Source organism: Blastococcus sp. SYSU DS0616 (assembly GCF_054051015.1).
In genome coordinates, this window is record NZ_JBJHAJ010000006.1 from 57,471 (window position 1) to 170,514 (window position 113,044).

Here is a 113,044-nt window from a genome sequence, read left to right on the forward strand (position 1 = left end):
CCGGCGCCGACGTAGCCGATCGCCCGCGCGGCGGCCACCGCGGCCTCCTGCAGCCGGGCCCGGAGCTCGGGGCCGACGGCGGGGGAGGGGGCCTCCTCGACGACCTTCTGGTGCCGGCGCTGGATGGAGCACTCCCGCTCGAACAGCGCCACCGTGGTGCCGTGCCGGTCGCCGAACACCTGCACCTCGACGTGCCGCGGCCGCTCGACCAGGCGTTCGAGGAAGACGGTGCCGTCGCCGAAGGCCGAGGCCGCCTCCCGGCCGGCGCCGGCCACCGCGTCGGCCAGCTCGTCCGACCCGCGCACGGCCCGCATGCCGCGGCCACCCCCGCCGAAGGAGGCCTTGACCAGCAGTGGGTAGCCCACCTCACCGGCGGCCTTCTCCAGGGTGTCGCCGGACAGCCCCGTGGCGTCCACGCTCGGCAGGGTCGGCACCCCGGCCCGGCTCATCAGCTCCTTCGCGGCGAGCTTGCTGCCCATGGCCTCGACGGCCTCGGGGTCGGGGCCGACGAACACCAGCCCCGCCGCCGCGACCGCACGGGCGAAGTCGGCGTTCTCGGAGAGGAAGCCGTAGCCGGGGTGGACGCAGTCGGCGCCGGCCCGCAGCGCGGCGGCCACCACGAGGTCGGCGCGCAGGTAGGTCTCGGCGGGCGTGCTGCCGGGCAGCCGGACGGCGACGTCGGCCTCGCGGACGAACGGCGCGTCGGCGTCGGCGTCGGAGTGCACCGCCACCGTGCGCAGGCCCATGGCACGTGCGGTGGTGAAGACCCGCCGCGCGATCTCGCCCCGGTTCGCGACCAGGACGCAGCTCAGGGTGCGGCTCACAGCCGGAACACCCCCCATCCGTCGTGCAGCCCTCGGACCGGTGCGTTGGAGATCGCCGAGAGCGCCAGCCCGAGGACGGTGCGGGTGTCGCGGGGGTCGATGATGCCGTCGTCGTAGAGCCGGCCGGAGAGGAACAGCGCCAGCGACTCCGCCTCGATCTGCTGCTCCACCGCGGCGCGCATGGCGGCCGCGGCCTCCTCGTCGTAGTCGCGGCCGCGGGCCCGGGCGCTGGCCCGGCCGACGATGTCGAGCACGCCGGCGAGCTGGGCGGCGCCCATGACCGCGCTCTTGGCGTTGGGCCAGGTGAAGAGGAAGCGGGGGTCGTAGGCGCGGCCGCACATGCCGTAGTTGCCGGCGCCGTAGGAGGCGCCGATGTTGAGGGTGATGTGCGGGACCGCGCTGTTGGACACCGCGTTGATCATCTGCGACCCAGCCTTGATGATGCCGTCCTGCTCGTACTCGGTGCCGACCATGTAGCCGGTGGTGTTCTGCAGGAACAGCAGCGGGGTGTCGGTCTGGTTGGCCAGCTGGATGAACTGCGCGGCCTTCTCGGCGTCCTGCCGGAACAGCACGCCGCGGGCGTTGGCCAGCACGCCGATCGGGTAGCCGTGGATGCTCGCCCATCCGGTGACCAGGGAGGTGCCGTACAGCGGCTTGTGCTCGTCGAAGCGGCTGCCGTCGACGATGCGGGCGAGCACGTCGCGCGGGTCCAGTGGCTGCCGCAGGTCGGCGGGCGCCAGGTCGAGCAGCTCCTCGGGGTCGTGCAGCGGGGGGTCGGCCGGGCGTGAGGGGCCCGGGCCCTGCTTGCGCCAGTTGAGGTTGCGCACGATCTGCCGGCCCAGCCGGATGGCGTCGACCTCGTCGACGGCGAGGTGGTCGGCGCTGCCGGAGACGCGGGCGTGCATCGACGCCCCGCCGAGGGACTCCTCGTCGGCCTCCTCGCCGGTAGCCATCTTCACCAGCGGCGGTCCGGCCAGGAACACCTTGCTGCGGCCGTCGATCATCACCACGTGGTCGCTCATGCCGGGCACGTAGGCGCCCCCCGCGGTGCTGTTGCCGAAGACCAGCGCGACGGTGGGGATGCCCTGGGCGGAGAGCCGGGTGAGGTTGCGGAAGCCGCGGCCGCCGGGGATGAAGATCTCCGACTGGGTGGGTAGGTCCGCACCGCCGGACTCGACCAGGCTGACGAACGGCAGCCGGTTGGTCTCGGCGATGTCGTGCGCGCGCTGCGACTTGCGCAGCGTGTACGGGTTGGAGGTGCCGCCGCGGACCGTCGGGTCGTTGGCGGAGATCATCACCTCCACGCCCTCGACGACGCCGATGCCGGTGACGGTGCTCGCCCCGACCGGGAAGTCGGTGCCCCAGGCGGCGTAGGGGGAGAGCTCCAGGAAGGGGCTGTCCCGGTCGAGCAGCAGCTCGATCCGTTCCCGCACGGTGAGCTTGCCCCGGTCGCGGTGCCGGGCCACGGCGCTCTCGCCGCCGCCGGCGTTGGCCCGGCCGCGTTCCTCCTCGAGCTCGGCCAGCCGGTCGAGCATCGCCGCGCGGTTGGCCGCGGCGCGTTCGTCGAGCAGGGTCACGAATCCACCTCCGGTGGCAGCAGCCGGGCCGGGACGTCGACCACGCGGGAGCGCAGCCACTCGCCCACGGCCTTGGCCTGGGGGTCGAACCGGGTGCCCGCGGCGACGCCGTCGCCGAGGAGACCGGGTAGCTGGAACAGCAGCGCCCGCAGGCCGGGCAGCAGCTCGCGGGTGACCGGGAGGGCGGCGGCCTCGGGGAGCAGCGCCCGCAGCCGGTCGGGGGTGAGGAACGCGGCGAGCCAGGCGTAGCCGTCGTCGGAGCGCGCGTAGACGCCCAGGGTCGCCGCCCCGCCCTTGTCGCCGCTGCGGGCACCGGCGACCCGGCCGAGCGGGACGGCCGCGGTGGTGGCGTCGCCCGCCCACGTCGGCGCGGCGACAGGGTCGGGCGGCGGCGCGCCGGGAGCCGCCGCGGGGGCCGGGGACAGCGTCTCCGTCGTCCCGTCGGGCAGGCCGACGACCTGCGGCACCTCCCCGGCCGGCACCCAGGCCGCCGAGTACACCCCGTACGGCGAGGGGCTGGGCGGCGCGGCGGTGGCGTGGAAGCCCGGGATGCTGGCCAGGCCGAGCTCGATCACCGGGACGGTGAAGCCCTTGCCCACCTTCCGGCGGTCGCGGTCCTTGACCGTGACGTGCAGCAGGGCCGCGGCCTCCTCCTGGACGTCGGCATCCGGCGAGTCGGTGCGGGCCAGCGCCACCGTGACGTCCTCGATCGCCTCGAGCGCGGGGGCGAGCTGGCGGCGCAGCAGCGCCGCCTTGCGCTCGACGTCCAGACCGGTCAGCGGCAGGGTCATGGAGTTGCGGAAGCCGCCGAGGCGGTTGACCGCCACCTTGAGCCACTCCCCGGCGGGCAGCCCGCGGGCCCCGGTGATCTCGACCCGGTCGGGGCCGGCCTGCCGCAGCCGCAGGCCGTCGAAGCGGGTGACGACGTCGGGCCCGCCGTAGGCGCTGCCGGTGAGCTCGTAGAGCAGCTGCTCGGTGACCGTCTCCACGGTGACCGCCCCGCCCGTGCCCGGGTGCTTGGTGATCACCGAGGTGCCGTCGGCGGCGATCTCGGCCAGCGGGAAGCCGATGGAGTCCAGCGCCGCGGGGTCGGCGTCGAGCAGCTCGGCGAAGAAGCTGAAGTTCCCGCCCGTCGCCTGGGCGCCGCACTCCAGGACGTGCCCGGCGACGGTGGCCCCGGCGAGCGCGTCCAGGTCGTCGGGCCCCCAGCCGTGGTGCCAGGCCGCCGGGCCGACGACGAGGCTGGCGTCGGTGACCCGGCCGGTGACGACGACGTCCGCGCCGCCCTGCAGGGCCCGGACGATCCCCCGGCACCCGAGGTAGGCGTTGGCGGTGAGGGCGTCGGGAACCTCGCCGTCCCCGGGTGGGGTGTCACCGGCGCGGAGCAGGCCGCGGTCGCGCAGGTCCGCGAGGCGGGGCAGCAGGTCGTCGCCACCGACCGTGGCCACCCGCACCGGCGTCCCGAGGCGCCGGCCGAGCTCGGTGACCGCCGCCGCGAGCCCCTGCGGGTTGAGCCCGCCCGCGTTGCTGACGATCCGGACGCCGCGCTCCAGCGCCGTGCCCAGGCACTCCTCCAGCTGGGAGAGGAAGGTGCGGGCGTACCCGGCGGCCGGGTCCTCGGCCTTCTGCCGGCCGAGGATGAGCATGGTCAGCTCGGCGAGGTAGTCGCCGGTGAGGACGTCGACCTCGCCGCCGTCCAGCATCTCGCGCATGGCGCTGTGCCGGTCGCCGTAGAAACCGGAGACGTTGGCGATGCGGAGGGGTGCGGTCACCGGGCACCGCCCAGCGGCTGCCGACCCGCGCCGGGGGGACCGGCGAAGGCCTGCGCGATCGACATCCACTCCTGCGCGGCCGGCCCGGTGACCTCCAGGGCGAGGTCGTCGCGGTGCCGGCGCTGGGTCACCAGCAGGCAGAAGTCCAGCGCCGGGCCGCGGACGGTGTCGGCGGCGTCCGCGGGCCCCCACGTCCACCGCTCGCCACCGGGCCCGGTCAGCTCCACGCGGACCGCGCGGTCGGGCACCGGCAGCCCGCGGACGGCGTAGGAGAAGGGCCGCGCACGCACGCCGATCTCGGCGACCGAGCGCAGCCGCGGTGTGCCCGGGCGGTCCTGCCCGAGGGCGTCGACGACGTCCTGACCGTGCGCCCACGTCTCCATCAGCCGGGCGGTCACGAACGACGCCGGGCTCATCGGCGGGCCGAACCACGGCACCCGCACGCCGGGGTCGGTCGCGCGGAGGGCGGCGGCCAGCGCCTCCCGGCCGGCCCGCCAGTCGGCGAGGACCTCCGCGGGGGGCGTGTCCCGGCCCTCGGCGGTGCGCCGCTCGACGTAGTCGCCGGCTGCGTCGCCGAGCCCCTCGACCAGGGCGGCGAACCCGGCGGGGTCGGTCACGGCCAGGAGGGCGTCCCGGTCGAAGAACCGCAGGTGGTTGATCGTGTCGCGGACGTCCCAGCCGGCCGCGGGGGTGGGCGTGCGCCACCCGGCGTCGTCGAGCGGCGCCACCCGGGCGTCGAGGTCGGCGGACTCGGCCGTGAGGTCGTCGACCAGGGCGGCCAGCAGGGCGCTGCGGTCGCTCACGCGGAGAACCCCTGCATCCGGGCGAGCACCTGCAGCATCACCTCGTCGGCGCCGCCGCCGATCGAGGCGAGCCGGCTGTCCCGGAAGAACCGGGCGGTCCAGGTCTCCTCCATGTAGCCCATGCCGCCGTGGAACTGCAGGCACGTGTCGGCTACTTCGCGCAGCAGCCGGCCGGCGGTCAGCTTGGCCACCGTGGCCTGGCGGGTGGTGTCCTCGCCGTTCAGGTAGGCCTCCGCGCACGCGTAGTTGTGCGACTGCAGCAGGTCGACCTGCGCGGCGAGCTCCGCCAGCCGGAAGGCGATGTACTGGCTGGCCAGCAGCGGCCCGCCGAAGGCCTGGCGCTGCTGGAGGTGGTCCCGGGTGCGCTCCAGCGCCATCCGGCAGCTGCCCACCGCGCCGTAGGCGGCGAACATGCGCTCCACCACGAACTGCGACATCTGCTGCTGGAAGCCGCGGCCGACCGTGCCGATGGTGTTCGACACCGGCACCCGCACGTCCTCGAAGTACAGCTCGGCGGTGTCGGACGAGCGGTTGCCCAGCTTGTCGAGCTTCCGGGAGACGGCGAAGCCGGGGGCGTCGGTGGGCACGATGATCTGGCTCATCCCGCGGTGCCCGCCCTCGTCGGAGGTGCGGGCCAGCAGGCACAGCCAGTCGGCCTGGGTGCCGTTGGTGATGTACAGCTTGCTGCCGTTGATCACCCACTCGTCGCCGTCCTGCACCGCGCGGGTGCGCAGCCCGGCGACGTCGGAGCCGGCGCCGGGCTCGGTCACCGCGATGGAGCAGACGGCGGTGCCCCGGATCGCGGGCTCCAGGTAGCGGCGCTTGAGCTCGTCGCTGCCGAACTCGTGCAGGGACGGCGTCGCCATCATGGTCTGGACGCCGATCGCCATCGGCACGCCGGCGCACCCGGAACGGTGCAGCTCCTCGCACAGGATCACGCTGAACAGGTGGTCGGCGCCCTGCCCGCCGTACTCGGGGTCGTACTCGAGCCCCAGCAGGCCGAGCTCGCCGAGCTTCGGGAACAGCTCGTGGGCCGGGAAGGTGCCCGCCGCCTCCCACTCGTCGACGTGGGGGGCGATCTCCCGGTCGACGACGTCGCGCACCAGCTTCCGGAAGGCGTGGTGCTCGTCGGTGAAGCGCATCGGAACTCCCGGTGGGAATGGCCGACGGCAGCGCCACCGGCCGAACTTGACGACGCCGTCAGGTCTATCAGCCGGGTGTGACCCGCACAACAACCCGCTGCGCTAACGTCGCGCCTCGTCGCCGGCCGCCCACGCCGGTCGACCGCCGTCGCACGGCACGCCGGACAGGAGGGGGTTCGATGAGGCTGGGGCTGTCGCTGGGGTACTGGGGGGCCGGGCCGCCGCCGGGTCAGGCCGAGCTGGTCGCCGAGGCCGAGCGCCTGGGCTTCGAGTCGGTGTGGACCGCGGAGGCGTACGGGTCCGACGCCCTCACCCCGTTGGCCTGGCTGGGCAGCGCGACCACCCGGTTGCGGCTCGGCACCTCGGTGGTGCAGATGTCCGCCCGGACGCCGACGGCCACCGCCATGGCGGCGCTGACGATGGACCACCTCTCCGGCGGGCGGTTCGTCCTGGGCCTCGGGGTCTCCGGGCCGCAGGTGGTGGAGGGCTGGTACGGCCAGCCCTATCCCAGGCCGCTCGCCCGCACCCGGGAGTACGTCGAGGTGCTGCGGCAGGTGTTCGCGCGGCAGCCCGTGCGCCACGACGGCGAGCACTACCGCATCCCGTTCCCGGGCGGCACCGGGCTGGGGAAGTCGCTGCGGCCGACCGTGCACCCGCTCCGCACCGACATCCCGGTCCTGCTGGCGGCCGAGGGGCCGAAGAACGTGGCGCTGGCCGCGGAGATCGCCGACGGCTGGATCCCGCTGTTCTACTCACCGCACGACGACGGGCACTACCGGGAGTCGCTCGCCGAGGGCTTCGCCCGCCCGGGGGCCCGCCGGGGCGCCGACGGCTTCGAGGTCGCCTGCATGGTCCAGGTGGAGGTGGCCGACGACGTCGACGCCGCGGCCGACCGCGTGCGGCCGATGCTCGCCCTCTACGTCGGCGGGATGGGTGCCCGGGGTGTGAACTTCCACTACGAGGTCTTCGCGCGCATGGGCTTCGAGGCCGAGTGCGCTCGCATCCAGGAGCTGTACCTGGCCGGCCGGAGGGACGAGGCGGCGGCGGCCGTCCCGCTGGCGATGGTGGAGAAGGTGGCGCTCGTGGGGTCACGGGCCAAGATCGCCGACGACCTCGCGGCCTGGGAGGAGTCGCTCGTCACCACGATGCTGGTCGGTGGCTCTCCGGAGACCCTGCGCATGATGGCCGAGCTCACCGGCTGACGACGGCGCCGGGAGTTCACCTGGACACCCTCGCCCCCGACCGCTGGAGCCGTCGGCGTGCAGCGGACAACGCGACGGCGCGCCGGCGCGGACGGTGGTGGTGACCGCCCGCGAGGACCTCGAGATCCGCTGCCAGGTGGTGGCGCTGCTCGCTCCCGGCTGACCGGCCGGGCGGCGGCGCCGAGGCGACCCGGTTCCGAGTCGCGGGAGGCCCGCTCTTCCGCCAACTTGGACGGTGCGCGACGAGGCGCAGGGGGAGGGCGGTGCCATGCCGGAATTCGACCTCGCGACCGTTGACCTCGTGGTCATCGGCGCCTACGTGGTCATGATCATCGGGATCGGTTACTGGGTGTCCCGGCGGACCTCGGACTCCGACGACTACTTCCTCGCCGGCCGCGGCATGGCGTGGCCGCTCGTGGGCTTCTCGCTCATCGTCACCAACTTCTCGGGCACGCAGTTCCTGGGGCTGGCCGGAGCCGGCTACGACACCGGGATCGCGGTGTGGAACTTCGAGTGGATGGCCACGCTCGTCCTGCTGGTCTTCGCGGTGCTCATCCTGCCGATCTACCTGCAGTCGAAGATCAGCACCGTCCCGGAGTTCCTCGAACGGCGGTACGACCGGCGCTCCCGGTACGCGTTCTCCGGGTTCACGGTGCTCACGGGCATGCTCATCGACTCCGCCGGGGGCATGATCGCCGGCGCGCTGGTGCTGAACCTGCTGTTCCCCGACGTCCCGATGATCGTGCACATCGTGGCGATCGCCGTGCTGGCGGGCGTGTACGTCATCCTCGGCGGGCTGCGGGCGGTGATGATCACCGACACGATCCAGGGCGTGCTGCTGTTCCTGGCGGCCGGCATCATCTTCGTCATCGTGTTCCGGGAGTTCGACTTCCAGTGGTCGGTGTTCCCCGAGCTCGCGCCGGAGGACGGCTTCACCATCGCGCCTCCACCCGACGACGACTTCCTGCCGTGGCCGGGCATCTTCACCGGGGCGATCTGGCTCGGCTTCTACGTCTGGGTCGCCAACCACGTCGTCGTCCAGCGGGTGCTGGCGGCGAAGAACCTGGACCACGGCAGGTGGGGGGCGCTGTTCGCCGGCCTGATGCAGCTGCCGCTGCTCGTGCTGCTGATCTTCCCCGGGATCCTCGCCCGCGACGTCTTCCCCGACCTGGAGAACCCGGACCTCGCCTGGCCCTCGTTGATCTTCGAGTTCATCCCCGTCGGGCTGCGCGGGCTGATCGTCGCCGCGCTGCTCGCCGCCCTGATGTCCACCCTGGACTCGGTGCTGAACGGGGCCGCGAGCCTGGTGATCAACGACTTCGTCAAGACCCGTGACAAGGAGTACAGCGAGAAGCGGCTGCTGCTGATGAGCCGGGTGCTCGTCGGCATCTTCATGCTCATCGCGGTGGCCTGGGCGCCGGTCATCCTGCAGTTCGACACGATCGTCCAGTACTTCCAGTCGTTCCTCGGCTACGTGACGATGCCGATCGTCGTCGTCCTGCTCGGCGGCATCTTCTGGAAGCGCGCCACCGCGCCGGCCGCCTTCTGGACGCTGGTCGTCGTGGTCCCCATCGGGGTGATCGGCTTCGTCACCGGGGAGATCTTCGAGCTGTACGGCGTCCAGTTCCTGTACGCGACCGGGATCATGCTCCTCCTGAGCGTGGTCACCCTGGTGGCCATCACGCTGTCCACCGAGGCGCCGGACCGCGAGAAGATCGCCGAGGTGGTGTTCGACCGGCAGACGTGGCGCGAGGAGTCCGGGGAGCTCCGCGGCAAGCCCTGGTACAAGAACTACCGCCACCTCTCGCTCGGCCTGGCGGTGCTCACCGTCGCGGTCGTGGTGCCGTTCATCTGAGCCGTTCCGCCGACGCGCGGTTACCGGCGGGGTGCCGCGGGGTGACGAGGGCGCTGAATATGTGTAGTGGGCAGCCGAAATGGGCAGACCTCGGGGCGATGATGTACCGCGCTGCCGCTGCTGTGCCGTTCTCCGACCGGGACCGGGTGACCGCCGGGCTCCGCGGGCAACTGCGGGTGATGGCGGCCGCTGCGGGAGCGGACCCGGACTGGTCGACGCTCCGGGTGCAGGGGCCGGCCCGACCCGTTCAGGGCCAGAACACGGAGCTGACCGAGTGGACGGCGACCGTGGTGGTCACCGGGGGAGCGGCGGCCCTCGACGACCGGTTGATCGACGCGCTCCGGCCGGGGGTTCCGCGGCGGGCGGCGGCGAGCGCCGAGGCGACGTCTCCGCTGGTCGATCACTGAACCGCACGACCATCTGGTTGAGCGTTCTCTCACATTTGCCCGCCCCGCTGGCAGCCGGCCGAGCGGCGCGGCATGCTCGACGGGTGCCGAGGAGTGTTGCGTTGACGCGTCGTCGCGCCGTCGACCTCCTGCGCACGGCGAGCCTGCTCTAGCGCGCCGCGCCGCCCACCCTTCGCGGAGACACCGCGCGCCGCCCGTCGTCGGCGCGCGCCACCGCGCCGGTCCGGGCCCCGTCCGCGCCCTGCCCCGCCGAGCCATCCAGAGGCCCCCGTGATCGAGCTGTCCGACGTCCGCAAGGTCTTCCCCGCGCGCCGGGGGGCACCCGAGGTCGTCGCCGTCGACGGCGTGAGCCTGTCGGTCGCCGACGGCGAGTTCGCCGGCGTCGTGGGCCCCAGCGGCTCCGGCAAGAGCACCCTCGCCCGGCTGGTCAACCTGCTGGAGCGGCCGACGTCGGGGCGGGTGGTCGTCGACGGTCAGCCGCTCACCGACCTCGACGCCGACGGCGTGCGGCGTGCCCGACGCACCGTCGGCATGGTGTTCCAGCACTTCAACCTGCTCGACTCCCGCACCGCCGCCGGGAACGTCGAGCACCCCCTGGAGCTCGCCGGCGTCGGCCGGGCCGACCGCCGCCGCCGGGTGGCGGAGCTGCTGGACCTGGTGGGACTGGGCGACCGGCACGCCGCCCGGCCGGCGCAGCTCTCGGGTGGCCAGAAGCAGCGCGTCGCGATCGCCCGCGCGCTGGCCGCCCGGCCGAAGGTGCTGCTCTGCGACGAGGCGACCAGCGCCCTCGATCCCGCGAGCACCACCGGTGTGCTCGACCTGCTGCGGCAGGTGCGCACCGACCTGGGCCTGACCGTTCTGCTCATCACCCACGAGATGGCGGTGGTCCGGGCGGTGTGCGACAGCGCGGTGCTCATGGACCGCGGCCGGGTCGTCGACGGCGGCCCGCTGACCGAGGTGCTGACCCGCCCCCGGTCACCGCTGGCCGCCCAGCTGCTCCCGGCCCCACCCGTCGCCGGCCGGGCCGGCGACCTGGTCCGGGTCACCGTCACCGACGCCGCACCGGAGGGCCGGGTGCTGCGCACCCTCGCCGGCGAGCTGGGGCTCGACGTCGAGGTGGTGGGCGGGTCGGTGGAGACCGTCGCCGGCCGCCGCTTCGGTCGGCTGCTGCTCTCGGTCACCGGCGACGACGGGCGGCTGGACCCCGCGCTCCAGCGCCTCCGGGACGGCGGGTCCCTGGTCGAGCGCGCCCACCCCGGCGACGAGCCGGCGGCGTGGCGGGAGCAGGAGCAGCCGGCAGCCGGGCCGCCGGACGGACCCGACGAGCCCCGATTCCTCGACGCCCCGGAGGTGCAGCGGTGAGCAACTGGGACCGGATCGCCCCGCAGCTGGCCGATGCCACGTGGGAGACGCTGTACATGGTGGGCGTGAGCACGCTGCTCACCGTGCTGCTCGGCGTCCCGCTCGGCGTGCTGCTCACCGTCACCGCACCGGGCGCGCTCTCCCCGAGCCCGGCGCTGCACCGCGTCCTCGGCCTGGTGGTCAACCTGGGCCGGTCGCTGCCGTTCATCATCCTGCTGGTGCTCGTCGCCCCGGTCACCCGGGGCATCGTGGGGACCACGATCGGGTCGACGGCGACGATCGTGCCCCTGACCATCGGCGCCGTCCCGTTCCTCGCCCGGCTGGTGGAGACCAGCCTGCGGGAGGTCGGGCACGGCAAGGTCGAGGCGACCCTGGCGATGGGCGCCCGCCGGCGCGACGTCGTCCGCACGGTGCTGCTGCCCGAGGCGCTGCCGTCGCTGGTCTCGGGCGTCACGGTCACCGTCGTCGCCCTCATCAGCTACTCGGCGATGGCCGGCGCCATCGGCGGCGGCGGCCTCGGCGACTTCGCCATCCGCTACGGCTACCAGCAGTTCCGCACCGACATCACCGTGGTCACCGTCGTCCTGCTGCTCGTGCTGGTCCAGCTGCTCCAGTGGGCCGGCGACCGCTGGGCCCGACGGCTCGCGCACGCCTGATCCTCCGCACCACCCGACCTCTCGCTAGGAGAACCCCGCACATGCTCCGCCCCACCCGGACCACCCTCGCCGCCGTCGCCACCGCCACGCTGCTCGGCCTCACCGCCTGCGGAGGTGGGGAGGCCGAGCTGTCGGCGGCGGACGAGCCCCTGCGCGTCGGCGCCTCCCCGGTGCCGCACGCGGAGATCCTGCGGTTCGTCGACGAGGAGCTCGCCGACGACGCCGGCCTGGACCTGGAGATCATCGAGTTCACCGACTACGTGCAGCCCAACGTCGCCCTCGACGACGGCTCGCTGGACGCCAACTACTTCCAGACGGTGCCCTACCTGGAGGAGCAGGAGGCCAGCGCCGGTTACGACTTCACCGCGCTGGAGCCGGTGCACATCGAGCCGCTGGGCATCTACTCCGCCTCGCTGACCACCCTGGCCGACCTCCCCGACGGCGGTACGGTCGCGATCCCGAACGACCCGACCAACGCCGCCCGCGCCCTGCGGCTGCTCGAGGCCAACGACCTCCTCACCCTGGCCGACACCGGCGACTCGGCGCCGACGGCCCTGGACATCGAGGGCAACCCGAAGGGCCTGGAGATCCAGCAGGTCGAGGCCGCACAGCTGCCGCGCTCGCTGGCCGACGTCGACGCCGCGGTGATCAACGGCAACTACGCGATCGACGCCGACCTCTCCCCGGCCGAGGACGCCCTCGCGCTGGAGGAGGCCGAGGGCAACCCGAACGCGAACCTGCTCGTGGTCCGCAGCGGCGACGAGGACGCCGAGCGGATCGTCGCGCTGGAGGAGCTGCTGCACTCCGCCGAGGTGCGGCAGTTCATCGAGGAGAACTACTCGGGCGCCGTCCTGCCGGCGTTCTGAGCCGGCCCGGGGCGCCCCGACCGGGCGCTGCCACCTCCTGAGCCGGTGCCGGCGGGGACGCCGGCACCGGCCGTCCGGCCGAACAGGGCCGCGAGGGAGGCGTCGGAGGCGGCCAGGGCCGCCCGGTCGAAGGTGCTGCCCGCGGCCACCAGCTCGGCCGCCCCGGTGCGGTCGAGCAGTTCCGCCAGCCGGCTCTCCACCTGGGCGGGCGTGCCGGCGACCGCCGCCGCAGCCGTCTCCTCGAGGTACTGCTGCTGGCGCGGGGTGCGGTGCGCGGCGCGGACGGCGGCCACCGGCTCCAGCGCCGGGAAGGTGCCGGTGGTGCGGGCCCGGGCCATCGCCCACGCCTCGGGCAGCAGCAGGTCCGCGGCCTCCGCCGGGGTGTCGGCGACCAGCACGTCGAGGCTGATCGCGACGCGCGGCTCCGGCTGCTGCCCGGAGGGCCGGAAGGTGCGCCGGTACTCGGCCAGCGCGGCCAGCCCGGGCTCGGGGTCGCCGGCCAGGCCCAGCAGCGGGCCGCCGACGATGACGGGGAGCCCCAGCTCCGCCGCGACCTGCAGCCCGCGCCCGGTCGCCAGCACGTGCAGCGGCACCGGGCCGACGGGCTGCGGGTGCAGGGTGATCTCCGCCGCGCCGGTGAGGTAGGCGCGCAGCTCGGCGAGGTCGGCCGGGAAGTCCCGGTCGGCCTCCCGCAGGGCGCGGCGCACCGGCGCGGTGAACCCGGGGGAGCGGCCCAGCCCCAGGTCGACCCGGCCCGGCGCGAAGGCCGACAGGGTGGCGAACTGCTCGGCGACGACGAGCGGCTGGTGGTGCGGCAGCATCACGCCGGCCGAGCCGAGCCGGATCGTCGTCGTCCGGCCGGCGACGGCGGCCAGCACCACTGCCGGGGCGGCGCCGGCGATCCCCGGCACCCCGTGGTGCTCGGCGACCCAGAACCGCTCGAACCCGAGCTGCTCGGCGTGGACGGCGCGCGCGACGCTGCCCTGGAGCGCCGCGGCGTCGGGCTCGCCGATCCGGGTGCGGGAACGGTCGAGCAGGGACAGCCCCGGGGACGTGTCGGTCACGTCGGCGCCAGCGCTCCTCGGCCGTGAGGTGTTCCAGTGGCCGCCAGGGGCGCGCGGTCGGCAGGGACCGGCGGCGCGCCCCTCGGCACCTCGGCCGCCGTCACGCCGCTCCGGTGCTCACCCCGCGAGCGCCGGGGCCACCTGCCGGTTCACGTGCTCGTACGCCCAGGCGGCAAGCGTGCCGGGCGTCGTGGTCACCAGGCTCCGGCCGTCCTCCGGGACGAACCCGTCGCGGAGACCGGTGCTCATGCCGAGGATCGCCTCGACCTGGGGATCGGTGAGGCCCGCGGCCCGCAGCCCGGCACGGATGGCGTCGTCGGGCACGCGCTCGACGCGAACGGAGCGTCCGGTCGCCGCGGCCACGACGTCCGCGACCTGGGCCCAGCTGAGGTCCTCGGGCCCGTGGACGGCCTGGACGTGCCGCCCGGACCAGGTGGTGGACAGCAGCCGCACGGCGGCGACGTCCCCGACGTCCCGCGGGTCGACCCACGGCAGGGGCATGTCCACCGGCAGGGCGACGCGGAAGACGCCCTCGTCGAGGCCCGGGTCGAGCAGCAGGTTGGTGAAGAACATGCCGCAGCGCAGATGGGTGACCGAGGCGCCGGTGCCGTCGAGCGCCACCTCGGTAGCGGCCAGGCCGTCGATGTCCCCGACACCCGTGCGCTTCTCCGCACCCACGCTGCTCTGGAAAACCGTGCGCGTGATGCCGTTGTCGGCCACGGCGCGGGCGGCGATCCGGCCCAGCCGGCGCTGGGCCTCGATCGGGTCGTCGTCGTCCGTGGGCGGGTTGACCCAGTACAGGGCGTCGGCGCCCTCCGTCGCGCGCAGCACCACGTCGAGGTCGCGCTGGTCGCCCTCGACCGTGTCGACCAGGGCGCGGGTGGCCGGGTCGAGCCGGCCGGCGTCCCGGAGCAGCAGCGTCGGCCGCTGCCCGGCCTGCAGCAGCAGGCGCACGACGCGCGAGCCGACGGAACCGGTGGGCGTGGTGACGACGATCTTCACTGGTCCTCCTCTGCGTGCGGGAACCGCCATGGACTGCACCCGCGGGCTCGCTCCCCACCGGTGCCGCCACGACATGCTGGTGCGGGGTACCGACAAGAACGGCGCACGGCGTGGTCGCCCGTGCCGGCTCCGGGAGCCCGGCGGCGAGGACGACGCGCCGGCGGAGGTCACCACGGCACGATGCCGTCGGCGTCCAGGAAGGTGCCCGACGGCGCCTCGGCCGGCAGCGTCGCCGCGTGCACCACGACCCCAGCCGCCTGGGCGGGTGTGAGCGGCGCCTGCTCGCGGTTGCCGGGGGCCAGATCGGTCTGCACCCAGCCGGGGCAGACCGAGGTGACCGTGGCGGAGCTCGGCCAGGTGCTTCGCCAGGCCGATGGTGATGCTGTTCAGCGCGGCCTTCGACGCCTGGTACCCGGGCACCACCATGCTGTAGTACGGCGAGTCCGGGTCGGACTGGTCGGTCAGCGAGCCCACGGTCGAGGAGACGTTCACGACCCGGGCAGCCTCGCTGCGGCGCAGCAGGGGCAGGAAGTGCTCGATGACGGTCACCGCGCCGGCGACGTTCGTCTCCAGGGTGCGGCCGAAAGCCTCGAGATCGGTGAACTCGTGCGTTGCCGGCCCGGTCGCCTCCGCAAGGATCCCGGCGTTGTTGACCAGCACGTCGAGACGGCCGTACCGGGAGTCGAGCTCCTTGGCGCTGCAGAGACGCTCTCCGACGACGTGACGTCGAGGGCGACGTGCGCGGCGTCGTGCCCCTCGTCGCGCAGCCGGTCGGCGACCTCCCGGGCAGCGACGGCGTTCCGGCTCGCCACGACGACCGTGTGGCCGCGACGGGCGAGCTCTGCGGCGGTGGCGCGGCCGAGGCCGCGGGTGGATCCGGTGACGAGTGCGATCCGGGACATGGGGGTGGGTCCTCTCTGCTCGGGCGCCGATGGGGCGTCGCCGTGGTCCCCGGCGCTGGTGCCGGTACCGAGCAGACGTTCGGGCGGGGTCGGATGTGAGGTCGTCCGGCACCGCCGCGCTGCCGGACCGTCAGGCGGCGCCTTCGAGGGAGAGCAGGCGCTGCTTGGCCTCGGCGCCACCGATGTAGGCGCCGATCGTGCCGTCGGTGCGGACGACGCGGTGGCACGGGACGACGACCGGCAGCGGATTGGTCGCGCAGGCGGTCCCGACGGCCCGAACGGCCCGTGGACTCCCGACTGCGGCGGCCACACCGGCGTAGCTGCGGGTGGTGCCGTAGTCGACGGTGCGCAGGGTCTCGAGCACGCTGCGCCGGAACCCTGAGGCCAGCCGGAGATCCAGCGGGATGTCGAACTGCGTGCGGCTACCGGCGAAGTACTCCTCGACCTGCCGGGCCGCGACCTCCAGCCGAGCGGGGGCGCGCAGGATCCGCGGGCCGATCCTGGTGGCCAGCGTGGCCAGGACGGCAGCGTGGTCCTCACGGGCGTAGGCGACGCGCACCAGCCCGTGTTCGGTGGCCGCGAGGAGCAGCGGCCCCACCGGTGTGTCCATGACGCGGTAGGCGACGTCGAGCAGTCCCTCGTGCTCGGCCTCGGCCACCAGCCGGGCGTGCAGGCGCTCCAACGCCGGGGCGAGGTCGTCGTCGAGCCGGGCGAACAGCCCGGGATCACGGTCGTCCATCGACGGTCTCCTCCAGTCCGACATCGTGGTAGCGGACGCGCAGCGCCCTGATCCCGTCGGCCGAGGCTCGACGGGCGGCCGCTTCGGTGCCGCCCAGCACGGCGGCGACCTCGCGGTGCGGCAGACCGGCGAGGTGGTGGTCCGCGACCGCCTGCCGTTGCTTGTCCGGCAGCCGGCGCAGCGCGTCGTACAGGTCGCCGTGCCGGGCGACCTCCTCGTCCGCCCCGTCGGCGCCCCCGGCGGGTTCGGGGACCGGCTCGACGGGCACGGCCCGGCGTCGTGCGGCGCGGTGCAGGTCGACGGCCTTGCGGTGGGCGACGGTCACCAGCCAGGCCTCCCAGTTCGTGTCCTCCGGGAGCCCGGGGTAGGCGCGGAGGGCGGCGAGGAAGGTCTCCGACCACGCGTCCTCGGCGTCGACCGGGCCGACCACGGCCCGGCACACGCGCAGGACCGTAGCGCCGTGGCGGGCGACGATCTCTTCGAAGGGCAGCACGGCAGGTAGACGCCTCGGCGGGTCGATCGGTGAGGTCTGCGGTGTCGCAGTCTCGCTCATCGAAGTCGGCGGACGGTCTCGCCGCCGGACGTGGCCACCTCGCCACGCGCGGCGACGTCCGGGCCGAGGGTGGCCCGACGCCGGCGCTCGCGCAGCCACCAGCTGAACATGAGCGCGGCCACGGTGGAGTTGAAGGCGTGCAGCGCCCATACCGGGCCGACCGGCAGGTGCACCACGTACAGCCAGTGGATGACGTTCCCGGCATTGGCCAGGGCGAGGTTGCCTCCGCTGTAGGACGCGAGGTCCCTGGTGCGTGCCGCCTTGACCACCATGGGCAGGGACGCGAGGGCGAACACGCCCGTGGACACGGCTCCGGCGATCACCGACCAGCCGCTCATCGATCGACCTCCTGCAGGTTCCGGTGCTGCCCGCCGCTCGGGCTCGGAGGGCAGACGCCGGCCGGTGCTCCGGTGTGAGGTCCGGAGCCGCGCGCCGGGCTCCCGAGCGCGCTCGCGGCGGCGAGCCCGGCCACCCGCGGCCGAGGACCCGATCGGGGCGTCCCGGGGGGGTAGGCGTTGGTCCCCGCCCTCGGCGCCGGGCAGACTGCCGGTGTGACGGGCGGCGGTGAGGCGAGGACCGATCCCGGGCTCAGGCTCTCCGCCCCGCCGGGTGGGGACGTCGGTGCGCCCGAGCAGGGCGCACGGCTGCTGGTCCCCGGCGAGACCTGCTGGCGGATCGAGCAGGCCACCCGGTTCGCGGTCTTCGTCGACGCGGCCGGGTACTTCGCCACCCTCAAGCGCGCCGTGCTGGGTGCCCGGCGCCGGGTGCTGTTCATCGGCTGGGACTTCGATCCCCGCATCCGGCTCGACCCGCTGGACGGCGGCCGGCCTCAGGACGACCGGCTGGGCGACGTGCTCGAGCGGGCGGTGGAGCAGAACCCGGACCTGCACGTCGGCGTCCTGCAGTGGGACCTGGGGATGCTGCGCGCGCTCGGCCGGGGGCTGAAGCCGATCGTGCTCCTGGACCGGCGCGCCCCCGAACGGCTCACCCTCGCCGTCGACACCCACCACCCGGTCGGCGGCGCGCACCACCAGAAGATCGTGGTGATCGACGACTCCCTGGCGTTCGCCGGCGGCATCGACGTCACCGCGGACCGCTGGGACACCTCCGACCACGCCGATGACAACCCGCACCGCTGCCGGCCGGCGACCGGGCCCGCACCGGGTCGGCTCACCGGACCGTGGCACGACGCGACCAGCATCATGACCGGCCCTGCCGCACGGGCTCTCGCCGAGCTGGCCCGCGAACGGTGGGAGAGCGGCACCGGTGAGCGCCTCGAGCCCCTGCCCGAGGAACGGGACCACTGGCCCGAGGGTGTCGACCCCCTGCTCACCGACGTGGACGTGGCGATCTCCCGCACCCGGCCCGAGCACGGTGGCACACCGCTGGTGCACGAGGTCGAGCTGCTGTGGCTGGCCCTGATCGCCGGTGCCCGCCGGGCGCTCTACGTGGAGAGCCAGTACTTCGCCAGCCGGCGGATCGCCGAGGCGATCGCCGAACGGCTGCGCGAGCCCGACGGCCCCGACGTGGTCGTGGTCAACCCCTGGACGGCCGACGGCTGGCTCTCCGAGAAGGCGATGGGCACCGCGCGTGCCCGGGCGCTGGAGATCGTCCGCGAGGCCGACGTGCACGACCGGTTCCGGATCTACACCCCGGTGACCGAGCGGCGAGCGCACATCTACGTGCACGCCAAGATCACCGTCGTCGACGACCGGCTGCTCCGCATCGGCTCCAGCAACGTGAACAACCGCTCGATGGGCCTGGACACCGAGTGCGATCTGGCGATCGAAGCGGTCGAGGGACGGCCTGGGGCCGACGGGCTGGCCGACACGATCGTCGCCTTCCGGGACCGGCTGATCGCCGAGCACCTGGGCTGCGCGCCGGAGGAGGTCACCGCCGCGATCGCCGACACCGGCTCCCTGGTGCGGGGCATCGAGCGACTGCGCCGCCCGACCGGCCGCTCGCTGGTGCCGTTCGAGCCGCCGCAGCTCGGCCCGGCCGACCGGGCGCTGGCGGAGTCGGAGGTCATGGATCCCGAGAAGACACCGAACCGGTGGCGCCGGGTCGAGCGCTTCTTCGCCCGCCGCCGTCGGCCGGGGAACCGGGTGCGCGCCTGACTTCCCGCGCCGATCGCCCCGGACCGGTGCTCGGGCGGGCACTCCGCCGGCGCCCGGCTCGTTCATCGGAGACAGGCCGGTACGGACGTCAGGAGGCGTAGGCGCCAATCGCCTCGGTATCCGAGGGAGGGACCCTTCCGATGACCCGCAGGAGTGACCCGCAGCGATCGACCACGACATCGCCGTCGCCGGCGGACCGGCGGGCCGTGCGGAACCGGGTGCTCATGGTGCACCGCGTGGGAGCGGGCGTCGTGGGTGTCGTCCTGCTGGTGTTCGCGGTACTGGGCTTCGCCCGAGGGCTGCCGTTCTTCTCGACCACCGGCGAATCGGTGGTGGGCATGTCGACGAACGGTCTGCTGTCCACCGTCTCCGTGATCGTCGGGCTCGTGCTGATCGGCGGCGCGCTGGCGGGAGCGCGGGTCGCCTCGACGGTCATGATCGCCGTCGGGGTGCTGTTCCTCGTGTCGGCACTGGGCAACCTGGCGGTGCTGCGCACCGACTTCAACGTCTTCGCCTTCGACTTCAGCAACGTGGTCTTCTCGGCCGTCGTCGGCCTGGTCCTGCTGCTGCTCGGCGCGTACGGCCGGATCAGCGGCAACCTCCCGGCCGAGAGCCCCTACCGGTCACCGGAGCAGCCGGGGGACGAGTCCAGTCCGGTGGAGGAGACCCCGCAGACGCCGGCGGAGTCCGCGGCCGAGGAGGCGATGCACGAGGCCGAGCGGGCCGTCGCCCAGGGGAACGCGACCGACGAGCAGCGTCGCCGGGTGGAGGCCATGTCGCAGGCGCGCTCCCGGAAGGACCGGCGGAGAGCGTGGATGGAGTTCGACTCCGGAGCCCGCTGACCGGCCTCGTCGGCCGCTACCGCTCGACGTCCATGCGCCGCACCAGGTGACCGTCGAAGGTGTAGACGTGGCGGACGTCGGAGCGCTCCAGGACGAGACCGCCGGGGTCGCGGAACACCTGCCGGACGCCGACCTCGACCGAGCCGTCCCCGCGTTCGGAGACGGCGGTCGGCCGCAGGTTCGGCCGGATCTCGGCCCACTGGTGCTCCCAGTACTGGCGGACGGCGTCACGCCCGACGAGCCGGCCGCCCTGCCAGCCGTTGGGCCAGTCCACATCCGGCGTCATCGCCGCCACCACCGTCTCGATGTCGCGCGCGTCGAACGCGTCGTACAGCGAGCGCAGCAGGGCCTCGCGGTCGGCGGTCACCTCCGGTCCACCTCCGGGACGACGTCGTAGGAAGGGCTGCAGCAGCGGGCCAGGACGCGGACGGTAGCGCGGCCGGGGACCTCGTGGGCGCTGCTGCGGCGCCCGTCGGCGCACGGTCCCGGGAGCGCGGTGGGCGGGTGACCGGGATGCCGGAGGGGCCGGCGCGTACCGGTTCAGTCCTCGCCCGGGTACGGCGGCGCGCTGTCGGCCACGACGGCACCTCGTCGGCCGAGCGGCTGCTCCGGCCCGACCGTCGAGTCGCGCACGGTCTGCCGCTCGGTCTCGGCGTTCACCGCGGCACCGAGGAAGATGAGGGCGACCGTCGTCCACAGCCAGAACATGCTGATCGCCACGCCCGCGAGGGAGCCGTAGGTCGACTGGTAGCTGCCCAGGCTCTGCACGTAGGAGAAGAAGGCCAGGGTGGTGCCGAGCCAGACCAGCGTCGTCAGCACCGATCCGGCCGTGAGCCACCGCCACCGCGCGTCCCGGCGGTCCGGGGCCAACCGGTAGAGGACCGTGAGGGCCGCCACCATGAGCACGGCCAGCGCAATCCAGGACAGCACCGACGCGGCGGCGCGGACCGGACCGGGGGCGCCAGCGAGCCGGGCGCCGACGACCCCCGCCGCGGCGATCAGGCCGGCGAGCCCCACGGCGCCGGCGAGCACGAAGAGCAGGGCCAGGCCACTGCGGCGCAGCAGACCGCGCGTCTCCGTCTGGTGGTAGGCGATGCAGACGCCGTCGATGAGGTACGTCATCGCGGTCGTCGCCGTCCAGAGGGCCACGAGGAGGCCGGTGAGCCCCCGGAAGGTGAGCACCTGGGCCGACGCGGCGGTGATCGTCGTGAGCTGGTCGGCGACGATCGACTCGAGGTCGTCGGGCAGCACGTCCGCCACCTCGGACAGCTGCTCGAGCGCCGTTCCGGGGGTGTTCACGACGCCGTAGATCGACACGGCGGTCACCAGCACCGGGGCGACCGACAGGACGGCGAAGAACGCCACCCCGGCGCTCTGGACCATCAGCCGATCGGTGAGCAGCTGCCGGACGGCTCGCGCCAGCAGAGCCCGCCAACCCGCGGCGGAGATGCGGTGCGGCGAGTCCGCGTCGTACCGCTCGGTCCCGTCCTCCCGGTCCTCGGTGCCGGTCGGGGGACGCCCGTGCCGGGCCACAGCCATGACTCATCCCACCCCCGGAGGCGGGTGGTCGCAACGGCGACGGGGCCGACCGCGCGCCTCGCCGTCGCCGGTGCGCGTCAGCCCTCCTCGGGGCGGAGCACCGTCAGCGTGACCCCGGCGGCCAGGCGGTAGGGGTTGGTGGTCACCAGGCCGCCGACCACCTTCCGCAGCCGGGACATCTCCGCCCGGACGGTGACGCAGTGCGCCGCGTCGCCGAAGAGCGCGGTGCTCAACCGGTCGGCGCCCAGCCCCGCCCGGCCGGCCTGGTGCAGCAGGAGCAGGAGGTCGGCGTGCCGGCGGGTCAGCGGGGTGACCCACGGGTCACGGCGGGACCGGAGGCGGAGCACGGGTGGGCCGGTGAGGTCCAGTTCGGCGGCGACGGCGTCCCCGGGGTCGTGCGGCCGGACCAGCCAGCCCTCACCGACGCGTTCGGGCGTGCACAGCCCGAGGCCCGGGACGGCGAGCACCGTGCCATCGCGCGGCACCGCGACCCGGTCGCGCGCGGCGATACCCGACCGGTGCGCGACCCAGCCGTGCTCGTCGACCAGCAGCAGCGGGCCGGAGACGGTGGCCAGCACGCCGCGGGCCGAGCGGCGCAACCGCTCCAGGCGCTGCTCGTGGTGCCGCCACAGCTGGGCTTCTGCCAGCCGGACGGCGGTCTCGACGAGCGCCGCGATGACCGGGTGCAGGGTCAGCGCGGGCCCGCTGACGTCGACGACGCCGAGCAGCTCACCGCTGACGGGGTGGTGGATCGGCGCGGCCGTGCAGTACCAGGGGTGCTGGGCCTGCTCGAAGTGCTCGGCGGAGAACAGCTGCACCGGCGCCGCCTCGGCCAACGCCGTCCCGATGGCGTTGGTGCCGACGGTCTGCTCGGTCCACCGGGCGCCGTCGGTGAAGCCCAGGGCGTCGGCGCGCAGCCGCACCCGGGCCGATCCCTCCCGCCAGAGGAGGACGCCGTCGGCGTCGGTGACGACCATGAGGAAGGCCGACGCGTCCGCCACGCTGCCGAGGACCTGCCGCAGCTCACCGATCACCGGCAGCAGGGGCGAGCACCGGCGTCGGCGCTCGACCTCGGCGGGGCACAGCGGTTCGCGGGCGTTGGTGCGCGACGGGTCGAGCCCGAGGCCCAGGACCCGTGACCACGAGCGCGCGACGACCCCGCGGGGGCGGACGGGCGGCCGGCTGCCCCCGATCACCGCGTCGTGCACGCGCACCAGCACGCGGGCGTGCTGCGACAGGTCGGTACCGGGAGCGATCGCCGAGTAGCCGGTCACGCCGCACCTCCACCTCGCCCCGGCCGCGTGCAACACGCTGCAACGCTTCCGCCGCCGACCCCCGGGCGCTGTGCTGCACATCACACCACGTCGACCCGTGCCCGCGGGAGGTAGCCATGACGCAGACCCTCGACACGACCACGCAGGCCCCGGCGCAGCGGGCCGAGCGCTGGCTCGCCGACTTCGCCGACGCGCTGCGCGCCTGCGACGTCGCGCGTGCGGCCGGCATGTTCGCCGCCACCAGCTTCTGGCGCGACCTGATCGCCTTCAGCTGGAACATCACCACCGTCGAGAACCCGGCCGGCGTGAGCGACCTGCTGACCCAGACGCTGGAGCGCACCGACCCGTCGTCGTTCACCGTGGCGGAGCCGCCCGAGGAGGCCGACGGCGTCACCACCGCGTGGTTCACCTTCGAGACAGCCGTGGGCCGCGGCACCGGGCTGGTGCGCCTGGTCGAGGAGGACGGTGCGCCGAAGGCGTGGACGTTCCTCACCACGATGCACGAGCTCAAGGGCCACGAGGAGCCACGTGGCGCCGCTCGGCCGATGGGCGCCGAGCACGGGGCGAACAAGCACCGCCTCACCTGGCTGGAGCGGCGGGAGAAGGAGGAGGCCGAGCTGGGGGTCAGTGTCCAGCCCTACGTGCTCGTCGTCGGCGGCGGCCAGGGCGGCATCGCTCTGGGCGCCCGGCTGCGGCAGCTCGGCGTGCCGGCTCTCGTCGTCGACAAGCACGACCGGCCGGGGGACCAGTGGCGCGGCCGGTACAAGTCGCTGTGCCTGCACGACCCGGTCTGGTACGACCACCTGCCGTACCTGAAGTTCCCGGACAACTGGCCGGTGTTCTCACCCAAGGACAAGATCGGCGACTGGCTCGAGTCCTACGTCACGGTCATGGAGGTCCCGTACTGGGGCAGCACGGTGGCCACGACGGCCGCCTACTCGCCCGAGAAGGGGGAGTGGACCGTCCAGGTCGAGCGGCACGGCAAGCCGCTCACCCTGCGCCCGGCGCACGTCGTGCTGGCCACCGGGATGTCCGGCAAGCCGAACGTCCCGGTCATCCCCGGCCAGGACGTCTTCCGCGGCGACCAGCACCACTCGTCGGCGCACCCGGGCCCCGACGCCTACGCCGGGAAGAAGGCGGTCGTCATCGGCAGCAACAACTCCGCCTTCGACATCTGCGGGGCCCTCTGGGAGAACGACGCCGACGTCACCATGGTCCAGCGTTCCTCGACGCACATCGTCAAGAGCGACACCCTCATGGAGATCGGGCTCGGCGCGCTCTACTCCGAGCAGGCGCTGGCCGCCGGCGTCACGACGGAGAAGGCGGACCTGATCTTCGCCTCGCTGCCGTACCGGATCATGCACGAGTTCCAGATCCCGCTGTACGACCAGATGAAGGAGCGCGACGCCGACTTCTACGACCGGCTCGAGAAGGCCGGGTTCTGGCTCGACTTCGGCGAGGACGGCTCCGGCCTGTTCATGAAGTACCTGCGCCGCGGCTCCGGCTACTACATCGACGTGGGGGCTGCCGAGCTGGTCGCGAACGGCGAGGTGAAGCTGGCCCACGGGATCGTCGACCACCTCACCGAGGACGCCGTCGTCCTGGAGGACGGCACCGAGCTGCCGGCCGACCTCGTCGTCTACGCCACCGGGTACGGGTCGATGAACGGCTGGGCGGCCGACCTGATCAGCCAGGAGGTGGCCGACAGGGTCGGCAAGGTGTGGGGCCTCGGCTCGGACACCACCAAGGACCCCGGGCCCTGGGAGGGCGAGCAGCGCAACATGTGGAAGCCCACCCAGCAGGAGGCGCTGTGGTTCCACGGCGGGAACCTGCACCAGTCGCGGCACTACTCGCTGTACCTCGCGCTGCAGCTGAAGGCGCGCTACGAGGGGATCCCGACCCCGGTCCACCGCCTCCAGGAGGTGCACCACCTCAGCTGACCGCCGCCCGGCACCCGCTCCCGGCGGAGCGGGTGCCGGAGGCCCCGCCGGGAACCGCCACCCGGGCGGCGGGGCGTCAGACGGAGATGCCGACGAGCTTGGTGTCGAGGTACTCGTCGATGCCCTCGTACCCGCCCTCGCGGCCGAGGCCGCTCGCCTTCACCCCGCCGAAGGGCGCCGCGGCGGACGTGGGATTGATGTCGTTGATCCCGACCATCCCGAAACGCAGCTGCTCGGTCACCCGGATCGCCGTCGACAGGTCGTTGGTGTAGACGTACGCGGCGAGGCCGTACTCGGTGTCGTTCGCCCGGGCGATGACCTCGTCCTCGTCGTCGAACGGGGTGACCGCGGCGATCGGGCCGAAGGTCTCCTCGCGGGAGACGAGCATGTCCGGCGTCACGTCGGCCAGCAGCGTGGGGGCGAAAAAGGTCGTCCCGTCGAGCCCGTCGACCTGGACCCGCTCGCCACCGACGACGACCCGGGCGCCCCGGGTGCGCGCGTCGAGCACCTGGGCCTCCATCTTCGCCACGGCGCGCTCGTCCACGAGCGGGCCGATGGTGACCCCGTCCTGGTCGCCCTGGCCGATGCGGAGCGCCGCGATCCGCTGCTCGAGCGTCGTGAGGAAGGTGTCGTAGAGGGAGCGGTGCACGTAGATGCGGTTCGGGCTGATGCACGCCTGCCCGGTGTTGAGGAACTTCACCAGCGCCGCGCCCTTGGCCGCGCGGACGGGGTCGGCGTCGGGGAACACGAGGAACGGTGCGTGCCCGCCCAGCTCCACCGACACCCGCTTCAGCGTGGTCGCGGCCTTCGCGGCGAGCATCTTCCCCACCGCAGTGGAGCCGGTGAAGGTGAGCTTCCGGACCACCGGTGACGCCAGCAGCGTGTCGCCGACCTCCGCCGCCCGGGTGGTCGTGACCATGTTGACCACGCCGGCGGGAACGCCGGCGTCGGCGAGCAGCTGCACCGTCGCGACCGCGCAGAGCGGCGTCTGGTCCGCCGGCTTGAGCACCGAGGTGCACCCGGCCGCGATGGCCGGCGCGAGCTTGCGGGTGAGCATCGAGATCGGGTAGTTCCACGGGGTGATGGCCGCGACCACACCGACCGCCTGGCGCATGGTCAGGAACCGCTGGTCGGCCCGCGCCGAGGGGATCGTCACGCCGCCGATGCGCTTGGCCTCCTCGGCGAACCAGGCCAGGAAGTCCGCGGCGTACGCCACCTCGTTCATGGCGGCCTTGAGCGGCTTGCCCTGCTCCCGGGTCATCAGCGCGGCCAGCTCCCTGCGGCGCTCGCGCATCAGGCCGTCGGCCTTCGCCAGCACGGCCGCGCGCTGGTAGGCCGTCGCCCCGGACCACGCCGGCAGCGCGCGCTCCGCGGCGGCGATCGCCGCTTCGGTCTCCGCCCGGCCACCGTCCGCGGCCTGCCCGATGACCTGCCCCGTGGCCGGGTCCGTGACGTCGAAGGAGGCACCTCCGTCGGCCGGGCACCACTGCCCGTCGACGTAGATCGTGCGGCCCTGGTCCTGCGTCATCACACGCCCTCCACTGGGTGTCCTGCGCGTCCGGAGCCCGGGCCCGCCTGCTCGGAGCGTCGGGGCCGGTACTGCGAGCGGTCCTGCTGCCTGGGCGATGGTGACACGCGCCACGGTGCGCTCGGCGGAGTGGCCCGTTCCGGCACGCGTGCGTGGGACGGCCGCGCGGAGCGGGCAGGGACCTTCCGCCCTGCCCCCGCGGCGCCGGGAGGAGCACCGTGGTCCTCACCAGCGGCCTCGAGGAGGCGGGATGACCACCAGGGAGAACGCACAGGGGGGACCGGGGGCCGGGCGCGGGCGCCGGGCGCCGGATCCGCTGCAGATGACGGAGTTCGAGAAGCGGGTCTGCGAGTGGGAGGCGCGGCACGACGTCGCCGCCCGCGGTCACCGAGCGGCCCCGGACGTCGTGCAGCACTACCTCGCCCACGAGCGGCTCACCGAGGCCGCCCGGCCCCGGCCGGCCGGCGCGCACGCCGTGGGCGCGCGGCAGCGCCCCCGGCCGCCCGCGGAGCAACCGCCCTCGCGGGTCGGGGAGCTGTTCCGCCGCCCGGTCGACCGCGGCTGAGGCGCGGGGAGCGGGCCCGAGGCGCCTGAGACGCCCGGGCGCTCGCGCGTCGACGTCCCACCCTGGCCACCCCCGCCCGGAGCGCCGTCGGACCCTCCGTGCCCGGGCGCGGGGCCCGGCCTCTTGTCCCGAGGGGGCGGGGGCGGACACACTGCGGCCGTCCCGACAGAACCGGCGTCGGCCGGACGCCGTGCGGATCCCAGGAGCGCCCCGATGCTGTTCTACGTCAGCCTCCGCGTCGACCACACCCGGCTGGACCGGGACGCCTTCTGGGACGAGTGGGAGCGGGAGACGGAGGCGGCGCTCGGCGCGATGGAGGCGGGGCTCGTCAAGAACCTGTACAAGGTCGCCGGGCAACGCCGGGTCATCGGGGTCGTCGACGTCGAGTCGCACGACCAGCTCGACCAGGTCGTGATGGGCGCCCTACCGATGAGTCACCACCTGACCCTGGAGGAGGTGCTCCCGATCCGGGAGTACGCGGCCTTCGCCGAGGACGTCCGCGGACGCTGGCAGCCCTGACCCCGGACGCCCGGCCTCCCGGGCGCACCCGCGGCGATCTCGTATCGTCCTCCGCCATGCGCCCCTCGGCAGCCGTCGACACGGGCCGTGGCTGGGTCATGGTCGCCGCGGCGTTCGCGGGCATGTTCGTCTCGTTCGGGATCGCCTACTCCTTCGGCGCGTTCCTCGAGCCCATGGCGGCGGAGTTCGGCTCCGGCCGGGGTGCCACGTCGGCCTTCTTCGCGCTGACCTCGCTCACCTACTTCGGCCTCGGCGCGCTCAGCGGCGTCGCGGTGGACCGCTACGGCCCCCGGCGGGTGCTGCTGGTCGGCGGCGTCGCGCTCGGGGCCGGGCTGACCGCGACCTCGCAGGCCGGCGAGCTGTGGATCGGGCTGCTCACCTACGGCCTGGGGGTGGGCATCGGGGTGGCCTGCGCGTACGTCCCGATGGTCGCCGTCGTCAGCGGGTGGTTCGAGGGACGGCGGACCATCGCCGTCGGGGTGGCGGTGACGGGGATCGGCCTGGGCACGCTCACCGTCGCGCCCCTGGCGGCTGCCCTGATCGGCGAGCTGGGCTGGCGGAACACGCACCTCGTGCTCGGACTGGCCGGCGCGGTCGTCCTGCTGGTGTGCGCCGCGGTCGTGCAGCGCCCGCCGGTGCAGACCGGCCCGGCGGCGCTGACGCTGCGTGAGGCCGTCCGGAACCGGGACTACCGGCGGCTGTACCTGGCGTCGGGCCTCATGGCCGTCGCGCTGTTCGTGCCCTTCGTGCACCTGCCCGGGTACGCCGAGCAGGCCGGGATCGACCGGGTCGCGGCGGCCGCGCTGGTCGGGGTGATCGGCGCGGCGAGCACCGCCGGCCGGCTGCTGCTCGGACTGGTTGCCGCGCGGACCGGGACGTTGCGCGCCTTCCAGGGGTGCTTCCTGACGATGGCCGTGAGCTTCGCGCTGTGGGGGGTCGGTGGCGGGTACGGCGTCCTGGCCGCCTTCGCCGTGGTGCTCGGGGTGGGCTACGGAGGGTTCGTCGCGATCGGTCCCGCGGTCGTCGCCGAGCGCTTCGGCACCACCCGCCTGGGCGGCCTGCTGGGGGTGCTGTACACCAGCGCCGGCCTCGGCTCGGCCGTGGGAGCGCCGCTCGCCGGTGCGACCGTCGATGCCTCCGGGTCCTACGCCCCGGTGATCGCCGGCTGCCTCGCCCTGGGGCTGGCCGCCTACCTGACCGTGCTCAGCGTCGGTCGCACCTGACCGCGGTGCGGGGTCGGGGGCGCCGCTCCTGCACCCGACGAGCGAGGTGACGTCTCGGGGTCGACGCCCTCACACCGCGTCGTAGGTAGCCGCGGATCGGGTAGCCGCCGCGCGGACCGGTGCCGTGCCCGATTGCGGACGGGAGGGACCGGCATGTGAGCTGGATCACGCGTTGGTCGCACCGCTGCGGAGGTCCCGATGCCGGTCAGCCTGGTGGGGCGCCCTCGCCGCCGACCCTCAGCACGGCTCGCCCCGCCACGCCAGACCGCGCCCCGCGACCGGAGCGGTGGGTGACGCGGCGCCGCCCGACCGGACGGCAGAGACGTCCGCGCCGATCGGCGCGGGGGACCACGGAGGGGACGCGCACGACGCGGGCCGTCCAGGACCAGAGGAGGAGCGCGGTGGCAGGGAACAAGGCCGTCCGGTACATGGGACCGGGCAAGGTGGAGGTCGCGGACCTGGACTACCCCAAGCTGGAGCTGTCGAGCGGCCCGGGGGTGCACCCGTCCAACGTCGGCCGCAAGACGCCGCACGGGGTCATCCTCAAGACGGTCACCAGCAACATCTGCGGCAGCGACCAGCACATGGTGCGCGGGCGCACGACCGCTCCCGAGGGGTTGGTCCTCGGGCACGAGATCACCGGGGAGGTCGTGGAGAAGGGGCCCGACGTCGAGTTCCTGGACGTCGGCGACATCGTCAGCGTGCCGTTCAACATCGCCTGCGGCCGCTGCCGCAACTGCAAGGAGGGCCGAACCGGCCTCTGCCTCACGGTGAACCCGGACCGTCCGGGCTCGGCGTACGGGTACGTCGACATGGGCGGGTGGACCGGTGGTCAGGCCGAGTACGTCATGGTTCCGTACGCGGACTTCAACTGCCTGCGCTTCCCCGACCGCGACCAAGCGCTGGAGAAGATCCAGGACCTCACGATGCTGTCCGACATCTTCCCGACCGGCTACCACGGCTGCTACACGGCCGGGGTGACCACCGGGTCGACGGTGTACATCGCCGGCGCCGGTCCCGTGGGACTGGCAGCGGCCGTGTCGGCGCACCTGCTCGGGGCCGCGGTCGTGATCGTGGGCGACCTGATCGAGGACCGGCTGGCCCAGGCCCGCAGCTTCGGCTGCGAGACGATCGACGTCTCCAAGGGCGACCCGAAGGACCAGATCGCCCAGATCCTGGGCGAGCCCGAGGTCGACTGCGGCGTGGACGCCGTGGGCTTCGAGGCCCGGGGGCACGGCGAGGGGGCCCAGCAGGAGGCGCCCGCGACCGTGCTGAACTCGCTGATGGAGATCACCCGGGCCGGCGGTGCCCTCGGCATCCCCGGGCTCTACGTCACCGGGGACCCGGGCGCGGCCGACGAGGCGGCGAAGACCGGGTCGCTCTCCATCCGGCTGGGGTTGGGCTGGGCGAAGTCGCACGTCTTCACCACCGGCCAGTGCCCGGTCATGCGGTACAACCGCCAGCTGATGATGGCGATCCTGCACGACAAGGTGCAGATCGCGAAGGCGGTCAACGCCACGGTCATCCCGCTGGAGGACGCACCGCGCGGCTACACCGAGTTCGACCAGGGCGCGCCCCGCAAGTACGTGCTCGATCCGCACGGCATGGTGGGCACGGCCGCCTGATCGGGGCCGGTTCCCCGGCGTCCCCGCACCGCCCTGGCCGGCGGTGCGGGGACGCCCGGCCGCGCCCGGACCTAGGACCGGCCAGCCGTGCGCGGGGAGCGGCGCAGGAAGTCGTCGGCGATCTGGTCGAACGTCGCCCAGCGGACGCCGTCGTGCCCGTTGATGTGCTCGATCAGGCGTTCCAGCATGAGCAGCACCTGCGGGCGCCCGGCGACGTCCGGGTGGATGGTCATGGTGAACGCCGCGTAGTCCATCTCCCGGTGCACCCAGTCGAACTGGTCGCGCCACATCTGCTCGATGTCCCGCGGGTTGACGAAGCCGTGGCTGTTGGGGCTGGACTTGATGAACATCATCGGCGGCAGGTCGTCGAGGTACCAGTTGGCGGGGATCTCGACCAGATCGGTCTCCTCCCCGCGGACGAGCGGCTCCATCCAGCTCTCCGCGGGCGCCGAGTAGTCGATCTTCGTCCACGAGTCGCCGACCCGGACGTAGTAGGGCTCGAAGTCGCGGTGCATCAACGAGTGGTCGTACGTGATCCCGCGCTCGAGCAGCAGCTCGTTCGTGACGCCGCTGAACTCCCACCACGGCGCGACGTACCCCGTCGGGCGGCGCCCGGCCCTCTGCTCGATCAGCCCGATGCAGCGGTCGAGCACCGCCTGCTCCTGTTCCCGGCTCATCGCGATCGGGTTCTCGTGGCTGTAGCCGTGGACGCCGATCTCGTGCCCGGCCGCGACACAGGCGTCGAACTGCTCCGGGAACGTCTCGATCGAGTGCCCCGGCCAGAAGAACGTCTGGGTGAGCTCGTTGCGCCGGAAGAGCTCGAGGATGCGCGGGACGCCGACCTCGCCGGCGAACACACCCCGCGAGATGTCGTCCGGGGAGTCCTCCCCGCCGTACGAGCCCAGCCAGCCACCCACGGCGTCGATGTCGACACCGAAGGCCACGAAGATCTCCTTGCTCATCGTCGTCGCGCTCCTTCGCGTAGGCCGCCCCGGGCCGGGCCGGGGCGGGGGTTCAGCCGGTGAGGTGCTGGTCCAGGACCCGCTGCGGATCGTCGGGGGCGAGGGCGAGCGCCGCCGCCAGCAGCAGCCGCCCCTGCCACGGGCTCAGATCGCCGGCGAACACGGCCCCGCCGCGCGCCAGGCGGGCTCCGCCTGCGGCGTAGAGCGGTGCCACGGGGCCCGATGCCACCCGGGAGCACACCAGGACGGGGATCCCGCGGGCCACGAGCTCCTCGGCGGCCTCGGCGATCGCCGGGGGGACGTTGCCGGCGCCGAAGGCCTGCACGACGACGCCCGCGGCGCCGGCGGCCACCGCCGCGTGCAGCAGCGACGCGTCCGCGCCCAGGTAGCAGGCCACGACGTCGACGCGGGGCAGCTCCGACCGCAGGTCGAGCGGGAGGGGTGGGCGGCGCGCGGGCGTGGCCAGCGGCAGCACCGACTCGCCGGCCAGCCGGATCACCGGTCCACGCCCGGGAGCGCCGAACGCACCGCTGCGCAGGGTGTCGACCTTGCGCACCCCGCGGGCGGCGAAGGCCAGGCCGTCGAAGCAGAGCAGGGCGCCGAGGTCCCGCGCGGCGGGGGAGGCGGCGACCCGCAGCGCATCGGCGAGGTTGGCGGGACCGTCGGGAGCCGGGCTGTCGAACGGGCGTTGCGCCCCGGTGAAGACGATGGGGCGCGGGTCGTCGTGGACGAGGTCGGCGAGGTACGCGGACTCCTCCATGGTGTCGGTGCCCTGGGTGAGGACGACGCCGTCCACCCCGCCGGCCAGGCAGCGTCGCGCCTCGGCCACCAGCTCCCGCAGGTCGGACGTCGTGAGCGCGAAGCTGCCGACGGTGCCGAGGTCGCTCGTCGTCACGGTCAGGCCGGCCAGGGGACCGGCCGCCTCGAGCAGTTCGGCTGCGGGGGTGACGGCCGCGAGCCCCTCGGGCCCCTGCCGGCTGGCGATGGTGCCGCCTGTGGCGAGCAGGTGGACACGTGCCACGCGACCTCCGTCCGGGCTGGAACGCCATGCGGCGACGACCTGCCCTACGTTCCTCCCTCCGTCGCAGGTCGGCGACCGGAGACGCACCGCGCCGCGCACGAGGGGGCGTGCGTCGATCCCGCCCGCTCGCGGTCGGCCGACCGGACCGATGAGAACGGGTGGCGGCGGGGGTCTACCGCTCGTCAGCGACGCGGAACGGCAGGAGCCCTCATGACCAGCACCCCCACCACCTCGGCCACCTTTCGCACCACCCTCTGGGCGAGCGGCGGGAACAACGTCGGCATCGTCGTTCCCGACGACGTGCTGCGGAGCTTCGGCCGCGGTGCGCGGGTGCCCGTGGTCGTCACCGTCGACGGCGGCCACACCTACCGCACGACCACCGCCTCGATGGGCGGCCGGTTCCTCGTGACCTTCAACGCCGCGACCCGCGCGGCCACCGGCCGTGGGGCGGGGGACGAGGTCGAGGTGCGGCTCGAGGTCGACGACGCGCCGCGCACGGTGGACCTCCCGCCCGCGCTCGCCGAGGCCTTCGCCGCCCACCCCGCCGCGGCCGACGCCTGGGCGGCCCTCTCGTACAGCAAGCAGCGGGCACACGCGGAGTCGGTGGCCGGTGCCCGCACTCCGGAGACGAGCGCCCGCCGCGTCACGAAGGTGCTCGCCGCGCTCACGTGACCCGATCCGCTGGACGGCGGGGTTCCCCGCCGCGTCGTCGGTACCGGAGCGGTGCCGGGTCCCGCACGTCCGGCCGGCCGGGCAGGGAGTTGGCAGGATGCGGCCATGGCTTCGACGCAGGTGCCGGCCGGTGGAGGAGGCACGGCCTTCGTCCTCGGCGGCGGGGGAGTGCTCGGAGCGGCCGAGGTCGGGATGCTCGAGGCCCTCTTCGAGCACGGAATCCGCCCGGACCTGATCGTGGGCACGTCGGTGGGCGCCATCAACGGCGCGCTCGTCGCGGCCGACCCCACGCCGGCCGCGGTGGGCCGGATGCGCGCCGTCTGGGAGGAGCTGGCATCCGAGGGGGTCCTGGCCGGCTCCGTGCTCGCGCGGGTCGGGACGCTGGTGCGCACGCGCACCCACCTGCACCCGCGGGAGCCGCTGCGCGACCTGCTCGCCCGGCACCTGCCGGTGGAGACCTTCGGCGAGCTGCGGGTCCCGTTCCAGTGCGTCGCCGCCAGCATCGAGCGGGCCGCCGAGCACTGGTTCTCCGACGGGCCGCTCGTCCCCGCGGTGCTCGCGTCCTGCGCGGTGCCGGGTCTGCTCCCGCCGGTCGAGCTCGACGGCGAGCACTACCTGGACGGCGGGCTGGTGCACAGCATCCCGGTGGGCCGGGCGGTGGCGCTGGGCGCCGACACCATCTACGTGCTCCACGTCGGGCGGATCGACCGGCCGCTGCGCCCACCGACCCGGCCCTGGGAGGTCGCGACGGTGGCGTTCGAGATCGCCCGGCGGCACCGGTTCGCCGCCGACCTCGCGGCGCTGCCCCCGGGGGTGACGCTGCACGTCCTGCCCTCGGGGGAGCAGGCCGAGCCCTCGGCCGGTGACCTGCGGAACCTGCGCTACCGCGACTTCTCCGGTGTGCGGAGCCGGATCGACCGGGCCCGGGACGCCGCCCTGGAGCACCTGGCGCGGACCCACCCGTCCGACGGCCGGACGGTCTGACGTGCTCCCACCGCGCCCCGTGCGCCGCCTCGCCGGCCCCCTCCTGCTGGGTGCCCTCGTGGCCGGGATCGTGCTGCTGCCGGTGCTGGTACTCGTGGCGGCGATCGTCTCGGTGTGGCTCCCCGGCCGCTGGCGGGCGCTGCGCCTGCTGCTCTTCGTGCTGGTGTACGTGGCGCTGCAGGTCGCCGGCCAGGCGGCCGGCGCGGTGCTGTGGACGCTGCGGCGGGCCGGCCTGCTGACCCGGTCGGCCTACCGTGGGGCGCACTACACCGTCCTGCGCGTGCTCCTCGACGTGCTCATGCGGGTGGCGCAGCGGATCTTCGCCCTGCGGCTGGTGACCGACGGCGCGTCCTGGTCACCGCTCGACGACGGCCAGCCCGGCTCGACGAACGCCATGATCGTGCTCTCCCGCCATGCGGGGCCGGGGGACTCGCTCCTGCTCGTGCACACCCTGATGAACCGCGACCACCTCCGCCGGCCGCGGATCGTGCTCAAGGACTTCCTCCAGCTCGACCCCTTGATCGACCTCTACCTCAACCGGCTGCCCAACCACTTCGTCGCGGCCGGGCCGGGGGCTTCCGAGGCCTCCGTACGGGCGATCGCCGACCTGGCCCGAGAGCTCGGCGAGGAGGACGCCCTCCTGGTCTTCCCCGAGGGGGCGAACTTCACCCCGCAGCGTCGCTTCCGGGCCATCGAGCGGCTGCGCTCCCGGGGGCTGCTCGCCGCGGTCCGCCGGGCCGAGGCGATGCAGCACGTGCTGCCACCGCGGCCGGCCGGTGTCGCCGCGGCGCTCCAGGCGGCCCCGCACGCGGACGTCGTCTTCGTCGCGCACACCGGGCTGGAGCACCTCAACACGGTGCGGGACCTGTGGCGGGGCCTGCCCATGGACAAGACGCTGCACCTGCGCTGGTGGTTCGTCCCGGCGGCCGACGTGCCCCGCGCGGCGACCGAGCAGGTCGACTGGCTCTACCACTGGTGGGAGGGCATCGACGCGTGGATCGACGAGACCCGCCGCCGGGAAGCGGCGCAGGAGCGGACGCCCCGCGGGCGGTCCGGTGCGGCGACGAGGCGCACCACCGGAGGCGCCTGACCCTCGCACCCGTGCAGCAGCGGCCGGCCACGCCGTCGCTCTGGGGCGAGGCGTTCCCGGCCGGTTCCCGCGGGCTGGCAGCATGGCGGGGTGCGCGCCATGCTCGTCGACGCTGTCCGGGCACAGCCCCTCGTGCGGGAGGTGGCGGTGCCCGCCGCGCCGGCGAACGGGGTGGTCGTGCGGGTGATGGCCACCGGGATGTGCCGCAGTGACTGGCACGCCTGGGCAGGCCACGACGACATCGCCTTCCCGCACGTACCGGGGCACGAGCTCGCCGGTGTGGTGGTGGAGCGAGGTGCCGGTGTCCGTCGCTGGCGGATCGGTGACCGCGTCACCGTGCCGTTCGTCTGCGGCTGCGGCCGGTGCGCGTGGTGCCGGGCCGGGGAGGCCCAGGTCTGCCCCGATCAGCAGCAGCCCGGCTTCACCCACTGGGGATCGTTCGCCGAGTACGTGGCCCTGCACGCCGCGGACACCAACCTCGTGGGCATCCCCGACCACGTCGGGTTCGCGGCCGCGGCGGGGCTCGGCTGCCGGTTCGCCACGGCGTACCGCGCCCTGGTGGGCCGTGCGCGGGTCCGAGAGGGGGAGTGGGTGACCGTGCTCGGCGCCGGCGGTCTGGGCCTCAGCGCGGTCATGATCGCCCGCGCGCTGGGCGGCCGGGTCGTCGCGGTGGACCGCAATCCCGAGGCGCTCGACGTCGCCGCCGCGCTGGGCGCGGAGCACACCCTGCGGGCGGACGGCATCGACGTCCCCGCCGTGGTCGGCGACCTGACCGGTGGCGGCAGCCACGTCGCAGTCGACGCCGTGGGCAGCGAGCAGACCTGTGCCGACGCCATCCTCGCCCTGCGCCGTCGGGGCCGGCACGTCCAGGTCGGGCTGCTGCCACCCGTCGGCGGGCACCCCCGGGTCCCGATGGAGCGGGTGATCGGCTGGGAACTCGATCTGCTCGGGAGCCACGGGATGGCGGCGGCCGACTACCCGGGGATGCTGGCCCTCATCGAGCAGGGTGCGCTCGACCCCGAGCGGCTGGTGGAACGCACGATCGGACTGGACGAGGCGGCTGCGCTGCTCCCCGGGTTCGACCGTGCGACGGTGGCGGGCATGACCATGGTGGACCCGTCTCGCTGAGCCAGGACCGGGCCCTGCCCTGCGGCCGCACCCGTCCGCGAACCATGTCGACGTTCTCGTCGGCCACGCGGGACGAGCGCTTGGCTCGCGAGGCGGATGCCCAGCCCGACGGCGGGGACACGGCGGGGCCCGCGGTCACGGCGATGCGCGACCACGGGCCCCTGCGGAGCAACGGCTCAGATGAGCCGGGGGTCACCCACCTCGGCGGCCGACGCCGGCAGCCCGTTGGCCTCCAAGATCTCCACCAGCGTGCCGTCCTCGCGCATCTGCGCGATGTGGTCGTCGATCGCGGTGGCCAGGGCGTCGTTGCTCGGGTCGAGGAGCAGGCTGGTCTGCGACGGCTCCTCGGTGGCGGGAACGCGCGGGTCCTGCTCGAGCACGGCGATCTGGAAGTCAGTGCCCTCGGTCGACTGCGCCGCCGCGCCGTAGCCGTCGAGCCCGATGTCGAGCCGGCCGGCGGTGAGGTCCTGCGCGAGGCTCAGCGAGTCGGGGTAGGTGCGGAAGCTGGAGCCGAGCAGCTCCCGCAGCGCGTCGACCCAGAGGTAGCCCTCCACGGTGCCCACGGTCTTACCCATGAGGTCGTCCACGGTGGAGACGCCGTCCGTCGACATGACGGTCAGCTCGTCGAGGTAGACCGGGGCGCTGAGGGTGACGACCTCGCCGCGCGCCGCCGTCCGGTAGAAGCCGCCCACCGCGACGTCCACGCGGCCGGTCTCCACGGCCGGTACCGCGGTGGCGTAGGTGTAGGGCGCGTACTCGATCGTCAGGCACTCGTCGGCGGCGACCTCCCGGAGGATGTCGCTGTCGATGCCCTGGGCCTCCCCGTCCTCCTCGAAGGAGTACGGCGGGGTGTTGGTGAGGGCGACGGTGAGCACGCCCTCCTCGACGGTCTCGAACTCGTGCGCGGGTTCGCAGTCGGCCGCCACCTCGTTGGTGGTGGACTCCGAGCCGCAGGCCACGAGGGCCACGGCGGAACCCAGGGCGATGACGGCGGCGCTCAGGCGGTGCGTCTTCACGGTGTCCTCCTCAGGACGATCGGGCCCGACGGCAGGAGAGCCGTCGCGCTGCGGTGCGGTGGAGCTCGGTGCGGGTGGAGCCGGTGGTGCGGTCAGAGGTGGCGGGACAGCCGCCGTTCGGTGCGGTTGGTCAGCCAGCCGGCGGGGATGGTCACGGCCAGGTAGAGGAGGCCGGCCAGCAGGAGGACGTCGAGATAGCGGAACGTGGCGGCGCCGATCGAGTACGCCTGGCTGAGCAGCTCGACGACCGAGATCGTGAACGTGAGGGAGGTGGCCTGGAAGATCAGGATCGCGAAGCCCATCAGGGACGGGAGGGCGATCCGCACCCCTTGCGGGACGACGACGAACCGCAGCGTGTCCCGGCGGGACATGCTCAGGGCGCCGGCCGCCTCGATCTCCCCGGCCGGCACCGCCTGCAGCCCGGCGCGGAGGATCTCGCTGGTGTAGCCGGCGGTCGTGAGGGACAGCGCCGCCACCGCCGAGACGAAGGCGGTCAGCGACAACCCGGCCGAGGGGAGCCCGTAGTAGACGAACTGCAGCATGACCAGCGCGGGCGTCCCGCGGCCGATCTCGACCAGCCCGATCGCCGTCCACCGGACCGGCCGCGACGCGGCCGAGCTGAGCAGCGCGAGGAGCAGACCGAGGGGCACGCCGATGGTCAGGCTGACCAGGGTGAGCTGGACGCTGGTGCCCAGGCCTTCGAGCAGCCGGGGCAGCCACTCGCCCCACGAGGTGAACAGGCCGGTCATCGCGCGACCCTCGCCCGGAGCCGGGCGTCGAGGCCGCGGGAGAGCCAGGCCAGCGGCGCGCTGAGCAGGATGTAGATCGCCGCGGCCACGAAGAAGGGCGTCAGCCCCGATCCCATCGAACGCGCCGTCTGCGTCGCGCGGAACAGGATCTCGGTGACCCCGATGGCCGACACGATCGTGGAGTCCTTGAGCAGGCTGATCGCGTAGGTGGTGACGGCGGGGAGCGAGACGCGGAACGCCTGCGGCGTGACGACGCGGACCATGAGGTCGGTCCGGCCCATGCCGAGCGCGGAGGCGGCTTCCCACTGGCCGCGGTGGACCGCCGAGAGCCCGCCGCGGTAGATCTCGGCCAGGTAGCCGGCGGAGATGATCCCGAGGCCGATGATGCCCGCCTCGATCGGCTCCAGCCGGATCAGATCCCGGCCGAGGCCGAAGAAGATGAGGAAGAGCCACACGACCGGGGGGATGCCGCGGACGACGTCGATGACCGCCCGGCCCAGCCACCGCACCGGGGCCACCCGCGAGCGGCGGGCGGCGGCCAGGGGCACCGCGAGCACGGCGCCGAGCGCGAAGGCCAGGACCGTGACCAGGAGGGTGACCGGCACGCCCAGCAGCACTGCCTGGAGGACGTCCATCAGCGGTCGACCACCGCGCTGAGGAAACGGCGGGCGCGCTCCGTGGCCGGCGACCGGAGCACCTGCTCCGGGGTGCCCTCCTCGATGACCGCACCATCGGCCATGACGACCACCCGGTCGGCGACGTCGGCCGCGAAGTGGATCTCGTGGGTGACGACGACCATGGTCATGCCCTCGGCGGCCAGCTCCCGCATGACCGCGAGGACCTCCAGGCCGAGCTCGGGATCGAGCGCGGACGTGGGCTCGTCGAAGAGCATCACCTCCGGGTCCAGGGCCAGGGCCCGGGCGATGGCGACCCGCTGCTGCTGGCCGCCGGAGCAGCGGGACGGGTAGGTGTCGGCCTTGGCGCCGAGCCCGACGCGCTCGAGGAGCTGCCGGGAGCGCTCGTCGGCCTCGGCGCGGCTGCGGCCGAGCACCCGCTCCTGCGGCAGCGAGACGTTGCGCAGCACGGTCATGTGCGGGAACAGGTTGAACGACTGGAAGACCATGCCCACGCTGCGTCGCAGGGCGGCGAGGTCGCGGTTGGAGACCCCGGCGCCCGGCTCGACCGCGCGCCCGACGACCTCGACCCGGCCGGAGTCGGCCCGTTCGAGCAGGTTGATGCAGCGCAGCAGCGTGCTCTTGCCGGAGCCGCTCGGGCCGATGATGGCCACCACCTCGCCCCGGGCCACCTCCAGGGACACGTCCTTCACGACGACGAGGTCGCCGAACTGCTTGTGGATGCGGTCGAGGACGACGGCGGAGCCCGACCCGCCCGCTCGCTCGGTGGTGGTCACGCCGCAACCTCCACGGCCTCGAGCACGACGTCGCGCACGGTGTCCACGTCGTCGTCGGTCATCGCGGTCGACAGGGCGAGCAGGCCGTTGGTGCCGGCCAGCACCCCGCGCTCGTAGAGCCGCCACCAGGTCGCGCCCGGGTCGGGGAGCAGCAGCCGGACCAGGGAGCCCGATCCGCTGACCGGCACACCGCGGGCGGCCAGCTGCTCGCGCAGCCGGTCGCCGCGGGCGTTGAGAGCCGCCACCTCAGCTGCGCCGAACAACCGCAGGGCCGCCGTCCCGGTGCGCATGGTCACGGGGTTGGCGCTGAAGGTGCCGCCCCAGCTGACCGTGCCGTCGGAGAGCGGGCTGAACGCGTCGAGCACCTCCTTGCGCCCGCCCACCCCGCCGACGGGGAAGCCGCCCCCTATGACCTTCCCGACGGTGACCAGGTCGGGCTCGATGCCGTAGCGGCTGTGCAGCCCCCCTACCTCGAGGCGCAGGGTGATGACCTCGTCGACGACCAGCAGGGCACCCGACCGGCCGGTCAGGGAGGCGACCAGCTCGACGAAGGCCGGATCCGCCGGGCGCAGACCGGCCCGGTTGGGCATGAGGTCGATCAGGACGGCGGCGACCTCGGTGCCCCGCGCCCGCATCAGCTCCGCCAGGGCCTCGCCGTCGCCCTGCGGCAGGGTCACCACCGACCCGGCCACGCTGCCCGGCACCCCGGGTGCGCTCGGGTCGACGACGGCGTCGTAGGTGCCGTGGTAGCTGCCGTCGAAGCGGACGACCAGGTCGCGGCCGGTGGCCGCCCGAGCACCGCGGAGGGCCATCATCACGGCCTCGGTGCCGGAGTTGCAGAACCGCCAGCTGGCCAGGCCGGTGCGGGCGCTCAGCAGCTCGGCGCAGACCACCTCGGACTCCGTCGGCAGGCCGAAGGCGGAGCCGGCGGCGACCGCCTCGGTGGCCACCGCCACCAGCTCGGGGTGGGCGTGGCCGTGGATGAGCGCCGTGTAGTTGTTGTTGCAGTCCACGACCTCGTGGCCGGTGGCGTCGGTGACGACGCAACCGCGACCGGACACCGCGTACGGCGGGTGCGGCGGCACGAAGAGCGTGCTGCGGGTGTTGCCGCCCGGCATCACGCGGAGGGCGCGGTCCCGGAGCTCGGCGACCGTCACGGTGCCTCCTCGGTTGGTGGTGGGTGGACGGGGGTCAGCCGACGACGGTGCGGCTCTGCTCGCGCATGAAGCCGGGCAGGTACCAAGGGCCCAGACCGCCCTTGCCGGAGGAGCCGCTGGCCTTCCAGCCGCAGAAGGACTGGATGCCGGGCCAGGCGCCGGTGGTGGCGCCCGCGCGCCGGTTGACGTAGACGACGCCGGCCTCGATCTCGTCGAGGAAGCGCTCCTTCTCATCCTCCCGGCCGGTGAAGACCCCGGCCGAGAGGCCGTAGTCGACGGCGTTGGCCTCGGCGATCGCGGCGTCGAACCCGTCGACGGCGGTGACCGTGACGAACGGCGCGAACAGCTCCTCGCGGGTCAGCGGGTGGCCCGGTGGCAGGTCCGTGACGACCGTCGGGCGGTAGAAGTTGCCGCCCAGCTCCTCGACCTTGCCGCCGGTGACGACCCGGCCGTCCCGGGCGGCCGCGGTCAGGGCGTCGTCGATCCGGCGGGCGACCGCGTCGTCGGCGACCGGTCCCATGCCGGTGCGCGGGTCCGCGGGGTCCCCGACGACGATCGCCTCGGCCGCGGCGGCCAGCTTCTCGACCAGTTCGTCGGCGACGCTGCGGTCGACGACGACGCGGCGGCACGCGCTGCACTTCTGGCCGGACAGGCCGAAGGCGGAGCGGGCGATGCCGGCGGCGGCGTCGTCGAGGTCGGCGGTGGCGGTCACGATCGCGGGGTTGCTGCCACCCATCTCGGCCAGCACCGGCCGGGCGTAGGCGCCCTCGCCCAGTTCGCGGACCAGCTGCCAGCCGACCGCCGCCGACCCGGTGAAGGCGATCCCGTCGACAGCGGCCCGGGCCAGCTCCCGGCCGGTGTCCGCGCCGCCGTGGACCACGTTGAGCACCCCCGCGGGGAGCGCGGCGCCGAGGATCTCCCAGGCGAGGGCGGTGGAGCGCGGCGTCTTGTCCGACGGCTTGGCCACCACGGTGTTGCCGGTGACCAGGGCGGCCGCCGCCATGTTGACCGCGAGGGCCACCGGGAAGTTGAACGGCGCGATGACGGCGAAGACACCGAAGGGGCGCAGGACGTCGGTGTTGTTCTCACCCGGCGCCGACCGCAGCGGGGTGACGAAGCCGCCGTTGCGCTCCATCTCGGCGCAGTAGTGCTCGACGAGGTCGACGGCCTCCTGCGCCTCGGCGAGGGCCTCCAGCCGCGTCTTGCCCGTCTCGGCCGAGACGATCCCGGCGATCTCCGCGGTGCGCTCGGTGAAGCCGGCCTTCGCCTGCCGCAGCGCGGCGATGCGGTCGGCCGAGGAGGTGGTCCGCCAGCCGCGGGTCGCGGCGCGTGCGGCGGCCACCGCGTTGGCGACCACGGCGGCGTCGGCGGTGCGGGCCGTGGATATGACCGTCCCCGGGGCGCAGGGGTCCTCGCGGGTGAACGTCGTCCCGCGCTCGTCGGGGGCGCCGCCGATGACGTGCGCGAGGACGGCGCCGCCCTTCCGGGCCTCGGCTAGAGCGGCGTCGAAGCGTGCGTCGAGCGCGGCGTCGCCCAGGTCGGTAGATGCGTAGTCGAGCTTGGTGGTCACCGGGACTCCAATCGGTGGACGTCGGTCAGGGGGAGGTCAGGGGCCGTCGAGAGGTGCGGCAGGGCCGCAGCCCGCGGTGGAGAGCCGGGCCGGATCCCAGCCGGGGTCGGTCTCGGCGAAGGTGGGGGAGGTCGCGCCCACGAGCGCCTCGGCGGCCACCCGGCCGATGGCCGGCGCCAGCTGGATGCCGTTGCCTCCACCACCGAGGGCGCAGACGACGTCGGCTCGTGCCGGGTGCACCCCGACGATGGGCCGGTGGTCCGGGGTCATCGGGTAGATGCCGGTCCAGCTCCGGCCGATCGCCGCGCCGTCGGTGTCGACGAGGCGCTCGGTCAGGCGCTCGATCAGCTCCTCGACGAAGGAGTCCGGCACCCGGCCCAGCGGCACGTCGGGGGACACCGACTCGGCGATCGCCTCCTCCACGTGCAGGCCGGCGATCAGCTGGTCGGGGCGCTCGGACCGGAAGTACACGCCCGCCAGGCCGGAGCCGGGCACGTAGTCCATGACGAACGGCAGCGGAGGGGTGATCGGCTCGGCCAGCTCGATGGTCACCGCGCCGTGCAGCTGCGGCACCAGCGGCACCGGGGCCCCGAGCAGCTCGCCGACCACTCCGGCCCAGGGGCCTGCGGCGTTGACCACCACGTCGGCCTCGACCGTCTCGCGAGGGGTGCGCAGCCGCCAGCCGGTGGATCGCGGGTCCGCGCCGACCACCGGGCTGTTGACCAGCACCCGCCCGCCCCGCTCCCGCACCAGCCGGGCGGCGAGCGTGCAGTACTCGTAACCGTCGATGTGCCCGTCGGAGGGGCCGAAGAGCCCGCCGGCGAGGTCGTCGACCACCAGGTGCGGCCACCGCCGGGCGATCTCGGCCGACGTCAGCACCGCGGCGTCGGGCACGCCCGCCGCGTGCTGCCGCGCCACGCTCCGCCCGTAGGCCGCCATGTCGGCGTCGCTGCGGGCGGTGCGCAGGTAACCGCCGCGGACGAAGGTGAGGCCGTGATCGCGTTCCATCCGGTCGTAGAAGCGCCGGCCGTGCGCCCGGACCGCGATGTCCGCCGTGTCCACGTACTGGGTCTCGACCATGCCGACGGACAGCCCGGAGGACCCGTCCCCGGGGTGGCTGGCGTCGAGGACGACGACGTCGTGGACCCCGTGGTCCTGCAGCTCCGTGGCCGCGGCCAGGCCGCACACCCCGGCGCCGACCACGGCGACTCGGACATCACTCACGACGGGCTCCTCAGGGCTGGGCGACGGGCTCTCCGACGGCAACCGGTCGTCTGTGGACGGCGCGGTGACGCGAGGGGGGCGGCGGGCCGGATCGTCGGCCGGCCGTGCCGAGGGGGTGCGGTGCGGTAAACCTATAGCGCTGTCGGTTTTAGTCAACGGCCGTCGGCCCGGCATTTACCGAAACGTGTCCTGACGGTCTCCGGCCGGGTGCCGGGGCCGGGAGAGGGTTGGCTGCAGGCATGAGCGTTCGCGAGGCGGAAGACCGCAGGTACGGGTCCGTGAGGGTGCTCGGCTCCCCGGAGGGCGGCCGCTACCCCTGCGGCAACTCCCTGCTGATCTCAGGATCCGAGGTGACCGTCCTGGTCGATCCGTCTCTCGAGGTGTCGCGCCGGGGGACGGCCACTGGTCCGGTCGACCTGGTCGCGATCAGCCACGGGCACGAGGACCACGTCTCCGGGCTGCACGTCTTCCCCGACGTACCCGCGCTGGCGCATCCGGCCGATGCCCCCGCGGTCCGCGACCCCGAGGTGCTCCTGGCCGGGTTCGGCATGGCGGCCCCCCAGGCGGAGGAGTTCCGGGCGACCCTGAGCGGCACGTTCGCCTTCACCGGGCACGCGGACGTCCGTCCGGTCACCGACGGCGACGTCATCGACCTGGGTGGCCGGACCCTCACCGTCGTCCACCTGCCGGGGCATACCGCGGGACACTGCGGCTTCCTCGTCGAGCCCGACGGCTTCCTCTTCACCGGGGACATCGACCTGACGTCGTTCGGCCCCTACTACGGCGACCTCGGTAGCGACCTCGACGCGTACGAGGCCTCGCTGGCGCGGCTTCGGGACGTGGAGGCCCGCTGGTACGGCACCGGGCACCAGCAGGGGGTCCTCGAGGGTCGGGCGGCGTTCCTGGCCCGGCTGGATGCCTTCGCCTCGGTCATCCGCCGCCGGGAGGAGACGCTGCTCGCGATGCTGTCCGAGCCCCTGACCGTGGCGGACGTCGTCGCCCGGCGCTTGGTGTACCGGCCGCACGTCCGCCTGCCCTTCGTGGCGGCAGTCGAGCGCCGGACGGCGGAACTGCACCTCGACCGGCTGCTCAGGTCCGGCCGGGTCCGGGAGGGCGACGGTGTCTTCCAGGCCGTCTAGTTCCCTCCTTCCGGGCCCGTTCCGGCCCGGCCGCCCCCGTGCGCTCACTAGGGTGGCCGACGCGCCGTCGACCGACGCGCCACGGGATGGGGGGGTGAGGTGCGCACCGACCTGCTCTCGACCCTGACGCGACGCGTGCTCTTCGCGCCCCTCGCCGACCAGGGCCGGGCCGACGTCGTCGCCGTCCGGCTGCGCACCGCCATCACCCTCGGGGTGCTCGGCGAGGGCGAGCAGCTGCCGGCCGAGGCGGACCTGGCCGCGCAGTTCAACATCTCCCCGGTGACCCTGCGCGAAGCGCTCACCCAGCTCCGCGAGCAGGGGCTGGTGGCCACCCGCCGCGGCCGTGGGGGCGGAACCGTGGTCACCGCCGGGCGACCGGACCAGATCCGCGCAGCCGCGGACCAGGCCCGCGAGCTGTCCCGCCTGGACCTGCGCGACCTCGCCGACTGGCGCCGCGCTATCGCGGCGGAGTCGGCGACCCTGGCCGCCCGCCGCGCCTCCGGCGAGAACGTCGCGCTGCTCGAGCGGGGCAGCCGACGTCTGCTGACCGCCGGCGAGGAGGTGGAGGCACGGCGGGCGGACAGCCGCTTCCTGATCGAGCTGGCCGCCGCGGCGCAGTCGGTCCGCCTGAGCACGAGCATGATCAGCCTGCAGGTGGAGTACGCGCCGCTGCTGACCCTGGCGTACATGGATACCGAGGTGAGGTCGACCGTGTCGCAGTTGTTCGAGGCCACCGTCCGAGCCGTCCGGGACGCCGAGCCCGAGGTCGCCCGCGAGTGCGTCGTCCGGGCGGTCGACCACGTGGCAGCCCGCGTGGCGCAGCTGCGCACCCGAGGGTGGGCGGAGCGATGACCGGCGCGGCCCCGGGAGCGCCCGAGGAGGCACTGCGGGACGCGGCCACCGGCGTCGTCGCGCTGACCGCACCGGTGTTCACCGACCTCGCCGGACTCGGCGAGGCGGCCACCCGGCGACTGGACCTCGGCCGGCACCCGGTCTTCGACGAGTCGCGGGCCTGGGAGGTGCTCGAGCCCGACGTGAGCGTGATGCTGCGCAGCCGGTCGCTGGTCACGGGCGCCGGCATGGCGCTGCGGCCACCGGCGACCGCCTCGGCGGGGGAGGTGCCCTCCATGGCGTGGTGGGTCATACGGGACGGCGAGATCCGCGCCAAGCAGCACGTGCTCAACCCGAGGTCCGACTCCTTCTACGACGTCTCGCAGGCCCGCTGGTTCCGCGTGCCGTGCGCCAGTGGGGCGCCCACGCTGCTGTCCCCCTACGTCGACAGCTGGGGTACCGACGACGTCACGATGACCGCAGCCGCACCGCTGACCGCATCGGGGGAGGTCCTCGGCGTCGTCGCCGCGGACCTCGACGTCCGCCGGTTCGTCGACGCCGCCGAGGGCCTGCTCGTGGAGGCGGAGGCCACCGCCCTGCTCGACGAGGAGGACCGGGTGATCACCGCCACCCATCCGCAGTTGGACACCGGCACGAGGTTGAGCGCCACGGACCTGGGTCCGGTCCGGGCGCGCGCCGCGATCGCGGAGTTCGGCTGGACCGTCGTCCGTCTCTGAGGCGGCCTTTCCGCTACGCCTGCTGGCGAGGCAGCGGCCCCGCCCGCCGGCTCGCTGCGCGGCCTCACCCGCGGTGTGACCGCGCCGGCGAGGCCGGTGGGACCAGCAGGACGAGAGCTGCCGGCACGTCCGCCGGTCGGCCCGGTTGCGAGCGACCGGCCGTGGCGATGCCGCGACGGGGGGAGCGGACGATGCGGCCGGGCTCACCCCCGGGCGGTGGCCAGGTAGACCGTGTTGGCGGCGGGGCGGTCCTGCAGCGGGTTGGGAAAGTTCACCACCTGCGCGTCGACGTCGACGAAGACCGCCGACAGCGCGGCCAGGTACTCCTCGTCGGGTGGCTCGTTCGACCACAGCGAGAAGACGCCGCCGGGCCGGAGGAGGGCGGCCAGCCGTGGCATGCCCGAGGGGCGGTAGAAGGGTGCGTTGCCCTCGTCCAGCAGGTGCCCGGGGGAGTGGTCGATGTCCACGACGACGGCGTCGAAGACCCGGCCGGGGGCCGCCGGGTCCAACCCGTCTCCCGCGACCATCGCGAAGAAGTCGCCGTGCACCAGTCGGCACCGCGGGTCCGCGGCGACGGCGCGCCCGAGCGGCAGCAGCCCCTGCTCGTGCCACTCGATGACCGGCTCCAGCAGATCGACCACCACGAGCTCGGCGACCCGGGGGTCGGCGAGCACCGCCTGGGCGGTGTAGCCGAGCCCCAGGCCCCCGACCGCCACGTCCAGCCTGTCGCCGTCCGATCGCGCCAGGGCCAGCCGGGCGACCTCCACCTCGGCGACCGTGAACAGGGAGGACATCAGGAATTCGTCGCCCAGCTTGACCTCGAACACGTCGGCCCCGGTCACCGGGTCCCGGCGCCGGCGGAGGCTGAGCTCGCCGATCGGCGTGGGGCTCCAGGCGAGCTCCTCGAAGCGCTTGCCCACTGACACGCGTCTCCCCTCGCTGCTGCACCGGGCCGCAGTCGTCCCGGTCGGGGCCACTGTTCCCGGCTCGCGCGGGCGGGGAACGTCGGGCGGACCCGACGCCATCTCCCCGTAGATGCCCGGGCGAGCACATGCGCCCGTCGTTGACGAACTTCTGCTACCGGCAGAGCAGAAGCCTTGCTAGCTTCGTGACGCAGCACACACCCGGGGCCTCAGGGGTCGTCGTCCGGCGTGGCCCCCCTGAGATCTCGTCACGAACGGCACGCCGAACGGGCGCTCCCTGCGCTCGGTGACGCGCGCCGTCACAGCCACTCGAGGGGAATCCGTGAAGGTGATGAAGAGACTGCGCCACACGCTGCGGGCCGCGCTGTTCGCTGCGCTGTCCGCACTGCTGTTCCTGGGACTCGTCGGCACGGCGAGTGCGGCACCGCCCGCGCCCGGGGCGTCCGGGACCTCCGACTGCGCCGAGCGGCCCGTGCCGGCGAGCAAGGTCTCCGTCCAGCTGTGGACGTTCGCCGAGTACATCGGCTTCGGCACCGACGCCGCCACGCAGGCCCGTCACGAGGAGGTCCTCCGCCGGCTCAGCGAGATGGGCTACCGCAACGTCGAGCCGTTCACCCTGAGCGGGATGACCGCGGAGCAGTACGCCGACTTGCTCCGGGAGTACCGGCTCAAGGCCTCCGGGCGGCACGTCGGCGTCGGCACGCACGCCGAGCCGGCGGACATCGCGCAGATCCTCGAGGAGAACCGGGTCCTGGGCGTCCGCTACTTCGGCTCCGGTGGCACCCCGCAGCTCACGACCGAGGCCGAGTGGATCGCCTACGCCGAGTACCTGGACGCGGTCGGTGCGCAGGCCCGCCAGGCCGGGCAGTGGCTCATGGTCCACAACCACAACTGGGAGTTCGAGACCACCTTCGGCGACCGCAGCGCCTTCGACATCCTCATGGAGCACACCGAGCGGCGGCACGTCGTGTCGCAGCTCGACCTGTACTGGGCGGTCTTCGCCGGCGCCGATCCGATCGAGATCATCGAGGAGTACGGCAACCGGGTCCGGCTGTTCCACGTCAAGGACCTGAACGAGGAGCTCGACCGGCGGATCGAAATCGTCGGACGCGGGGACATCGACTTCGCGCCGATCTTCCGGGTGGCCGGCGGCAGCACCCGGTACTTCGTCGTCGAGCACGACCCGCGCTTCGGCGACCCCACGTTCGACCCCTTCGAGGCGGCGCGGGAGGGCTTCGCCTACCTCACCTGCTCGACCCGCTGACCGAGGGCGCAGCGCGCCCTCCCGAGGAGGCGGTCCCGGACGTCCGGGGCCGCCTCCTCCCGTGCGAGGGCGGTCCCGAGGGGTGACGCCGGAGCTACGCCCTGACCAGGCCGAACTGCGCGGCGTGCTCCTCGGCCCACTGCGCGAAACTCAGGGCCGGGCGACCGGTGACCGCGAGGACGTCGTCGGTGGAGTTCTCGGGATCGCCGACCAGCGTGGCCCAGTGCGCCAGGGACGCCTCCAGGATCGGGCGCTCCTCCGGAGCGGCGGAGTCGATGATCTGCTGCGCGGTCAGCCCCTCGATCTGGAGCGGCCGTCCGGTGGCCTTGGGGGTGTCGCCTTCACCTCCGCCTCGATCGGGCGGCTCAGGCGACGACTGCGACCCGCCTGCCGTGCGCCCTCACGCGCTCGTACTCGTGGCGGCGTCGGCGCTGAGGTGGGTGACCGGGACGCCGCAGCTCTTGCGCAGCCGCGCCGGTAGATCACGGCGGAGCCAGTGGGAGAGCGTGTGCGGCAGCGTGGAGACGACGATCTCGTCCGCCGGGAAGTGGCCGAGGGTGGCCCGCACGGCCTGGAGCGCGTCGGGGTCGCCGACCTCGCCGTCGACCTGGGCGCCCAGGGCGCGGAGGTCCTCCAGCGCCCGGTCGAGGCGCTGGCGGGCGAGCGCGTACGCGCGGTCGGTCACGGAGGGCCCCAGGCCGGCGTAGGCGCTGGGGCCTTCCACCTCGTCCTCTGCCGGGGTGGCGGGCGCGACGAGGTGGAACGCGTGCGGTTCGGCGGTGATCCGGTCCTGGACGGCCCGCCGGAGCGCGTCGGCGGAGAGGGTCTGGTTGGCGACGATCAAGCAGCGGCGCATGGCCCGGTGCTCCTGTTCGGTGGACGCCTCGACGACAGGAGTGTGACGCGCGTCATGGCGATGGTCCACCCGGTGGCGTCGCGGCATCCCGGTGCCCTGATCCGTCCAGGTCGCGCTGCCGCCGGGCACGTACCCCGGGCCCATCCGTTCACCGCTGCGTGGGCTCCCGGACCGGGGGTTCCGGCGACGGGGACGGGACCCGGGGCAGCGGCGGCGCCACCGGCTGGGCGGTGAGCTCCTGGTAGGCGGTGGTGTGCGCGCGGAGCGCCGCGACCGCGTCGGCGACGTCGGTGGCCGGCCTCCCGGCCGCCGACGCGACGTCCTCCGCCTGCCGCACCGCGTCGCAGACGTCGGCGACCATCTCGAGGTACGCCCGGGCCTCCGGCTCCGGGTCGGCCTGCTCCGTCGGGTTCGGGAACAGCGCCCGTTGCCGCAGGCGCTGCTCGAGGCGGCTGCCCTCGGCCTCCAGCGACGGCAGCAGCTCGGGGACGTCGCCGAGATGCGCACCGGCGGCCTGGGCCGCGACGACCTGGCGGCGCAGCCCGTCCCGGGCGCGGGCGACGTCGAGCTGGAGCTCCGCGGCCGAGCGCCGCTGGCCCGGCGGCAGACGGCGCGCGGCGACGGCGGTGGCCCCCTGCACACCGAGCACCCGGCCGCGGGCGGCGAGCTCCCGGCCACGGGCCGCGAGCGGGCTGCGCCGGAAGCGCCTGAGCACCAGCCATCCGGCGAGAGCGGCGACCAGCAGGAGCACGAGGAGCACGCCACCGAGGACGGCGACCACCGCGGGGTCCAGCGAGAGCAGGAAGGACAGCTCCTCGTCGGCCCGCACGTCCAGGGCGCCGGCGGTGCCGGTCGGCAGCGGGGTGGTCATCGAGCTCCTCGTCTCAGGCGGTGGGGGCGCCAGGGACAACGTCCTCCACCCGGCCGGTGGTTCCCGGGCCGGCTCGGCCGCCCGGTCCGGCGCGAGGCACCCATGGCACGTCGACGCGGACCGCGAGGCGCTGCATCGACCGTCCGTGGCGGGGGTAGCCGAGTGGCGCAGTTACGACAGCGGACGACCAGTGACAAGGAGTCAGCGATGACCACCAAGGCCGAGAAGTCGATCCAGGTCGACGTACCGGTGTCCACGGCCTACAACCAGTGGACCCAGTTCGAGGACTTCCCGTACTTCATGGGCGGGGTCAAGGAGGTGCACCAGCACGGCGACAAGCGCCTGCACTGGGTGGCGGAGATCGCGGGCGTCCGGCGCGAGTGGGAAGCAGTCATCATCGAGCAGGTGCCGGACCAGAAGATCGCCTGGGCCGCGCAGGAGGGCGCGACGAACGCCGGCGCCGTGCGGTTCGAGCCGGTCGGCGCAGGGTCCACCCTCGTCCACCTGTCGCTGGAGTACGAGCCCGAAGGGCTCGTGGAGAAGGTCGGCGACAAGCTCGGCGTCGTGGAGCGGCAGGTGGAGTCCGACCTCCAGCGCTTCAAGTCCCTCGTGGAGAGCGAGGGCTACGCCACCGGCGGATGGCGCGGCACGATCAACCCCGGAGAGGACGTCGGCACCCCCGGGGTGAACGCGGCCTTCACCTCCCGCGGCGACAGCGGGAAGGCGGGGGTGTCCGGCAAGGCCGTCGCCGCGGGGGCGGCCGCGGTGGCCGGCGTGGCGGCCGCGGGTGCTGCCGCCGCCGCGTCCGGGAGCAGTCAGGGCGGCGGCCAGGAGAAGGCACAGCCCCCGCAGGAGGACGTCGCGGTCGTTCCGCAGCCGCCGAGGGAGGCGGTGCGCGACGAGGTCGTCGTGGACGAGTCCGACCCCGCCGGCTTCACCGCTGGCACCTCCACCGAGGGCGTGGAGCGGGGAACCAGGGATTCCGACGACGACCCCATGATCGGGGGCGGCAGCCGCTGACCCGCACGGCGGTCGGGTCCGGGACAGCTCCCTCGGACCCGACCGCCACGCGGCGGCCCGGGGCCGCCGCCACTCCGTCGGTGGAGCCCTTCCGGGCACCGCGACCCCGAGCCGGAGCGCCGTGGCCGGATGCGGGTGCCGGCCCATCGCGCCGGGACCTCGTCCGGACGGCCGGGTCCGCCTGGCCGGAGCGGAGGGTCGCCCACCCCGTACCGGTGCGGCCGGGGCAGGTCACAACAGGGACAGGTCGAGCCGTTCCGACAGCAGGTGCAGGGCGGCCCGTCCCGCTCGTGAGTTGCCCTTCTCGTCCAGCGGCGGCGACCACGCGCACACACCGAACCGGCCCGGCACGTCGCCCATGACCGCGCCGGCGACGCCGCTCTTGCACGGGAATCCCAGGTCGTAGGCGAACTGGCCGGCCGCGTCGTACGTGCCGCACGTCAGCATCAGCGCGTTGACCCGGCGCGCGAGGGGCTCGGAGAGCACCGTGGCTCCCGTGCGTGGCTCGACGCCGTCGTTGGCCAGGAAACGAGCGGCTCGGGCCAGCGTCCGCGTGGTGACCGTGAGGGAGCACAGGCGGGCGTAGAGCTCGATGACCTCGTCGACCTCGTGGTGCAGGTTCCCGAACGACCGCATGAGGTGGGCGATGGCGCGGTTGAGGTGGCTGCCCTCCCGCTCGGCGTCGAGTGCGGTCTCGTCGACCACCAGCTCGTCGCCGACCAGCTCGCCCAGGAGGCCGGCCACCGAGCCGACGGGATCGTCCGCCACGTCGATCAGCACGTCGCTCACCACGAGGGCCCCGGCGTTGATGAACGGGTTCCGCGGCACGCCCTTCTCGTGCTCGAGCTGGATCAGCGAGTTGAACGGGTCCCCGGACGGCTCGCGGCCCAGCCGCTCGAACAGCTCCTCACCCACCCGCTGCAGGGCAGCCGTGAGCGCGAAGACCTTCACGACGCTCTGGACCGCGAAGCCGACGTCGGCGTCCCCGGTGACGTGCTCGGTCCCGTCGAGCTCGGCGAGCGCCAGGGCGAAGCGGGCGGGCTCGGCCGAGGTCAGCTCCTCGGGCTGCTCCTTGACCTCGCCCTCCTCGGCGCGATGCTGGGATCGGTCCGCGACCTCGGCGAGCACCGCCGCCAGGTCGCTGGTCCCGTCGGCAGCGGAGGGCGACGAGGGGGAGGGGGGCATCGACCCCCGTTACCCGTCGGCCGGCTGCCGACACCCCCCGCCCCGCGCGGCAGGCGCCGAAGTCGGGTCGCTGGCAGGGTGGACGGCATGGCCGATACCTCTCCCGCCGTCGTGGTGACCGGTGCGAACGGGTTGGTGGGCACCGCGGTGTGCCGCGCGCTGCTCGAGCGCTCGGCGCAGGTGCGCGCCGTCGTCCGGCGCGCCGGCAGTGCGCCCGCGCTCGACGGGGTCGTCGAGCACGTCGGTGACTTCGCCGACGAGGGCTTCGCCGGCACGGTGACCCGGGGCGTCGACGCGGTCGTCACGACCGTCCACCCGATGGGTTCGCCCCGGGAGGTGCAGCACCGGGTGGGCGTCGAGGGCACGTCGGCCTTCGCCCGGGCCGCCCGCGATGCCGGCGTCGCCCGGCTCGTCCACGTGTCCACGGCCGGGGTCTACGACCGCTCGGCCGGCGTCGGGGACGTGGCCGAGGACGGCGCCCTCCTGCCCGAGGGGAGCGGCGACTACCCCGACACCAAGAACGCCGCCGACGCCGCGCTTGCGCAGATCAGCGGGCTCACCACCGTGCTGGTCCGCCCGCCGGCCATCCTGGGGGCCGGCGAGACGTCGGTGTGGAACACGCTGCGGCCGCGGGCGATCCGCGACGGGAGCCGCCGGGCGAACCCGGCGCAGACCTGGGCCTGGGTGCACGTCGAGGACCTGGCGGCCCTGATCGCGGACGTCGCCACGGGCGCCGTCGCGACCGCCGACGACGCGGAACGGGGCCCGGTCGCCGGCGGTACGACCCCGGTCATCGTCGCGGGCGAGTCCGCGACCTGGCGGGATTACCTCGGCACGGTGACCGATGCGCTGGGCGTCGAGCCCGAGTGGACCGACGAGCCGGTCTGGACCGGCCGGCTGCGCACCGACCGCGCGCGCGGGTGGGGCTGGCAGCCCCGCGTCAGCCTCGCGCAGGCGCTGGGCGAGCTGCGGCAGGGCCTGACCTCACGTTCGTGAGGCGCCCGGTGGACCGGTGAGGAGTTAGACGCCGTGCACGGGCCACCCCGGCGCGCCGAGTTCCCGGGAGACGGCCCGCGCCGCCTCCCGGACCGCCCCTAGGACGGAGTCGTCCACCGGCCAGGCGGCCGACGGGACGACGACGCCGATGGCGCCGGCGACATCGGCGTGCGCATCGAAGACCGGCGCGGCGAGCCCGCACTCGCCGAGGAGAGCCTCCTCCTGCTCCAGGGCGACAGCGGTGGAGCGCGCCTCCTCCAGCTCGGCCCGGAGCTCCGTCACGGAGGTGAGGGTCTCGCCCGTCATGCTCTTCAGCGGCTCCTGGAGCACACCCCGTCCGGCCGCTCCGGAGAAGGCGAGGATCGCCTTGCCCAGGGCGCAGGCGTGGGCGGGGATTACGATCCCCACCTCCGGCATCTGCCGGCTGCCGTCGGGGCGCGGCTCGTGGTGAATGATCACGACGTCGTCGAGCAGCAGGACGGCGGTCCGCACCGCGAACCCGGTCCGGCGGGCCACCTCCTCGGCCCACGGGATCGCGCGGGAGCGCAGCTCGATGGTGTCGAGGTAGACGTTGCCCAGGCGCAGGACGGCGGGGCCCAGCTGGTAGCGGCCCGACCCGCGTTCCTGCACCACCAGCCCGTGGGAGACGAGGGTGCGCACCAGCCCGTGCACGGTCGACGGGGGCAGCTCGAGCCTGGCGGCCAGCTCGGACAGGGCCATCCGGCGGGAGCCCTGCAGGGCCGTCAGCACCCGGACCGCCCGGTCGACGGACTGAATCACCGGCCCGCCCCTCCCGCTCGTCCCGGTGCGCGGCCGTGCCTTGTCGAGCACCGGCGCGCTCTAGTAATCTACGTCACACATTCGACGATGTCGAATGGTCTTCGGTGAAGCGGAGGCCCCGTGCTCGACGAGACGGCCCTGCCCCGGCGTCCGGTCGTCGGGTTCTCCGGCGAGGCCACCGTGGTCCGTGTGGACCACCGCACGGCGGCGACGGTCGACGGCGTGGTGGGCCCCGCACTCGCCTGCACCGTCATCGCGCGGACGCCCGCCGTGGCGCGCCGCCGTGCCCGGCGTCGACGTGGGCGCCCCCGACGAGGCCCGCGCACCCGCGACGGCCTCCTGATCCCTACGCCACCAGGAGAACCGAGGTCATGAAGAAGCTCGTCAACGACCCAGCGGACGTCGTCTCGGAAGCCCTGCGGGGCTTCGAGGCCGCACACCCCGACCTGCGGGTCGACCACGCGAACAAGGTGATCCACCGCGGCGACCTGCCGAAGCCGGGCAAGGTCGGCATCGTCTCCGGCGGCGGCTCCGGCCACGAGCCGCTGCACGGCGGATTCGTGGGGCTGGGCATGCTCGACGCCGCCTGCGCCGGCGAGATCTTCACGTCTCCGGTGCCCGACCAGGTGCTCGCGGCCACGAAGCTGGTCGACGGCGGCGCAGGAGTCCTGCACGTCGTCAAGAACTACACCGGCGACGTCATGAACTTCGAGATGGCCGCGGAGCTGGCCGAGGCCGAGACCGGGGCGCGGGTGGTCCCGGTGGTCACCGACGACGACGTCGCCGTCCAGGACAGCACGTGGACGGCGGGGCGGCGGGGGGTCGGCGTCACCGTCCTGCTGGAGAAGATCGCGGGTGCCGCCGCCGAGCAGGGCCGCTCGCTGGACGAGGTCGCCGACGTGGCCCGGACGGTGAACGCCAACGGCCGCAGCATGGGCCTCGCGCTCACCAGCTGCACGTTGCCGGCGGTCGGGCACCCGTCGTTCGACCTGGGGCCCGACGAGATGGAGCTCGGCGTGGGCATCCACGGCGAGCCGGGCCGCGAGCGCATCCCGCTGGCGTCGGCACGGGAGATCGCCGCCATGCTGGTCGAGCCGGTCCTCGACGACCTGCCGTTCCGCTCCGGCGACGGCGTCCTCTGCTTCGTCAACGGCCTCGGTGGGACGCCGCTGATCGAGCTCTACGTCATGGTCAACGAGGTGAACCGGATCCTCTCCGGGCGCGGCGTGCAGATCGCCCGCTCGCTGGTCGGCAACTTCATCACCTCCCTCGACATGGCCGGCACGTCGGTCACGTTGCTGCGCGTCGACGACGACCTGCTCTCGCTGTGGGACGCGCCCGTGCGGACGCCGGCGCTGCGGTGGGGGGTCTGACCGATGGCTGACGGCATGACGACGGGCGACCTGGCGGACTGGGTCCGGGCCTTCGCCCGGCTCGTCGACGAGAACAAGGACCTGCTCACGGAGCTCGACGCGGCGATCGGCGACGCCGACCACGGCGCCAACATGCACCGCGGGATGACCGCGGTGGTGACTGCGCTCGACGAGGGCGCGGCCACCACGCCGGGCGCCCTGTTCATGAAGGTCGGCATGACGCTGGTGTCGACCGTCGGCGGGGCGAGCGGCCCGCTCTACGGAACCTTCTTCCTCCGGTTCGGCGGAGCCGTCGGCGACGCCGAACCGGTGGACCCCGACGGTTTCGCCGCCGGGCTGCGCGCGGGGCTCGAGGGGGTGGTGGCCCGTGGCAAGGCGGAGGCGCAGGACAAGACCATGTTCGACGCCCTGGCCCCGGCGGTCGACGCACTGGAGGCGGCGCTGGCCGACGGCCAGCCGTGGGGCACCGCGTTGCAGCGGGCGTCGGCGGCTGCGGCCGTGGGGCGGGACGCGACGATCCCGATGCCGGCCCGCAAGGGCCGGGCCAGCTATCTCGGCGAGCGGAGCGCCGGGCACCAGGACCCCGGCGCGACCAGTGCGGCGCTGCTCGTCGCCGCGGCGGCGACGGCCCTGGGTGGCGTCCAGAATCCGGTGGCGGCCGGGCCGGCCGACGGGACGCCCTCCGGATGACGGCGTCCAGCGGTGGGGGAGCGCAGGGCGTCGGGATCGTGGTCGTCTCGCACAGCCGGGCCCTGGCCACGGCCGCCGTCGCGCTGGCGACGGAGATGGTGCACGGCGCCGAGCCCCGCATCGCGGTCGCGGCCGGGCTCGGCGACACGACCTTCGGCACGGACGCCGTCCAGATCGCCGCAGCCATCCAGCGCGTCGACGGCGACGCCGGCGTGGTGGTCCTCATGGACCTCGGCAGCGCGGTGCTCAGCGCGGAGATGGCGCTGGAGCTGCTGGACGACGACGTCGTCCGGGACCGCGTGACGCTCTGCCCGGCACCGCTGGTCGAGGGGCTCGTGGTCGCGGCGGTCGCGGCTGCCGGTGGCGCATCCCGGCAGGAGGTCGCCGCCGAGGCCCGGGCGGCGCTCCTGGCGAAGACCGGGCACCTGGGTGCCGACGACGAACCCGGAGGCCCGGCCTGCGGGGAGGACGGGACCGGTGTCACCGCCACCTTCACCGTCGAGAACCTTCACGGGCTCCACGCCCGGCCCGCGGCCCGGCTGGTCGCGGAGGTGCGCCGGCTGGACGCCGCGGTGACGCTGCGCAACCTCACGGCGGGCGGAGCGGTGGTCCCGGCGGCCAGCCTCAGCCGCGTGGCGACGCTGGGTGCGCTCCAGGGGCACGTCGTCGAGGTGGCGGCGACCGGACGGCAGGCGCGCGCCGCGGTGGACCGCCTGCTGGCGCTGGCCGCACGCCGCTTCGACGAGGTGGACGACGCAGGCGAGGCCGCCCCGTCCGGTGACGCGCCGCCCGCGCCGGGAACACCGTTGCCCGCGGGCCCGGGGATCGGGATCGGCCCCGCCCGCCGGCTGCCCACGTGGTCGCCGCCGCCCACCGACCGACCAGCCGGTCCCCCCGCCGCCGAGTGGCGACGGCTGACCGAGGCCGTGGCCGACGTCCGCCGGGAGGTCGAGCGGCTCCGCGACGGCGCGCTGCAGGGCGCCGGAGCGGCGGCGGCCGGGATCTTCGAGGCCCACCTGCTGCTGCTCGACGACGCGGAGCTGCTGGGGGAGGCGCGGTCGCGGATCGACGCCGGCACCTCCGCGCCGGCCGCCTGGGAGGCGGCGGTCGAGACGGTGGAGCGAAGCTGGCTCGCGCTGCCCGACCCCTACCTGCGTGGTCGCGCAGCGGACGTCCGGGCGGTGGGGGAGCAGGTGCTGCGCACGCTGGGCGGTGCCACCGCGGCGGTGCCGGTCGCGGTGGACGGCGTCCTGCTCGACCGGGACCTGACCCCGGCGCAGGCGGCGGCGCTCGACCCGCGCACCGTGCGCGGCGTCGTCCTCGCCGGTGGGAGCGCCACCTCGCACGCGAGCATCCTGCTGCGCTCGTTGGGCATCCCCGCGGTCGTCGCCGCCGGGCGGGCGGTCCTCGACGTGGCCGAGGGCACGGTGGTCGTCGTCGACGGTGCGGCCGGGCGGGTGGTCGTGGATCCGGCCCCCGAGGCCCTCGAGGAGTACCGGCGCGAGGCGGCCCATCTCGCCGAGCAGGCGGAGCGTTCGGCGGCCGAGGCGACCCGTCCGGCGATCACCGCGGACGGGGTCCGGGTGGAGGTGGCGGCCAACCTCGCGTCCGTCGCCGACGCCCGTGCCGCGGCGGCGACCGGAGCCGACGGCGCCGGCCTGGTCCGGACCGAGCTGGTCTTCGTCGATCGGGACCGCCCGCCGTCCGTGGCGGAGCAGGAGCGGGAGTACCGCGCGATGGCGGAGGCGTTCGACGGCCATCCCATCACGATCCGGACCCTCGACGTCGGCGGCGACAAGCCGCTGCGCTACCTCCGGCAGCCCTCCGAGGCGAACCCCTATCTCGGCCTGCGGGGCCTGCGCCTCTCGCTCGCGCGGCCGGAGCTGTTCGTCGAGCAGTTGACCGCGATCTGCGAGGTCGCGCGCCATGCGCCGGTCAACGTCCTGTTCCCCATGGTGACGGCCGTCGACGAGCTGATAGCGGCACGGCAGCTGCTCGACCGGGCGGCCGGCCCGGAGGGGCTGCCGAGCTCCCTGCGGATCGGGATCATGGTGGAGGTGCCGGCGGCGGCGCTGACCGTCGAGGCGTTCCTGCCGTACCTGGACTTCGTCAGCATCGGGACGAACGACCTCACGCAGTACGCGCTCGCCGTCGAACGCGGGAACCCGGCCGTGGCGCCGCTGGCCGATCCGCTCCACCCGGCCGTTCTGCGCCTCATCGGCGAGGTGGGCAGCCGGGCGGCCGGTCGGGCTCCCGTCGCTGTGTGCGGCGAGATGGCAGCTGATCCGCTGGCCGTCCCCCTGCTGCTCGGCCTGGGTGTGACGGAACTCAGCGTCGCGGGCGCCGCCGTGCCGCGCGTGAAGGCGGCGGTGCGGGCACTGGCCCTGCGCGCGTGCGACGAGCTGGCGAAGGAGTGCCTCGAGGCGGGGACCGTCGAGGAGGTCCGTCAGCTGCTCGCCGACCGCGCGCAGGCCCTGCGACCGGCCGGAGCGGTGGCGCCGTACGTCCGTTCCACGTGAGGGTGGATCCCGGGCCGGCAGCGCGTCGCTCGCGGGGTCGTCCCGTCGACTACGGCTCGTCCGTCAGGGCGTGTCCGGTGGCGACGGGAACAACCAGAGCACGCTCGACAGCGCCCCGTACACCACGGCCGGGCCGGTGTGCGGCAGTCGCTTCCCGGCCGCCGCCCGTGCCTCGCCGCGGCGGAAGATCCACCGCTCCGCGGTCAGCTGCGCGCCGACCCCCGCGGCGAGTGCGGCCGCCACGGACCCGGCGATGACGGCCTTGCTGCGGGCGGGCAGCGAACGGAGTGCCTGCGCCGGGGCGACCGCGCCGTCGGGCTCCTGCCCAGCGGGGGCGGTGCGCCGCGTCGCCCGCAGGTCGGGGACCGACGCCGCGAAGGCGACGGCCGTGAGCCCGGCCTTCGCCCAGCCGCGGGTCGTGCGCGAGGGGATGAAGTCCGGCGTGGCGTAGTACAGGGCGGTTGCCGCCCCGCCGACCAGGGCGGCAAGGGCTCGGGATGAGGTGGACCGCGTGTTCACCCGGCCATCCTCTCGCGCGCGAGCGGCCGCAACAACGCAGTTGGGCGCAGCTGCCGACAGCACCAGCGGCAGGGACGACTTCCCGCCGGCGCGGCGACCGCGGCTCGACGTCGGCGCTCGTCACCGAGCCGGGCGGAGCCCCGGTCACTGCTGCATCCGCGGATCGTGGGTGGGGTCGGCGTACGGCCTGGGGCAGCCGTCGTCGACGGCCCGGGGGCGCAGCTCGTAGTGCCAGGGCTCGTTGCGGTAGGTCTGGCACAGCCCGTACCGCGCCCCGTGCTCGGCCAGCCACGCCCGTGCCTCGGAGGGGCCGACGTCGACCGCGTCCCCGGACACGTGGGCGGAGGTCTCCGCCGTGGCCACCCATCGGGCAGCCTCCTCCTCCGAGCCGTACTCGGTGACGGCCTCGCGGAGCAGCTGCTCCTGGTACGCAGGGGAACGCCAGCCGCTGGTGACGGTGAACCCGACCCCGTCACCCGCGGCAGCCGCCGCTGCCCTGCGGAGGGCGCCGAGGAGATCGGCATCGAGGTTGGCCACGGCCGGGAACTCGCCGTCGAAGACCGTCACACCGTCGGGCACGACGCCGTCGTCGACCGTCACGCCGAGCGGCCGGGGACGGTCGGGCGCATCCGGGTTGTGACGCAGGTCGGGGGACGGCGAACCGCTCCGGACGTCGTCGTCGGGGACTGCTCGCTCCTCCCCGTCCGTCCGGACGACGGGTGCTGCCGACGAGGACGGGGCTGCCACCCCCTGGTACCCGAGGATCCCTCCGACGATCGCGGCGATGGGCAGTACCAGGACGACTGCGATGGTCGATCGGGCCCGGCCGGCTCTCGTTCGTGCGTGGTCGCTGTGGGACATGCCTGCAGTCAAGGCAGGGTTCCGTTGCCACCACGTACGCGTTTCTCGATATGCCGGCGATACGTGCTCGTTCTCTAGCCTCGGCAGCGTGCGCGTGCTGATCGTCGAGGACGAACCGTTGCTGGCAGGAGCCATCCGCGATGGGCTGCGTCTGGAAGCGATCGCGTCCGACGTCGCCGGGGACGGCGAGACCGCGCTCGAACTGCTGGGCGTGAACGCCTACGACATCGCGGTCCTCGACCGCGACATCCCCGGGCCGTCCGGTGACGAGATCGCCGCGCACATCGTCGCGTCGGGCAGCGGCATGCCGATCCTGATGCTCACCGCTGCCGACCGGCTCGACGACAAGGCGTCCGGGTTCGAGCTCGGCGCCGACGACTACCTCACCAAGCCGTTCCAGCTCAAGGAGCTGGTCCTGCGGCTCCGAGCGCTCGACCGCCGGCGAGCGCACAACCGGCCGCCCGTGCGGGAGATCGCGGGTCTGCGGCTGGACCCGTTCCGGCGCGAGGTCTACCGGGACGGCCGGTACGTCGCGCTGACCAGGAAGCAGTTCGCCGTGCTCGAGGTCCTCGTCGCCGCCGAAGGGGGCGTCGTCAGCGCCGAGGAGCTGCTGGAGCGCGCGTGGGACGAGAACGCGGACCCCTTCACCAACGCTGTCCGGATCACCGTCTCGGCGTTGCGCAAGCGCCTCGGCGAACCGTGGCTCATCGCCACCGTTCCGGGCGTCGGGTACCGGATCGACACAGCACCGGGCACGGCACCCGGGGGAGGGGACCATGGCTAGGGCCCCCGGTCCGAGTGCCCGCCTCAAGCTCACTCTCAGCTATGCCGGCTTCCTCGTGCTCGCGGGGGCGCTGCTCCTGGCGGTCGTGTGGGTGTTCCTGCTGCGCTACGTGCCCGACGGCGTGCTCGTCACCTCCGGCCGGCCGGGACGCCAACCGGGGCTCTTCGTCCCGAACCGGTCGGACCTCGTGCGCGCTTTCGTCCCGCGCGCGGCCGCTGCGCTGGCGTTCCTGCTCGTGCTGGGTCTCGCGGGAGGGTGGTTCCTCGCCGGCCGGATGCTCGCCCCGCTGCGCCGCATCACGGAGGCCACCCGCATGGCGGCGACCGGGTCGCTTTCCCACCGCATCCGGCTGCCGGGCCGTCAGGACGAGTTCCGGGAGCTCGCCGACGCCTTCGACGGGATGCTCGCGCGGCTCGAGGCGCACGTCGCCGAACAGCAGAGGTTCGCGGCCAACGCCTCTCACGAGCTGCGCACCCCGCTGGCCATCACGCAGACCCTGCTGGAGGTCGCCCGCAAGGACCCGGACCGCGACCCGGCCGAGCTCGTCGACCGCCTCCACGACGTCAACGCCCGGGCGATCGACCTCACGGACGCACTCCTGCTGCTCAGCCGCACCGAGGGGGGATCCTTCCCCCGGGAACGCGTCGACCTCTCGCTCGTGGCCGAGGAAGCCACCGAGACGCTCCTGCCGCTCGCGGACAAGCACGGCGTCACGATCGAGACCTCCGCGGATGCCGCCCCCACGGTCGGATCACCGTCGCTCCTGCTGCAGATGGCGACGAACCTCCTGCACAACGCCGTGGTCCACAACCTCCCCGAGCGGGGCACGGTGCGGATCACCACCGGCGCCCGCTCCGGGACGGCGGTGCTCACCGTGGAGAACACCGGCGAGGAGATCGATCCGGAGCTGGTCTCGACGCTCTCCGAGCCGTTCCGGCGCGGCACCGAGCGCATCCGCTCCGACCACGCGGGCGTGGGTCTCGGCCTGGCGATCGTCCAGGGCATCGTGCGCGCGCACGGCGGAACGCTGACCATCGTCGCGCGCCCGGCCGGCGGTCTCCGCGTCGCGGCGGAGCTGCCTGCGGCCCGCGAACAGGGAGACGTCCCACCACCCTGAGGGCATGGGTCGCGCGGTGGCCGAACCGCCTCGTGACCGACTGCCCACGTCACGGCGCCGGTCGTGGCCGCGGCGGCCCAGCGGACGGCCGCCGCCGCGGCGATCGACGTCGACCTGATCCTCGACGACGCCCGGGCACAGGCCGCAGCCGGTGCGCCGGAACCGGTTGTCGCCGGATACCGGAGCCGCCATGGTGGACGGCACCCGGCGGGGACCGGCCGGCGCGACCGGTCCCCGGGACGGCCTGACCTGACGGAGGCAGCGTGTCCCCTGACGTCATCGGACTCAGCCTGCTGGTGCTGGGCGTCCTGCTCCTGGTCGCCAAACTCGTCCGGATCCGGTCACGCATCGCCCAGAAGCTCTTCCTCCCCAGCTCGATCATCGGCGGGTTCCTCGCCCTGCTCATCGGCCCCGAGGTGGTCGGCTCGGTGGCCGAGGCGATCGGCGGGGAGGACGCGCCGCTGAGCGGCGGACTGTGGCCGGCCGAGTTCCTCGAGGTCTGGGCGTCGCTGCCGGGCCTGCTGATCTCGGTCGTCTTCGCGACCCTGTTCCTCGGCGAGCGGATCCCCAAGGTGAAGGAGGCCGCCGAGCTCGCCGGGCCGCAGCTGGCCCTCGGCGTCACCATGGCGTCGGGCCAGTACGTGATCGGGTTGCTGCTGGCCGTCCTGCTGCTCGTGCCGTTCCTCGGCCAGGACCCCATGGTCGGCGCGCTCATCGAGGTGGGGTTCGAGGGCGGCCACGGCACGGCCGCAGGCCTGGGCACCACCTTCGCCGACCTGGGCTTCCCGGAGGCGCAGGACCTGGCGCTGGGCCTGGCCACGGTGGGCGTCGTCTCCGGCGTCGTCGTCGGCATCGCGCTGATCAACTGGGGGGTGCACACCGGCCGCGCCCAGGTGCTGGAGGACGACGCGAAGACGTCGCTGGCCGAGCAGCGCGGGCTCTACGAGCGGGAGGAGCAGCCGCCCGCCGCGCTGATGACGGTGCGCACCGCCTCGGTCGAGCCGCTGGCCATCCACTTCGCGATCGTCGCCGTGGCGATCCTCATCGGCCTCGGCCTGCTCGAGGCGCTCCAGGCCCTCGAGGCGGCGCTGTGGGCCGACACCGTCGAGCTCTTCGAGTTCGTGCCGCTGTTCCCGCTGGCGATGATCGGCGGGGTGCTGGTGCAGAAGTTCGTCGACCGGTTCGACCGGACCGGCATCGTCGACCGGCGGATGATGCTGCGCATCCAGGGGATCGCCCTCGACCTGCTGATCATCAGCGCCCTCGCCACGCTGTCCATCCAGGCGATCGCGGACAACTGGGTGACGTTCCTCCTCCTCGCCGTCGCCGGCCTCTCGTGGAACGTGGGCGCCTTCGTCTTCCTGGCGCGCCGGATGATCCCGCGCTTCTGGTTCGAGCGCGGTATCGGCGACCTGGGGCAGTCCCTCGGCGTCACGGCCACCGGCCTGATCCTGATCCGGGTCGCCGACCCCAACGCCGCCACCCCGGCGATGGAGGCCTTCGGTTACAAGCAGCTGGCCTTCGAGCCCTTCTTCGGCGGCGGACTGGTCACCGCGGCGTCGCTCCCGCTGATCGCCCAGTTCGGGCCGGTGCCGCTGCTGATCGCCATGTCGGTCCTGCTGGTCCTGTCGCTGGGGACGGGCATCCTGTGGTTCGGACGGCGGACCCCGGCCCAGGAGGAGGCGCGTTCCCCGGACGGTTGACGGCCGGAGCGTCCGGCGTCAGGCGGGGAGGACCGCGTCGTCCGGAGCCGTGTGCCGATCGCCGTACCAGGCGGCCAGCCGGGCGAAGCCCTCGTCGAGGCCGACCTCCGGCCGCCAGCCGAGCGCGGTCCGGGTCCGCCGCTGGTCGAACCAGTGCGCCGTCGTCAGCTGCTCGGTGAGGAACCGGGTCAGGGGAGGGGTCGACCGGCGGCCGAGCGCTGACCAGGTCCTCTCCACCACGGCGCCGGCCAGCCAGGCGGCGTGCGCCGGCACCCGACCCCGGGGTCCGGGCACGCCGGCCGCCGAGCACAGCCGTCGCAGGATCTCGGCCACCGTGCGGGGCTCACCGTTGGAGACCACCAGCGCCTCCCCGTGGACGGGCCCGCACGCGTCGACCCCTGCCACGAGGGCGGCAGCGGCGTTGTCGACGTACGTGGTGTCGATCAAGGCCGCGCCGGAACCGATGAGCGGGAGGCGGCCGCTGCCGGCCCGGGCGACGATCCGCGCCACGAGCTGCTCGTCGCCCGGGCCCCACACGAGGTGCGGGCGGAGGACCAGCACCGCGAGGGCAGCCGAGTCCGCGCCGAGCGCAACCTGCTCGGCCAGCGCCTTGGACCTCGAGTAGGCGCCACGCGCCCGGGCCGGGTCGGCCGGCCCTGCCCCGGCCCCGAACAGGGGTGCCCCGGCGTGCGAGACCGAGGGGGAGGAGACGTGCACCAGCCGCTGGACGCCCGCGGCGGAGCAGGAGGCGACGACGTTCCGCGTGCCCTCGACGTTGGCCCGGGCGTACTCCTCCCACGTCCCGGTCACGTCCACCTTCGCGGCGAGGTGGACGACGGCGTCCTGCCCCGCGGCCGCCCGTGCCACCACGGAGGGGTCGGCGATGTCCCCGAGCACCTCGGCGCAGGGCAGGCCCGAGGGACGGCGCTGGAAGACCGTCACCTCGTCGCCCCGCGCGATCAGGCGCTGGGCCGTGACCCGGCCGAGCATCCCGCTCGCGCCGGTGACCAGCACCTTCACGAGGTCCCGCCGCTCCGGGTCGCCCATCGCACCGGCGAGCCGGAGAGGACCCGGGTCGCCCGGCGCGCCAGTGCCGCCCGGTCGACCTTCGACTGGTGCCGGATGTCGACCGGCAGCGCCTTCGTCTCGAGCACGGCGGCGAGGTCCGTCCCGGCCGCGTCCCGGACCCGGTCGGCGAGCTCGACCGGTGCCACGGTCAGCCGCCCGGCACCGGCTCCCACCCGGAGGCGGGAGCGCCGTCGCCCGGGGCCGGCGCTGGGCACGACGACGGCGACGGCCACCTGCGCGCCTGCCGGTCCGACGCCGACGACCGCCGCGGCGGAGACGGCGTCCAGCCGCTCGATCCGCTGCTCCGGGCCGACCGGGGTCAGCGGCCCCTCCGCGGTGCTGATCACGTGGGCCAGCCGGCCCTCGATCCAGAGCCGTCCCGCGCCGTCCAGGTGCCCGACGTCCCCGGTGCGGTGCCATCCCGGATCGCGGGCGGCGGATCGCTCGGTGGCCCACAGCGCGTCGTAGCGGTCCTTCACGTGGGGGGCGCGCACGCAGACCTCGCCGGGAACGTGGGGCGCCTCGGTGAGCGGGCCGTCGGCCGCGCCCAGCGGGGAGAGCGGGCTGACGCGGATCTCGACACCGGGCACCGGGCGGCCGACGCAGACGCCGTTCCCCGGCCCGGCGGCCTCGACGTCGTCCAGGGAGACGTCGGTGACCGGGAGCGCCTCGGTCATGCCGTACGGCGTGTGCGCCTCGGCCCGCGGGAACGTCTCCCGGAGGGAGTGCAGGAGCGGGGTGGGCACGGGCGCGCCGGCCGACATGAGCAGTCGGACCCGGCTCAGCGCCGAGCGCTGCTCCGCGGTGAGCTGTTCGGTGGTGGCGGCGACGCGGCGCAGGGCGGCCGGTGCGGCGAAGACCACCGTGGCGTCCACGGCGGCCGCCGCGTCGGCCAGCTTCGCGGCGGTCAGCGTGCCGGGCTCCGTGACGTCGATGTCGGGCACGGACGACGCGATCCCGAGCCCCGGTCCGAGGATCGAGAAGGGAGCGAACGCGGCCACCAGCGAGTCGCCCGGCGTGAGGCGGTAGGCGGTCCTGACCAGCTCCAGCTGGGCGCCGACCTGGCGCTGCGTGTAGACCACGCCCTTGGCGGGGCCGGTGGCCCCGGAGGTGAAGACGACTGCGCAGTCCGAGTCCGCCGGGACCTCCTCGGGCGCGGCCGACGACCGGCCGAGGGCCTCCAGCGAGGCCAGGTCGCGCTCGGCGCCGAGGGCCCGGCGCAGCCGGGCCGTCGTCCGCCCCGCGACGATGCGCGTCCCGGCCAGCCCCATCGCCCTGGCGGCCGCCAGGCCGGCGGGGCCGCCCAGGACGTGGTCCGGCGCCGCTCCCCGGAGCGCGCGGCGCATGCCCCGGAAGCCGAGTCCCTTGTCGGCGACCACGATGACGGCGCCCGCGCGCCAGGTGGCGTAGACCGCTGCCGTCAGGTCCGCCGACGGTTCCAGCAGGAGCGCCACCCGATCTCCTGGACGGACACCGGCCGCCGCCAGGCCGGCGGCGAGGTCGGCGACCCGGCGGGCCAGCTCCGCCCAGGTGACCGAGTCCCCGCCGGTCTCCACGACGGCCGGGGAGTCGTCCTCGGCGCGGGCGGCCAGGGCCGCCCAGGGCCGGGCCGGCTCCACCGCCGTGCCGCGGCTGCCCACGGCCGCGGTGTCCGGTGCGGCGAAGGTGTCGGTCACCCAGGTGGCCACCGCCTGGGCGTACTGGGGCGCGTCCTCGGGGAGGAGGTGGGAGGCGCCCTCGTAGCGGTGCACCGCCGCCCGGGGCAGGCGCTCGCGCAGGTCGGCCAGGTACTTCTCGCCGAAGACCGGGTCACGAGGACCCCACAGGAGGAGCGCGGGGACGTCGAGGGTCCGGATGCCCTCGGCGATCGCCTCCTGCGCCGCACGGGAGGGGTGTCCCGTGCGGAAGGGGATGTCGGCGACGAACTCGCCCACGGCCCGGCGCCGCGCGGCCGTCGGGTAGGGCTGCGCGTAGGCCCGGCGGATCTCCCGGGGCAGCGGCGGCCACGACAGCGCCGTCGCCCCGCGGACGAACACCGAGCTGCCGACGGTGACGGCGGCGCGCAGGCCCGGCGCGTGCGCCAGCCGGATCAGCGCGGGCCCCAGGTCGCCCTCCGGCATGGCGACGGCGGTGTTGGTGAGGACCACGCCGCGCACGTCCTGCCGGTGCTCGAGCGCCCAGCCGAGGGAGATGATGCCGCCCCAGTCGTGGGCCACCGTGACGACCGGGCCGGTGACGCCCAGCGCGGCGGTGAGGTCCCCGAGATCGGCCACCCGCTGGGTCAGGGTCCGCGGCGCGGCCGGCCGCTCGGACCAGCCCATGCCCAGCTGGTCGGGGGCCACGACTCGCCACCCCGGCGGAGCGGCGGCGACCATCCGGCGCCAGAGGTAGGACCAGGTGGGGTTGCCGTGCACGCAGAGCAGGGTGCCGACCGGGTCGGGCACACCGTTGTCGAGCACGTGCCACAGGTGCTTCTCGCCGTCCGCACCGGGAACGGCGACCCACCGCGACCAGGACGGGTCCAGGCCCGGCAGCTGGACCGTCGCACCGGCTGTCACCAGGCGATCTCCAGGCAGCAGGCGTTCAGGCCCGAGCCGATCCCCATCAGCAGCACGCGGTCGCCGTCGGCCAGGGTGTCGGACTGCCCCGCCAGCGTGAACGGCACCGACGCGGGGCCCAGGTTGCCGCGGGTGGGGAAGGTCGTGGGCACGCGTGCCCGGTCGATGCCGAACCGGTCGCACAGGGCCCCGGTGTGCACCTTGGAGACCTGGTGGATGACGTAGCGGTCCATGCCCCGGGCCCAGTCGAACTCGTCCGCCGCGTCCGCCCACAGTTCACCGGAGAGTTCGAGGCCGGCGGCGAGGAGGCCCTTGAGGTCGGTCTGCATGCCGTCGTTGTCGCCGGTGCACAGCTGGTGGTGCTCGGTCCCGGCCCGGCTCACCGAGCCGACGAGCCGGTGGCCCTCGGGGTGCCGGTCGGCCCGGCCGAGCACCATGGCCACGGCGCCGGAGCCGAGGGTGAGGGTCGCGAAGTGGCCCATCACGTCCTTGGCCACGGTGTCCGGCCGGTTGAGCAGATCGATGGTGCGCTCCTGCACGGGTCGTGCGTCCTCGCCGTTGACGACGAGCGCGTACTCGACCATCCCGACGTCGATCATCGCCGCGGCCAGCTCCATGCCGTTGATGAAGCCCAGGCAGGCGTTGGTGACGTCGAAGTTCTGGCAGGAGCTCGGCAGACCGAGGGCGTCGTGCACGGCGACGGCCGTCGACGGTTCGAGGTGCTTGCGGCTGACCGACGTGTTGACCATCAAGCCGATGTGCGCCGGGTCGACCCCGCTCTCGCTGATCGCCTTGGCGCCCGCGGTGGCGGCGCCGTCGACGAACGACACCCCGTCGGCCCACCAGCGGCGCTCCTCGATGCCCGCGAGCCGCTGCAGCAGCCCGGGGCGCAGCCCGACGCGCTGGTAGGTGTCCCCCAGCCGTTCGTCGAACTCGGCCGACGTGACGATCTGGGTCGCGTCCACCGTCTGCACGGTGAGGATCGCGGTGTTGCTGAATCGGTGTGTGGCGTTGCCGTTCATCAGGTCCACTCGTGAGGTGCGGCGGGCGGCCGCCGTCCTCATGCGCCACCCTCGTCCGGCGCGCTTACCCGTCGGGGCGACAGGTACACCGGCCGGGCCGTCGGCACCAGCATCGCAGCCGGACCGGGCCGGGGGGAGAGGGCGGTCGCCGGCGCAACCGCCGGGCTCGCTCGTGGGCTGGCGTGCCGGCCTGCGGACGAGGGGGGCCGATCGACGAGACTCGAGGGCCGCCAGCAGGTGGCCGTGCCGGTCCGGGCCGACGACGTCGACGAGCGCCCAGCCGCGTCTCGGTCGGTGGCGTGGGACACGAGGACCTCCGGTCGTGGGTGGATGCCGTCGCCGGTTCCGGTCCACGTCCGGAGGTCCTCGCCGAACAGGATCAGTCGATCCGTGCCGTCACACGCCTGGATCGACGTCTTCGGCCGGGTTCGCTAGAACGACCGCTTGGTCAGCCGCCAGACCTGCCCGTCGCTGTCCGGGGCACCGGTTCCCGTGCCGGGGGAGAGCGAGTTCACCGCCACGAACACGTTCCCGAGCCGGTCGGCGACCACGCCCGCCGGCGACGGCGCGGGCAGCGTGGCCCGTGCGCCGGTCCTCGGCACCAGGACCACCTGGCCGGTCCCGGCATCGCCGCCGCGCAGCTCGCTGACGTACAGGTTGCCTGCCGGGTCCTGTGCGGCACCGGTGACGCCCGTGAAGCCGGTCCAGGTCTGCTGGATCGACCCGGTCCGCCGGTCCAGCTCCCAGACCCGGCCGGCCTCCGAAACCAGCGACCCGAGGCCCCCCACGATGATGTCCCCGTCCCGGCTGAAGGTGAGCGATGTCGGAACCGGGTCGCAGGAGAAGCTGCCGTCCTGGTTGGGCCGGGTGTCACAGGCGCCACCGGTGATGGTGGGCAGGACGGCGAACACGCTGATCCTGCCGCGCCTGTCCACGGCGAGGATGTCGTTGCCGGCGGCGTCGGCCACCAGCACCCGGTCGCCGATGTCGAGCACCGCGTACGGGTTCGACTCGACCCCCTGGCCGTCCGGGTCGTGCGCCGCCTCGAAGGCACGGATGTCGGCGACGACCGAGGCCGGCCGGCCCGCCGTCGCGCGCAGCAGCTTGCCCTCCTGCTCCTCCGGCAGCCCGGTGATGCCGTCCGGGACATCGACGTCCTTTGCGATGTAGATCTGACCGAGGGAGCGCGCGCTCGCTGCGTCGTTACCGGTCGCGGCGATACCGGACGGACCGGCCTCGGACAGCAGCCCGGTCACCACACGCTCCGCGGTGACCCCGACGGCCTTGCCCGGGTGCCGCACGATGCTGACCGCCCCGGTGGTGCCGACGCACACCTCGTCCCCGTCCACGACGGCACAGTCGTCGCCGCCGGTTCCGGACTCCGCGATGACGAGGATCCCGTTCTCCGTCATGTCCAGCTGTCGGGGGTTGTCCAGGTGCCGCGCCACCGGAACCGGCGCCGTGCCCGGCGGAGCGGCAGCGGCGGGACTGATCATCAGCGTCGTGGTCGCCAGACCGGCGGTGACCGCTGCACACGCGAGACGTTTCATCTTCTCCTCTAGCGAGTCGAGGAGCTCGGCCGCCGGTACGACCCGGCGAGTGGCGCCGAACTTGGCAGGGTGCCCCGGGGCCGTCAACCAGTTGCTGCGTCGTGCGCGAGGGGAGAATGCGCTGGCCACAGTGCCGTTCGGCAGATCGCCGTGTGCCTGCGGGGCGCGGCACCCCGTCCTGGTCGCCGTGCAGGCGGACGTCGGGGTCGCGGCGACGTCCGTCTGCCCAGCACCGGCGCACGGCACGGGGCGCGGGACGTCAACGCTGACCTCGTGCCCGACGACGCCGGGCCGCGGTCGAGCGTGCCCGCGCGGCGGCGTAGCCGGACCCGGGCACGAGAGCACTACGGGCCCGTCGGTGGTCGCGATGGAACGTTGGTTCGGATCAACACCCCGCGCGCCCCGCCGATGATCACTGCGTCCGCTCCGTCGTCGTCGCGGAGGGACGCGTCGGGAGGGGGTGGGCAGCCATGCGGATCTCCACGAACGTGGCCGCGCTCAACGCATCCCGGTTGCTCCGGCAGGCCGACGACGGCGTGACGACGAGCCTCCGCCGGCTGTCCTCCGGACTGCGCATCACCAGCGCCGCGGACGACGCGGCCGGCTTGGGCATCTCAGAGGGGCTGCGCGCACAGTCCCGCGGTACGGCGCACGCGGTGCGCAACGCGCAGGACGGCATCAGCGTGGTGCGGACGGCAGAAGGCGCCCTGACCGAGGTCTCGGCGATGTTGCAGCGCATGCGCGACCTGGCGGTGCAGGGGGCCAGCACGGCAGTCATGGGCGAGCTCCCGACGCGGGCGATCGGGGCGGAGTTCGAACAGCTGAAGGCCGGCATCGACCGCATCGCGCGCACCACCGCGTTCAACGGCACGGTGCTGCTCGACGGCGACTACGACCACCTTCTGCAGGTCGGCGCATCCCCGGGCGACACCCTGCGGATCACCTTCGGGGCCCCGGGCCAAGGGATGGACGCCACCGACCTGGGTCTGTCGACGGCCCACGTCACCCGCTACCAGCATCCGGAGACCGGCGAGTGGGGGAACGGTTGGGTCGGCGTCCAGTCGACCGGCACCCCGGCCGTCTCGGACGAGGAGGGGACGCCGGCGGCCGGCAGGCTCACGCTGGTCGGTGGCGAGTACGCCACCGGGGAGTACCAGGCCAGCTTCCGCGCGCTGACCGGCGTGGTGAGGTACGACGGGCAGGCGTTCTCGCTCTCCTCGGTCGACTACACCGGTGCGGAGACGGCGCAGGAGTACCTCGACGCCCTCAACGCCGCGGCGCAGGCGGCCCTCGGACCGGACTTCGGGGCCTTCACCGCCACACCGACGGGGCTGACGAGCACCGGTGCCACGCCCGGCCCCGGCTCGACCGTCGGCGACGCGGAGGAGCTCAGCCCCCGGTACTACGTGTACGGCGGGATGGCCGCCGTCATCCGAGCCGTCGACGGCGCCATCGGGCGGGTCTCCGAGATCCGCGCCGAGCTCGGGGCCTACGAGAACCGGCTCGAGCACACCGTCCGAGCGCTGAGCGTGGCGGGTGAGAGCGCCGCGGCCGCGGAGTCACGCATCCGGGATGCGGACATGGCCGTGGAGACGATCTCGCTCAGCCGTAGCCAGATCCTCGCCCAGGCCGGGGCGGCGATGCTGGCGCAGGCCAACCGGCGACCGGAGCTCGTCCTCCGCCTGCTCGGCTGACGGGTGCGGGCACGATGAGGACGCCCTCATGGTCGCCGCACCCGGCCGCCACGCTTCGTGCGCGCGCGGGTGTTCATCGACGATCGGTCATCGGTCAGCCCGTCCTGGGGCACCGTGACGTGGGCCGGATGCCGAAGGGCGACACGCCATGTGCGCCCACGGATGCGTCCAGATTCGCGATGACTTCCCGCCGAGCGCGGGCCAGGCCGTTGGCGCCGCTCGGGGTTAGCGCAGAGCACACCTTGGTCGTCGGCTTGCGGTTGGACGCGCGGCCCACCGCTCAGCCGTCGAGGCGCCGCGGACCCCGGATCGGAGGACGTGAGGCCACGTGTACCGCGCGATGATGACGGCCTGGTCATCCTGACGAACGGTGACCACCGCACACGACGAGGCAGGGCGCCCATGACGTGCGCGCCCGATACGTTCGGCGCTGGCGTGAACCAGTGGTCCTGTGTCCGAGGGGCGACGCGCGCTACATGCGCGCACGGCTCCGACCGGTTGGCTGAGCGTCACCTGCCCGGACGCAGGTAGTCGCGGGCGAGGTCCAGCACCTCCGCCAGGGCCAGTCGGCCGCCTGCGGCGAACAGCTCGTCGAACCGCGCAGATCCGGCTGCCGCGCGCACGGCGTCCGCCAGGTCGCCGTCCCCGCGCATCGACGCGTACACCCGCAGCCCTGCGCGACGGCGCAGGCCGTCGGTCGCACCGGCGAGCAGCCCGGCCCGCTCGGCGTCCCCGTCGGCGAGGGACAACGCGGAAGCACCCGCCAGCGCCAGGCAGAGGCAGTGCGTGCTCTGCCCGGACACGCTGAGGTCGAGCGCGTCGGACAGAAGGGCGCGGGCCTCCTCGAGGTGGCCCCGGCCCGTCGCGAGCCCGGCCAGGACCACCCGCGAGACGGCAGCCAGCCACGGGGTGTCGAAGCGACCCGCCAGGTCGTGCGCCTCGGCGACGAGCTCCTGGGCGTCGTCGGCATCGCCGAGGGCGGCCTCCACGGATCCGGCGGTCACGAGCGCCAACCCTGTCCACATCGGCTCGTCGAGAGCGCGCAGCCGGTCGAGGGCAGTGCGCAACCCCCGCCGGGCGCCGTCCAGGTCGCGGACGAGCGTCGCGGCCCAGGAGAGGAGCAGGGGCGACACGGCGGACAGGTACGGGTCCTCGACCTCGCCGAGCAGCGCGGCCAGCCGCTCGCTGGTCGCCCGGACGGCCGTCGTGTCTCCGACCTCCAGGGCGGAGAGCAGGGCCGTGCTCAGCAGCTCCGCGCGCGGCACTGCCGGCAGGGCGTCCTCGGTCGGCAGCAGCTCGGCCAGCCAGGAGCGCGCCTCACCGATGATCATGTCCCCGAGGCCCAGGAACGGCCAGAGGACCCGGAACGGCCACAGAACCCGGAACAGGCGGGGGAGCGGTGCCGGATCGTGGGCGAGGTGCCAGCGCACCGCGGTCGCGATGTTGTCGCTCTCCCGGACGAGGATCTCGGCGCACGCCCGCTGGCGGAAGCCGCGCAGCGGCCGATCGGCGCTCTCGGCGAGCTCGCGGTAGTGCTCGGCGTGGCGGCGACGCACCTCGTCGACGTCGGGACGCGCCGCCAGCCGTTCGGCGACGAAGGCGCGCACGGGGTGCAGCATCCGGGGTCTCGGCCCCGTCGGCCTCGCGGCGACGTGGATGAGACTGTGGCGGGCCAGGCTCTCGGTCAGGTCCAGCGCCCGGTCCTCGTCGAGGCCGGCGACGTGGGCAGCGGCCGCGAGGGTCCAGCCGTCGGCGAAGACCGCCAGCACCTCGAGCAGTGACCGCTCGGCGTCGTCGAGCATGCCGATGCTCCACTCCACCGCCGCGCGGAGAGTGCGCTGCCGCTTCGGGAGATCGGCCGTGCCCGTACCCAGCGTGTCGAGGGAACGGGAGAGCCGGCTCAGCACGGTGACCGGGTCGAGCAGCCGCATGCGGGCGGCGGCCAGTTCGATGGCCAGGGGCAGGCCCTCCAGACGGCGGCAGATCTCCACGACGGCCGGGGCGCCTTCCGCGGTCAGCTCGAAGTCCGGGCGTACCGCCCGGGCGCGCTCCAGGAACAGCCGGACCGCCGGGTTCTCCGCCAGGTGCGGCAGGTCCGCCGCCTCCGGGACCGGCAGCGGGGGAACCGGGTACGCCTGCTCGGCCTGCACCCCCAGGACGGTCCGGCTGGTCGCGAGCACCGCGAGGCGGGGGCACCGGGTCAGCAGCTCGGCCAGTTCCGGGCCGGCTGCGACCAGGCGCTCCAGGTTGTCGAGGACGAGCAGCCACCGGTCGCTTCCGAGGAGGTCGGCCAGGGCGGGTACCGGCGAGGTCGCACCGGCGAGGTCGGCGCCCAGTGCCCAGCCGATGCGCCCCACGACGGCGGCGGGGTCGGTCAGCTCCGCGAGCGGGACGAAGACGGTGCCGGCGTCGAACCGTTCGCGCAGCTGCTCGGCGGTGGCCAGCGCCAGGCGGGTCTTACCGATCCCGCCCGGGCCGGTGAGGGTGACCCACCGTCGGCCGGGACGGGAGAGCAGGTCCGCGACCTCCTCGACGGCCTGCTGCCGGCCGACGAGCGACGTCGTGCTGACCGGGAGGGGGTCGGGGGTCAGGAGGGACCGGGGGACGGCGCCTCCTGACCGCGTGGCCGGCGCCACCGGAGCAGCCGGTGACGTCGCCGCGGCGGTGAACCGCTCGCTCAGCAGCTGGGCGAGGTCGTCACGGACCAGCCGGCCCAGTTCGGCGGGGGTCCGGAACGGACGGTAGGTCGCCTCCTGCTGGATTCGGCGGACCAGCTGTGCCAGGCGCGGATCGCGGTCGGGAGCGGGTGTCTTCAGGTACAGCAGCCGCGGCATCCCACGGGAGAGCTCGAACTCCTCCTCCAGACCGGAGACGTCCAGGCCCGGGACGAGCTGGCCGTACCGCTCCCAGTAGATGCCGAGGAAGACGTCGCTCTGCGCCAGGTAGGCCCGGTACACCTCGCCGGGCGGGCGCACGTGCGCGCCCGCCTCAAACATCACGGAGGTGAGCCGCAGCGCAGCGATGGCGCGGGAGACGGCTCGGCGCTCGGCCGCCAGCTCGCCCAGGGTCGAGCTCACGAAGACGCGGAGCCGCTGGTCTGGTGTCCGGATGCCCGGCATGGGGCAGGCCTCTCGTGGAACGTGGATCAGGGATGGGCAGCGACTATCAGCGCTGCGCCACGCGGAAGACCGGCCAGCCGATCTCCGTCTGCCACGCGGACGGGTCGGCCGTGTCGCGCGGGCCGACCAGGTAGCTCTCCCGCACCGGCCCGGCCACCGCCAGAGCGTTGGCCACCACCCAGGCGCCCAGTTCGCCGTAGGTGACGTCGATGTCGTCGTGCGGGCCGACGTGGGTGGTGACGGCGAGCTCGACGGCCGGCAGGGTCACCGGGTGCACCCGGCCCCGGTGCGGGGGGTGAGGGGTCGGCAGGTACACGAGCACGTGGCCGCGGCCGCTCTCGAACAGGGAGTTGTCGCTCAGGGTGCCCGGGGCACCGGTCGGCCCCTCGACCGCTGCGTCCAGCTCGGCCATGGCCCCGGCGTACCAGGCGAGGACCTCGTCGTGCGCCACCTCGTCCTCCACGGCGGCCACCGTCGTGGCCGCGACCGAGCGCAACTCCACCTGCAGCGGGGCCGGCGCCGGACGCAGCAGCCGGCGCAGCGACGCCACCGCGGCCCGGGTCCGGTCGAGCTCGGACTCGAGTCGCTCCAGGTGGTCGGCGATCAAGCGGGCGCGGGTGCGCGGATCGGGGGAGCGCAGGATCCGCTGGACGTCGGTCAGGGGGACGTCGAGCTCGCGCAGGCGGTGGATGACCTGTGCGGTCGGGATCTGGTCCGCGGTGTAGTACCGGTAGCCGCTCGCGGGGTCCACCGTCGCCGGCTCCAGCAGGCCTGCGTCGTGGTACCGGCGCAGGGTGCGCACGCTCAGGTGGGTCAGCCGGGAGAACTCACCGATCGCCAGCACGCGTGCACTGTGCACCCTCTCCCCGGGGGAGAGTCCAGCGCTTGACCCTCCCGGTCCGGGAAGCCGCACCGTCGGGACATGACCCCACCGACCAGCATCCAGCCCGACCAGCTCCCGGCTCCGATCCGCGGCTACCTCGCCGCGCACGACGCCCGCGACGCGGATGCCGCGCTGCGCGCCTTCACGCCCACCGCCGTGGTGGTCGACGAAGGCATCACCTACCGCGGGACCGCGGAGATCCGCGGCTTCCTGACCAAGGCCGGAGCCGAGTTCACGTACACCACCGCGCTCGTCGGTGCGCAGCGCGTCGACAGCGCGCACTGGATCGCGGTCAACCACCTGGAGGGCGACTTCCCGGGTGGCGTCGTCGATCTCGGCTACCGTTTCACGATGGACGGCGACCGCATCACCGAACTCGTCATCGCCCCGTGACGACCGGGGTCCGGCGGTCACTCCTCGGCGCTCGGCAGGCTGTGCCGGACGTCGCCGGACCAGGTCGAGCGGCCGTGGCCCCGCCGGTCGTGCGCGATGCGCCGACCGCCGCGGGCCAGGAGAAACGCCCCCCTGCGTGTCCCGGTCACCCGTGGGGATCGTGCCCATGGCGGGGCCTCCTCGAATCCGTCGGGGTCCGCGGACCGGAGAGGTCCGTCGGACGAGGTGAGGGAGACGATGCTCGACCCGGGCGGGCGGACTCCGCATCCGTCATGTGACCGGGCTCGGTGCGGTTCCCGGTCGGCCGCTGGGGCCGGCTGCGGCGTGGCCTCGTGGCGATCCCGACGCCGGCTCTCGACGTGGTGGCCGGTGACGAGCGCAGCTGGACCAGCCACGGCGAAGGCTGTGCTGGGGCGGCCCTCGCGTGCCGGGTACGCAGGCCGACGACCGGTCATCTGACGGATGTGCGTGCCCCGGCGCGCGGCGAGCGTTCCCGACATGACCTCGGACCGGGACGACCCGACCACGACATCGCAGAGCAGGGAGCCGGCCTCGCTCATCGCCGTCCGCCAGCTGGCCGCGGAGCGACGGCAGCATCGCGACGGCGACGACCGCCTCCTCTCGGCCGCAAGTATCCGGGCCGCCCGACGGCGGCACCCCCTCGGGCGGGACGAGAAGGGGCAGTGATCCACCGGATGTGCGGCCGGCGCCCCCCACCGCATCCGAGCCGGGGGCTTCCGGATCCGACCTCTGCCCGAAAGTCCCGCGCGCACCGGCAGCGCCGCGGACCAGCCGACGCCCTGGGGGCCGCTGCCTGGGGCGACCGGGCCCGCCGAGAGCTGCGCGCCGCGGGCGAGCAGAGCAGGCCGCGCACCCCGGAGGCCCGCGAGCAGCTGAGCCCGCAGGAACTGCTGGTCCCGCAGCTCGCTGCGCAGGGCCTGACCAACCGGGACCCGCCAGGAGGTCGGTGACGACATGCAGATCCTCGACCTGATCGGCGTCTTCGCCTTCGCGGTCTCCGGCGCCCTGATGGCGATCAGCCGCGACTACGACGCCGTGGGCATCGCGATCCTGGCGGTGGTCACCGCGCTGGGCGGTGGGATCGTCCGGGACCTCGTGCTCGGCGACACGCCGCCTCCGGCGTTCAGCAGGTGGCAGTACCTGGTCGTGGCCCTGGCGGCGGCTGCGGTCACCTCCGTCGCCCACCCCTGGCTCGCGCGGCTGAGCAGGCCGCTGCTCGTCTTCGACGCGGCGGGCCTGGGGCTCTTCTGCGTCGCGGGGACCGAGAAGGCGCTCGACCACGGCCTCGCGCCCGTGGCGGCCGCCCTGCTCGGGGTCACGACCGCCGTGGGCGGCGGCGTGCTCCGCGACGTCCTCGCCCGTGAGACCCCGGCGCTGTTCCGGGCGGACTCCGAGCTCTACGCGGTGCCGGCGGTGGTCGGGGCGCTCGTCGTCGGCGTCGCCTCGACGTTCGACGCCGACGGCCCGGCGCTGGGCGCGGGGGTCGCCGCCGCGATCTTCGTCGTCCGCGTGCTCGCCCTGCAGCGCCACTGGCGCGGTCCGCGGGCGCGCGGGCGGCGGTCCCCGGTCGGCTCCTCCCCGGTGGGCGGACCGCCACTTCCGTGACGCAACGAGCGGACTACCGCGATGCCGAGCGGTACGACGGGGACCCGCCCGTTGGCCAAGCCCCCACCGGGCGGTCACCGCGCTGCCGGTCCCGGGCGCGGAGGTCCCCGCCCGGCGCCGGCAGCAGCGCCCCGCCGAGGAACCGGGCCGTGACGTGCCGGGTGGCGCCCAGGGCAGGGCGCGGACCGGTCTCCCGCCGACGCTCGATGACCGGGACCGGTTGCGCGCGCGTTCGCAGGCATCGGCACGTCGGCGGCAGCTGCCGCGCCCATATCGCGGGCGTATGCCGAATCGGAGACGTCGTGGCAACAACCGGCCGACTGCACTGGGGTCCGTCCAACCGCACCGAGCCCGCGCCGGCCAGCCCGGCGGAGAGGAGTTCGACCATGACGACCAGCCACCACCGTCCACCTGCCGGCGAAGCGGGCGCGACGCCCCGGGCCCCGGTTCCGGGCCGACCGAGGGGGCGCCATCCAGGCTTGCTGGTGCTCGTGGCCGCCGCCGTGGTGCTCGCCGTCGCGGGCATCACGCTCGGTCCGGCCGAGGCCGTCGCTGGTGCCCGCCGGACCGTGCTGGCCGGCGTCGAGGCACTGTTCGCGCCCTGGCTGGACACCGTTCCCCGGCGCCCGGTCGAGGTGCTGGCGAACATGCTGCTGTTCGTCCCGGTGGGTGCGCTCGCTGCATGGGTCCTCCGGCGCCGGGGGCCGCTGCTGCCGCTGGCCCTCGGGGCTGCGGCGTCGGCGCTCATCGAGCTGGCGCAGGTCGCACTGCCCGGACGCATCCCCGACGTGGTCGACGTCGCCGCCAACGCGGTCGGCACGGTGCTCGGCGTCGCGCTCGTCCGGGTGCACCTGGCGGCCCGGTCGCGACCTGCGCGGCGACGGCGACGGTGCGGGCCGCGCGCCGCGCTGGTCTGCGTTCCCGTGCTCGTGGCATGGACCACCGGGTGCTCGGCAGCCGCACCGGACGGGTCCGCCGACGCGCCGGCACCGGGCGGGGGAGCCCCGACCGTCGCCGACGGGCTGGTCCCCGAGGGTGAGGAGCTCTCCCCGTTCGCCGACGTCCCGGCCATCACCGGCCTGGACAGCGAGCTGCGCACGGCCCTCCAGGACGCCGCCCGGGACGCGGCCGCCGACGGGGTGGACCTCCACGTCTCCAGCGGATGGCGCAGCGCTGCCCACCAGCAGTCGCTCTTCGAGGCGGCGGTCGCCCGTTACGGCAGCCCGGAGGCGGCCCGGGCGTACGTCCTGGGCCCGGATGAGTCCGAGCACGTTTCGGGCCGGGCGGTCGACATCGGCCCGACGGACGCGATGAGCTGGCTGGCTCAGCACGGGGCGGACTACGGCCTCTGCCAGACGTACGCCAACGAGATGTGGCACTTCGAGCTCACCGTCGAGCGCGGCGGCGAGTGCCCCGCGCCAGCTCCCGACGCCAGCGGCGGCTGATCAGGTGCCGCCCGCCCGCGAGCCGGCCCGCGTGGTCGCGGCCCGGCAGCCTCGCCGAGGCGCCTGATCCGCCGCCGCACGTCATCTCCGGGGACGACATCGCCCGGCGGATCGTCGCCGACCGCCACCGGAACAAGACCCTCATCCGCGGGGCGGGGGGTCAGCGCCGAGTCGCTGCTGGAGCGGGCGTGGCACGAGAACGCCGCGACCCCACACCGCGATCGGAAGCCACCCACCGTGACCTGCCGACCAACCTGCCCGGGCGGTACAGCTGGCGCGCGTGCACCCTCTCCCCGGGGGAGACTTCGAGCCTTGACCATCCCGCGCCGGGAGACCGCACCGTCGGTGCATGGCCAATCCGAACAGCACCCGACCCGATCAGCTCCCGGCCGCGATCCGCGGTTACCTCGCCGCGCACGACGCCCGCGACGTGGACAGCGCGCTGCGCGCCTTCACGCCCACCGCCGTGGTCGTCGACGACGGCACGACCTACCGTGGGACCGAGGAGATCCGCGGCTTCCTGTCCAGGGCCGGGGCCGAGTTCACGTACACGACCACCCTCGTCGGGGCGGAGCGCGCCGACGACGGGCACTGGGTCGCCACCAAGCACCTGGAGGGCGACTTCCCCGGTGGCGTCGTCGACCTCCGCTACCGCTTCGTCCTGGACGGCGACCTCATCACGGAGCTGGTGATAGCACCCTGACGACCGGCTCCGGCCTGCCCTACCGTCGCGGAGGAGGCCGCGGCCGCGACGGGGCCGCGGCGGGAATGGCACGGGCGGAGCCCTCTGCGGCCTGGGCGGTCCACACCGCGTGAGCGGAGGAGGGCGGAGACCGGCATTGCCGGCCCACGGCACGGCGTGCGTAGATCGCATGTGCAGGCCCGGGAGTGCACGGGGGTGAGCGGATCGTGATCGGACGGACCGAGCAGCTGGCCGTGCTGACGGCGATGCTGGACTCGGTGGCCGCCGGAGGTCGGGCCGCCGTCGTCTCGGGCGAGGCCGGTATCGGCAAGACCACCCTCGTGGCGGCGTTGTCGGCGCAGGCCCGCCACGCCGGCTTCCGCGAGCTGCGCTGCACCGGGGTGCAGAGCGAGGCGACGGCCGGGTTCGCCGGCCTGCACGAACTGCTCCGCCCGGTGCTCGACGACGCCGCGGCACTGCCGGGGCGCCAGCGGGCCGCCCTGCGCTCCGCCTTCGGGGAGTCCGACGGACCCGCGGACCGACTGCTCATCCACCTCGCCGTCCTGGGGCTGCTGGAGGAGGTCGCGCACCGGCAGCGGCTGCTCGTGGTGATGGAGGACCTGCAGTGGCTGGACAGGTCCAGCGCCGAGGCCCTGGAGTTCGTCGCCCGCCGGCTCAGCAACGCCCCGATCCTGATGGTGGCGACGGTTCGCGCCGGGTCCGGCGACCCCACCCCGCTGCCCTCCACCCAGATCGCGCGGCTGCACCTGGGCCCCCTCGACGAGGAGGAGGCCGCCCTGTTGCTGGACGGTCTCCCGCACCGGCTCGGCGAGCACGACCGGCGGCAGATCCTCGCGGAGGCCGCCGGGAACCCTCTGGCCGTGCGCGAGTTCGCCGCCGCCGTGAGCGCCCGGGACGGCGGTCCGGCCCCGGCGGGCCCGCTGCCGACCACCGCACGCCTCGAGCGGGCCCTCCTCGCCGGGGTCGACGCCCTGCCCGAGGCCAGCCGTCGGTTCGTGCTCCTCGCCGCGGTCGCGGACGTCGAGACGCTGCCCGAGCTCATCGCCGCCGGGCGCCTGCTCGACCTGACGCCCGAGGACCTGGCACCGGCCGAGGAGGCCGGCGCTGTCACCCTGGTAGGGGACCGCGTGCGCTTCCGCCATCCGCTGCTCCGCTCGGCCGTCCGTGGAGCGGCAACCTGGTCCGACCGCGCGGCGGCCCACGCAGCGCTGGCGGCGGCGACGCCGGACCCGGGCGCCGCGGCCTGGCACCGCGCGGCGCTCGCCTTCGCGCCGGACGAGACGATCGCCGCCGAGCTGGAGGCGGCGGCTCGGCGGTCCCTGCAGCGGGGGGCACGGCCCGACGCCGTCGTCACGCTGCGCCGCGCCGCGGCGCTCTCGGCGGAGACCGAGGCCCGGGCGCGTCGGCTGATCGCGGCGGCCGTCGCCGCCCGCCAGGGCGGCCGGGCGTGCGACGCCGTCCAGCTGCTGGAGGAGGCGCTGCCCCTCGCGACCGGCGCGGACGTCGTCGCCACGGTCGCCTCCACCGAGGTCATGCTCGGCGTCACGGCGGGCACGCCCGTCCGCACCGCCGGGGAAGCTGTCGCGCTGGCGGAGGGGCTGGCGGGCAGCAGGGGCGACGAGCACCCGAGGCAGCGAGCGCAGGTGCTGGTCGGGGCCGCGGCGTTGGCTTGGATCCAGGGGGTGGACGAGCCGGCGAGGAACCGGCTCGCCGACGCCCTGAGCGCGGTCGACTCGGGAGGTCGGGACCCCATGGTCGCCATCGGGCTGGCCCTCGTGGACCCCGCCGCCCACGCGGCCCGCGCCCGTGCGGCGCTGCCCGGACTCACCGGCTTCGTCTCCGACTACGCCTACACCGACCGCACCGAGAACCACCCCGGCAGCAGCGAACTGGTGCTCGCGGCCGCGCGCATGGCCGAGGCGATCCAGGACTTCGCGGCGGCCTCCAGCCTGTGGGACCTCGGCGCCATGTTCTTCCGCGGCGGCACGGGTGTGCTCAGCGACGAGGCGCAGGTCTTCACCGGGCGCGGTGCTCTGCGGCTGGCGAGCGGCCGACTCGCCGAAGGGCTCGCCGACTCGGCGCACGGAGAACAGCTGGCCGGGGAACTCGACCTGCCGGTCCTGGCCGGCCTCGCGGCGGCCGCCGCCGCGCGGGGGCATGCCTGGTCGGGCGCGGACGAGGCAGCGGCCCGCGCCCGCGCCCGCGCCCTAGAGCTCTCGGGCGAGCAGCCCTCGGCGCTGGTCCGCGCGCTGGTCGCCTGGGCGGCCGGGCTGGGAGCTCTCGGCCGCCGCCGGTACGAGGAGGCGCTGCCGGCGCTGCGCGACGTGTCGGTCCACCCCAGCACCGCGCTGCTGGCCTTGGGGGACCTGACCGAGGCCGCCGTCCGTTCCGGTGCCGCCTCCACGATCGAACCGGTCGTCGCCGAGGCCGAGCGCGTGGCCGCGGCGCTGCGCTCGACGCACCTCCAGGCCCTGGTGCACCGCAGCCGTGCGCTGCTGGCTCCCGGCGCGGAGGCCGCGGAGCGCTTCGAGGCCGCGGTCGAGACCGGCCAGCGGGCGGGCTCGCCGCTGGAACTCGCCCGCAGCCGGCTGGCGTGGGGCGAGTGGCTCCGCCGGCACGGTCAGGTGGTGGCGGCTCGTGGCCACCTCGCGGAGGCGCTGCACGTGTTCGACACCGAGGGCGCGGCGCCCTGGGCGGAGCTGGCGGCCGCGGAGCTGCGCGCGGCGGGGGTGGTCCCCAGCCGCAGCACGCCCTCGGCCAGGATCGACCCGGCCCAGGTGCTCACGCCGCAGGAACTCCAGATCGCCCGCCTGGCCGCCAGCGGTCTGACCAACAAGGGGATCGCCGACCGGGTCTACCTCTCGCACCGGACGATCGGGGCGCACCTCTACCGCATCTACCCGAAGGTGGGGATCACCAGCCGGGCCCAGCTCCGCGACGTCCTGGGTCCGGTCGGGGACTGATCCCGCCCCCGGCCGGCGGGAGCGGTCATCGTACGGATGTGGCACCCGGCCGGTGCTCCCTAGCGTCGGTGCCGCATCCGTCGAGACCGCAGGGGAGGGCGCCGTGGACGATCGTGAGCCCGCCTGGGTGGTCGCGATGCGCCAGCTGGCCACCGAGGCCAGGCAGCGCCGCGAGGACGGCGTCCGAGCCCGGCTCCGCCTCGATGCCGCGAGAAGCCGCCCCGCCGGGAGCCGGCCGGCCCCACCCCCGGACGACGACGACCATGAGTGACCTCCTCGAGCTGCTCCTCGCAGCGCACGGCGGACTGGACCGCTGGCGGGCGGCGCAGCGGATCACCGGGCGGCAGCGCACCGGCGGACGGCTCGGCGCCGTCAAGGGGCAGCCCGACGCGCTGGCCGACGTGGAGGTGTCCGTGGACCTGCACCGGGAGCGCGCCTCGTACGCCCAGTTCCCCGGGCCGGGGCAGCGCACGGTCGTCACCCCGGGCCGGGTCCACGTCGAGAGCGAGGGCGGCCGGACCCTCGAGTCCCTGCAGGACCCTCGGGCGTCGTTCACCGGCCACGGGTTCACGACGCCGTGGACGGCGTTGCAGCAGGCCTACGTCGGCGGGTACGCGATGTGGACCTGGCTCACCGAGCCGTGGCACCTGACCTTCCCCGGGGTGCGCACGGTGGAGATCGATCCGTGGACCGAGGGCGGCCGGCGGCTGCGCCGGTTGCTGGTCACCTATCCGGTCACCATGGCCACGCACAGCCGCGAGCAGGTGCTGTACGTCGACGGCGACGGGCTGATCCGCCGCCGGGACTACAGCATCGACGTGGCCGGCGGCCTGCCCGGCGCCGACGTGGTGAGCGAGCACCGCGAGTACTCCGGGCTGGTCGTCCCGACCCGGCGGGTCGTGCACGGCAGGGACGCCGCGGACCGCGCGGTGCCCGGTCCGGTCCTCGTCTCGGTGGACCTGGCCGAGGTCACCGTCACCTGACCGGCGGCGCCGCCGGTCCTCGACCGCCCGCCTGTGCCCGCAGGGCGTCGCGGAGCTGGGCCCGGTAGGCGATGCCCAGCTTCGGGAACACGCGGGCCAGGTGGGTCGCCACGGTGCGGGGGGAGAGGGCTGTGCGCGCGGCGATCTCGCGGTTGGTCAGGCCTTCGGCAGCCAGCTCGGCGATCCGCCGCTCCTGCGTGGTGAGCCCGGTCAGGGGTGCCCCTCGGCGCGGCGCCGCGTCGGGGGTGCCGCCGGCAGCCCGCAGCTCGGCCGCGGCGGCGTCGGCCCAGGGGCTGGCGCCGGCGGCGGTCAGCGTCTCCAGTGCGGCGGCGAGCTGCTCCCGCGCGGCCGCGATCCGCCGCTGACGGCGCAACCACTCGCCGTAGACCAGCCGGGTGCGGGCCAGCTCCAGCGGCGCGTCACTGCCGAGGCCGGCCGCGACCGCGACCGCGTAGGCCTCCCCGGCCTCCTCGCCGACGGAGAGCAGTGCCCTCGCTCGGTGCACGAGGGACCACAGCGACGGGGAGTCGACGGAGCGGGCCCGGCGCTCGGCGTCGGCGACCACGGCGGCCGCCGAGTCACCGCGGCCGGCACGCACGGCTGCCTCTGCCAGGTCCGCCACCGCCCACGCGGCGGTCGTGGGGTGCTGCCCGACGAGCGCGAACTCCTGCTGCGCGGCCCGGTAACGGCGCTGGTTCATCGCCACGAGCCCGGCGGCCCAGTGCGCCCGGGCGCTCACCACGGCGGTGCGGTGCGATCCGGCCAGCTCCCGGTGCCGGCGCAGGGCCGCCTGCGCTGCGGCGTCCGCACCGCGCCAGGCGTGGACCCGTGCGGCCACGACCTCGGCGGCGGCGGCCAGCAACGGCAGCTCGGAGTCCAGCGCCGTCCGGGCTGCCGGTTCGGCGTCGGCCAGCGCGTCGACCAACTGCCCGCTCAGCACCCGGATCGCTGCCCGGCCGCACAGGAACGATGCCGCGTCCCCCGGCGCCTCCGCCGGGGCGTGCAGGTGGCAACCGGCGTCCCAGACCGCCTGGGCCGCCGGCACGTCGTGCAGCGCCTCCGCCATCGCTGCGAGGCTCGCGAGCGCCCACGGGTACCGGGTCCGGACGACGTCCAGCAGCTCCAGCGGGGCGGATCGGGACTCCGCGGCGCGGGTGGACGGATCGAGCAGCGCAAGGCCGACCGTCTTCAGGGGGTGCGGAGTGTCGTCCAGGGTCTCCAGCCCTCCGCGGACCGCCGCGCGGGTGGTCTCGGGCGCCGCCAGCTCCCAGGTTCGCGTGGCTGCCGCGGCGAGGAGCTGGACACGGGCCTCGGGATGGTCACGGCCCGACGGCCCGCCCAGGCGTCCGGCCACCGCCACCAGCTCATCCGGGGACCGGCCGACCACCAGGTCGGTCCCGCTGCTGAGTGTCCACTCGGCCAAGGCGAGCTCCCGGACGGCGTTCCCCTCGTCGGCGAGCGGCATGGCTTCCCGCAGGGCATCGACCGACTCCCGGGTCAGGCCCGCACGCCGGGCCGACTCCGCGGCGGAGACGAGCCGGCGGACCCGGTTCCCGAGAGCGGGGGAGAGGGCGGCGGCCCGGCGCTGGGCGGCGAACGCCTCCCACCGGGCACCGCGCTGGAGTGCGCGTGCCGCCGCGGCCTCCAGTCCTGCCGCGACCGACTCGTCCGGGCCGTAGCTGGCCTCCGCGCGGTGCCACGCGACGCGCTCGGGGTCGTCCGCCAGCCCGGCCAGCAGGTGGTGCGCCGCGGCGCGCTCCGCCGACGTCGCGGCACCGTAGACGGCCGAGCCGATGAGGGGGTGCCGGAAGGAGAAGTGACCGCCGGTCACCGCCCCCAGGCCCGCGCTCTCGACCGGCCGGAGCAGCGCGACCGCCTCGTCGAAGCCGCCCGCGGCGGCCACGACGCGGAACAGCGGCACGTTCCCGCCGTCCGCCGCTGCCACGAGCAGGAACTGCCGGCTGGCGGCCGGCAGCTGGTCGAAGGACTCGAGGAACGCCTGCTTCATCCGTGCCGTGGTCGGCAGCTGATCGGGCAGCGCGGGCGCCGCGGCCGGCCGGACGGCGCCGGGCGCGGTCGCCAGCTCGGTGAGCGCGAGCGGGTTCCCGCCGGCCACTGCGACGACCGCCTCGCGCATGCCCGGGGCCAACTGCGGGGCGACGGCCTCGAGCAGCCGTTGGGACTCCGCCTCGGTGAGCGGAGCCAGGGTGAGCCGACGGCCCGGGAAGTCCGCCGGGGGGACCGGCGCATCGGGGCGGCTCCGCACCGTTGCGAGGAGCAGCAGCGGTAGGTCGGCCAGCCTGCGGGCGAGGAAGACGAGCACGTCGATGCTGGACTGGTCGACGTGGTGCAGGTCCTCGACCACGACGAGGGCGGGCCCGGTGGCGACCACCTCCTCCATCAGGCGGAGCACGGCGAGGGAGAGGAGGAGGGGGTCGGGCGCCGGTCCTTCCTCCAGCCCGAACGCCGTCAGCAGCGCGGCCCGCTGGCGCGCGGGCAGGGCGCCGACCCGGTGCAGCGCCGGGTGGAGCAGCTCGTGCAGGGCGGCGAACCCCAGGGACGCCTCGCCCAGGACACCCGAGCACCGGAGCTCCCGGAAGCCGGCCGACCGGGCCATCTCGGTCGCGGCCGCGGCCAGCGCCGTCTTGCCCAGGCCGGCGTCGCCCTCGACGACCAGCGCGAGACCCGTGGTGGTCGCCGTGCGGACCGCCTCGCGCAGCACGGCGAGCTCCGACTCCCGCCCGATCAGCACCGCCGGTCCCTCCTGCTCCGAGCACGGCCACGCCGTCGGCCCCGGCGGGTGCACGGTAGTCCAGGTTCGGGCCCGGTGGGGCCGGCCGGGCTACCGGACCGCTCCGGGGACGTGGCGGGGCAGTCCGGAAGCGCAGTCGATCGACGGATGCCGGGGGGCGGGGGAGAGGTGCCAGCGTCTGGCCGTCCGACGGCGCAGCACGCGCCGTCCCGACCGGAAGGACCGATCCATGACCACTCAGCAGACCCCGCCCGTCGTCCTCGAGCCGGAGTTCCAGCAGCTCGCCGACGCCACCGCCAACCCGCCCTACCTGTACGACCTCGGCCCCGAGTCGGCTCGGAAGGTCCTCGACGACATCCAGTCCGGCGCCGTCGAGAAGCTCCCGGTGGACGAGCACTGGATCACCGTCCCGGCCGACGTCGGCGACGTGCCGGTCCGGATCGTGCGGCCCGCCGGAGCGTCCGGGCAGCTCCCCGTGCTCCTCTACATGCACGGCGGCGGATGGGTTCTCGGCAATGCGGGAACGCACGACAGGCTGGTCCGAGAGCTGGCCGTCGGCGCCGACGCCGCCGTGGTGTTCGTCGAGTACAGCCGGTCACCGGAGGCGAGGTACCCGGTGGCCATCGAGCAGGGCTACGCCACGGCTCGGTGGATCACCGAGCAGGGCGCCGAGCACGGTCTGGACGCCACCCGGCTGGCCGTCGCCGGCGATTCGGTGGGCGGCAACATGACCGCGGCCCTCACCCTGATGGCCAAGGACCGCGGTGACGTCTCCTTCGTGCACCAGTCGCTGTACTACCCGGTCACCGACGCCGCGATGGACACCCCCTCCTACGTCCGGTTCGCCGAGGGGCCGTTCCTGAGGGCGAAGGCCATGGAGTGGTTCTGGGACGCCTACACCACCGACCCCGCCCAGCGGGCCCAGGTCACCGCGTCGCCACTGCGGGCCACCCCGGAGCAGCTCGCGGGTCTTCCGCCGGCGTTCCTCCTGGTGGCCGAGGCCGACGTCCTGCGCGACGAGGGCGAGGCCTATGCCGCCGCGCTGCGCTCGGCCGGCGTCCCGGTGACCACGGTCCGCTACGACGGGGTGCACCACGACTTCATGATGCTCGACCCGGTCAGCCAGACCCTCGGCGCACGCGCCGCCATCGGGCAGTCGATCGCGATGCTCCGGGCGGCCTTCGGCAAGTGAACGAACAGTCGATCGACGTACGCGAAGCAGCCGCCGCGCTTCCTACGTTCGCTCCACCAGCGCCGCGACGTCGGATCCGATGCACCGGGGCCGCTGTCCACCGAGAGGAAGAGAACGATGACCACCAGCACCCTCGAGGCCCGCACGGACCCGAGCAAGCCCACCGTGGTGCTCGTCCACGGGGCCTTCGCCGACTCGTCCAGCTGGAACGGCGTGATCACCCAGCTCAAGGCCGACGGCTATCCCGTGGTCGGGGTGGCCAACCCGCTCCGAGACCTGCACCGCGACGCCGACTTCGTGCGCAGTGTCCTCGACGACGTGGACGGGCCGATCGTCCTCGCGGGCCACTCCTACGGCGGCAGCGTGATGAGCGAGGCGGCCGACGGCAATCCGAAGGTGAAGGCGCTGGTGTTCGTCGCCAGCTTCCTCCTGGAGGAGGGCGAGAGCACCGGTGAGCTGGCCGGGAAGTTCCCCGGCAACGAGCTCGGGCCGGCCCTGCGCCCGGTGTCCGTCACCGGTCCCGACGGGCAGCCTGTGGACGACCTCTACATCGAGCAGGAGAAGTTCCGGGCGGTCTTCGCCGCGGACGTGCCGGAGGACGTCGCCGCGCTGATGGCGGTCACCCAGCGTCCCATCGTCGCCGACGCGCTCGAGGGGAAGGCGACGAAGGCCGCGTGGAAGACCATCCCCTCCTGGAACCTGATCACGCGCCAGGACCTCGCCGTCCCGGCCGAGTCGCAGCAGTTCATGGGCGAGCGTGCCCAGGCGACGAACGTCGAGATCGACGCCTCCCACGCCGTGACGGTCTCCCAGCCCGGCGCTGTTGCCCGGCTGATCGACGAGGCCGCCCGCGCCACGGCCGGCTGACCGGACGGCGCCTGTGACACCGGGCCCGCCCCGTCGTCGAGACGGGAGAGGGCGGGGCGGGCCCCCGCAGGATCGGGTGCCGGAGATGCACGCGTTCGACCTGATCGGCATCTGGTGCGGAACCGGGCGATCGGGGTCGAGTCGAGGGCCGGGCGGTCGGCGGTTGCTGCGGCAACGCCCCGAGGTTCGGCGCGGTGAACACGCCGACGATCGTCGCTCGCACGACGAGATCTCGCCGAGCGCACCGTCCTGGACGACAACGGAGGAGCAGAGATGGGAAGTGCGGATCGCGGGCGCCTGGATGGGCGTCGAGCGCTCGTCACCGGCGGGTCGAAGGGATCGGGTGCAGCCGTGGCCGAACGGCTTCGCGCGCTCGGCGCCGACGTGTATGCAACGGCCCGGACGATGCCCGACGGGTACGAGTTCCCGGACCGCTTCATCGCGGCCGACACCTCGACCGTCGAGGGCACGGCGCTCGTCGGGGCGCGTATCGAGGAGACCGGTGGTGTCGACATCCTCGTGCACGTCGTAGGAGGTGCGTCCACGCCATCCGGCGGGTTCGCGGCGATCACGGATGAGCAGTGGATGATCGAGTTGAACCTCAATCTCCTCGGCGCCGTGCGGCTCGATCGAGCGCTTCTGCCGTCGATGGTCCGGTCCGGGCACGGCGTGGTGCTCCACTTCACGTCCATCCAGCGGCAGATGCCGCAGTACGACGCAACTCTCGCGTACGCGGCCGCAAAAGCCGCGTTGCGCACGTACAGCAAAGGCCTGGCGAACGAGCTCGCGCCGCACGGTGTGCGGGTCAATGCGATCAGTCCCGGGGGGATCGAGACCGAGGCCTATGAGAGGTTCGTGGATCGGATCGCGGAAGGGAATGGCCTGAGCCGGGAGGGAGCGAAGCAGAGGATCCTCGACTCCCTCGGCGGAGTCCCTCTCGGCCGTTTCGCGAGAACGGAGGAGGTCGCCGATCTCGTGGGCTTCCTGGTGTCCGACCAGGCGTCGGCGATCGTCGGTGCGGAGTACGTCATCGACGGCGGTACCGTCCCGACGGTCTAGACCGATGGGCATCGGAGCCGGCGCGAGCAGCCGTGTGGCGACACGAGCGATCCCCGCCTGGGTGGCTGCCGCCGCTCTTCCACCACCCGGACAGAGCTTCAGCAGCCGCGAGGCGTGGTCCGGGCTGTGACGAGGACGGGGGCGCCAACCCGTCCAGGGCGCGCCCGCACGCAGAAGACGTGCCCTGTCGGAAAGGAGTCGCCGTGGGCGCCATGGACGAACTGATCAGCCCAGCCGTCGTTGCACGGCTACGGGCTGCGCTCGAAGCGGTTGCGCCCACCAGCGACTTCTCCGCTCTGGTCCAGGCGGAAGGTGCCGTACGGGGCGTCCGCCTCAGGGAGCGGGTGGACATCGTCCGCGATGCTCTCCTCAGCGACGTCCCGGCGGGCTTCCCCGCCGCCGAGCGCGTGGTGCTCGACGTGCTGGAGGAGCCGCGTCTCGACGGGTGGATGATCTGGCCCACCACCGAGTTCGTCGCGTCGAGAGCACTCGAATCCGGCTCGACGCGGAACTTCGACGCCGCCATGGCACTCCTCGCCCGGCTCACCGTCGGGCTGACGGGCGAGTTCGCCGTTCGCGAGCTCCTGAACGCGCGACCCGAGCGCGCCCTTTGCATCATGCAGACCTGGACGGGGCATGACAGCGAGCACGTGCGGCGACTCGCCACGGAGGGCTCTCGCGCCTACCTGCCCTGGGCGAAGCGGGTGCCGTGGCTGCTTGCCCATCCTCGTGCGACACGAGGCATCCTGGACGCCACCTACCGGGACCCGGCCGAGTACGTGCGGCGCTCGGTCGCCAACCATCTCAACGACCTCAGTCGCGTCGATCCCTCCGTCGTCACGGACACCGCCGCCGCGTGGGCCGGCGACCCGGACGCCAGCACTCCCTGGGTGCTCCGGCACGGCCTGAGGACGCTGATCAAGCGGGCCGATCCCACCGCGCTGGCGCTCCTGGGCTTCACCGGGAAGAGCCTCCGCGTGGCCCGGCCGCGCATCTCCGGTGAGGTCGTTCCCTGGGGAGGGGAACTCACGTTCACGACCGTCGTCACCAACGAGGGGGAGACGGACGCCACCGTGGCGATCGACTACTCCATCGGATTCCGACGTGCCAACGGGTCCGTCAGCGGGAAGACCTTCAAGCTCGGGTCACGACGCATCGCCGCCGGCGGAAGCACCGTCGTCACGAAGACCCACTCCTTCCGGCCCATCACCACCCGGACGTACTACCCGGGGCCGCACCACGTCACCGTGCAGGCGAACGGGGTCCTCTCTCCACCCGAGGAGTTCGTCCTGGGAAGGGCGGACGAGGACGAGAACGGTCGTGATGACGCGCGTCAAGGGCAGCGAGGCGCCTGAGGTCCAGGAGCTGGGAGCGGCCGCCGAGCCTGCGGACGTCAACCTGCGTCGGTCGGAACGGTCGGCGAGAACTCCACGGCACACCGACCGACGAAGGCAGTGAGGGCGAGATCATGAGCGAAGTGGCCGAGCGGGTCCTGAGCACCGTGTCGTCGATCCCCAGGGGGCAGGTGATGACCTATGGCGAGGTCGCCGAGGTGGCCGGCACGGGCGCGCGTGCCGTGGGCCGGATCCTGCGCAACGGCGGTCACGACGTGCCGTGGTGGCGGGTGGTCGATGCCAAGGGGCGGCCGGTCCAAGGCGCGGCCCACGAGGCGCTCGCTCAGTTCCTCGAGGAATCCACCCCTTTGCTGCACCGTGGCCACGACGTGCGAGTGGATCTCGCGCAGGCATCGTGGAGCATCCACGATGCCGTGCGCGATACGTGACCCCGGGGCCTGCTGTGCTGGCGGTTGGCCACCACGATGCCGGGTGGATCGCCCGGGAGCATCCGGTCTTGGGCAGCCGCTGGCTCAGGGCCCGGCGAAGACGCCGTCGCCGAGGGCCTCGGTGCGACCGGGGGCCGGTTCGGTGTAGCGACCGGCCTCGTGGCGGGCGACGACGAAGTGGTGCACCTCGTCGGGCCCGTCGGCCAGGCGGAGGGTGCGCTGGCTGGTGTACATGTCGGCCAGCGGCGTCCACTGCGACACCCCGGTGGCGCCGTGGATCTGGATGGCCTGGTCGATGATCTGGCACACCTTCTCCGGCACCATCGCCTTCACCGCCGAGACGTAGACGCGGGCCTGGGAGTTGCCGAGCACGTCCATCGCCTTGGCGGCCTTCAGCACCATGAGCCGGCAGGCATCGAGCTCGATGCGCGCCCGCGACACCGTCTCCATGTTCTTGCCGAGGTTCAGGATCGGCTTGCCGAACGCCTCCCGGAACTTGCCCCGGCGGATCATCAACTCCAGCGCCTTCTCGCCCTGGCCGATCGCACGCATGCAGTGGTGGATGCGCCCGGGCCCCAGGCGCACCTGGCTGATCTCGAAGCCACGGCCCTCGCCGAGCAGCATGTTGGAGGCGGGCACGCGCACGTCGGTGAACCGGATGTGCATGTGGCCGTGGGGGGCGTCGTCGCGGCCGAACACCTGCATCGGGCCGAGCACTTCGACGCCGGGGGTGTCCATCGGCACGAGGATCTGCGACTGCTGCGCGTGCGCCGGCGCGTCGGGGTTCGTCTGGCACATGACGATCATGATCTTGCAGCGGGGATCGCCGGCGCCGGAGATGTAGTACTTCTCGCCGTCGAGGACGTACTCGTCGCCGTCGCGCACCGCCCGGAGCCGGATGTTCTTGGCGTCGGAGCTGCCGACGTCGGGCTCGGTCATGGCGTAGGCGGAGCGGATCTCGCCGTTGAGGAGCGGCTCGAGCCACTGGGCCTTCTGCTCGGGCGTCCCGACGCGCTCGAGCACCTCCATGTTGCCGGTGTCGGGGGCCGAGCAGTTGAGCGACTCGGAGCCGAGCGGGTACTTGCCGAGCTCGACGGCGATGTAGGCGTAGTCGAGGTTGGTCAGGCCGCCGACCTCGGAGTCGGGGAGGAAGAAGTTCCACAGGCCGGCCTCCTTGGCCTTGGCCTTGGCCCCCTCGAGCGCCTCGAGCTGACCCGGCGCGTACGACCAACGGTCGGCGCGCCCTTCGCCGAGCCGGAAGTACTCCTCCTGCATCGGCGCGACCACGTCCTCGAGAAATCGGACGACTCGGTCGAAGAGCGGCCGGGCCTCCTCGCTCATGCGCAGGTCGAACAGCTCCGTTGGCTCAGCGGTCTGCATCAGGTGTCCCTCTCAGCTGGTCCGTGCGGCGGCGGGGGCCCACCGGGAGCGCAGCGAGAAGCGCAGCAACGACCTGGTCCCGGTAGGACGAAGCCTCGAGGGTGGCATAGCGGGGTAGTCGGCCGCTCGGACTCTTCCCGCGAAACAGGTTCTGATGCCCCGAGGACTGTGCGCCGCCGGATACGCCGCGGTTGCTGCTCCCTGGAACGACGAAGCCCCACGAGGTGGATCGTGGGGCCCCCGTTCGGTGACCGAGGGGCGACACGGTACATACGCACACGTCTGCGAGGCGCCCGCTGACGGATCCGCCGTGGTCGCCACGGACTGCCCCAGCACGTCGGTCAGCCCCCGACCCTGCGCCCCGGTCAGGCGCCCCCCCCGGAGCGTGTCCATCCTCAGTCCGACCGGGGGCGCCGGGGGGGCTGGGTGAGGCGCAGGAACGCATCGACTGCCAACTGGGCCCGCCGCTGTCGGTCCGGGCCGCTCGGCGGCGCCTCACCCAGCAGGGCGCGGATCTGCACGTCCTGGATGACCAACCCGTAGAAGAGAGCGAAGGCGCTGCCTGGATCCTCGATCACGAGCACACCGTCGTCGGCGAGCCTGGACAGGTAGCCCTCGACAAGCGGACCCGTGGTGTGCCGGCCGTGGCGCAGGAGCACGACAGCCAGCGGCGACGAGGTCATGGCCGCACGGTTCAGGGCCAGTGACGTCTCGCTGGTCAGCAGGTCCAGCAGCCCGCGGGCGATGCCGAGCAGGACGTCTGACGGGGCTCCACCGCGGTTGACCGCCTGCTCCACCAGTGCGTTCGTGGCAGCCGACTGGCGCCGGATGAGTGCGGTGACCATGCCCTCCTTGCTGGCGAACCACGAGTAGAGGCTCTCCTTCGACGAGCCCGCGCGGGCGGCTACGGCGCTCATGGTCATCCGCTCGTAGCCGGCCCGGAGGATCTCTTCGAGGGCAGCGTCGAGCGCCTGATCGCGTCGTTGCGCACGCTCCGCCTCGGGTGGTCGGCCGCGTCGTCGTCCGCCGGGAATGGGCACTTGACAACCGTACCGGACAGTTCGAATCTATCCGAACCGACCGGTTCGATTCCGAGGAGCAGCTCATGCTCGGCACATCCACGTACCCCGCGACCGACGCCAGCAGCGGCGGCGCACGACGCTCCCGGATCGAGTCGGCACTGCTCGCTGCGTCGACGGTGGCCACCGGGCTGATGGCGGGCTTCTTCTTCGCCTACGCCTGCTCGGTCATGGTGGGCCTCGCCAGGACGGAGGCCAGGACGTTCATCGAGGCGATGCAGTGGATCAACGCCACGGTGCGCAACGCGGCCTTCGGGCCGGTCTTCTTCGGCGCTCTCGTGCTCACCGTCGCGGCCGCGGCGCTCGTCCTGGCACGTCGTCGCCCCGCTCGGTTGTGGGTGGTCGCGGCCGCCGTCCTCTACGCCGGCGCATTCCTCGTCACCATGGGCTTCTCGGTTCCGCTCAACGAGCAGCTGGCCTCGGCCGGTCCGGTCAGGGCGATCGCCGACCCGTCCGCGGTCCGGGCAGCCTACGAAGGACCGTGGGTCGCCTGGAATCTGGTGCGTACCGCGCTGAGCACTGCCGCCTTCGTCGCCCTCGTCGCAGCTCTGGTCCGGCGCCGGCGCTGACCTGGTGGCAGCTCGACGTCGGCGACGCGCGCTCTGCGCCGGGGCACTGCTCGCTCCGCCGATGATCGCCCGTGGGCGGCCCGGGCCGCGATCCGGGCCGCCGGGGGAGCGCCGCAGTGGGATCGGTGCTCATCGCGGCCGCGCCCAGCACCCCCGGTGCTCGGCTCGGCGTGCGGTCGCCGGAAGCGGCGCCGGGGCAGCCACTTCGGCGCTCGTGGCCGCGGGAGCCGTCATCGTCCGCGCGGAGACCGAAGGCCGCACCCAGGCAAGCGGCCGGGTCGTACTGACGTCGGGCCGAGGACCGCCACGGGGCTCCGTTGGTGCCTGCGCCCATGCCGACGTCTGCCCCGGGCTCCACGCGACCGCCAGGAGCTCCCGAGTCGAGCCGCTGTCCTCCGCCTGGAGTACTTGCCACGACGATTCTCGTTGCGCAGCCGGCGCTGGATCTGCTCGGCCGCCCTCAGAACGCCCGTATCGACTTATATAAGTAGGGGCCGGTAGAGTCGGGTTCGTGCACGCGTTCGACATCCTCGGCGACCCGGTGCGCCGACGAATACTGGAGCTGCTTGCCGACGGCGAGCAGACCTCGGGCCGAATCACGGACGTCATCCGGGCCGAGTTCGGACTCTCCCAGCCGGGTGTCTCACAGCATCTGCGCGTGCTGCGTGACAGCGGGTTCACGTCGGTGCGACCTGAGGGAGCTCGCCGGTTCTATGCCGTCGAGCCCCGGCCGCTGAGCGAGGTCGACGCATGGTTGGACCGGTTTCGCCGGTTGTGGCAACAGCGCCTCGACGCCCTGGAGACCGAACTGGCCCGGGGCAGGCGTGCAGCTCGGACTGCGGCTGGTGGGGAGTCCACTCGACCGGCCGAGCCTGGCATCGATGCGGACAAGACGGATCCAGCAGCGAGGGGCACATGACGTGAAAGACGTACTGGACGAACTGGCCGCCGCGCGCCGGGTGATGGGGAAGGGCAGCGTGCCCGCCGGCGAGGCGTACACCATCGAGTTGCGGCGGCGATACGAAGCGCAGATCGACGACGTCTGGGACGCCGTTACCAGCCCCGAGCGGCTGCATCGCTGGTTGAGCCCGGTCACCGGGGATCTGCGGCTCGGCGGGAAGTTCGAGTTGGACAGTGGCGAGCACGGCGAGATCCCTCCGGTGCGAGCCGCCGCGGTTGCTGAAGGTGTCCTGGCTCTACGGGCCGGACGCCGACGCTTGGCCCGGCACGAGCGAGGTGGAAGTGCGTCTGGTCCCGGGGCCGACCGGCGACACCGAGTTCGAGCTGATCCACGCGGCGGTCGTCGAGGAGCCCCTCTTCCCGACCTACGGCCCCGGTGCCGGCGGCGTCGGCTGGGACCTGCATCTCCTCGCCCTGGCCCGGCTGTTGGCCGGTGGCGAGACCGCCGACCACGAGGTGGTCCAGAGATCGCCCGAAGGGCGCGAGCTCATCCGCCGCAGCGCAGCGGCCTGGGGCGATGCTCACCTGGTCGCCGGTGGCGAACCGGAGCACGTCGCGGCCGCGGTCGAGGCCACCATCACGTTCTACGCGCCCGACCCGACCTGAACTCCCCGCTGCGGTGAGCTGATCGGCGTTCATGGCGCTCGCAAGACGGATGTCAGGCATCCGCGTCGAAGAGCAGACGAGCAGCACAACAGGCAGGTTGACCCACCGCCGGGAGGAAGGCGCGACATGAAGTACACCAACTCGATCGAGATCGCCCTGCCGCGAGAGAAAGTGGCCCAGCTGCTCGCCGACCCGGCGCACCTACCGAAGTGGCTGCGAGACCTGACTCTGCACGAGCCCGTGGAGGGGATGCACGGACAGCTCGGGACCACGTCCCGGGTCGTGATGCAGTCGGGGAAGCGGACGTTCGAGTGCACCGAGACGATCACACGCCGGGATCCGCCAGACCTGGAGGCGATCCCCACAGAGGCCGTCGTCCACTTCGAGCGAGAGATCGTCGGCGCGGGCATGTGGAGCGTCGTGCGCGATCGGCTGACCGAAGCCAGTCCGGGGTCGACGCTCTGGGAGAGCGAGAGCGAATACCGGTTCGCCGGTCCGCTCATGCGGCTGGTGGCGCGGCTCATGCCCAGCGCCTTCCACAAGCAGTCGCAACAGCACATGGAGGATTTCAAGGCGTTCGCCGAACAGGGGAAGGACGTCCGCGAACTGAGGGACTGATCTGCCGCGATCAGCAACGAGAAACTCCGGCGGCGATCGGCCGTCGCTCGGCGCGATCGCGAGCGGGCACAGCCGTCGAGGAGTCACGAAGCCACCTGCCGTAGCGCTGGAGCGGCCAGCGGAGGGGCGGAGGGATGGCAGGACGACACGGGCCGCGGACGTAAGAAACGGCCAGGTGCCGGACATTGCAAGGTGTGACAGCGACGGGAAGCGGTTCGGCGGCGGAACCCGAGACCAGCCGGTTCACCGCACTCTGGAAGGAGCACGCCCCTCGGGTGCTCGCCTACGCGCAGCGGCACACCGACCAGGAGACCGCGCACGAGGTCGTGTCGGAGACGTTCCTCGTGGCCTGGCGGCGACTGGCCGATGTTCCGGGGGATCCATTGCCCTGGCTGCTCGTCGTCGCCCGCAACACGCTCACCAACCACCGTCGCTCGGGCTACCGACAAGCCCTGCTGCAGGGCGAGTTGCAGCGGCTGACCGAACTGACCGAGTACGGCCCGGCAGCCGAGATCTCCGCTGTCGAGCGCCAAGCGATGCTGGCAGCCCTGGCCACGCTCACCTCGATCGAGCGGGAGGCGCTGCTGCTCGTCGCCTGGGACGGGTTGAGCGCCCCGCACGCCGCGCAGGTGGCCGGCTGCTCGGCTACCACCTTCGCCGTTCGGTTGCACCGTGCGCGCCGACGATTGCGGGAGGCGACCGCCGACCCCGAACCAGCCCCACTCCGCATCCGAGCGACACGTCCAAGGAGCGCCTCGTGAACGAGACGACCGATCCGCTCACCCGCCTCCAGGCGCTTCGCCCGGCTCCCGCGCTGGACGAGGACTGGTCGGCTGCTGAACTCGCCCGCATCACCGCCTTCACCACAGCGTCCCGGACGGAGCAGCGGCTCCCCAGGCGCCACCGCCGGAAGATCGTGTCCGTTGCCTTGTCCGGGGCGTTGCTCGCCGGCGGCATCGGGACAGCGGCCGCGACCGGCCTCCTGCCAGACCGACTCGTCGACCTGCTGGCCTCGAGGGCCACCGACCCGGATTCCGCTGCTGCGACCGTCCAGCGAGCTGGGACCGCTCCTGGACCCGACGGGCGGGTTTTCACGGTGGTGACATGGGAGGAAGACCCCGCAAACGGCTACACCTGGTGCACCGCGCCCGTGTTCGAGACGGCGGAAAGCGCCGCTGGACCAGCACCCGCCGACTTCTACGAGAACGGCGGGGCGTGCGGTCCCGGGAGCTTCCCGAACGACTTCGCGGCGGAGACGGGTATTTCCGGAGCCGACCCGTACGTCGTGTACGTGGTGCGCGCCGGGACCGCCGTGCGCGGCGAGATGCAACTGCCCGACGGATCGACCTACCCGACCGTGCTCGCACGTGGGTGGCTGCACGGGTGGTTCCCCCCTGGGGCCGACGGCGTGCTGACCGGCTATGAGGCCGACGGCTCTGTCGCAGGCACTCTGGAGTTCTCCGGAGGCCTCCCACGTTGAGCAACGCGACCACACGGACGTCGCCTCGAGCTTGATCGAGCGTGGCGCAAAGCGCTTCTTGCGGTCCTCATGCGTCCGGCCGATCCGCGGGTTGCACGCAAGACTGCCACGATCCGCGCGGTCCCCGAGAACGCCAGGGATACCGGCCACCGGATGTGTGTGTGGGGGGGGTCTCACGCGTTCCGCGACACCCCGTCAGGGGAGGTCGCGCGCTTCATCGACGGTTCGACGACAAGTGCGTTGGAGTCGTGCGGTCACGCGTACGCCCCGCCGCCGGGCCATCAGTGCCGCGTCCTCGCGAGGCGGGGCACCGCAACAGGATCAGACGCGGCGTCCGCTCAAGGATGGGGCACAGCGCCGATGACCCCATCGACGAAGAACCCCCACGGCTTGACAGCTGCGGGGGTTCAACTCGGTGTCCGAGGGGCGACACGGTACATACGCACACGGCTGCACGCGTGATCCAGTCCGCGACCTCGCCGTACGGGATGTCGAGCGTTGGCTGTCGTGCATCCCGCATCGGATCGTCAGCATCAGGCGGACCGGAACCCGAGAAGTCGATCCTCGGCTCCAACCGCACGGTGGTGCCACGTAGCGGTGGACCACCCCGAGGTGCGGCCTGGAGCAACGACGCCCAGGAGGCTCCGGTGGGTTGTCGCATCCGTGCCGGCTGTGCTGACGCCGGCCGCCGTGGTTACGTCCGCGCCCCGGTCTCGGTTCCAGTGCACGTGGTGGTCGGCGCAACGACGATGGGTTGAAGACGCGCGGCTGAACGGCCTCGACGACGCGCGCCACGAGGGAGCGGAGCCGCCAGGCGCTCACACCCCTCGCGCGGGAGCGACGGTGCTGACGCGGCGCATGGCGAGCGCGCCGAGCGTGGGGCCCGGGGCGAGGAGCAGGAACGCGTACTGCCAGCCGACGCCCTCGGCGATGAGAGGGACCAGTTGAATGCTGAGCACGGTGAGGGCGAACCCGATGGCGGTCTGGGCGCTGAGGGCGGTGCCGACGAAGCGGCGGTCGGCGACCTCGGACAGCGCGGTGGAGAACACGCCCGAGTCGGCGATGACCGAGGCGCCCCAGATGGCGCAGAACAGGGCGAGCACGGGTGCCGGGGCGAGGAACGCCAGTGGCGACAGCAGGCAGCAGGCGCCGCTGACGGTCAAGGCGGTGACGGCCGCCGCGGAGCGCCCGAACCGGTCGGCCGCCCATCCTCCGAGCAGGCACCCGGCCAGGCCGAAGAGACCCATGGTGACGAAGACCAGGATGTGGGAATACGCGCCGAACGCGGCCGACGATGCGGCGTGGAGCACGAACGACGGAAGCCAGGTCCACAGCGCGTACAGCTCCCACATGTGCCCGAAGTAGCCGAGATTGACCAGCCGCGGCCCGGGCTGGGCGAACATCTGCAGCGCGTACCGGGGGTGCAGCCTGATGGGGCCGCTCGACAGGTGCGGTCCCGGGCGGACCGCGGTGAGGGCCAGGACGGCACCGAGCAGACCGGTCCCGGCCGTCACCTGCAGCACTTCCCGCCAGGGAAGGTCCACCAGCCCGCCGATCAGGTGCGGAAGCATCGATCCGAGAGTCAGCGCGCCGATGAGCAGACCCATGGCCAGACCCCGCCTGCTGCTGATCGCCCAGGAGGCCATCAGCTTGATGCCGACCGGGTAGACGCCGGCGAGGAACCCCCCGGTCAGGAACCGCAGGCCCAACGCGACGGGAAGCCCGTCGGCGAGAACGGCCAGGCCGAGGGTGGCCAGGGCGGCGAGCGCGGCGCTGGCGGCCATGAGGACGTGCGGTGGGAACCGGTCGGCGAGGTTGAGCACGGTGGAGACAAGCGCTCCGGTGACGAAACCCAGCTGGACGGTTCCGGTGAGCCAGACCGCCGAAGCGCTGGAGATGTCCCACTCGGTCTGCAGGCTGGGAACTACCGCGGAGACAGAGAACCACACGGCCAGTCCGAGGACCTGGACCGCTGCGATCGCCGCGCGCTGTGTCCCCGGTGTCATGAGCAGGGTGTTCGTCCCGTCGCGAGTCGGTCGTGCTGATGGTGGGAACGGTCCTTGCCGGGCCCACTGAAAGTCCGGTTCCGGTACGCCGTCCCCGTCGGACCGTATCCAGGGGGAACGTGGCCAGCAGCCCGGCCACGTGCAGCGCGAGGCAGAGCGGTGTTCGACGCCGCCTGCCGAGCTCGGCGACGCGGGTAACGAGCGCGAGCCGCGTCCGGACGTCGGGACAGGGCGCCTGAGACAGCGTCCACCTCGCCCGGTGCACGGCCTACGTGCCACCTAATGCGAACAACGTCGGGCCGGTCGGCTGGAGAGAGAGGCCGATGCGGGGCAGCTCTTCAGGCATCAGGCAGACGTACCGGTACGAGAAACGGAAGAACCCCCACCGGCCAGTGAGGCTGTGGGGGTTCAACTCGGTGTCCGAGGGGGGACTTGAACCCCCACGCCCGATAAAGGGCACTAGCACCTCAAGCTAGCGCGTCTGCCATTCCGCCACCCGGACGAGTGCGTGGAGAAGACTACCTGACCGCAGAGGCCGGATCACGCACCCCCCGGCGGCCCGGTCGCGGTTCAGACGGCGGCCAGCGCAACCCGCCCGCGCCCGGCCCGCTTCGCGTCGTAGAGGGCCGCGTCGGCCGCGGTGTAGAGCCCCCGTCGGTCACGGGAGTGCTGCGGCACGTGGGCCACGCCGAGGCTGATCGACAGCGGCAGCTGGGTGCCGTCGCTGAGCACCAGCGGCTCGGATCGGACTGCGTGCAGCAGCTCCTCGGCGCGCCGCACGGCGACGGCGCGGTCGCAGCCGGGGAGCAGGACGGCGAGCTCGTCCCCGCCCAGCCGGGACAGCACGGCGTCGTGGATGCGGATGTGACCGCGCAGCACAGCGGCGAGGTGCACCAGGACGTCGTCGCCGACCGGGTGGCCGTGGTTGTCGTTGATCGCCTTGAAGCAGTCGACGTCGATCAGCACCAGGGCCGTCCCCCGGGGCACCGACCGGCTGAGCGACCGCTCGAGCGCCTCGTCGAAGGCGCGCCGGGTCGCCAGCCCGGTCAGGGCGTCGACGGTGAGCTGGCGCTGCAGGGCGTCGACCAGCACTTCCTGGGTGCGGTTGGCCCGCACGAGGAGCGTGGCCATGGCGACCAGCAGGGCGCCGAAGAAGAAGAAGTCGGCCAGCGCGGCAGCGGGGGACAGCAGCACCAGCAGGGTGAGCAGCTCGGCGGCCAGCGCGCTCGCGGTCACCAGCACCACCGCCGGGGTCCGCAGGTGGACGGCCGTCCAGAGCACCGGGAACGCGTAGAACGCCTGGGCGCCGGCTGTCGTGTCCGACGTCAGCAGGTTCAGCGAGCCGGTGAGCGCCACGCCGGCCAGGGCCAGCGCGAGGAAGCCGTTCGCCCGGTCGATGCGCTCCGGCGGCAGCGCCCGGCACGCCGCCGCCGCGCCCAGCAATGCGGCCAGGCCCACCCAGTGCACGACCTGCGCCGCGGCGCCGCCGTCCGATTCGTACAACACCGGCAGGACGAACAGGACCGCCGCGCTGACCACCAGCAGGACCGAGCCGTTGGCGGCGGCGGCTCGGGGTTCACGGGCGCCGAAAGGGCGCATCGTCCTCACGGCCGATCCATCGACCCGGGGATTCGGACGGTGGAGTACCGCATCACTCGCTCGGGTGAGCACCGTCGAGGTGGCACCATCGCGACCATGGCCGACACCCCCGCCCCGCTGGCCGGCGCCCAGGCCGAGGTGGCCGAGCTGCTCAGCGACCTTATCCGGATCGACACCACCAACACCGGCAGCACGTCGACCAGCGCGGGGGAGCGGACCGCCGCCGAGTGGGTCGCCGGCAAGCTCGACGAGGTCGGGATCAGCAGCGTCATCCACGAGTCCGAGCGGGGCCGGGCCAGCCTGGTCGCCCGCATCCCGGGCGCCGACCGCAGCCGCCCGGCCCTGCTCGTGCACGGCCACCTCGACGTCGTGCCCGCCGACCCCGCCGAGTGGAGCGTGCACCCGTTCTCCGGCGAGGAGCGGGACGGCTACATCTGGGGCCGCGGCGCGGTCGACATGAAGGACATGGACGCCATGGTGCTGGCGCTGGTGCGTGACTGGGCGCGCACCGGCGTCCAGCCGCCGCGCGACATCGTGCTCGCCTTCGTCGCCGACGAGGAGGCCGGCGGGAAGCTCGGCGCGCACTTCCTGGTCGACGAGCACCCCGACCTGTTCGAGGGGTGCACCGAGGCGATCAGCGAGGTCGGCGGCTTCAGCATCACCGTCCACGACGACCTGCGCCTCTACCTGGTGCAGACCGCCGAGAAGGGCCTGGCGTGGATGCGGCTGACCGCCGCGGGGAAGCCAGGCCACGGCTCGATGCTGCACGAGGACAACGCCGTCACCCGGCTGTGCGAGGCGGTCGCCCGCGTCGGCGCCCACCGGTTCCCGATCACCCTCACCCCGCCGATGCGCCAGTTCATCGCCGCGGTCGAGGACGCCTACGGCATCGAGGTCGACCTCGCCGAGCCCGAGCTCGCGCTGGCCCGGCTCGGCAGCATCAGCCGGATGATCGGCGCCGCGCTGCGCAACACCGCCAACCCCACGATGCTCGACGCCGGCTACAAGGCCAACGTCATCCCCGGGACGGCGAGCGCCACCGTGGACGGCCGCTTCCTCTACGGGCAGGAGGAGGAGTTCGAGCGCCAGCTCGCCGCGCTGATCGGTGAAGGGGTGCAGCGCGAGTGGCTGGTGCACGACCAGGCGGTGGAGACGACGTTCGACGGCCCGCTGGTCGACCAGATGATCGCGGCGCTCAAGGCGGAGGACGACGGCGCCCGGCCGGTGCCGTTCACCATGAGCGGCGGCACCGACGCCAAGAGCTTCCAGCGCCTGGGCATGCGCTGCTTCGGGTTCTCCCCGCTGAGGCTGCCGGCCGACCTGGACTTCGCCTCGCTGTTCCACGGCATCGACGAGCGGGTGCCGGTCGAGTCCCTCCGGTTCGGCGTCCGGGTGCTCGACCGCTTCCTGCGCAACGCATGATGTGATGCGGGGGTGACCTCTCCCACACCCCGCCCCGGTTCCGTCGCCCTCATCACCGGAGGGACCGGCGGCTTCGGCCGCGCCCTCGCCACCAAGCTGCGCGAGCGCGAGGTCACCGTCGTCCTCGCCGACCTCGGCAGCGAGCGCAACCGCCAGGTCGCGGCCGACCTCGGGTGCGAGTTCGCCGTCCTCGACGTCACCGACCGCGCGGCCAACGAGGAGCTCGTCGCCCGGATCGAGGCCGACCACGGCCGGCTGGACGCCGCCTACCTCAACGCCGGCATCTCCGCGGCCAAGAGCGACGACGTCCTCGACCTCGACGAGTTCATGCGGGTGGTCGACGTCGACCTGTTCGGCGTCGTCTACGGCGTGGCCGCGGCCCGCCCGGCGATCAAGCGCGCCGGGGGCGGCGCCATGGTGGTCACCGCGTCGCTGGCCGGCCTCTCGCCCATGGCGACCGACCCGGGCTACAGCGTCGCCAAGGGGGGCGCCATCGCCTTCGTCCGCTCCATGGCGCCGCGGCTGGCGGCCGAGGGGACGACGATCTCGGCGATCTGCCCCGGGTTCGCCGACACCGCGATCATCGACCGGATCCGCGACCAGTTCACCGCTGCCGGCTTCCCGGTGCTCACCGCCGAGGAGGTGGCCGACGCGATGGTCATGGCCTGGGGCTCGGCCGAGCCCGGCGCGGCCTACGTGATCCAGCCCGGCGTCGGCACGGTGCCCTACAAGTTCAAGGGCGTGCCCAGCGCCAGGACGACGGCGGGCGAGACCGCCGTCGTGCCCGAGGCGCTGCGCCCGCCGTCGATGCGCTGAGTCAGTCCTGCCGGCAGGAGTACAGGAACGCCGGCGGCACGTTCCACGGGGTGATCCGCCACCGCACCGTGGTGAACCGCTTCCGGAGCTCGGGCAGCAGCAGCGGCGAGTACTGGATGACCACAGTGGTGCCGCCCGGCGCCATCGCCCGGGGGACCACGTCCAGGATCCGTCGCCGCAGGCCCGGCTCCAGCGAGGTGTAGGGCAACGCGGAGACGACGACGTCGGCGCGCGCGTCACCGAGGTGGGCCTCGAGGTTCTCCGCGGAGTCGCAGACAACCTGCACGCGGGGGTCGTCGAACCGCTCGTCCAGCAGCTTGGCCAGGCGGGGGTCGATCTCGAAGGTGATCAGCCGCGCGCCGGGGCGCAGCCGGGCCAGGATCTCCTGGGTCTGCGCCCCGGTGCCGGCGCCCAGCTCGACCACCAGCTCGGCTCCCGGCACGTCGGCCATGTCCAGCATGTCGCGCACCGCCGCACGCGAGGTGGGGAGCACCGCCCCCACCTGCCGCGGGTGGGCGAGGAACGCGCCGAGGAAGCGCAACCGGTCTGTGAACTGCTCGATCATCGAATTCCCTCCCGGGCCGCCGCGGGGGAGGGCGGCCACCGCCCCGCACCCTGGCACGCCTGCCGCACCGGGGCGAGCCGGAGGGGAGGGGGCACGTGACGGCGGTCACCGGTGATCTGGCAAGGTCGGGCCATGCGTGCATGGCGGGTACACGAACTCGGTGATCCCTCGAAGGTCATGAGCCTCGACGACGTCGACCAGCCCACACCGGGCGAGGGCCAGGTGCTGGTCAAGGTGCGGGCGGCGGCCTTGAACTTCCCCGACGTCCTGATGGCCATGGGCATGTACCAGGAGAAGCCGCCGCTGCCCTACACCCCGGGCGTCGAGCTGTGCGGCGAGATCGTCGAGACCGGCCAGCGGGTCATCGGCTCGCCGTCCGGCGGCCCCGGCGCCTTCGCCGAGTACGCGCTGATGGACGCGAACAACGCCTGGGCCGTGCCCGACTCGATGACCGACGAGAAGGCCGCATCGCTGTATCTCACCTACCAGACCGGGTACGTGGGCCTGCACCGCCGAGCCGGCATCAAGGCCGGTGACTGGTTGCTGGTGCACGCCGGCGCCGGAGGTGTGGGGACCGCGGCCATCCAGATCGGCAAGGCCGCCGGGGCGAAGGTCATCGCGACGGCCGGCGGCGCCCGGAAGACCGGGATCTGCCGCGAGCTCGGGGCCGACCACGTCATCGACTACACGACCGAGGACTTCGTCCCGATCGTCAAGGAGGTCACCGGCGGGCACGGTGCCGACATCGTCTACGACCCGGTCGGCGGCGACGTCTTCGACAAGTCCCGCAAGTGCATCGCCTTCGAGGGCCGGATCGTCGTCGTCGGCTTCACCAGCGGCCGCATCCCCGAGGCGCCGGCCAACCACCTGCTGGTCAAGAACTACAGCGTCGTGGGCCTGCACTGGGGGCTGTACCGGAAGATGGAGCCCTCGCTCATCGGCAAGGTGCACGACGAGCTCGTGAAGCTCATCGAGTCCGGCGCCGTCGACCCGCTCGTGGGGGAGTCCCTGCCGCTGGACCAGGCGCCGCAGGCGCTGGCCAAGCTGGCCGACCGCAGCACCGTCGGCAAGGTCGTGCTGGTGCCCTGATACGGCCGGGCGGGGATCGGCGCCTAGCCTGGTCCCCGCCATGCCGTCCCGCCCGCTGCCCGTCGTCGACGACCGGGTCCACCTGCGGGCGGACTGCTCCCGGTGCGCCGGCCTGTGCTGCGTCGCACCCGAGTTCGCCGCCTCGGCCGATTTCGCGATCGACAAACCGGCCGGCACCCCCTGCCGGCACCTGGGCGAGGACTTCCGCTGCGGCGTCCACGCCACGCTGCGCGACCGGGGCTTCCCCGGCTGCACGGTGTTCGACTGCTTCGGCGCCGGCCAGCACATCACCCAGGCGACGTTCGGCGGCCGCACCTGGCGGGAGACGCCGGAGCTGGCCCGTGCCCAGTTCGCCGTCCTGCCCGTGATGCGCCAGCTGCACGAGATGCTCTGGCACCTCACCGAGGCGGTCTCCCTGCCCGCGGCCGCGCCGCTGCGCGCGGAGCTCCACGCGGTGCGCGACCGGATCGAGCGGCTCACCGGCGGCACCCCGGAGCAGCTGACCGCGCTCGACGTCGGCGCGCAGCGCGGACCGGTGGGGGAGCTGCTGGGCAGGGTCAGCGAGCTGGTGCGTGCGGGGACGCGGGCGCGGGACCGCCGGGGCGCCGACCTGGTGGGCCGCGACCTGAGGGGCACCGATCTGCGCGGCGCGAGCCTGCGCGGCGCCTACCTGATCGGTGCCGACCTCCGCGGCGCCGACCTGGGGACGGCGGACCTGCTCGGTGCCGATCTGCGCGCCGCCGACGTCCGGGGTGCGAACCTCGGCCGGTGCCTGTTCCTCACCCAGCCGCAGGTCTCGGCGGCCCGGGGCGATGCGGCCACGCGGATCCCGGTGGCGGTGCGCCGCCCGGCGCACTGGCGCTAGATGACCGGCTTGGGCAGGTAGGACAGCCGCGCCCGGCGGCGCAGGATGACCTTGCGGGTGCCGTCGGCGTGCAGCTGGAGGCGGGCCAGCTCCCACCCGCCGACGTCGGACTGCAGGCTGAGCATCGTGGCCGCTGCGGACCGGGAGGTGCCCGGCGGGATCCGCAGCGGCGCGAACTCGTAGTCCCCGGCGCTCTCCATCGGCCCGATTGTGCCTGCCGTTCGCCCGGAGGGCACGTGTTGGTCGCCTCCTCACACCGCCCCGTCCTGCCGGTTCGCCGGTCGGACGGCACGATGGGGGAGGACCGCATCCGCTTGTCAGGGAGGACGACGTGACCGAGCCCGCTTTCTCGAGCGACGTGCCCGACGCCGACCGCGCGGAGCAGGAGGCGCTCCTCGACCCGCCCGCTCCGTCGCGCGCGGGGGAGGCGGCGTCGCCCACCGGCGACGTGCCCGAAGCCGATGCGCTGGAGCAGCAGCTGGCTGCCCGCCCCGGCGAAGCCGGCGGCCCCCGGGAGCCCATCGGGTACCGCGAGGCGAACGACGCCGACGTCCTCGAGCAGGAGACCGTCGTCCCGATCGAGGACGACGAACCGGGGGAGTGACCCCCGTGCAGTGATCGGCTCGCACCGCCCGGCCGCCCTCCCGGAGGGCGGCCGGGCGGTGTCGTGTGGGCAACGGCACAGGAAACCACTCATCCGGGTCGCGGGACATGACGGTTGCGTGACAAAGCTTCCGTCGGGCCTTGTCCGTGACCTTTTCGTTTCCTGAGCCCTGTTAGGTCATCGGCGACGGAGACGGATCGAGGAGTGCCCACGGGCCTGTCCCAGCCGCGTCGTGCGACGCGGCGGCACTCCTCCGGGCGGTGCGCCAGAGCGCTCGCACGAGTCCTGACCCCGCTGGCGACCTGCGCCGGTGAGCGGTCGCGACCTTGGCAACGGACGACCAGCAGACCTCCTGCGCCGGTGCCCGCCCGGGATCCGCACGACGATCACCGGAGGTAGCACGTGCCAGTCCTGAGAGTGGAAGGCCTCTACAAGGTCTTCGGTCGACGACCGGAGGACGTCGTCGACCGGTTGCGAGCCGGCGCCTCGGCCGCCGAGGTGCAGGCATCGGGTGCCACGGCCGCGGTCATCGACGCCTCGTTCGAGGTGGAGCAGGGCGAGATCTTCGTGGTCATGGGTCTGTCCGGGTCGGGCAAGTCCACCCTCATCCGGATGCTCAACGGCCTGGTGCGGCCGACCGCGGGGCACGTCTACGTCGGCGACGAGGACGTCGCGGCGCTCGACCCCAAGGGGCTGCGCGCCGTGCGGCAGCAACGGATCAGCATGGTGTTCCAGCACTTCGCCCTGCTGCCGCACCGGAGCGTGCTCGAGAACACCGCCTACGCGCTCGAGGTGCGAGGGGTCGACCGCCGGGAACGGCAGGCGGCCGCCCGCGAGGCGCTGGAGATGGTGGGGCTGCAGGCGTGGGCCGACCACCGCCCGGACGAGCTCTCGGGCGGGATGCAGCAGCGGGTCGGCCTGGCCCGGGCGCTGGCCGCCGGGACCGACATCCTGCTCATGGACGAGGCGTTCAGCGCGCTGGACCCGCTCATCCGGCGGGAGATGCAGGACCAACTGATGGACCTGCAGTCGCGGCTGGGCAAGACGATCGTCTTCATCACCCACGACCTCAACGAGGCCATGCGGCTCGGCGACCGGGTAGCCGTCATGCGCGACGGCCGCATCGTCCGGCTCGACACGCCGGAGGCGATCCTCGCCGACCCGGGTGACGAGTACCTGGAGCGGTTCCTCGCCGACGTCGACCGGTCCCGCGTCTTCACCGCCGGCGACGTGATGAGCGCGCCGGTGGAGGGGGCCGACGGGCGGCCGGTCGCCACCGCCGTCACCGTCGCGCCGGACACCCCGCTGGCCGACCTCCTCGAGCCGTCCGCGCTGTCGGAGGCGCCGCTGCTGGTCGCCGACGAGGCCGGGGAGGCGCTCGGGGTCGTCACCCGCGGCGACGTGCTCGCCGCGCTCGGCGGCGTCAGCACCGACGGCGCGCACCCCCCGGCCCCGGCCGACGACGACCCGCAGACCGTGGAGGCGCCCCGTGCCTGAGACCCCCCTGATCACCGCGGCCGAGGAGAGCGCGCTCCCGCGCGTGCCGCTCGGCGACTGGATCGACACCGGCTTCGACTGGCTCAAGGAGAACTTCGACCCGGTCTTCGACGCCGTGAGCACGGGCATCGAGACCGCCGTCGACGGGATCACCGAGGTGCTCCTCTTCCCGCCGCCGTTGCTCTTCGCGGTGCTGCTGGCGCTGCTCGGCCTGGCGGCACGGTCGATCGCCTTCGGGATCGGTTCCCTGGTCGGCCTGCTCCTCATCCAGAGCCTGGAGCTCTGGGAGGCGGCGATGGAGACGCTGTCCCTGCTGCTGTTCGCCACCGTCGTCGCTCTGGTGATCGCGATACCGACCGGCATCGCGGCGGCGAAGAGCGACCGCATCAGCTCGGTCGTCCGGCCGGTGCTGGACTTCATGCAGACGATGCCCGCCTTCGTCTACCTCGTCCCGGCGGTCATCTTCTTCAGCATCGGGGTGGTCCCCGGCGTCATCACCACCATGGTGTTCGCCATGCCCCCCGGCGTGCGACTCACCGAGCTCGGCATCCGCCAGGTCGATGCGGAGACCGTCGAGGCCGGCTACGCGTTCGGCAGCTCGCCGGGGCAGATCCTGCGCGGCATCCAGCTGCCCCTGGCCCGGCCGACGATCATGGCCGGCGTCAACCAGGTGATCATGCTGGGCCTGTCGATGGCCGTGATCGCCGGGCTCATCGGTGCCGGCGGCCTGGGCCAGATCGTGGTCACCAGCATCTCCCGCCTGGACGTGGGGCTGGGTTTCGAGGCCGGTCTCGCCGTGGTCATCCTGGCCATCTACCTGGACCGGCTCACCGCCGCCTTCGGCAGGTCGGACACGGCGTCCCCCTTCGGCCGCGTGCGCCGCACCCTCCGCCGCCGGAGAGGGCCGAGCGCGTCGACGAGCGTCGGCAGCGGCACCGTCCCGGCCCCCGGCCAGCCCACCGAGGAGCTGGCCACAGCGTCCCCGCGGTCCTGATGAGACGGCCCGGACGGGCCGGTCAGGACCAGCGGACGACGATCCGCGACCTTCGTGGATCGGTAGCAACACCGGAAGGAGCACTACCTGTGCGCAAGCATGCAACCCGGCTCGCCGCCGGACTGGCCGCCGTCGCCCTGAGCGCCACCGCCTGTGGTGGGGACGAGGGCACGGAGGACACCACCGCTGCCGGCAACGGCAGCGGGAGCGAGAGCTGCGACTCGGTCACCCTCGGGTTCATCCCGTCCTGGACCGACGGGCTGAGCACCGCCTACCTCTGGCAGAACGTCCTCGAGGACCGCGGCCTCGAGGTCGAGTTCGAGGAGATCTCGGAGGCCGGGGTGCTGTACTCCGGTCTGGCCGGCGGGGACGTCGACGTCTACCCCTCGGCCTGGTCGGAGGTCACCCACGCCGACTACATGGACGAGTACGGCGACCAGATCGAGGACCTCGGGGCCTGGTACGAGGGCGCCGTCCTCACCCTGGCCGTGCCGGAGTACGTCGACATCGACTCGATCGCCGACCTGGCCGGCAACGCCGACATGTTCGGCGGCCGCATCGTCGGGATCGAGCCCGGTGCCGGTCTGACCCGCACCACCAAGGACAGCGTGATGCCGACCTACGGCCTCGACGACTCCTACCAGCTCGTCGAGTCCTCCACCACGGCGATGCTGGCCGAGCTCCAGTCGGCCGTCGACGCCGAGGAGGACATCGTCGTCACGCTGTGGCACCCGTTCTGGGCCTACAACGAGTTCCCGCTCAAGGACCTCGCCGACCCGGAGGGCGCCCTGGGTGACCCCGAGGCCCTGCACCTGCTCGGCCGCGAGGGCTTCAGCAGCGACTGCGCCGAGGTCGCCGAGCTCATGGGTGAGCTGCAGCTGAGCGACGAGCAGTACGCCTCGCTGGAGAACACCGTCGTCAACGAGTACGGCGAGGGCCAGTACGCCGAGGGCGTCGAGGCGTGGCTCGAGGCGAACCCGGACGTCGCGGAGACCCTGAAGAGCTGACGCGGCTCGCTCCCCGGAGCGACGGGCGCGGGGCCCGGCGGTGCATCCGCCGGGCCCCGCGTCGTTCCGCCGGGTGGGTGAACGACCTGCACCCGAGCTGCCCCGACCCTGCCGGTCCGGCACGGTGGGGCGTGGACCGGGAGGTGCGGGCTGTGGCGACGGACGGGGATCGACGGTCGGTGCGTGACGCCGCGGTGCGGGAGGCCACCGAGCGCTGGGCCCACGCTGCCGGGGTCTCTCCGTCCGTGGCGCGGGGCATGGCGCCCACGAGGCGTCCGGTCGCCGTCCGCCTGCTCCGCGGAGCGCTGCTCGGCGCGGCGTTCGGCGCCCTCCTGCTGCTCCTGGCGTCCAGCGCCGGCACCTCCACCACTCCCTGGGTGCTGCTCGTCGTCGCCCTCGGGCTGCTCGTCGTCCGGATCGGCGGGCCGGGGCGGCGGAGCTACCGACGGACGGCCGCGTCCGGGAGGTGATCTCCACGCCGGTCGCGTGCGGGGGCGCCCCTTTTCGCCGGACGACTTCTTTGGTTAGGCTGCCCTAACTGACCGAGGAGGGGCCATGCCGAGCAGCCCGACCCACCCCGCGCCCGAGCGCCGTCCGGAGGCCGACGGGCTCCGGCCCGCGCCGGCCGAGCGCGCCCGCACCGTCGCCACGCGGTCCGCCGCGACCGTCTGCGCGCCCGGTGTCGAAGGCGGCCGGCTGCTCGCCCACACCGTCACCAGCGCCGGGCAGGTGCTGCTGGTCGTCCCCGCCGACGGGGACATCGCCGACGCCGTCCACCGCGCGCCCGACCAGGACCTCTCGGCCCTGCTGATGGTCAGCGACCACGCACCGGTGCCGCTGCGCCGGCCGATCCGGGCGCAGCTGTGGCTCTCCGGCTGGGCGACGCCGGTGCGGGCCGAGGACGAGCGGGCCGCCGTCCTCGCCTTCGCCGAGACCCGGCCCACCGAGGTCCTGCTCGACGTCGGCCGGTCCGCGCGGCTGCTGCGCCTCGACCTCGCCGAGGTGGTCCTGGGGGAGGGCGGCGACGGCGTCGAGGTCAGCCCGCAGGAGTTCGCGGTGGCCCGCCCCGACCCGCTGGCCGCCGTCGAGGCCGACCACCTGCGCCACCTCGCCGGCGCGCACGCCGACGTCCTCGCGCTCCTGGCCGGCCGCGTCCCGGCCGACGTGGTGGGCCCGGCCGGCGTCGTCCGCCCGCTCGGCCTGGACCGCTTCGGGTTCCGGCTGCGCGTGGAGCAGCCGCTGGGCCACACCGACGTGCGGGTGCCGTTCCCACGCCCGCTCACCTGCGCCGGCCAGCTCGGCGCCGCCGTCGGCCAGCTGCTCTGCGCGGCCCGGGCGGCACGGGACTGCCGCGGCTGACGGCGTTCAGCCGGCGATCTCGCGCAGCAGCCCGGCCAGCCGGGTGCGCCGCGGGCGCACGTCGACGTCACGGACCGCCCGGGCCAGGGCGGCCCCGCTGGCGTGCACGATCGACAGGTGCTTCTGCGCGCGGGTCAGCGCGGTGTAGACCAGCGGACGGGAGAGCATCCCGCCGGCCTCGGGCGGGAGCACCACGACGACGCCGGGCCACTCCGACCCCTGCGCGCGGTGCACGGTGATCGCCCAGCCGTGCCGCAGATCGGGCAGCGCATTGCCGGTGACGGCGACCGGGCCGGAGCTGAAGTCCACGGTCAGCGACCCGTCCCCGGTCCCGGTGACGACGCCGACCTCGCCGTTGGCGAAGCCGGTGGGCTCCAGGTCCAGGTGGTTGGCGGTGGCCACCACGCGGTCGCCGACGTCGAAGCCGAACACCGTGCCGTCACCGGGGTTCAGCTGCGCCTTGAGCGCCTTGTTCAGCTCGATGGTCCCGGCCGGCCCGCGGTGCACCGGGGTGACGACCTGCACCCCGCCGGGGTCGATGCCCAGAGCACGCGGGATCGAGTCGGTGACCAGCTGGACCACGCGGCGAGCGGCCTCGCCGCTGCCGGTGGCCGGCACGACGACGACCTCGCGGTCGGGGGAGTCGACCGGCGGCAGCTGCCCCTCCCGCACGGCCGACGCCAGCCGCGCGATCGCTCCGCCCTCGGCCTGCCGGTAGAGGGTGGTCAGCTCGGTCACCGGGACGACGCCGGAATCGATCAGGTCGCCCAGCACGTGTCCGGGGCCGATCGAGGGCAGCTGCGCCGGGTCGCCGACCAGCAGCAGGTGGGTGCCGTCGGGGCAGGCCTCCAGGAGTGCGGCGGTCAGCTCGACGTCGAGCATCGAGGCCTCGTCGACCACCACGACGTCGGCGTCCAGCGGCCACTCCTCGTTGCGGGAGAAGCCACCCGAGGCGCCCTGTGCCCCGAGCAACCGGTGCACCGTGACCGCGGGGTGGTCGGTGAGCTCCTCCAGCCGCTTGGCCGCCCGGCCGGTGGGTGCCGCGAGCGCGACGTCGGTGCCCTTGGTGCGCAGCAGCTGCACGACCGCGGCCACCGTGCGGCTCTTCCCGGTGCCCGGGCCGCCCGTGAGCAGGCTGACCCCGGCCGAGAGCACCTGGGCCACCGCCTGCTTCTGCGCCTCGTCCAGCCCCTTGGCCACCGAGCGCACCGAGGCCGGGTCGGCGATCCGCTCGGCGGCGGCGGCGAGCCGGGCCACGTTCTCGGCCACCGCCTCCTCGGCCATGCCGTACCGGGCCAGCGACAGCATCCGCAGCGCGGGATCGGGTTCGGGGAGCTCGTCGACGTCCTCGTCGGGCTCCGGCTCGGGCGGCTCGTGGTCGAGCACGTCGCCGGAGTCGACGGCCGCGACGATCGCGGCCGCCGGGTCGGCGATGCCCTCGGCCTGCAGCGCGGCCACGACCAGGTCCACCGGCAGCACGGTGTGTCCGTCGCGGGTCGCCGTCCGCAGGGTGAGCCCCACGATGGCGCGGCCGCGCCGGGAGTCCTGCCGGTCGGCGCCCTTGAGCACGGCGATCGCGAGCCGGTCGGCGTCGGTCAGCGTCACGCCGGAGAGCCCCAGCAGGGCCCACGGGTCGTCCCGCAGCCGGCGGGCGGCGTCCTGGCCCAGCGCGTCGGCCACCCCGGCGGCCAACTTGGCCGGCAGCCCGGCGCCCACGAGCAGCTCGACCACCTCGTAGGTGGGGGCGGCGGCGAGGAAGCTGGAGAACAGCCGCTCGGCGCGCTGCCGGCCCACCCGCGGCAGCTTCAGCAACCGGTCG

104 protein-coding genes, 1 tRNA gene and 3 pseudogenes (2 of these 108 only partly in view) are annotated in these 113,044 nt (G+C 74.0%); 60 read left to right on the plus strand and 48 right to left on the minus strand.

Going from position 1 to position 113,044, the window contains the following annotated elements:
- The 5 genes in view from ACI79K_RS06240 to ACI79K_RS06260 are tightly spaced (each overlapping or abutting the next) and all read right to left on the minus strand, a layout consistent with a single transcriptional unit that may run on beyond the window.
- Positions 1-824 carry the beginning of an ATP-binding protein gene (locus tag ACI79K_RS06240; RefSeq protein WP_456599257.1) on the minus strand. The gene continues 1,225 nt to the left of window position 1, outside the view, so the window shows 824 of its 2,049 coding nt (coding positions 1-824); the start codon lies at positions 822-824; its stop codon lies beyond the left edge, outside the window.
- Positions 821-2,401, minus strand: a complete 1,581-nt coding sequence (locus ACI79K_RS06245) for an acyl-CoA carboxylase subunit beta (protein WP_456599258.1) — start codon at positions 2,399-2,401, stop codon at positions 821-823. The genes ACI79K_RS06240 and ACI79K_RS06245 overlap by 4 nt, the downstream gene beginning before the upstream one ends.
- A complete protein-coding gene (locus tag ACI79K_RS06250; protein ID WP_456599259.1) occupies positions 2,398-4,173 on the minus strand; it encodes an acyclic terpene utilization AtuA family protein in 1,776 nt (591 codons plus the stop codon). The genes ACI79K_RS06245 and ACI79K_RS06250 overlap by 4 nt, the downstream gene beginning before the upstream one ends.
- On the minus strand, positions 4,170-4,976 hold the full coding sequence (locus ACI79K_RS06255) for a TIGR03084 family metal-binding protein (protein ID WP_456599260.1): 807 nt from the start codon (positions 4,974-4,976) through the stop codon (positions 4,170-4,172). The genes ACI79K_RS06250 and ACI79K_RS06255 overlap by 4 nt, the downstream gene beginning before the upstream one ends.
- A complete protein-coding gene (locus tag ACI79K_RS06260; RefSeq protein ID WP_456599261.1) occupies positions 4,973-6,118 on the minus strand; it encodes an acyl-CoA dehydrogenase family protein in 1,146 nt (381 codons plus the stop codon). Before ACI79K_RS06260 ends, ACI79K_RS06255 begins: the two co-directional genes overlap by 4 nt.
- Before the next feature lie 179 nt (positions 6,119-6,297).
- Here ACI79K_RS06260 and ACI79K_RS06265 point away from each other — a divergent pair, with 179 nt between their 5' ends.
- The 6 genes from ACI79K_RS06265 (at position 6,298) to ACI79K_RS06290 (ending at position 12,466) form a co-directional block, all read left to right on the plus strand.
- Entirely contained in the window at positions 6,298-7,320 is a 1,023-nt protein-coding gene (locus tag ACI79K_RS06265) for an LLM class F420-dependent oxidoreductase (RefSeq protein ID WP_456599262.1), read from the plus strand.
- Between the two features lie 268 nt (positions 7,321-7,588).
- The gene (locus tag ACI79K_RS06270) at positions 7,589-9,175 is read left to right on the plus strand and encodes a sodium:solute symporter family transporter (protein WP_456587980.1); all 1,587 of its coding nucleotides are present in this window, start codon (positions 7,589-7,591) and stop codon (positions 9,173-9,175) included.
- Positions 9,176-9,273: 98 nt separating this feature from the next.
- The gene (locus ACI79K_RS06275; protein ID WP_456587979.1) at positions 9,274-9,582 is read left to right on the plus strand and encodes a hypothetical protein; all 309 of its coding nucleotides are present in this window, start codon (positions 9,274-9,276) and stop codon (positions 9,580-9,582) included.
- A gap of 270 nt (positions 9,583-9,852) precedes the next feature.
- A complete protein-coding gene (locus ACI79K_RS06280) occupies positions 9,853-10,944 on the plus strand; it encodes a methionine ABC transporter ATP-binding protein (RefSeq protein WP_456587978.1) in 1,092 nt (363 codons plus the stop codon).
- Positions 10,941-11,600: a methionine ABC transporter permease gene (locus ACI79K_RS06285; protein WP_456587977.1), complete on the plus strand. Its 660-nt coding sequence runs from the start codon at positions 10,941-10,943 to the stop codon at positions 11,598-11,600. The genes ACI79K_RS06280 and ACI79K_RS06285 overlap by 4 nt, the downstream gene beginning before the upstream one ends.
- Positions 11,601-11,641: 41 nt before the next feature.
- Positions 11,642-12,466 carry a MetQ/NlpA family ABC transporter substrate-binding protein gene (locus tag ACI79K_RS06290; RefSeq protein WP_456599263.1) on the plus strand — a complete coding sequence of 275 codons (825 nt, stop codon included), beginning with the start codon at positions 11,642-11,644 and terminating at the stop codon, positions 12,464-12,466.
- Here ACI79K_RS06290 and ACI79K_RS06295 read toward each other — a convergent pair.
- From ACI79K_RS06295 to ACI79K_RS06330, 8 genes and pseudogenes are all read right to left on the minus strand, one after another.
- Entirely contained in the window at positions 12,436-13,530 is a 1,095-nt protein-coding gene (locus tag ACI79K_RS06295; RefSeq protein WP_456599264.1) for an MsnO8 family LLM class oxidoreductase, read from the minus strand. The two genes, ACI79K_RS06290 and ACI79K_RS06295, sit on opposite strands and share 31 nt — an antisense overlap.
- Before the next feature lie 117 nt (positions 13,531-13,647).
- The gene (locus ACI79K_RS06300; protein ID WP_456588023.1) at positions 13,648-14,532 is read right to left on the minus strand and encodes an NmrA family NAD(P)-binding protein; all 885 of its coding nucleotides are present in this window, start codon (positions 14,530-14,532) and stop codon (positions 13,648-13,650) included.
- 167 nt (positions 14,533-14,699) lie between these two features.
- Positions 14,700-14,846, minus strand: coding sequence for a hypothetical protein (locus ACI79K_RS06305; RefSeq protein WP_456599324.1), 147 nt, complete (start codon positions 14,844-14,846; stop codon positions 14,700-14,702).
- A gap of 46 nt (positions 14,847-14,892) precedes the next feature.
- Positions 14,893-15,213, minus strand: a pseudogene (locus ACI79K_RS06310) (SDR family NAD(P)-dependent oxidoreductase); the annotation flags it as partial.
- Positions 15,214-15,233: 20 nt separating this feature from the next.
- Positions 15,234-15,434 (minus strand): annotated as a pseudogene (locus tag ACI79K_RS06315) (SDR family NAD(P)-dependent oxidoreductase); the annotation flags it as partial.
- Between the two features lie 130 nt (positions 15,435-15,564).
- Positions 15,565-16,173, minus strand: a complete 609-nt coding sequence (locus ACI79K_RS06320; protein ID WP_456599265.1) for a methylated-DNA--[protein]-cysteine S-methyltransferase — start codon at positions 16,171-16,173, stop codon at positions 15,565-15,567.
- Entirely contained in the window at positions 16,160-16,666 is a 507-nt protein-coding gene (locus tag ACI79K_RS06325; RefSeq protein WP_456599266.1) for an RNA polymerase sigma factor, read from the minus strand. Before ACI79K_RS06325 ends, ACI79K_RS06320 begins: the two co-directional genes overlap by 14 nt.
- Positions 16,667-16,722: 56 nt before the next feature.
- On the minus strand, positions 16,723-17,064 hold the full coding sequence (locus ACI79K_RS06330) for a hypothetical protein (protein ID WP_456587972.1): 342 nt from the start codon (positions 17,062-17,064) through the stop codon (positions 16,723-16,725).
- Between the two features lie 213 nt (positions 17,065-17,277).
- On the opposite strand from ACI79K_RS06330, the gene ACI79K_RS06335 reads away from it, so the two are divergent.
- Both ACI79K_RS06335 and ACI79K_RS06340 read left to right on the plus strand, forming a co-directional pair.
- A complete protein-coding gene (locus tag ACI79K_RS06335; RefSeq protein WP_456599267.1) occupies positions 17,278-18,843 on the plus strand; it encodes a phospholipase D-like domain-containing protein in 1,566 nt (521 codons plus the stop codon).
- A gap of 140 nt (positions 18,844-18,983) precedes the next feature.
- The gene (locus tag ACI79K_RS06340) at positions 18,984-19,685 is read left to right on the plus strand and encodes a DUF4383 domain-containing protein (protein WP_456587970.1); all 702 of its coding nucleotides are present in this window, start codon (positions 18,984-18,986) and stop codon (positions 19,683-19,685) included.
- A 16-nt stretch (positions 19,686-19,701) separates the two neighbouring features.
- Here the strand turns inward: ACI79K_RS06340 and ACI79K_RS06345 are convergent, their stop codons facing one another.
- The 3 genes from ACI79K_RS06345 to ACI79K_RS06355 all read right to left on the minus strand — a co-directional run bounded on the left by ACI79K_RS06345 (position 19,702) and on the right by ACI79K_RS06355 (position 22,498).
- Entirely contained in the window at positions 19,702-20,052 is a 351-nt protein-coding gene (locus tag ACI79K_RS06345; RefSeq protein WP_456599268.1) for a nuclear transport factor 2 family protein, read from the minus strand.
- Positions 20,053-20,225: 173 nt separating this feature from the next.
- Positions 20,226-21,224: a YihY/virulence factor BrkB family protein gene (locus ACI79K_RS06350; RefSeq protein ID WP_456599269.1), complete on the minus strand. Its 999-nt coding sequence runs from the start codon at positions 21,222-21,224 to the stop codon at positions 20,226-20,228.
- A 77-nt stretch (positions 21,225-21,301) separates the two neighbouring features.
- Positions 21,302-22,498, minus strand: a complete 1,197-nt coding sequence (locus ACI79K_RS06355) for a GAF domain-containing protein (protein ID WP_456599270.1) — start codon at positions 22,496-22,498, stop codon at positions 21,302-21,304.
- 116 nt (positions 22,499-22,614) lie between these two features.
- On the opposite strand from ACI79K_RS06355, the gene ACI79K_RS06360 reads away from it, so the two are divergent.
- Entirely contained in the window at positions 22,615-24,438 is a 1,824-nt protein-coding gene (locus tag ACI79K_RS06360) for a flavin-containing monooxygenase (protein WP_456599271.1), read from the plus strand.
- Between the two features lie 76 nt (positions 24,439-24,514).
- On the opposite strand, the gene ACI79K_RS06365 is transcribed toward ACI79K_RS06360, so the two are convergent.
- Complete coding sequence (locus tag ACI79K_RS06365) at positions 24,515-25,966, minus strand: NAD-dependent succinate-semialdehyde dehydrogenase (protein ID WP_456599272.1); 1,452 nt, start codon at positions 25,964-25,966, stop codon at positions 24,515-24,517.
- Between the two features lie 250 nt (positions 25,967-26,216).
- Here ACI79K_RS06365 and ACI79K_RS06370 point away from each other — a divergent pair, with 250 nt between their 5' ends.
- From ACI79K_RS06370 to fdhA, 4 genes are all read left to right on the plus strand, one after another.
- Positions 26,217-26,531 carry a hypothetical protein gene (locus ACI79K_RS06370; protein WP_456587964.1) on the plus strand — a complete coding sequence of 105 codons (315 nt, stop codon included), beginning with the start codon at positions 26,217-26,219 and terminating at the stop codon, positions 26,529-26,531.
- A 213-nt stretch (positions 26,532-26,744) separates the two neighbouring features.
- Positions 26,745-27,050, plus strand: a complete 306-nt coding sequence (locus tag ACI79K_RS06375) for a muconolactone Delta-isomerase family protein (protein WP_456587963.1) — start codon at positions 26,745-26,747, stop codon at positions 27,048-27,050.
- Positions 27,051-27,106: 56 nt separating this feature from the next.
- Positions 27,107-28,273, plus strand: coding sequence for an MFS transporter (locus tag ACI79K_RS06380; protein ID WP_456587962.1), 1,167 nt, complete (start codon positions 27,107-27,109; stop codon positions 28,271-28,273).
- Between the two features lie 401 nt (positions 28,274-28,674).
- Positions 28,675-29,898, plus strand: coding sequence for a formaldehyde dehydrogenase, glutathione-independent (gene fdhA, locus ACI79K_RS06385; protein ID WP_456587961.1), 1,224 nt, complete (start codon positions 28,675-28,677; stop codon positions 29,896-29,898).
- Positions 29,899-29,969: 71 nt separating this feature from the next.
- On the opposite strand, the gene ACI79K_RS06390 is transcribed toward fdhA, so the two are convergent.
- Both ACI79K_RS06390 and ACI79K_RS06395 read right to left on the minus strand, forming a co-directional pair.
- Complete coding sequence (locus ACI79K_RS06390) at positions 29,970-30,860, minus strand: polysaccharide deacetylase family protein (RefSeq protein ID WP_456595556.1); 891 nt, start codon at positions 30,858-30,860, stop codon at positions 29,970-29,972.
- A gap of 52 nt (positions 30,861-30,912) precedes the next feature.
- Positions 30,913-31,881, minus strand: coding sequence for an asparaginase (locus tag ACI79K_RS06395; RefSeq protein WP_456599273.1), 969 nt, complete (start codon positions 31,879-31,881; stop codon positions 30,913-30,915).
- Positions 31,882-32,091: 210 nt separating this feature from the next.
- Here ACI79K_RS06395 and ACI79K_RS06400 point away from each other — a divergent pair, with 210 nt between their 5' ends.
- The 4 genes from ACI79K_RS06400 to ACI79K_RS06415 all read left to right on the plus strand — a co-directional run bounded on the left by ACI79K_RS06400 (position 32,092) and on the right by ACI79K_RS06415 (position 35,755).
- The gene (locus ACI79K_RS06400) at positions 32,092-32,553 is read left to right on the plus strand and encodes a DUF1905 domain-containing protein (RefSeq protein WP_456599274.1); all 462 of its coding nucleotides are present in this window, start codon (positions 32,092-32,094) and stop codon (positions 32,551-32,553) included.
- Between the two features lie 105 nt (positions 32,554-32,658).
- Positions 32,659-33,537: a patatin-like phospholipase family protein gene (locus ACI79K_RS06405; protein ID WP_456599275.1), complete on the plus strand. Its 879-nt coding sequence runs from the start codon at positions 32,659-32,661 to the stop codon at positions 33,535-33,537.
- Positions 33,538-33,595: 58 nt separating this feature from the next.
- Positions 33,596-34,627, plus strand: a complete 1,032-nt coding sequence (locus ACI79K_RS06410; protein WP_456599276.1) for a 1-acyl-sn-glycerol-3-phosphate acyltransferase — start codon at positions 33,596-33,598, stop codon at positions 34,625-34,627.
- A gap of 99 nt (positions 34,628-34,726) precedes the next feature.
- Positions 34,727-35,755 (plus strand): zinc-dependent alcohol dehydrogenase family protein, encoded by a 1,029-nt coding sequence (locus ACI79K_RS06415; protein ID WP_456599321.1) that lies wholly within the window; start codon positions 34,727-34,729, stop codon positions 35,753-35,755.
- Between the two features lie 176 nt (positions 35,756-35,931).
- On the opposite strand, the gene ACI79K_RS06420 is transcribed toward ACI79K_RS06415, so the two are convergent.
- The 7 genes from ACI79K_RS06420 to ACI79K_RS06450 all read right to left on the minus strand — a co-directional run bounded on the left by ACI79K_RS06420 (position 35,932) and on the right by ACI79K_RS06450 (position 42,882).
- Positions 35,932-36,771, minus strand: a complete 840-nt coding sequence (locus ACI79K_RS06420) for a substrate-binding periplasmic protein (protein WP_456587955.1) — start codon at positions 36,769-36,771, stop codon at positions 35,932-35,934.
- Between the two features lie 92 nt (positions 36,772-36,863).
- Positions 36,864-37,520 (minus strand): amino acid ABC transporter permease, encoded by a 657-nt coding sequence (locus ACI79K_RS06425; protein ID WP_456587954.1) that lies wholly within the window; start codon positions 37,518-37,520, stop codon positions 36,864-36,866.
- The gene (locus tag ACI79K_RS06430; protein ID WP_456587953.1) at positions 37,517-38,155 is read right to left on the minus strand and encodes an amino acid ABC transporter permease; all 639 of its coding nucleotides are present in this window, start codon (positions 38,153-38,155) and stop codon (positions 37,517-37,519) included. Before ACI79K_RS06430 ends, ACI79K_RS06425 begins: the two co-directional genes overlap by 4 nt.
- Positions 38,155-38,931: an amino acid ABC transporter ATP-binding protein gene (locus ACI79K_RS06435; RefSeq protein WP_456587952.1), complete on the minus strand. Its 777-nt coding sequence runs from the start codon at positions 38,929-38,931 to the stop codon at positions 38,155-38,157. Before ACI79K_RS06435 ends, ACI79K_RS06430 begins: the two co-directional genes overlap by 1 nt.
- Positions 38,928-40,088, minus strand: a complete 1,161-nt coding sequence (locus ACI79K_RS06440; RefSeq protein ID WP_456587951.1) for an aminotransferase class III-fold pyridoxal phosphate-dependent enzyme — start codon at positions 40,086-40,088, stop codon at positions 38,928-38,930. The genes ACI79K_RS06435 and ACI79K_RS06440 overlap by 4 nt, the downstream gene beginning before the upstream one ends.
- A gap of 34 nt (positions 40,089-40,122) precedes the next feature.
- Positions 40,123-41,658: an aldehyde dehydrogenase family protein gene (locus ACI79K_RS06445; RefSeq protein WP_456587950.1), complete on the minus strand. Its 1,536-nt coding sequence runs from the start codon at positions 41,656-41,658 to the stop codon at positions 40,123-40,125.
- Positions 41,659-41,694: 36 nt separating this feature from the next.
- Positions 41,695-42,882, minus strand: a complete 1,188-nt coding sequence (locus ACI79K_RS06450; RefSeq protein ID WP_456587949.1) for an NAD(P)/FAD-dependent oxidoreductase — start codon at positions 42,880-42,882, stop codon at positions 41,695-41,697.
- Between the two features lie 239 nt (positions 42,883-43,121).
- Here ACI79K_RS06450 and ACI79K_RS06455 point away from each other — a divergent pair, with 239 nt between their 5' ends.
- The 3 genes from ACI79K_RS06455 (at position 43,122) to ACI79K_RS06465 (ending at position 45,589) form a co-directional block, all read left to right on the plus strand.
- Positions 43,122-44,021, plus strand: coding sequence for an MBL fold metallo-hydrolase (locus ACI79K_RS06455; protein ID WP_456599277.1), 900 nt, complete (start codon positions 43,122-43,124; stop codon positions 44,019-44,021).
- Positions 44,022-44,156: 135 nt separating this feature from the next.
- Complete coding sequence (locus ACI79K_RS06460) at positions 44,157-44,873, plus strand: FadR/GntR family transcriptional regulator (RefSeq protein ID WP_456587947.1); 717 nt, start codon at positions 44,157-44,159, stop codon at positions 44,871-44,873.
- Positions 44,870-45,589, plus strand: a complete 720-nt coding sequence (locus ACI79K_RS06465) for a cache domain-containing protein (protein WP_456587946.1) — start codon at positions 44,870-44,872, stop codon at positions 45,587-45,589. The genes ACI79K_RS06460 and ACI79K_RS06465 overlap by 4 nt, the downstream gene beginning before the upstream one ends.
- A 203-nt stretch (positions 45,590-45,792) precedes the next feature.
- Here the strand turns inward: ACI79K_RS06465 and ACI79K_RS06470 are convergent, their stop codons facing one another.
- Entirely contained in the window at positions 45,793-46,515 is a 723-nt protein-coding gene (locus tag ACI79K_RS06470; RefSeq protein WP_456587945.1) for a spermidine synthase, read from the minus strand.
- Between the two features lie 328 nt (positions 46,516-46,843).
- Here ACI79K_RS06470 and ACI79K_RS06475 point away from each other — a divergent pair, with 328 nt between their 5' ends.
- Positions 46,844-47,776, plus strand: coding sequence for a sugar phosphate isomerase/epimerase family protein (locus ACI79K_RS06475; RefSeq protein WP_456587944.1), 933 nt, complete (start codon positions 46,844-46,846; stop codon positions 47,774-47,776).
- A 400-nt stretch (positions 47,777-48,176) separates the two neighbouring features.
- Here the strand turns inward: ACI79K_RS06475 and ACI79K_RS06480 are convergent, their stop codons facing one another.
- On the minus strand, positions 48,177-48,632 hold the full coding sequence (locus ACI79K_RS06480) for a hypothetical protein (RefSeq protein WP_456587943.1): 456 nt from the start codon (positions 48,630-48,632) through the stop codon (positions 48,177-48,179).
- Between the two features lie 148 nt (positions 48,633-48,780).
- Complete coding sequence (locus ACI79K_RS06485; protein ID WP_456587942.1) at positions 48,781-49,503, minus strand: hypothetical protein; 723 nt, start codon at positions 49,501-49,503, stop codon at positions 48,781-48,783.
- A 207-nt stretch (positions 49,504-49,710) separates the two neighbouring features.
- Here ACI79K_RS06485 and ACI79K_RS06490 point away from each other — a divergent pair, with 207 nt between their 5' ends.
- Positions 49,711-50,523 carry an SRPBCC family protein gene (locus ACI79K_RS06490; protein WP_456587941.1) on the plus strand — a complete coding sequence of 271 codons (813 nt, stop codon included), beginning with the start codon at positions 49,711-49,713 and terminating at the stop codon, positions 50,521-50,523.
- A gap of 231 nt (positions 50,524-50,754) precedes the next feature.
- On the opposite strand, the gene glsA is transcribed toward ACI79K_RS06490, so the two are convergent.
- Positions 50,755-51,708 (minus strand): glutaminase A, encoded by a 954-nt coding sequence (glsA, locus tag ACI79K_RS06495; protein WP_456599278.1) that lies wholly within the window; start codon positions 51,706-51,708, stop codon positions 50,755-50,757.
- Positions 51,709-51,795: 87 nt separating this feature from the next.
- Here glsA and ACI79K_RS06500 point away from each other — a divergent pair, with 87 nt between their 5' ends.
- Positions 51,796-52,704, plus strand: coding sequence for an NAD-dependent epimerase/dehydratase family protein (locus ACI79K_RS06500; RefSeq protein WP_456587938.1), 909 nt, complete (start codon positions 51,796-51,798; stop codon positions 52,702-52,704).
- A gap of 24 nt (positions 52,705-52,728) precedes the next feature.
- On the opposite strand, the gene ACI79K_RS06505 is transcribed toward ACI79K_RS06500, so the two are convergent.
- Positions 52,729-53,484: an IclR family transcriptional regulator gene (locus ACI79K_RS06505; RefSeq protein ID WP_456587937.1), complete on the minus strand. Its 756-nt coding sequence runs from the start codon at positions 53,482-53,484 to the stop codon at positions 52,729-52,731.
- 371 nt (positions 53,485-53,855) lie between these two features.
- On the opposite strand from ACI79K_RS06505, the gene dhaK reads away from it, so the two are divergent.
- Genes dhaK through ptsP form a run of 3 tightly spaced genes read left to right on the plus strand, consistent with a single transcriptional unit; the run spans position 53,856 to position 58,066 of the window.
- Positions 53,856-54,857: a dihydroxyacetone kinase subunit DhaK gene (dhaK, locus tag ACI79K_RS06510; RefSeq protein ID WP_456587936.1), complete on the plus strand. Its 1,002-nt coding sequence runs from the start codon at positions 53,856-53,858 to the stop codon at positions 54,855-54,857.
- A gap of 3 nt (positions 54,858-54,860) precedes the next feature.
- Positions 54,861-55,547, plus strand: coding sequence for a dihydroxyacetone kinase subunit DhaL (gene dhaL, locus ACI79K_RS06515; protein WP_456587935.1), 687 nt, complete (start codon positions 54,861-54,863; stop codon positions 55,545-55,547).
- The gene (gene ptsP / locus ACI79K_RS06520; protein ID WP_456599279.1) at positions 55,544-58,066 is read left to right on the plus strand and encodes a phosphoenolpyruvate--protein phosphotransferase; all 2,523 of its coding nucleotides are present in this window, start codon (positions 55,544-55,546) and stop codon (positions 58,064-58,066) included. The genes dhaL and ptsP overlap by 4 nt, the downstream gene beginning before the upstream one ends.
- 63 nt (positions 58,067-58,129) lie before the next feature.
- Here the strand turns inward: ptsP and ACI79K_RS06525 are convergent, their stop codons facing one another.
- Both ACI79K_RS06525 and ACI79K_RS06530 read right to left on the minus strand, forming a co-directional pair.
- The gene (locus ACI79K_RS06525) at positions 58,130-58,585 is read right to left on the minus strand and encodes a hypothetical protein (RefSeq protein WP_456599280.1); all 456 of its coding nucleotides are present in this window, start codon (positions 58,583-58,585) and stop codon (positions 58,130-58,132) included.
- 144 nt (positions 58,586-58,729) lie between these two features.
- Positions 58,730-59,446 (minus strand): M15 family metallopeptidase, encoded by a 717-nt coding sequence (locus tag ACI79K_RS06530; protein WP_456599281.1) that lies wholly within the window; start codon positions 59,444-59,446, stop codon positions 58,730-58,732.
- 88 nt (positions 59,447-59,534) lie between these two features.
- Between ACI79K_RS06530 and ACI79K_RS06535 the strand changes: the two genes are divergently transcribed.
- The 3 genes from ACI79K_RS06535 (at position 59,535) to ACI79K_RS06545 (ending at position 63,050) form a co-directional block, all read left to right on the plus strand.
- A complete protein-coding gene (locus ACI79K_RS06535) occupies positions 59,535-60,230 on the plus strand; it encodes a response regulator transcription factor (protein ID WP_456587931.1) in 696 nt (231 codons plus the stop codon).
- Positions 60,223-61,347, plus strand: coding sequence for a sensor histidine kinase (locus ACI79K_RS06540; protein ID WP_456599282.1), 1,125 nt, complete (start codon positions 60,223-60,225; stop codon positions 61,345-61,347). The genes ACI79K_RS06535 and ACI79K_RS06540 overlap by 8 nt, the downstream gene beginning before the upstream one ends.
- Positions 61,348-61,610: 263 nt before the next feature.
- Positions 61,611-63,050 carry a sodium/glutamate symporter gene (locus ACI79K_RS06545; protein WP_456587929.1) on the plus strand — a complete coding sequence of 480 codons (1,440 nt, stop codon included), beginning with the start codon at positions 61,611-61,613 and terminating at the stop codon, positions 63,048-63,050.
- Positions 63,051-63,068: 18 nt separating this feature from the next.
- Here ACI79K_RS06545 and ACI79K_RS06550 read toward each other — a convergent pair whose 3' ends face one another.
- From ACI79K_RS06550 to ACI79K_RS06565, 4 genes are all read right to left on the minus strand, one after another.
- Positions 63,069-64,097, minus strand: coding sequence for an NAD-dependent epimerase/dehydratase family protein (locus ACI79K_RS06550; RefSeq protein ID WP_456599283.1), 1,029 nt, complete (start codon positions 64,095-64,097; stop codon positions 63,069-63,071).
- The gene (locus ACI79K_RS06555; RefSeq protein ID WP_456587927.1) at positions 64,067-66,676 is read right to left on the minus strand and encodes an alpha/beta fold hydrolase; all 2,610 of its coding nucleotides are present in this window, start codon (positions 66,674-66,676) and stop codon (positions 64,067-64,069) included. The genes ACI79K_RS06550 and ACI79K_RS06555 overlap by 31 nt, the downstream gene beginning before the upstream one ends.
- Complete coding sequence (locus ACI79K_RS06560; protein ID WP_456587926.1) at positions 66,673-67,740, minus strand: 3-oxoacyl-ACP synthase III; 1,068 nt, start codon at positions 67,738-67,740, stop codon at positions 66,673-66,675. The genes ACI79K_RS06555 and ACI79K_RS06560 overlap by 4 nt, the downstream gene beginning before the upstream one ends.
- A 389-nt stretch (positions 67,741-68,129) precedes the next feature.
- Positions 68,130-69,248, minus strand: coding sequence for a ScyD/ScyE family protein (locus ACI79K_RS06565; protein ID WP_456599284.1), 1,119 nt, complete (start codon positions 69,246-69,248; stop codon positions 68,130-68,132).
- 470 nt (positions 69,249-69,718) lie between these two features.
- Between ACI79K_RS06565 and ACI79K_RS06570 the strand changes: the two genes are divergently transcribed.
- Complete coding sequence (locus ACI79K_RS06570) at positions 69,719-70,942, plus strand: flagellin N-terminal helical domain-containing protein (RefSeq protein ID WP_456587924.1); 1,224 nt, start codon at positions 69,719-69,721, stop codon at positions 70,940-70,942.
- 509 nt (positions 70,943-71,451) lie between these two features.
- Here the strand turns inward: ACI79K_RS06570 and ACI79K_RS06575 are convergent.
- Positions 71,452-74,019 (minus strand): ATP-binding protein, encoded by a 2,568-nt coding sequence (locus tag ACI79K_RS06575; RefSeq protein ID WP_456599285.1) that lies wholly within the window; start codon positions 74,017-74,019, stop codon positions 71,452-71,454.
- A gap of 88 nt (positions 74,020-74,107) precedes the next feature.
- Positions 74,108-74,905 carry a MerR family transcriptional regulator gene (locus ACI79K_RS06580; RefSeq protein WP_456599286.1) on the minus strand — a complete coding sequence of 266 codons (798 nt, stop codon included), beginning with the start codon at positions 74,903-74,905 and terminating at the stop codon, positions 74,108-74,110.
- Positions 74,906-74,983: 78 nt separating this feature from the next.
- Between ACI79K_RS06580 and ACI79K_RS06585 the strand changes: the two genes are divergently transcribed.
- The 8 genes from ACI79K_RS06585 (at position 74,984) to ACI79K_RS06620 (ending at position 83,057) form a co-directional block, all read left to right on the plus strand.
- Entirely contained in the window at positions 74,984-75,337 is a 354-nt protein-coding gene (locus ACI79K_RS06585; RefSeq protein WP_456599287.1) for a nuclear transport factor 2 family protein, read from the plus strand.
- A gap of 498 nt (positions 75,338-75,835) precedes the next feature.
- Positions 75,836-76,024, plus strand: a complete 189-nt coding sequence (locus ACI79K_RS06590; protein WP_456587920.1) for a hypothetical protein — start codon at positions 75,836-75,838, stop codon at positions 76,022-76,024.
- Between the two features lie 288 nt (positions 76,025-76,312).
- Positions 76,313-76,963 carry a trimeric intracellular cation channel family protein gene (locus ACI79K_RS06595; protein WP_456599288.1) on the plus strand — a complete coding sequence of 217 codons (651 nt, stop codon included), beginning with the start codon at positions 76,313-76,315 and terminating at the stop codon, positions 76,961-76,963.
- A 485-nt stretch (positions 76,964-77,448) separates the two neighbouring features.
- The gene (locus tag ACI79K_RS06600) at positions 77,449-78,408 is read left to right on the plus strand and encodes a VanZ family protein (RefSeq protein ID WP_456599322.1); all 960 of its coding nucleotides are present in this window, start codon (positions 77,449-77,451) and stop codon (positions 78,406-78,408) included.
- Between the two features lie 349 nt (positions 78,409-78,757).
- Positions 78,758-79,111, plus strand: a complete 354-nt coding sequence (locus ACI79K_RS06605) for a nuclear transport factor 2 family protein (RefSeq protein ID WP_456587918.1) — start codon at positions 78,758-78,760, stop codon at positions 79,109-79,111.
- A 206-nt stretch (positions 79,112-79,317) separates the two neighbouring features.
- On the plus strand, positions 79,318-82,074 hold the full coding sequence (locus ACI79K_RS06610) for a helix-turn-helix transcriptional regulator (RefSeq protein WP_456599289.1): 2,757 nt from the start codon (positions 79,318-79,320) through the stop codon (positions 82,072-82,074).
- Between the two features lie 103 nt (positions 82,075-82,177).
- On the plus strand, positions 82,178-82,345 hold the full coding sequence (locus tag ACI79K_RS06615) for a hypothetical protein (protein WP_456599290.1): 168 nt from the start codon (positions 82,178-82,180) through the stop codon (positions 82,343-82,345).
- Positions 82,338-83,057 (plus strand): hypothetical protein, encoded by a 720-nt coding sequence (locus ACI79K_RS06620; RefSeq protein WP_456599291.1) that lies wholly within the window; start codon positions 82,338-82,340, stop codon positions 83,055-83,057. Before ACI79K_RS06615 ends, ACI79K_RS06620 begins: the two co-directional genes overlap by 8 nt.
- Here ACI79K_RS06620 and ACI79K_RS06625 read toward each other — a convergent pair.
- Entirely contained in the window at positions 83,050-85,809 is a 2,760-nt protein-coding gene (locus ACI79K_RS06625; protein ID WP_456599292.1) for an AAA family ATPase, read from the minus strand. The genes ACI79K_RS06620 and ACI79K_RS06625 overlap by 8 nt on opposite strands.
- A 229-nt stretch (positions 85,810-86,038) precedes the next feature.
- Here ACI79K_RS06625 and ACI79K_RS06630 point away from each other — a divergent pair, with 229 nt between their 5' ends.
- The 5 genes from ACI79K_RS06630 (at position 86,039) to ACI79K_RS06650 (ending at position 90,710) form a co-directional block, all read left to right on the plus strand.
- A complete protein-coding gene (locus tag ACI79K_RS06630; RefSeq protein ID WP_456595599.1) occupies positions 86,039-87,001 on the plus strand; it encodes an alpha/beta hydrolase in 963 nt (320 codons plus the stop codon).
- A 117-nt stretch (positions 87,002-87,118) separates the two neighbouring features.
- Positions 87,119-87,868, plus strand: a complete 750-nt coding sequence (locus ACI79K_RS06635; protein WP_456587912.1) for an alpha/beta fold hydrolase — start codon at positions 87,119-87,121, stop codon at positions 87,866-87,868.
- A gap of 273 nt (positions 87,869-88,141) precedes the next feature.
- On the plus strand, positions 88,142-88,927 hold the full coding sequence (locus tag ACI79K_RS06640) for an SDR family oxidoreductase (RefSeq protein WP_456599293.1): 786 nt from the start codon (positions 88,142-88,144) through the stop codon (positions 88,925-88,927).
- 203 nt (positions 88,928-89,130) lie between these two features.
- Entirely contained in the window at positions 89,131-90,282 is a 1,152-nt protein-coding gene (locus ACI79K_RS06645) for a hypothetical protein (RefSeq protein WP_456599294.1), read from the plus strand.
- 113 nt (positions 90,283-90,395) lie between these two features.
- Positions 90,396-90,710 (plus strand): MGMT family protein, encoded by a 315-nt coding sequence (locus ACI79K_RS06650; RefSeq protein ID WP_456599295.1) that lies wholly within the window; start codon positions 90,396-90,398, stop codon positions 90,708-90,710.
- An 84-nt stretch (positions 90,711-90,794) separates the two neighbouring features.
- Here the strand turns inward: ACI79K_RS06650 and ACI79K_RS06655 are convergent, their stop codons facing one another.
- Both ACI79K_RS06655 and ACI79K_RS06660 read right to left on the minus strand, forming a co-directional pair.
- Positions 90,795-92,090, minus strand: a complete 1,296-nt coding sequence (locus tag ACI79K_RS06655) for an acyl-CoA dehydrogenase family protein (protein ID WP_456599296.1) — start codon at positions 92,088-92,090, stop codon at positions 90,795-90,797.
- 395 nt (positions 92,091-92,485) lie between these two features.
- Positions 92,486-93,130, minus strand: a complete 645-nt coding sequence (locus tag ACI79K_RS06660) for a TetR/AcrR family transcriptional regulator (RefSeq protein WP_456599297.1) — start codon at positions 93,128-93,130, stop codon at positions 92,486-92,488.
- A gap of 65 nt (positions 93,131-93,195) precedes the next feature.
- Here ACI79K_RS06660 and ACI79K_RS06665 point away from each other — a divergent pair, with 65 nt between their 5' ends.
- The 7 genes and pseudogenes from ACI79K_RS06665 (at position 93,196) to ACI79K_RS06695 (ending at position 97,402) form a co-directional block, all read left to right on the plus strand.
- Positions 93,196-93,738 (plus strand): anthrone oxygenase family protein, encoded by a 543-nt coding sequence (locus tag ACI79K_RS06665; protein ID WP_456599298.1) that lies wholly within the window; start codon positions 93,196-93,198, stop codon positions 93,736-93,738.
- A 511-nt stretch (positions 93,739-94,249) separates the two neighbouring features.
- The gene (locus tag ACI79K_RS06670) at positions 94,250-94,657 is read left to right on the plus strand and encodes an ArsR/SmtB family transcription factor (protein WP_456599299.1); all 408 of its coding nucleotides are present in this window, start codon (positions 94,250-94,252) and stop codon (positions 94,655-94,657) included.
- Positions 94,658-94,700: 43 nt separating this feature from the next.
- A pseudogene (locus tag ACI79K_RS06675) lies at positions 94,701-94,868 on the plus strand (SRPBCC domain-containing protein); the annotation flags it as partial.
- Between the two features lie 112 nt (positions 94,869-94,980).
- A complete protein-coding gene (locus ACI79K_RS06680) occupies positions 94,981-95,304 on the plus strand; it encodes a hypothetical protein (RefSeq protein WP_456599325.1) in 324 nt (107 codons plus the stop codon).
- Positions 95,305-95,430: 126 nt separating this feature from the next.
- Entirely contained in the window at positions 95,431-95,922 is a 492-nt protein-coding gene (locus ACI79K_RS06685) for an SRPBCC family protein (RefSeq protein ID WP_456599300.1), read from the plus strand.
- A gap of 194 nt (positions 95,923-96,116) precedes the next feature.
- Positions 96,117-96,683, plus strand: a complete 567-nt coding sequence (locus tag ACI79K_RS06690; protein WP_456599301.1) for an RNA polymerase sigma factor — start codon at positions 96,117-96,119, stop codon at positions 96,681-96,683.
- A complete protein-coding gene (locus tag ACI79K_RS06695) occupies positions 96,680-97,402 on the plus strand; it encodes a hypothetical protein (RefSeq protein ID WP_456587901.1) in 723 nt (240 codons plus the stop codon). Before ACI79K_RS06690 ends, ACI79K_RS06695 begins: the two co-directional genes overlap by 4 nt.
- 818 nt (positions 97,403-98,220) lie before the next feature.
- Here ACI79K_RS06695 and ACI79K_RS06700 read toward each other — a convergent pair.
- From ACI79K_RS06700 to ACI79K_RS06710, 3 genes are all read right to left on the minus strand, one after another.
- Complete coding sequence (locus ACI79K_RS06700; protein WP_456599302.1) at positions 98,221-99,408, minus strand: MFS transporter; 1,188 nt, start codon at positions 99,406-99,408, stop codon at positions 98,221-98,223.
- 417 nt (positions 99,409-99,825) lie between these two features.
- A tRNA-Leu gene (locus ACI79K_RS06705) sits at positions 99,826-99,910 on the minus strand.
- 68 nt (positions 99,911-99,978) lie between these two features.
- Complete coding sequence (locus ACI79K_RS06710) at positions 99,979-101,007, minus strand: diguanylate cyclase (protein WP_456599323.1); 1,029 nt, start codon at positions 101,005-101,007, stop codon at positions 99,979-99,981.
- 96 nt (positions 101,008-101,103) lie between these two features.
- Between ACI79K_RS06710 and ACI79K_RS06715 the strand changes: the two genes are divergently transcribed.
- Both ACI79K_RS06715 and ACI79K_RS06720 read left to right on the plus strand, forming a co-directional pair.
- A complete protein-coding gene (locus ACI79K_RS06715; RefSeq protein WP_456599303.1) occupies positions 101,104-102,429 on the plus strand; it encodes a M20/M25/M40 family metallo-hydrolase in 1,326 nt (441 codons plus the stop codon).
- A gap of 12 nt (positions 102,430-102,441) precedes the next feature.
- On the plus strand, positions 102,442-103,245 hold the full coding sequence (locus tag ACI79K_RS06720; protein ID WP_456595624.1) for an SDR family oxidoreductase: 804 nt from the start codon (positions 102,442-102,444) through the stop codon (positions 103,243-103,245).
- A gap of 1 nt (position 103,246) precedes the next feature.
- On the opposite strand, the gene ACI79K_RS06725 is transcribed toward ACI79K_RS06720, so the two are convergent.
- The gene (locus tag ACI79K_RS06725) at positions 103,247-103,810 is read right to left on the minus strand and encodes a class I SAM-dependent methyltransferase (protein WP_456587897.1); all 564 of its coding nucleotides are present in this window, start codon (positions 103,808-103,810) and stop codon (positions 103,247-103,249) included.
- Positions 103,811-103,987: 177 nt separating this feature from the next.
- On the opposite strand from ACI79K_RS06725, the gene ACI79K_RS06730 reads away from it, so the two are divergent.
- Both ACI79K_RS06730 and ACI79K_RS06735 read left to right on the plus strand, forming a co-directional pair.
- A complete protein-coding gene (locus ACI79K_RS06730) occupies positions 103,988-104,899 on the plus strand; it encodes an NADPH:quinone oxidoreductase family protein (RefSeq protein ID WP_456599304.1) in 912 nt (303 codons plus the stop codon).
- A gap of 40 nt (positions 104,900-104,939) precedes the next feature.
- A complete protein-coding gene (locus ACI79K_RS06735; protein ID WP_456599305.1) occupies positions 104,940-105,764 on the plus strand; it encodes a pentapeptide repeat-containing protein in 825 nt (274 codons plus the stop codon).
- Here the strand turns inward: ACI79K_RS06735 and ACI79K_RS06740 are convergent.
- Positions 105,761-105,964 (minus strand): DUF5703 family protein, encoded by a 204-nt coding sequence (locus ACI79K_RS06740; RefSeq protein ID WP_456587894.1) that lies wholly within the window; start codon positions 105,962-105,964, stop codon positions 105,761-105,763. The two genes, ACI79K_RS06735 and ACI79K_RS06740, sit on opposite strands and share 4 nt — an antisense overlap.
- Positions 105,965-106,095: 131 nt before the next feature.
- Between ACI79K_RS06740 and ACI79K_RS06745 the strand changes: the two genes are divergently transcribed.
- From ACI79K_RS06745 to ACI79K_RS06770, 6 genes are all read left to right on the plus strand, one after another.
- Positions 106,096-106,368: a hypothetical protein gene (locus tag ACI79K_RS06745; protein ID WP_456599306.1), complete on the plus strand. Its 273-nt coding sequence runs from the start codon at positions 106,096-106,098 to the stop codon at positions 106,366-106,368.
- 402 nt (positions 106,369-106,770) lie between these two features.
- Positions 106,771-107,865: a quaternary amine ABC transporter ATP-binding protein gene (locus ACI79K_RS06750; protein ID WP_456599307.1), complete on the plus strand. Its 1,095-nt coding sequence runs from the start codon at positions 106,771-106,773 to the stop codon at positions 107,863-107,865.
- Positions 107,858-108,859: an ABC transporter permease gene (locus ACI79K_RS06755; RefSeq protein ID WP_456587891.1), complete on the plus strand. Its 1,002-nt coding sequence runs from the start codon at positions 107,858-107,860 to the stop codon at positions 108,857-108,859. The genes ACI79K_RS06750 and ACI79K_RS06755 overlap by 8 nt, the downstream gene beginning before the upstream one ends.
- A gap of 89 nt (positions 108,860-108,948) precedes the next feature.
- On the plus strand, positions 108,949-109,866 hold the full coding sequence (locus ACI79K_RS06760) for a glycine betaine ABC transporter substrate-binding protein (protein WP_456587890.1): 918 nt from the start codon (positions 108,949-108,951) through the stop codon (positions 109,864-109,866).
- 179 nt (positions 109,867-110,045) lie between these two features.
- Entirely contained in the window at positions 110,046-110,336 is a 291-nt protein-coding gene (locus ACI79K_RS06765) for a hypothetical protein (RefSeq protein WP_456599308.1), read from the plus strand.
- An 85-nt stretch (positions 110,337-110,421) separates the two neighbouring features.
- A complete protein-coding gene (locus ACI79K_RS06770) occupies positions 110,422-111,225 on the plus strand; it encodes a DUF2470 domain-containing protein (RefSeq protein ID WP_456599309.1) in 804 nt (267 codons plus the stop codon).
- A gap of 6 nt (positions 111,226-111,231) precedes the next feature.
- Here ACI79K_RS06770 and ACI79K_RS06775 read toward each other — a convergent pair whose 3' ends face one another.
- Positions 111,232-113,044, minus strand: partial view of an AAA family ATPase gene (locus ACI79K_RS06775; protein WP_456587887.1) — the 3' portion only. It continues 140 nt past the right edge of the window; 1,813 of the gene's 1,953 nt are visible here — the last part of the coding sequence; the start codon falls outside the window, past its right edge; the stop codon is at positions 111,232-111,234.

Coding starts and splice junctions, on each gene's coding strand:
- ACI79K_RS06770 (WP_456599309.1), top strand. CDS start 110,422: ATGCCGAGCAGCCCGACCCACCCCGCGCCCGAGCGCCGTCCGGAGGCC.
- glsA (WP_456599278.1), bottom strand. CDS start 51,708: ATGCCCCCCTCCCCCTCGTCGCCCTCCGCTGCCGACGGGACCAGCGAC.
- ACI79K_RS06465 (WP_456587946.1), top strand. CDS start 44,870: ATGACCGGCGCGGCCCCGGGAGCGCCCGAGGAGGCACTGCGGGACGCG.
- ACI79K_RS06570 (WP_456587924.1), top strand. CDS start 69,719: ATGCGGATCTCCACGAACGTGGCCGCGCTCAACGCATCCCGGTTGCTC.
- ACI79K_RS06665 (WP_456599298.1), top strand. CDS start 93,196: ATGCTCGGCACATCCACGTACCCCGCGACCGACGCCAGCAGCGGCGGC.
- ACI79K_RS06585 (WP_456599287.1), top strand. CDS start 74,984: ATGACCCCACCGACCAGCATCCAGCCCGACCAGCTCCCGGCTCCGATC.
- ACI79K_RS06480 (WP_456587943.1), bottom strand. CDS start 48,632: ATGCGCCGCTGCTTGATCGTCGCCAACCAGACCCTCTCCGCCGACGCG.
- ACI79K_RS06340 (WP_456587970.1), top strand. CDS start 18,984: ATGACCCGCAGGAGTGACCCGCAGCGATCGACCACGACATCGCCGTCG.
- ACI79K_RS06595 (WP_456599288.1), top strand. CDS start 76,313: ATGCAGATCCTCGACCTGATCGGCGTCTTCGCCTTCGCGGTCTCCGGC.
- ACI79K_RS06730 (WP_456599304.1), top strand. CDS start 103,988: ATGAGCCTCGACGACGTCGACCAGCCCACACCGGGCGAGGGCCAGGTG.
- ACI79K_RS06265 (WP_456599262.1), top strand. CDS start 6,298: ATGAGGCTGGGGCTGTCGCTGGGGTACTGGGGGGCCGGGCCGCCGCCG.
- ACI79K_RS06360 (WP_456599271.1), top strand. CDS start 22,615: ATGACGCAGACCCTCGACACGACCACGCAGGCCCCGGCGCAGCGGGCC.
- dhaL (WP_456587935.1), top strand. CDS start 54,861: ATGGCTGACGGCATGACGACGGGCGACCTGGCGGACTGGGTCCGGGCC.
- ptsP (WP_456599279.1), top strand. CDS start 55,544: ATGACGGCGTCCAGCGGTGGGGGAGCGCAGGGCGTCGGGATCGTGGTC.
- ACI79K_RS06375 (WP_456587963.1), top strand. CDS start 26,745: ATGCTGTTCTACGTCAGCCTCCGCGTCGACCACACCCGGCTGGACCGG.
- ACI79K_RS06650 (WP_456599295.1), top strand. CDS start 90,396: ATGAGCGAAGTGGCCGAGCGGGTCCTGAGCACCGTGTCGTCGATCCCC.
- ACI79K_RS06605 (WP_456587918.1), top strand. CDS start 78,758: ATGGCCAATCCGAACAGCACCCGACCCGATCAGCTCCCGGCCGCGATC.
- ACI79K_RS06490 (WP_456587941.1), top strand. CDS start 49,711: ATGACCACCAAGGCCGAGAAGTCGATCCAGGTCGACGTACCGGTGTCC.
- dhaK (WP_456587936.1), top strand. CDS start 53,856: ATGAAGAAGCTCGTCAACGACCCAGCGGACGTCGTCTCGGAAGCCCTG.
- ACI79K_RS06635 (WP_456587912.1), top strand. CDS start 87,119: ATGACCACCAGCACCCTCGAGGCCCGCACGGACCCGAGCAAGCCCACC.
- ACI79K_RS06260 (WP_456599261.1), bottom strand. CDS start 6,118: ATGCGCTTCACCGACGAGCACCACGCCTTCCGGAAGCTGGTGCGCGAC.
- ACI79K_RS06715 (WP_456599303.1), top strand. CDS start 101,104: ATGGCCGACACCCCCGCCCCGCTGGCCGGCGCCCAGGCCGAGGTGGCC.
- ACI79K_RS06565 (WP_456599284.1), bottom strand. CDS start 69,248: ATGAAACGTCTCGCGTGTGCAGCGGTCACCGCCGGTCTGGCGACCACG.
- ACI79K_RS06620 (WP_456599291.1), top strand. CDS start 82,338: ATGAGTGACCTCCTCGAGCTGCTCCTCGCAGCGCACGGCGGACTGGAC.
- ACI79K_RS06380 (WP_456587962.1), top strand. CDS start 27,107: ATGCGCCCCTCGGCAGCCGTCGACACGGGCCGTGGCTGGGTCATGGTC.
- ACI79K_RS06405 (WP_456599275.1), top strand. CDS start 32,659: ATGGCTTCGACGCAGGTGCCGGCCGGTGGAGGAGGCACGGCCTTCGTC.
- ACI79K_RS06320 (WP_456599265.1), bottom strand. CDS start 16,173: ATGGACGACCGTGATCCCGGGCTGTTCGCCCGGCTCGACGACGACCTC.
- ACI79K_RS06710 (WP_456599323.1), bottom strand. CDS start 101,007: ATGCGCCCTTTCGGCGCCCGTGAACCCCGAGCCGCCGCCGCCAACGGC.
- ACI79K_RS06290 (WP_456599263.1), top strand. CDS start 11,642: ATGCTCCGCCCCACCCGGACCACCCTCGCCGCCGTCGCCACCGCCACG.
- ACI79K_RS06425 (WP_456587954.1), bottom strand. CDS start 37,520: ATGACCGGCCTGTTCACCTCGTGGGGCGAGTGGCTGCCCCGGCTGCTC.
- ACI79K_RS06550 (WP_456599283.1), bottom strand. CDS start 64,097: ATGGGCGACCCGGAGCGGCGGGACCTCGTGAAGGTGCTGGTCACCGGC.
- ACI79K_RS06365 (WP_456599272.1), bottom strand. CDS start 25,966: ATGACGCAGGACCAGGGCCGCACGATCTACGTCGACGGGCAGTGGTGC.
- ACI79K_RS06700 (WP_456599302.1), bottom strand. CDS start 99,408: ATGACACCGGGGACACAGCGCGCGGCGATCGCAGCGGTCCAGGTCCTC.
- ACI79K_RS06485 (WP_456587942.1), bottom strand. CDS start 49,503: ATGACCACCCCGCTGCCGACCGGCACCGCCGGCGCCCTGGACGTGCGG.
- ACI79K_RS06590 (WP_456587920.1), top strand. CDS start 75,836: ATGACCTCGGACCGGGACGACCCGACCACGACATCGCAGAGCAGGGAG.
- ACI79K_RS06530 (WP_456599281.1), bottom strand. CDS start 59,446: ATGTCCCACAGCGACCACGCACGAACGAGAGCCGGCCGGGCCCGATCG.
- ACI79K_RS06655 (WP_456599296.1), bottom strand. CDS start 92,090: ATGCAGACCGCTGAGCCAACGGAGCTGTTCGACCTGCGCATGAGCGAG.
- ACI79K_RS06390 (WP_456595556.1), bottom strand. CDS start 30,860: ATGAGCAAGGAGATCTTCGTGGCCTTCGGTGTCGACATCGACGCCGTG.
- ACI79K_RS06400 (WP_456599274.1), top strand. CDS start 32,092: ATGACCAGCACCCCCACCACCTCGGCCACCTTTCGCACCACCCTCTGG.
- ACI79K_RS06370 (WP_456587964.1), top strand. CDS start 26,217: ATGACCACCAGGGAGAACGCACAGGGGGGACCGGGGGCCGGGCGCGGG.
- ACI79K_RS06275 (WP_456587979.1), top strand. CDS start 9,274: ATGATGTACCGCGCTGCCGCTGCTGTGCCGTTCTCCGACCGGGACCGG.
- ACI79K_RS06270 (WP_456587980.1), top strand. CDS start 7,589: ATGCCGGAATTCGACCTCGCGACCGTTGACCTCGTGGTCATCGGCGCC.
- ACI79K_RS06430 (WP_456587953.1), bottom strand. CDS start 38,155: ATGGACGTCCTCCAGGCAGTGCTGCTGGGCGTGCCGGTCACCCTCCTG.
- ACI79K_RS06640 (WP_456599293.1), top strand. CDS start 88,142: ATGGGAAGTGCGGATCGCGGGCGCCTGGATGGGCGTCGAGCGCTCGTC.
- ACI79K_RS06735 (WP_456599305.1), top strand. CDS start 104,940: ATGCCGTCCCGCCCGCTGCCCGTCGTCGACGACCGGGTCCACCTGCGG.
- ACI79K_RS06560 (WP_456587926.1), bottom strand. CDS start 67,740: ATGAGGACGGCGGCCGCCCGCCGCACCTCACGAGTGGACCTGATGAAC.
- ACI79K_RS06475 (WP_456587944.1), top strand. CDS start 46,844: ATGAAGAGACTGCGCCACACGCTGCGGGCCGCGCTGTTCGCTGCGCTG.
- ACI79K_RS06685 (WP_456599300.1), top strand. CDS start 95,431: ATGAAGTACACCAACTCGATCGAGATCGCCCTGCCGCGAGAGAAAGTG.
- ACI79K_RS06740 (WP_456587894.1), bottom strand. CDS start 105,964: ATGGAGAGCGCCGGGGACTACGAGTTCGCGCCGCTGCGGATCCCGCCG.
- ACI79K_RS06540 (WP_456599282.1), top strand. CDS start 60,223: ATGGCTAGGGCCCCCGGTCCGAGTGCCCGCCTCAAGCTCACTCTCAGC.
- ACI79K_RS06725 (WP_456587897.1), bottom strand. CDS start 103,810: ATGATCGAGCAGTTCACAGACCGGTTGCGCTTCCTCGGCGCGTTCCTC.
- ACI79K_RS06350 (WP_456599269.1), bottom strand. CDS start 21,224: ATGGCTGTGGCCCGGCACGGGCGTCCCCCGACCGGCACCGAGGACCGG.
- ACI79K_RS06415 (WP_456599321.1), top strand. CDS start 34,727: ATGCTCGTCGACGCTGTCCGGGCACAGCCCCTCGTGCGGGAGGTGGCG.
- ACI79K_RS06500 (WP_456587938.1), top strand. CDS start 51,796: ATGGCCGATACCTCTCCCGCCGTCGTGGTGACCGGTGCGAACGGGTTG.
- ACI79K_RS06630 (WP_456595599.1), top strand. CDS start 86,039: ATGACCACTCAGCAGACCCCGCCCGTCGTCCTCGAGCCGGAGTTCCAG.
- ACI79K_RS06330 (WP_456587972.1), bottom strand. CDS start 17,064: ATGAGCGGCTGGTCGGTGATCGCCGGAGCCGTGTCCACGGGCGTGTTC.
- ACI79K_RS06455 (WP_456599277.1), top strand. CDS start 43,122: ATGAGCGTTCGCGAGGCGGAAGACCGCAGGTACGGGTCCGTGAGGGTG.